The 115,343-nt window shown below is 65.4% G+C and carries 97 protein-coding genes, 1 pseudogene and 2 riboswitches (2 of these 100 cut by a window edge); of the genes and pseudogenes, 57 read left to right on the top strand and 41 right to left on the bottom strand.

What is annotated here, in order from left to right; genetic code table 11:
* The 3 genes from SY91_RS30980 to SY91_RS30970 all read left to right on the top strand — a co-directional run.
* Nucleotides 1-557: the 3' portion of a ferritin-like domain-containing protein gene (locus tag SY91_RS30980; RefSeq protein ID WP_124591842.1), read on the top strand. 304 nt of this gene lie to the left of the window's left edge; the window shows 557 of its 861 coding nt (coding positions 305-861); the start codon falls outside the window, past its left edge; its stop codon occupies nucleotides 555-557.
* A gap of 619 nt (nucleotides 558-1,176) precedes the next feature.
* A complete protein-coding gene (locus SY91_RS30975) occupies nucleotides 1,177-2,169 on the top strand; it encodes a LysR substrate-binding domain-containing protein (RefSeq protein ID WP_006481185.1) in 993 nt (330 codons plus the stop codon).
* A gap of 148 nt (nucleotides 2,170-2,317) precedes the next feature.
* On the top strand, nucleotides 2,318-3,142 hold the full coding sequence (locus SY91_RS30970; RefSeq protein WP_124478528.1) for an alpha/beta fold hydrolase: 825 nt from the start codon (nucleotides 2,318-2,320) through the stop codon (nucleotides 3,140-3,142).
* 46 nt (nucleotides 3,143-3,188) lie between these two features.
* On the opposite strand, the gene proP is transcribed toward SY91_RS30970, so the two are convergent.
* From proP to SY91_RS30955, 3 genes are all read right to left on the bottom strand, one after another.
* Nucleotides 3,189-4,658 (bottom strand): glycine betaine/L-proline transporter ProP, encoded by a 1,470-nt coding sequence (gene proP / locus SY91_RS30965; RefSeq protein WP_034175464.1) that lies wholly within the window; start codon nucleotides 4,656-4,658, stop codon nucleotides 3,189-3,191.
* 279 nt (nucleotides 4,659-4,937) lie between these two features.
* Complete coding sequence (locus SY91_RS30960) at nucleotides 4,938-5,966, bottom strand: DNA topoisomerase IB (RefSeq protein WP_006481188.1); 1,029 nt, start codon at nucleotides 5,964-5,966, stop codon at nucleotides 4,938-4,940.
* 225 nt (nucleotides 5,967-6,191) lie between these two features.
* Complete coding sequence (locus SY91_RS30955; protein ID WP_006481189.1) at nucleotides 6,192-7,115, bottom strand: LysR family transcriptional regulator; 924 nt, start codon at nucleotides 7,113-7,115, stop codon at nucleotides 6,192-6,194.
* A gap of 118 nt (nucleotides 7,116-7,233) precedes the next feature.
* Here SY91_RS30955 and SY91_RS30950 point away from each other — a divergent pair, with 118 nt between their 5' ends.
* The 7 genes from SY91_RS30950 to SY91_RS30920 all read left to right on the top strand — a co-directional run bounded on the left by SY91_RS30950 (nucleotide 7,234) and on the right by SY91_RS30920 (nucleotide 13,990).
* The gene (locus SY91_RS30950; protein WP_023475180.1) at nucleotides 7,234-7,839 is read left to right on the top strand and encodes an FMN-dependent NADH-azoreductase; all 606 of its coding nucleotides are present in this window, start codon (nucleotides 7,234-7,236) and stop codon (nucleotides 7,837-7,839) included.
* A 34-nt stretch (nucleotides 7,840-7,873) separates the two neighbouring features.
* Nucleotides 7,874-8,725 (top strand): pirin family protein, encoded by an 852-nt coding sequence (locus SY91_RS30945; RefSeq protein ID WP_023475179.1) that lies wholly within the window; start codon nucleotides 7,874-7,876, stop codon nucleotides 8,723-8,725.
* Between the two features lie 281 nt (nucleotides 8,726-9,006).
* Nucleotides 9,007-9,969, top strand: coding sequence for an ABC transporter substrate-binding protein (locus tag SY91_RS30940; RefSeq protein ID WP_023475177.1), 963 nt, complete (start codon nucleotides 9,007-9,009; stop codon nucleotides 9,967-9,969).
* Between the two features lie 60 nt (nucleotides 9,970-10,029).
* The gene (locus tag SY91_RS30935; protein WP_023475176.1) at nucleotides 10,030-11,544 is read left to right on the top strand and encodes a sugar ABC transporter ATP-binding protein; all 1,515 of its coding nucleotides are present in this window, start codon (nucleotides 10,030-10,032) and stop codon (nucleotides 11,542-11,544) included.
* Nucleotides 11,541-12,584, top strand: coding sequence for an ABC transporter permease (locus SY91_RS30930; RefSeq protein ID WP_023475175.1), 1,044 nt, complete (start codon nucleotides 11,541-11,543; stop codon nucleotides 12,582-12,584). The genes SY91_RS30935 and SY91_RS30930 overlap by 4 nt, the downstream gene beginning before the upstream one ends.
* Complete coding sequence (gene yjfF / locus SY91_RS30925; protein WP_006481195.1) at nucleotides 12,581-13,669, top strand: galactofuranose ABC transporter, permease protein YjfF; 1,089 nt, start codon at nucleotides 12,581-12,583, stop codon at nucleotides 13,667-13,669. Before SY91_RS30930 ends, yjfF begins: the two co-directional genes overlap by 4 nt.
* Nucleotides 13,670-13,702: 33 nt before the next feature.
* A complete protein-coding gene (locus SY91_RS30920; protein ID WP_023475174.1) occupies nucleotides 13,703-13,990 on the top strand; it encodes a hypothetical protein in 288 nt (95 codons plus the stop codon).
* A 40-nt stretch (nucleotides 13,991-14,030) separates the two neighbouring features.
* Here SY91_RS30920 and SY91_RS30915 read toward each other — a convergent pair whose 3' ends face one another.
* Nucleotides 14,031-16,373 (bottom strand): sensor histidine kinase, encoded by a 2,343-nt coding sequence (locus tag SY91_RS30915; protein WP_043886743.1) that lies wholly within the window; start codon nucleotides 16,371-16,373, stop codon nucleotides 14,031-14,033.
* Nucleotides 16,366-17,198, bottom strand: a pseudogene (locus tag SY91_RS30910) (response regulator). Before SY91_RS30910 ends, SY91_RS30915 begins: the two are co-directional and overlap by 8 nt.
* 867 nt (nucleotides 17,199-18,065) lie before the next feature.
* Here SY91_RS30910 and SY91_RS30905 point away from each other — a divergent pair.
* From SY91_RS30905 to SY91_RS30895, 3 genes are all read left to right on the top strand, one after another.
* Nucleotides 18,066-18,251 (top strand): hypothetical protein, encoded by a 186-nt coding sequence (locus SY91_RS30905; protein WP_158305058.1) that lies wholly within the window; start codon nucleotides 18,066-18,068, stop codon nucleotides 18,249-18,251.
* Nucleotides 18,252-18,660: 409 nt separating this feature from the next.
* Nucleotides 18,661-23,151, top strand: a complete 4,491-nt coding sequence (locus tag SY91_RS35555; RefSeq protein ID WP_023475171.1) for a YadA-like family protein — start codon at nucleotides 18,661-18,663, stop codon at nucleotides 23,149-23,151.
* A 124-nt stretch (nucleotides 23,152-23,275) separates the two neighbouring features.
* Complete coding sequence (locus SY91_RS30895) at nucleotides 23,276-23,938, top strand: OmpA family protein (RefSeq protein WP_023475169.1); 663 nt, start codon at nucleotides 23,276-23,278, stop codon at nucleotides 23,936-23,938.
* Nucleotides 23,939-24,140: 202 nt separating this feature from the next.
* Here SY91_RS30895 and SY91_RS30890 read toward each other — a convergent pair whose 3' ends face one another.
* Nucleotides 24,141-24,329 (bottom strand): hypothetical protein, encoded by a 189-nt coding sequence (locus tag SY91_RS30890; RefSeq protein ID WP_023475168.1) that lies wholly within the window; start codon nucleotides 24,327-24,329, stop codon nucleotides 24,141-24,143.
* Between the two features lie 210 nt (nucleotides 24,330-24,539).
* Between SY91_RS30890 and SY91_RS30885 the strand changes: the two genes are divergently transcribed.
* Nucleotides 24,540-24,755 (top strand): DUF3820 family protein, encoded by a 216-nt coding sequence (locus SY91_RS30885; RefSeq protein WP_043886758.1) that lies wholly within the window; start codon nucleotides 24,540-24,542, stop codon nucleotides 24,753-24,755.
* Nucleotides 24,756-25,047: 292 nt separating this feature from the next.
* On the opposite strand, the gene SY91_RS30880 is transcribed toward SY91_RS30885, so the two are convergent.
* Nucleotides 25,048-25,650 carry a TetR/AcrR family transcriptional regulator gene (locus SY91_RS30880; protein ID WP_043886742.1) on the bottom strand — a complete coding sequence of 201 codons (603 nt, stop codon included), beginning with the start codon at nucleotides 25,648-25,650 and terminating at the stop codon, nucleotides 25,048-25,050.
* Here SY91_RS30880 and SY91_RS30875 point away from each other — a divergent pair.
* Both SY91_RS30875 and SY91_RS30870 read left to right on the top strand, forming a co-directional pair.
* Nucleotides 25,649-26,539, top strand: coding sequence for a hypothetical protein (locus SY91_RS30875; RefSeq protein ID WP_234621775.1), 891 nt, complete (start codon nucleotides 25,649-25,651; stop codon nucleotides 26,537-26,539). The genes SY91_RS30880 and SY91_RS30875 overlap by 2 nt on opposite strands.
* A gap of 323 nt (nucleotides 26,540-26,862) precedes the next feature.
* Nucleotides 26,863-27,900 carry a porin gene (locus SY91_RS30870; RefSeq protein ID WP_023475164.1) on the top strand — a complete coding sequence of 346 codons (1,038 nt, stop codon included), beginning with the start codon at nucleotides 26,863-26,865 and terminating at the stop codon, nucleotides 27,898-27,900.
* 139 nt (nucleotides 27,901-28,039) lie between these two features.
* Here SY91_RS30870 and fahA read toward each other — a convergent pair whose 3' ends face one another.
* The gene (gene fahA, locus SY91_RS30865) at nucleotides 28,040-29,362 is read right to left on the bottom strand and encodes a fumarylacetoacetase (RefSeq protein ID WP_023475163.1); all 1,323 of its coding nucleotides are present in this window, start codon (nucleotides 29,360-29,362) and stop codon (nucleotides 28,040-28,042) included.
* A 35-nt stretch (nucleotides 29,363-29,397) separates the two neighbouring features.
* Nucleotides 29,398-30,204: a cyclase family protein gene (locus SY91_RS30860; protein WP_011549162.1), complete on the bottom strand. Its 807-nt coding sequence runs from the start codon at nucleotides 30,202-30,204 to the stop codon at nucleotides 29,398-29,400.
* Nucleotides 30,205-30,422: 218 nt separating this feature from the next.
* Here SY91_RS30860 and SY91_RS30855 point away from each other — a divergent pair, with 218 nt between their 5' ends.
* From SY91_RS30855 to uvrA, 3 genes are all read left to right on the top strand, one after another.
* Nucleotides 30,423-31,106 carry a TetR/AcrR family transcriptional regulator gene (locus tag SY91_RS30855; RefSeq protein WP_023475162.1) on the top strand — a complete coding sequence of 228 codons (684 nt, stop codon included), beginning with the start codon at nucleotides 30,423-30,425 and terminating at the stop codon, nucleotides 31,104-31,106.
* A 77-nt stretch (nucleotides 31,107-31,183) separates the two neighbouring features.
* Nucleotides 31,184-32,386: an alpha/beta hydrolase family protein gene (locus tag SY91_RS30850; RefSeq protein ID WP_043886739.1), complete on the top strand. Its 1,203-nt coding sequence runs from the start codon at nucleotides 31,184-31,186 to the stop codon at nucleotides 32,384-32,386.
* Between the two features lie 312 nt (nucleotides 32,387-32,698).
* Entirely contained in the window at nucleotides 32,699-38,593 is a 5,895-nt protein-coding gene (uvrA, locus tag SY91_RS30845) for an excinuclease ABC subunit UvrA (protein WP_023475160.1), read from the top strand.
* Between the two features lie 89 nt (nucleotides 38,594-38,682).
* Here the strand turns inward: uvrA and SY91_RS30840 are convergent, their stop codons facing one another.
* The 3 genes from SY91_RS30840 to SY91_RS30830 form a co-directional block, all read right to left on the bottom strand.
* Nucleotides 38,683-39,624 carry an amino acid ABC transporter substrate-binding protein gene (locus SY91_RS30840; protein WP_011549158.1) on the bottom strand — a complete coding sequence of 314 codons (942 nt, stop codon included), beginning with the start codon at nucleotides 39,622-39,624 and terminating at the stop codon, nucleotides 38,683-38,685.
* 13 nt (nucleotides 39,625-39,637) lie between these two features.
* Nucleotides 39,638-40,945: a dicarboxylate/amino acid:cation symporter gene (locus SY91_RS30835; RefSeq protein WP_023475159.1), complete on the bottom strand. Its 1,308-nt coding sequence runs from the start codon at nucleotides 40,943-40,945 to the stop codon at nucleotides 39,638-39,640.
* 308 nt (nucleotides 40,946-41,253) lie between these two features.
* Nucleotides 41,254-42,171 (bottom strand): LysR family transcriptional regulator, encoded by a 918-nt coding sequence (locus SY91_RS30830; protein WP_023475158.1) that lies wholly within the window; start codon nucleotides 42,169-42,171, stop codon nucleotides 41,254-41,256.
* A gap of 176 nt (nucleotides 42,172-42,347) precedes the next feature.
* On the opposite strand from SY91_RS30830, the gene gltP reads away from it, so the two are divergent.
* Nucleotides 42,348-43,676, top strand: a complete 1,329-nt coding sequence (gene gltP / locus SY91_RS30825; protein ID WP_023475157.1) for a glutamate/aspartate:proton symporter GltP — start codon at nucleotides 42,348-42,350, stop codon at nucleotides 43,674-43,676.
* A 52-nt stretch (nucleotides 43,677-43,728) separates the two neighbouring features.
* Complete coding sequence (locus SY91_RS30820; protein ID WP_043886757.1) at nucleotides 43,729-44,988, top strand: aminotransferase class V-fold PLP-dependent enzyme; 1,260 nt, start codon at nucleotides 43,729-43,731, stop codon at nucleotides 44,986-44,988.
* Between the two features lie 53 nt (nucleotides 44,989-45,041).
* Here the strand turns inward: SY91_RS30820 and SY91_RS30815 are convergent, their stop codons facing one another.
* From SY91_RS30815 to SY91_RS30790, 6 genes are all read right to left on the bottom strand, one after another.
* The gene (locus tag SY91_RS30815) at nucleotides 45,042-45,776 is read right to left on the bottom strand and encodes an ABC transporter substrate-binding protein (protein WP_023475155.1); all 735 of its coding nucleotides are present in this window, start codon (nucleotides 45,774-45,776) and stop codon (nucleotides 45,042-45,044) included.
* A gap of 249 nt (nucleotides 45,777-46,025) precedes the next feature.
* Entirely contained in the window at nucleotides 46,026-46,232 is a 207-nt protein-coding gene (locus SY91_RS30810; protein ID WP_023475153.1) for a hypothetical protein, read from the bottom strand.
* A gap of 9 nt (nucleotides 46,233-46,241) precedes the next feature.
* Entirely contained in the window at nucleotides 46,242-46,454 is a 213-nt protein-coding gene (gene rpsU / locus SY91_RS30805; protein ID WP_012336972.1) for a 30S ribosomal protein S21, read from the bottom strand.
* Between the two features lie 33 nt (nucleotides 46,455-46,487).
* Entirely contained in the window at nucleotides 46,488-46,697 is a 210-nt protein-coding gene (locus SY91_RS30800; RefSeq protein ID WP_027808400.1) for a hypothetical protein, read from the bottom strand.
* Nucleotides 46,698-46,745: 48 nt separating this feature from the next.
* Nucleotides 46,746-47,030, bottom strand: a complete 285-nt coding sequence (locus SY91_RS30795; RefSeq protein ID WP_027808401.1) for a hypothetical protein — start codon at nucleotides 47,028-47,030, stop codon at nucleotides 46,746-46,748.
* A gap of 307 nt (nucleotides 47,031-47,337) precedes the next feature.
* Nucleotides 47,338-47,667 carry a hypothetical protein gene (locus SY91_RS30790; RefSeq protein ID WP_105798165.1) on the bottom strand — a complete coding sequence of 110 codons (330 nt, stop codon included), beginning with the start codon at nucleotides 47,665-47,667 and terminating at the stop codon, nucleotides 47,338-47,340.
* 363 nt (nucleotides 47,668-48,030) lie between these two features.
* Between SY91_RS30790 and SY91_RS30785 the strand changes: the two genes are divergently transcribed.
* Genes SY91_RS30785 through SY91_RS30775 form a run of 3 tightly spaced genes read left to right on the top strand, consistent with a single transcriptional unit; the run spans nucleotide 48,031 to nucleotide 50,661 of the window.
* A complete protein-coding gene (locus SY91_RS30785; protein WP_043886756.1) occupies nucleotides 48,031-48,993 on the top strand; it encodes a chromate resistance protein ChrB domain-containing protein in 963 nt (320 codons plus the stop codon).
* Between the two features lie 19 nt (nucleotides 48,994-49,012).
* Complete coding sequence (locus SY91_RS30780; protein WP_023475149.1) at nucleotides 49,013-50,185, top strand: chromate transporter; 1,173 nt, start codon at nucleotides 49,013-49,015, stop codon at nucleotides 50,183-50,185.
* A 14-nt stretch (nucleotides 50,186-50,199) separates the two neighbouring features.
* Entirely contained in the window at nucleotides 50,200-50,661 is a 462-nt protein-coding gene (locus SY91_RS30775) for a chromate resistance protein ChrB domain-containing protein (protein ID WP_023475148.1), read from the top strand.
* A 301-nt stretch (nucleotides 50,662-50,962) separates the two neighbouring features.
* On the opposite strand, the gene SY91_RS30770 is transcribed toward SY91_RS30775, so the two are convergent.
* On the bottom strand, nucleotides 50,963-52,120 hold the full coding sequence (locus tag SY91_RS30770; RefSeq protein WP_023475147.1) for a DUF4382 domain-containing protein: 1,158 nt from the start codon (nucleotides 52,118-52,120) through the stop codon (nucleotides 50,963-50,965).
* A gap of 410 nt (nucleotides 52,121-52,530) precedes the next feature.
* Between SY91_RS30770 and SY91_RS30765 the strand changes: the two genes are divergently transcribed.
* Entirely contained in the window at nucleotides 52,531-53,130 is a 600-nt protein-coding gene (locus SY91_RS30765; protein ID WP_023475146.1) for a DJ-1/PfpI family protein, read from the top strand.
* 104 nt (nucleotides 53,131-53,234) lie between these two features.
* On the opposite strand, the gene SY91_RS30760 is transcribed toward SY91_RS30765, so the two are convergent.
* The gene (locus tag SY91_RS30760; RefSeq protein WP_023475145.1) at nucleotides 53,235-54,131 is read right to left on the bottom strand and encodes an oxidoreductase; all 897 of its coding nucleotides are present in this window, start codon (nucleotides 54,129-54,131) and stop codon (nucleotides 53,235-53,237) included.
* Nucleotides 54,128-55,348, bottom strand: a complete 1,221-nt coding sequence (locus SY91_RS30755; protein WP_043886753.1) for an MFS transporter — start codon at nucleotides 55,346-55,348, stop codon at nucleotides 54,128-54,130. Before SY91_RS30755 ends, SY91_RS30760 begins: the two co-directional genes overlap by 4 nt.
* A 138-nt stretch (nucleotides 55,349-55,486) precedes the next feature.
* Here SY91_RS30755 and gcvA point away from each other — a divergent pair, with 138 nt between their 5' ends.
* Nucleotides 55,487-56,431, top strand: coding sequence for a transcriptional regulator GcvA (gcvA, locus tag SY91_RS30750; protein ID WP_181158622.1), 945 nt, complete (start codon nucleotides 55,487-55,489; stop codon nucleotides 56,429-56,431).
* A gap of 32 nt (nucleotides 56,432-56,463) precedes the next feature.
* Here gcvA and SY91_RS30745 read toward each other — a convergent pair whose 3' ends face one another.
* A complete protein-coding gene (locus SY91_RS30745; protein WP_011549134.1) occupies nucleotides 56,464-57,630 on the bottom strand; it encodes a porin in 1,167 nt (388 codons plus the stop codon).
* An 832-nt stretch (nucleotides 57,631-58,462) separates the two neighbouring features.
* Nucleotides 58,463-58,927, bottom strand: a complete 465-nt coding sequence (locus tag SY91_RS30740) for a GNAT family N-acetyltransferase (RefSeq protein ID WP_043886736.1) — start codon at nucleotides 58,925-58,927, stop codon at nucleotides 58,463-58,465.
* A 150-nt stretch (nucleotides 58,928-59,077) separates the two neighbouring features.
* On the opposite strand from SY91_RS30740, the gene SY91_RS30735 reads away from it, so the two are divergent.
* From SY91_RS30735 to SY91_RS30710, 6 genes are all read left to right on the top strand, one after another.
* Nucleotides 59,078-59,740 (top strand): GntR family transcriptional regulator, encoded by a 663-nt coding sequence (locus tag SY91_RS30735; protein WP_043886734.1) that lies wholly within the window; start codon nucleotides 59,078-59,080, stop codon nucleotides 59,738-59,740.
* Nucleotides 59,724-60,962, top strand: coding sequence for a dicarboxylate/amino acid:cation symporter (locus SY91_RS30730; RefSeq protein ID WP_181158621.1), 1,239 nt, complete (start codon nucleotides 59,724-59,726; stop codon nucleotides 60,960-60,962). Before SY91_RS30735 ends, SY91_RS30730 begins: the two co-directional genes overlap by 17 nt.
* A 170-nt stretch (nucleotides 60,963-61,132) precedes the next feature.
* The gene (locus SY91_RS30725) at nucleotides 61,133-61,537 is read left to right on the top strand and encodes a hypothetical protein (protein ID WP_043886730.1); all 405 of its coding nucleotides are present in this window, start codon (nucleotides 61,133-61,135) and stop codon (nucleotides 61,535-61,537) included.
* Between the two features lie 257 nt (nucleotides 61,538-61,794).
* Nucleotides 61,795-62,250 (top strand): GNAT family N-acetyltransferase, encoded by a 456-nt coding sequence (locus SY91_RS30720; protein WP_023475138.1) that lies wholly within the window; start codon nucleotides 61,795-61,797, stop codon nucleotides 62,248-62,250.
* Between the two features lie 121 nt (nucleotides 62,251-62,371).
* Nucleotides 62,372-63,784, top strand: a complete 1,413-nt coding sequence (locus SY91_RS30715; protein WP_023475137.1) for an HD domain-containing phosphohydrolase — start codon at nucleotides 62,372-62,374, stop codon at nucleotides 63,782-63,784.
* A gap of 84 nt (nucleotides 63,785-63,868) precedes the next feature.
* Nucleotides 63,869-65,638, top strand: a complete 1,770-nt coding sequence (locus SY91_RS30710; protein WP_023475136.1) for a histidine kinase — start codon at nucleotides 63,869-63,871, stop codon at nucleotides 65,636-65,638.
* 47 nt (nucleotides 65,639-65,685) lie between these two features.
* Here SY91_RS30710 and SY91_RS30705 read toward each other — a convergent pair whose 3' ends face one another.
* On the bottom strand, nucleotides 65,686-66,807 hold the full coding sequence (locus SY91_RS30705; RefSeq protein ID WP_023475135.1) for an alpha/beta fold hydrolase: 1,122 nt from the start codon (nucleotides 66,805-66,807) through the stop codon (nucleotides 65,686-65,688).
* A gap of 395 nt (nucleotides 66,808-67,202) precedes the next feature.
* Between SY91_RS30705 and SY91_RS30700 the strand changes: the two genes are divergently transcribed.
* Nucleotides 67,203-68,324 carry a sensor histidine kinase gene (locus SY91_RS30700; protein WP_043886727.1) on the top strand — a complete coding sequence of 374 codons (1,122 nt, stop codon included), beginning with the start codon at nucleotides 67,203-67,205 and terminating at the stop codon, nucleotides 68,322-68,324.
* A gap of 138 nt (nucleotides 68,325-68,462) precedes the next feature.
* On the opposite strand, the gene SY91_RS30695 is transcribed toward SY91_RS30700, so the two are convergent.
* A complete protein-coding gene (locus tag SY91_RS30695) occupies nucleotides 68,463-68,696 on the bottom strand; it encodes a hypothetical protein (RefSeq protein WP_011549124.1) in 234 nt (77 codons plus the stop codon).
* Between the two features lie 817 nt (nucleotides 68,697-69,513).
* Between SY91_RS30695 and SY91_RS30690 the strand changes: the two genes are divergently transcribed.
* The 4 genes from SY91_RS30690 (at nucleotide 69,514) to SY91_RS30675 (ending at nucleotide 74,404) form a co-directional block, all read left to right on the top strand.
* Nucleotides 69,514-70,476, top strand: coding sequence for a LysR family transcriptional regulator (locus tag SY91_RS30690; RefSeq protein WP_043886723.1), 963 nt, complete (start codon nucleotides 69,514-69,516; stop codon nucleotides 70,474-70,476).
* Nucleotides 70,477-71,152: 676 nt separating this feature from the next.
* Entirely contained in the window at nucleotides 71,153-71,614 is a 462-nt protein-coding gene (locus tag SY91_RS30685; protein WP_260632525.1) for an aminoacyl--tRNA ligase-related protein, read from the top strand.
* A 406-nt stretch (nucleotides 71,615-72,020) separates the two neighbouring features.
* A complete protein-coding gene (locus tag SY91_RS30680; protein WP_260632524.1) occupies nucleotides 72,021-73,262 on the top strand; it encodes an MFS transporter in 1,242 nt (413 codons plus the stop codon).
* A 341-nt stretch (nucleotides 73,263-73,603) separates the two neighbouring features.
* A complete protein-coding gene (locus SY91_RS30675; RefSeq protein ID WP_023475134.1) occupies nucleotides 73,604-74,404 on the top strand; it encodes a phosphodiesterase in 801 nt (266 codons plus the stop codon).
* Nucleotides 74,405-74,551: 147 nt separating this feature from the next.
* Here the strand turns inward: SY91_RS30675 and SY91_RS30670 are convergent, their stop codons facing one another.
* Entirely contained in the window at nucleotides 74,552-75,574 is a 1,023-nt protein-coding gene (locus tag SY91_RS30670; RefSeq protein WP_043886719.1) for an ABC transporter substrate-binding protein, read from the bottom strand.
* A 140-nt stretch (nucleotides 75,575-75,714) separates the two neighbouring features.
* A riboswitch (guanidine-I (ykkC/yxkD leader) is annotated at nucleotides 75,715-75,836 on the bottom strand.
* Nucleotides 75,837-76,268: 432 nt separating this feature from the next.
* Nucleotides 76,269-76,400, top strand: a riboswitch (guanidine-I (ykkC/yxkD leader).
* Between the two features lie 57 nt (nucleotides 76,401-76,457).
* Here SY91_RS30670 and SY91_RS30665 point away from each other — a divergent pair.
* The 7 genes from SY91_RS30665 (at nucleotide 76,458) to SY91_RS30635 (ending at nucleotide 86,395) form a co-directional block, all read left to right on the top strand.
* Nucleotides 76,458-77,213 (top strand): urea amidolyase associated protein UAAP1, encoded by a 756-nt coding sequence (locus SY91_RS30665; protein ID WP_023475131.1) that lies wholly within the window; start codon nucleotides 76,458-76,460, stop codon nucleotides 77,211-77,213.
* Nucleotides 77,214-77,224: 11 nt separating this feature from the next.
* The gene (locus SY91_RS30660) at nucleotides 77,225-77,881 is read left to right on the top strand and encodes an urea amidolyase associated protein UAAP2 (protein ID WP_011549113.1); all 657 of its coding nucleotides are present in this window, start codon (nucleotides 77,225-77,227) and stop codon (nucleotides 77,879-77,881) included.
* An 88-nt stretch (nucleotides 77,882-77,969) separates the two neighbouring features.
* The gene (uca, locus tag SY91_RS30655; protein ID WP_023475130.1) at nucleotides 77,970-81,587 is read left to right on the top strand and encodes an urea carboxylase; all 3,618 of its coding nucleotides are present in this window, start codon (nucleotides 77,970-77,972) and stop codon (nucleotides 81,585-81,587) included.
* A complete protein-coding gene (gene atzF, locus SY91_RS30650; RefSeq protein ID WP_023475129.1) occupies nucleotides 81,584-83,455 on the top strand; it encodes an allophanate hydrolase in 1,872 nt (623 codons plus the stop codon). The genes uca and atzF overlap by 4 nt, the downstream gene beginning before the upstream one ends.
* Before the next feature lie 64 nt (nucleotides 83,456-83,519).
* On the top strand, nucleotides 83,520-84,494 hold the full coding sequence (locus SY91_RS30645) for an ABC transporter permease (protein WP_023475128.1): 975 nt from the start codon (nucleotides 83,520-83,522) through the stop codon (nucleotides 84,492-84,494).
* Nucleotides 84,495-84,539: 45 nt separating this feature from the next.
* A complete protein-coding gene (locus SY91_RS30640) occupies nucleotides 84,540-85,451 on the top strand; it encodes an ABC transporter ATP-binding protein (protein WP_023475127.1) in 912 nt (303 codons plus the stop codon).
* A gap of 206 nt (nucleotides 85,452-85,657) precedes the next feature.
* Nucleotides 85,658-86,395 (top strand): transporter substrate-binding domain-containing protein, encoded by a 738-nt coding sequence (locus SY91_RS30635; protein ID WP_023475126.1) that lies wholly within the window; start codon nucleotides 85,658-85,660, stop codon nucleotides 86,393-86,395.
* A gap of 67 nt (nucleotides 86,396-86,462) precedes the next feature.
* On the opposite strand, the gene SY91_RS30630 is transcribed toward SY91_RS30635, so the two are convergent.
* A complete protein-coding gene (locus SY91_RS30630) occupies nucleotides 86,463-87,059 on the bottom strand; it encodes an NADPH-dependent F420 reductase (protein WP_023475125.1) in 597 nt (198 codons plus the stop codon).
* Between the two features lie 118 nt (nucleotides 87,060-87,177).
* The gene (locus SY91_RS30625) at nucleotides 87,178-87,912 is read right to left on the bottom strand and encodes an SDR family NAD(P)-dependent oxidoreductase (RefSeq protein ID WP_023475124.1); all 735 of its coding nucleotides are present in this window, start codon (nucleotides 87,910-87,912) and stop codon (nucleotides 87,178-87,180) included.
* 108 nt (nucleotides 87,913-88,020) lie between these two features.
* Here SY91_RS30625 and SY91_RS30620 point away from each other — a divergent pair, with 108 nt between their 5' ends.
* Complete coding sequence (locus tag SY91_RS30620; RefSeq protein ID WP_023475123.1) at nucleotides 88,021-88,944, top strand: LysR family transcriptional regulator; 924 nt, start codon at nucleotides 88,021-88,023, stop codon at nucleotides 88,942-88,944.
* Between the two features lie 119 nt (nucleotides 88,945-89,063).
* On the opposite strand, the gene SY91_RS30615 is transcribed toward SY91_RS30620, so the two are convergent.
* Entirely contained in the window at nucleotides 89,064-89,981 is a 918-nt protein-coding gene (locus SY91_RS30615) for a LysR family transcriptional regulator (RefSeq protein ID WP_023475122.1), read from the bottom strand.
* Nucleotides 89,982-90,121: 140 nt separating this feature from the next.
* On the opposite strand from SY91_RS30615, the gene SY91_RS30610 reads away from it, so the two are divergent.
* Nucleotides 90,122-90,886 carry an SDR family NAD(P)-dependent oxidoreductase gene (locus SY91_RS30610; protein WP_023475121.1) on the top strand — a complete coding sequence of 255 codons (765 nt, stop codon included), beginning with the start codon at nucleotides 90,122-90,124 and terminating at the stop codon, nucleotides 90,884-90,886.
* 283 nt (nucleotides 90,887-91,169) lie between these two features.
* On the opposite strand, the gene SY91_RS30605 is transcribed toward SY91_RS30610, so the two are convergent.
* From SY91_RS30605 to SY91_RS30590, 4 genes are all read right to left on the bottom strand, one after another.
* Entirely contained in the window at nucleotides 91,170-91,862 is a 693-nt protein-coding gene (locus SY91_RS30605; protein WP_043886716.1) for an SDR family NAD(P)-dependent oxidoreductase, read from the bottom strand.
* On the bottom strand, nucleotides 91,859-92,311 hold the full coding sequence (locus SY91_RS30600; RefSeq protein ID WP_105798146.1) for a DOPA 4,5-dioxygenase family protein: 453 nt from the start codon (nucleotides 92,309-92,311) through the stop codon (nucleotides 91,859-91,861). The genes SY91_RS30605 and SY91_RS30600 overlap by 4 nt, the downstream gene beginning before the upstream one ends.
* 180 nt (nucleotides 92,312-92,491) lie before the next feature.
* Nucleotides 92,492-93,538 (bottom strand): aldo/keto reductase, encoded by a 1,047-nt coding sequence (locus SY91_RS30595; RefSeq protein WP_023475119.1) that lies wholly within the window; start codon nucleotides 93,536-93,538, stop codon nucleotides 92,492-92,494.
* Between the two features lie 92 nt (nucleotides 93,539-93,630).
* Nucleotides 93,631-94,383, bottom strand: a complete 753-nt coding sequence (locus SY91_RS30590; protein WP_043886713.1) for an SDR family NAD(P)-dependent oxidoreductase — start codon at nucleotides 94,381-94,383, stop codon at nucleotides 93,631-93,633.
* Between the two features lie 165 nt (nucleotides 94,384-94,548).
* Here SY91_RS30590 and SY91_RS30585 point away from each other — a divergent pair, with 165 nt between their 5' ends.
* From SY91_RS30585 to SY91_RS30570, 4 genes are all read left to right on the top strand, one after another.
* Entirely contained in the window at nucleotides 94,549-95,166 is a 618-nt protein-coding gene (locus SY91_RS30585) for a TetR/AcrR family transcriptional regulator (RefSeq protein ID WP_212226194.1), read from the top strand.
* 533 nt (nucleotides 95,167-95,699) lie between these two features.
* Nucleotides 95,700-97,034: a glutamine synthetase family protein gene (locus SY91_RS30580; protein ID WP_023475117.1), complete on the top strand. Its 1,335-nt coding sequence runs from the start codon at nucleotides 95,700-95,702 to the stop codon at nucleotides 97,032-97,034.
* Between the two features lie 10 nt (nucleotides 97,035-97,044).
* Complete coding sequence (locus tag SY91_RS30575; RefSeq protein ID WP_023475116.1) at nucleotides 97,045-98,427, top strand: aspartate aminotransferase family protein; 1,383 nt, start codon at nucleotides 97,045-97,047, stop codon at nucleotides 98,425-98,427.
* A complete protein-coding gene (locus SY91_RS30570; protein WP_023475115.1) occupies nucleotides 98,424-99,164 on the top strand; it encodes a GntR family transcriptional regulator in 741 nt (246 codons plus the stop codon). Before SY91_RS30575 ends, SY91_RS30570 begins: the two co-directional genes overlap by 4 nt.
* A 167-nt stretch (nucleotides 99,165-99,331) precedes the next feature.
* On the opposite strand, the gene SY91_RS30565 is transcribed toward SY91_RS30570, so the two are convergent.
* Nucleotides 99,332-100,330 carry an SDR family oxidoreductase gene (locus SY91_RS30565; protein ID WP_260632523.1) on the bottom strand — a complete coding sequence of 333 codons (999 nt, stop codon included), beginning with the start codon at nucleotides 100,328-100,330 and terminating at the stop codon, nucleotides 99,332-99,334.
* Nucleotides 100,331-100,407: 77 nt separating this feature from the next.
* On the opposite strand from SY91_RS30565, the gene SY91_RS30560 reads away from it, so the two are divergent.
* A complete protein-coding gene (locus tag SY91_RS30560) occupies nucleotides 100,408-101,370 on the top strand; it encodes a GlxA family transcriptional regulator (protein ID WP_023475113.1) in 963 nt (320 codons plus the stop codon).
* A gap of 132 nt (nucleotides 101,371-101,502) precedes the next feature.
* Here SY91_RS30560 and SY91_RS30555 read toward each other — a convergent pair whose 3' ends face one another.
* On the bottom strand, nucleotides 101,503-102,435 hold the full coding sequence (locus tag SY91_RS30555) for a LysR family transcriptional regulator (protein ID WP_043886709.1): 933 nt from the start codon (nucleotides 102,433-102,435) through the stop codon (nucleotides 101,503-101,505).
* A 209-nt stretch (nucleotides 102,436-102,644) separates the two neighbouring features.
* On the opposite strand from SY91_RS30555, the gene SY91_RS30550 reads away from it, so the two are divergent.
* The 3 genes from SY91_RS30550 to SY91_RS30540 all read left to right on the top strand — a co-directional run bounded on the left by SY91_RS30550 (nucleotide 102,645) and on the right by SY91_RS30540 (nucleotide 105,125).
* Nucleotides 102,645-103,511: an NmrA family NAD(P)-binding protein gene (locus SY91_RS30550; protein WP_023475112.1), complete on the top strand. Its 867-nt coding sequence runs from the start codon at nucleotides 102,645-102,647 to the stop codon at nucleotides 103,509-103,511.
* Nucleotides 103,512-103,609: 98 nt separating this feature from the next.
* Nucleotides 103,610-104,140 (top strand): MAPEG family protein, encoded by a 531-nt coding sequence (locus tag SY91_RS30545; RefSeq protein ID WP_260632522.1) that lies wholly within the window; start codon nucleotides 103,610-103,612, stop codon nucleotides 104,138-104,140.
* A 46-nt stretch (nucleotides 104,141-104,186) separates the two neighbouring features.
* The gene (locus SY91_RS30540) at nucleotides 104,187-105,125 is read left to right on the top strand and encodes a PLP-dependent cysteine synthase family protein (protein WP_023475110.1); all 939 of its coding nucleotides are present in this window, start codon (nucleotides 104,187-104,189) and stop codon (nucleotides 105,123-105,125) included.
* Here the strand turns inward: SY91_RS30540 and SY91_RS30535 are convergent.
* From SY91_RS30535 to SY91_RS30520, 4 genes are all read right to left on the bottom strand, one after another.
* Nucleotides 105,070-105,360, bottom strand: a complete 291-nt coding sequence (locus SY91_RS30535) for a hypothetical protein (RefSeq protein WP_260632521.1) — start codon at nucleotides 105,358-105,360, stop codon at nucleotides 105,070-105,072. The two genes, SY91_RS30540 and SY91_RS30535, sit on opposite strands and share 56 nt — an antisense overlap.
* Nucleotides 105,361-105,408: 48 nt before the next feature.
* Nucleotides 105,409-106,857 carry an aldehyde dehydrogenase family protein gene (locus SY91_RS30530; protein ID WP_023475109.1) on the bottom strand — a complete coding sequence of 483 codons (1,449 nt, stop codon included), beginning with the start codon at nucleotides 106,855-106,857 and terminating at the stop codon, nucleotides 105,409-105,411.
* A 3-nt stretch (nucleotides 106,858-106,860) separates the two neighbouring features.
* A complete protein-coding gene (locus SY91_RS30525) occupies nucleotides 106,861-107,964 on the bottom strand; it encodes a tartrate dehydrogenase (protein ID WP_023475108.1) in 1,104 nt (367 codons plus the stop codon).
* 303 nt (nucleotides 107,965-108,267) lie between these two features.
* A complete protein-coding gene (locus SY91_RS30520; RefSeq protein WP_043886707.1) occupies nucleotides 108,268-109,188 on the bottom strand; it encodes a LysR family transcriptional regulator in 921 nt (306 codons plus the stop codon).
* A gap of 397 nt (nucleotides 109,189-109,585) precedes the next feature.
* On the opposite strand from SY91_RS30520, the gene SY91_RS30515 reads away from it, so the two are divergent.
* A complete protein-coding gene (locus tag SY91_RS30515) occupies nucleotides 109,586-110,914 on the top strand; it encodes an MFS transporter (RefSeq protein WP_023475103.1) in 1,329 nt (442 codons plus the stop codon).
* Nucleotides 110,915-110,988: 74 nt separating this feature from the next.
* Here the strand turns inward: SY91_RS30515 and SY91_RS30510 are convergent, their stop codons facing one another.
* Complete coding sequence (locus SY91_RS30510) at nucleotides 110,989-112,041, bottom strand: RNA-guided endonuclease InsQ/TnpB family protein (RefSeq protein ID WP_023475102.1); 1,053 nt, start codon at nucleotides 112,039-112,041, stop codon at nucleotides 110,989-110,991.
* Between the two features lie 92 nt (nucleotides 112,042-112,133).
* Between SY91_RS30510 and SY91_RS30505 the strand changes: the two genes are divergently transcribed.
* On the top strand, nucleotides 112,134-113,036 hold the full coding sequence (locus SY91_RS30505) for an NAD(P)-dependent oxidoreductase (RefSeq protein ID WP_023475101.1): 903 nt from the start codon (nucleotides 112,134-112,136) through the stop codon (nucleotides 113,034-113,036).
* A gap of 64 nt (nucleotides 113,037-113,100) precedes the next feature.
* Nucleotides 113,101-114,150 (top strand): class I SAM-dependent methyltransferase, encoded by a 1,050-nt coding sequence (locus SY91_RS30500; protein ID WP_260432843.1) that lies wholly within the window; start codon nucleotides 113,101-113,103, stop codon nucleotides 114,148-114,150.
* 113 nt (nucleotides 114,151-114,263) lie between these two features.
* Here SY91_RS30500 and SY91_RS30495 read toward each other — a convergent pair whose 3' ends face one another.
* A protein-coding gene (locus SY91_RS30495) for an MFS transporter (protein WP_023475099.1) crosses the window boundary here: on the bottom strand, nucleotides 114,264-115,343 show its 3' portion. 153 nt of this gene lie beyond the right edge of the window; 1,080 of the gene's 1,233 nt are visible here — the last part of the coding sequence; its start codon lies beyond the right edge, outside the window; it ends in the stop codon at nucleotides 114,264-114,266.

Here is a 115,343-nt window from a genome sequence, read left to right as displayed (position 1 = left end):
AAGCGGAGCTGCACGCGGTGCGCTTCGAGTTCGACCCGGCGCCGCCGCTCGAGACGCTGATGCTGCACTTCTGCGGCGAGATCCGTTTGAACCACTGGTACCGCTGCGCGGCCGACTGGCACACCGAGCCCGTCATCAAGCAGATCTACGAAACGATTTCGCGCGATGAAGCGCGTCATGGCGGCGCGTACCTGCGCTATATGAAGAAAGCGCTGAACGACTGCGGCGACGTCGCACGGGCCGCCTTCGCGAAGATCGGCGTGCTGATGGCGTCGGCGCGCCGCACCGAGAAGCCGCTGCACCCGACCAACCTGCACGTGAACCAGGCGCTGTTCCCGCGCGACACCGTGCAGTCGCGCCTGCCCGATCCGGCATGGCTCGAGCGCTGGCTCGACGAGCAGATCCGTTTCGACGGCGAGTGGGAGAAGAAGGTCGTCGAGCGGATCCTGCACAACCTGTCGATCCTGTTCGAGCGCACGTTCGCGACCGCGCAGGAGCTGAACCGCTATCGCCGCGAAGTGACCGCGCGGGCGAATGGCGCGGTGGACCACGCGTAGCGGATCGACACGTTCCGTTGTCGCGCGGCGCGGGCCGAATTCCGGCCGACGGGCGAACCCGATGCATGCCGACCGGCGTTGCCGGCCGGCGGATTATTCATTTCCGGAAATAATCGGCTGATCCATTTCTTGAAACGCATGACGAGATCAAATTTCATCCGTTTAGTATATTTTAATAAACACTCGTTCCCGGATTCAAGTGGCATTTTGCATGTCTGTTGCTGACTGTTTGTTTTTCGTAATCCGGGAAATCGGATGAAAAGTCGGCTGATTGAAATGGAATTGTAGGCATCTGACGCTGCCTCTGCCATGACGGCGAAATCGGCGTAATGGCGTCGAAATTTGCCGGCGATCGCCTGTTTTTACGAGAATTTATCAACCAATTTGGTATGCTCGATTCGTTCGCATATTAATTTACAAAATCACTACTCGATAATGTTGGTGTAAGCATATTGATGCGATGAAAATCGATAGATAAATACGAGTGTCACGATTGAAAATAAGAATGATATGCATCCATGCTTCAATATAAAATCGTTTCCGAATCCAAATAGGAGAAGCGATACAGGGAGACGAGCGGCAACTTGCCTGTCGATGGGTGCAACTTTGAGGCGGCGGTATGGCTAATGTGAGATTGGCAAAGCGATTGAGAAGTTTGCCTTCGCTGGATTTCCTGAGAGGCTTCGAATGCGCGGCGCGCCATTTGAGTTTCACGCGTGCGGGGCAGGAGCTCAACGTCACGCAATCGGCCGTGAGTCGCCAGGTCAAGGCGCTCGAAGAGCAGCTCCGGATCGAGCTCTTTCACCGGCATATTCGTTCCCTGACGCTGACCGACAAGGGGCGGGAGTTGTACGACGCGATCTCGTTCGCGTTGTCCGATCTGGAATCGGTGGTCGGCAAGCTGTCATCGAGTGTCGGCCAGCGTTCCATCTCGTTGTCGACCACCGTCTCGTTCGCGGCGCTGTGGCTGATTCCGCGCCTCGGTTCGTTCCGCGCCAGCTATCCGGACATCGACGTGCGCGTGTCGGCCACGAGCGAAATTGAAGATCTTAAACGCAAACGTTTGCACCTGGCCGTGCGCTACGCCGGCCCGTATACGTCGACCGACGATACCGACGTGCTGTTTCGCGAGCGTGTCGTGGCGGTGTGCAGCCCGAGCCTGATGACGGCGGCGGGCGACGCCGCGTCGATGCAGCCGGCCGACCTCGACAAGCACGTGCTGCTGCATCTCGACGACCCGCGCGGCGAATGGCCGTGGCACGGCTGGAGCCATCTGCTGAAGGCGCTCGGCGTGCCGCGGCTGCGGCCGGCCGGGGCGCTGCACTTCAGCCAGTACGATCAACTGGTCCAGGCCGCCGTCGACGGGCACGGCATCGCGATCGGCAGGCGGCCGCTGGTCGACGGGCTGCTGAAGCAGGGGCGGCTCGTCGAGCTGTTCCCGCATTGCACCGTTGCATCGGGCAGCTACGTGCTCGTGCAGAACCCCGATGCGTGCAACGAATTCGATATCGCGGTGCTGACCAACTGGCTGCTCGAACAAGCGTGCCAGCCGCTCGCGTCGGAGCAGGATACGGCCGGCAGCAACGTGCTGCCGATGTATCGCGTCGGATAGCGCGGCGCGGCGAATGTGTCGTGCGCGGCGTCATGCGCGGCACCTGCAACCTGTGCGATGATGCGCCGCTTCGCGTTCGTTGCAGAACGCCGCCGACCGCGGCGCGCGCCTCCGGGCCACCGCCGAGTCCTGACATCCCGGAGACAGCATGCCCGTACACGGCATTCAAGGCAGTACCCTGCATTACCTCGATCGCGGCGCCGGGTTTCCGGTGCTGCTCGGGCACAGCTATCTGTGGGACGCGACGATGTGGGCGCCGCAGATCGACGCGTTGTCGCGCCGGTATCGCGTGATCGTGCCGGACCTGTGGGGGCATGGCGAATCGGGCGCGCTGCCGGACGGCACGCATACGCTCGACGATCTCGCCACGCAGGCGGGCGCGCTGCTCGATGCGCTGGAGATCGACCAGTGCGCGATCGTCGGGCTCAGCGTGGGCGGCATGTGGGGCGCCCGGCTCGCGTTGCGCGAGCCGCGGCGCGTGCGCTCGCTCGTGATCATGGACGCATCGCTCGAAGCGGAACCCGATGCGACGCGCGCCCGCTACTTCGGGATGCTCGACGCGATCGAGGCCGCAGGCCGCATCGCGCCGCCGCTGCTCGACGCGATCGTGCCGTTGTTCTTCCGGCCGGACGCCGATCTCGACGACCCGGTGCCGACCGCGTTTCGCGATGCGCTCGCGAACCTGCCCGCCGACCGGTTGCGGCAATCGATCGCGCCGCTCGGTCGGCTGATTTTCGGCCGGCCCGACACGCTCGCGACCCTCGCCGAACTCGATGCCGCGCACACGCTGCTGATGTGCGGTGCGGGCGACATGGCGCGGCCGCCGTCGGAAACCGTGAAGATGGCGAGCGTGATCGGCTGCGCGCATGCGCTGGTGCCCGACGCCGGCCATATCTCGAACCTGGAGAATCCCGCGTTCGTCACGCGCACGCTGCTCGACTGGTTCGACGCGCAGCAACTGCCGTCGAACTGACGGTCACGCGAACGGCGACGCCCGCGCGGCGTCGCATCGACCTGCGTCACGCACGCTCGCTGACCGGCGTGAACTTCCGGTCGCGCACGCGCGCTTCGTCGGCATCGCCGCGTACGAGGTTCAATGCTTCCGCGCGGCTCGCCACGCACGGCCCGGAGCCGGGCAGCGGCTGACGCGCGGTCTCGCGCAGCGCGAGCACCGACACGATGCCGATGAACGACGCACCCATCAGGTAGTAGGCGGGCATCATCAGGTCGCCGGTGCGATCGACCAGCCACGCGGTGACGAGCGGCGTCGTGCCGCCGAACAGCGACACCGACACGTTGAAGCCGATCGCGAGCGCACCGTAGCGAATCCGCGTCGGGAACAGCGCGGGCAGCGCCGACGGCATCACGCCCGTGAACGTCGACAGCAGGACGCCGTAAATCAGCATCCCGCCGAAGATCGGCAGCGTGCCGCCGGTGCGGATCAGCATCAGCGCCGGCACCGAGAGCGCGAGCAGGCCCACGCAGCCGGCCATCATCACCGGCTTGCGGCCGACCTTGTCCGACAGGTGCCCGGCGTACAGCGTCATCGGCATCATCAGCACCATCACGAGCAGCACCATGAAGAGCCCGTGCGATTCGCGCACGTGCAGCGTCGCCGACAGGTAGCTCGGCAGGTACGACAGCGCCATGTAGTCGGTCACGTTGAAGATCAGCACGAGGCCGACGCATTGCAGCAGCGGCTTCCACTGTTCGACGAGCAGCGTCGCGAAGCGCTGTTTCGGCCGCGCGCGTTCGTCCGCTTCGCGCGCTTCGGCTTCCTTCTTGAAGGCCGGCGTTTCCTCGAGCTTGAGCCGTACGTAGAGGCCGACGAGGCCGAGCGGCCCGGCGATGAAGAACGGCACGCGCCAGCCCCACGACAGCAGCGTTTCCTGCGACAGCGTGGCCGTCAGCAGCGCGACCGTAGCCGCGCCGAGCGTATAGCCGATCAGCGTGCCGAACTCGAGGAAGCTGCCCATGAAGCCGCGACGCCTGTCGGTCGCGAACTCGGCGATGAAGGTGGCGGCGCCGCCGTACTCGCCGCCGGTCGAGAAGCCCTGCACGAGGCGGGCGACGAGCAGCAGGATCGGGGCCATGATGCCGATCGACGCATAGCTCGGGATCAGGCCGATCGCGAAGGTGCCGACGGCCATCATGATCATCGTGGCGGCGAGCACGCGCTGGCGGCCGATGCGATCGCCGAGCGGGCCGAACACCATGCCGCCGAGCGGACGCACGAGGAACGCGGCCGCGAACGTGCCGAAGGTGGCCAGCAACTGCGCGGACGGGCTGCTGGACGGGAAGAACACCTTGCCGAGCGTGACGGCGATATAGCTGTAGACGCCGAAGTCGAACCATTCCATCGCGTTGCCGAACGCCATCGCGCCGACCGCGCGCTTGAGGACGGCCGGGTCGACGATCGTGATGTCATCCAGCTTGATGGACTGGCGCGAAGACCGGGTTTTCGCGGGGCGCGCTTGCGACGGGCTCAATGTTCTCTCCTGGAGTTGCCTTGGCGGCGCCGCCGGCGGGAATGCGGCCGGGGGCACGCGGGCCGGCGGACAGCGAAGGCGGATGTCTCGGGGATGCCTCGATGCCGGTGGCGTGACGCGCGCGGCGGACGACACCGGGCAGGTGTGTTGTGCGAACCAGTTTAGAGAAACGGGCGGGAGCGGCTATCGGTCATGCGCCCGGAACCCGGTGGTAAACGACACGCGGGGAGCGGTGTCGGTCGCGCGTGGCCTCGGGAAGCGAGCGCGCGGCGTGGGCGGTCATCTCGCCGTGCGCCGGCGCGCGGATGCCAGCAACGCGACGAATGCTGCTTCGTCCGCGCGCAGGCCGCGCGGCGTACGCCGGACCGCCAGCGCGGCGAGCGTGCCCGCCTCGAACGCGTCGAGCACGGCCGGATGGATGTAGCAGCGCCGGCACACGGCCGGCGTGTTGCGCAGCAGCTCGGCCACCGCGCGCACGGTCTCGACGATCTGCTTGCGGGCATGCGTGACGCCGCGATGCTCGATGCGCCGCAGCAACCCGAGCGCGTGCACGCTGCCGGCCCAGGTCCGGTAATCCTTCGCGGTGAAATCGGCGCCGCCGGCCTCGCGCAGGTAGTCGTTCACGTCGGACGACCCGACCGGATGGCGCACGCCGTCGTCGTCCACATACTGGAACAGCTCGTGCCCGGGCAGCTCCGCGCAGCGCCGCACGATCCGCGCGACCCGCGCGTCGTCGACCGTCACGTCGTGTTCGATCCCGCTCTTGCCGGCGAAGCGCAGCCGCACCTGGCCGGGCTGGATCTTCAAATGGCGCTTGCGCAGCGTCGTCAGCCCGTACGAGCCGTTCTCGCGCGCGTATTCCGCGTTGCCGATCCGTGCGAGCGTCGTGTCGAGCAAGCGGACGATCGTCGCGACGACCTTGTCGCGCGGCATGCCCGGCAGCGCCAGATCGCGGGTGACGCGTGCGCGGATGCGCGGCAGCGCCCGCGCGAACGCGGCCATCCGCGCGTACTTGTTCGCATCGCGCGTTTCCCGCCATTGCGGGTGATAGCGATACTGCTTGCGGCCGCGCGCGTCGCGGCCCGTCGCCTGCAAGTGGCCGAGCGGGTCGGCGCAGATCCACACGTCGGTGTAGGCCGGTGGAATTGCCAGCGCGTCGATGCGGGCGATTTCCGCGGCATCGCGAATCCGCGTGCCGTCCTGCGCGTAATACGCGAAGCCGTTGCGCAGGCGGCGGCGCGTGTAGCCGGGCTGGCGGTCGTCGACGTGGCGCAGCGCCGCGGCCGTGCTCGAAGCGGGCTGCTTCATGCGCTCGTGTGCCGGTTGACGGCGATGGCGATAGCGACGGATGGCGACCCGTGCTCGCAGGCTGCGGTCATGTGTTTGCTCCCTTGTTCGTAATGAGCCCGGACGGCGACCTGCAGCACGGCATGAGCGGTCGTTGCGGAACGGGAGCAAGAATCGTGCGCCGGCGGGCCGTACGACGCGACGGCGGAGCGGCCAGGAAATGCCGTTCGCGGCGACGACGAAACGTCATCGGCCGGCCGCGGGCTCGGGACACCTCGACATCCGTTGGTCGAGCTTCTCCAGCAGAAACTCGGCGACGGCCGTGACCGCGGGCGGCAGCGGCGGGCGGCTCGTATAGACGAGCTGCAGCCCGAGCCCGGCGCCGGAGCGCTGGTAGGCCGGCAGCACGCGCGCCAGCTTGCCTTCGTCGATCGCCGCCGCGGCGAGCACCTGCGGCACCAGCGCGATGCCGAGGCCGGCGAGGCACGCCTGCACGACCACGCGCATGTCGTTGACCGAGAAACGGCCGTCGATCGAAATCTCCTGCGTGCCGCGCGGCCCCTGCAGGCGCCACATGCTGCGTCCCTGGCGGCTCGACACCGTCAGGCAATCGTGGTCGGCCAGTTCGCGCGGCGTGCGCGGCGTGCCGCGTCGTTCGAGATAAGCGGGGCTGGCGGCGAGGATCATCGTGTCCGGCGCGATCCGGCGCACGCGGAAGCTGCCGCCGGTCTCGATGCCGATGCGCAGTGCGAGGTCGATGCGCTCGGCGATCAGGTCGGACGGCGTGTCGTCGAGCAGGAAGTCGATGCTGATTCGCGGATAGCGCGCGTAGAACTCGGCCAGCCATTCCAGCTTGATCACTTCGAACAGGCCGGCCATCGCCGCCACGCGCACGGTTCCGGACGGTTCCTGCCCGTCCGCATGCTGCCGCTCGATCTCGAAGATCCGGTCGAGTGCCGGCGCGTAGCGCTCGAACAGCGCCAGGCCCTCGGTGCTCGGCGCAAGCTTGCGGGTCGAGCGATGCAGCAGGCGCGTGCCGATGTGCCCTTCGAACTGGTCGATGCGCCGGCTCAGCGTATTGGCCGGCATGCGCAGGCGTCGTGCGGCCTCCGAAAAGCTGCCGGCGCGGACGACCTGGACGAACAGCGCGAGATCATTCAGATCGAGCATGGGATTGCTCCAGAAATGGATTAATCAAATCCTGTTTATCCATCTAGTGTAAAGCTGAATCGATCTCCATACTGGTCTCACGCTACCGGCAAATCCATCCGTCTCAAGGAGAATCTGCATGAAACTGCTGCACATCGATTCGAGCATCCTCGGCCAGGGCTCGGTCAGCCGCGAACTGTCGGCGGAAATCGTCGCCCGCTTCCGCGCCCGCGATCCCGGCCTCACGGTCACGCACCTCGACCTCGCCGCCACGCCGCTCGGCCATCTGGCCGCCGAACACCTTGCCGCCGCGCAAGGCGCGCCGGTCGACGACGCGCTGAAGGCGGACGTCGACACCGGCCAGCACGCGCTCGACACGTTCCTCGCCGCGGATATCGTGGTGGTCGGCGCGCCGATGTACAACTTCGGCATCCCGTCGCAACTGAAGGCGTGGATCGACCGCATCCTGGTGGCCGGCAAGACCTTCCGCTACGACGAGAACGGGCCGACAGGCCTGTGCGGCGGCAAGAAACTGGTCATCGCATCGTCGCGCGGCGGCGTGTACAGCGCAGGGTCGCCGGTGGCGTCGCTCGATCATCAGGAAACCTATCTGAAAGACGCATTCGCGTTCATCGGCGTCACCGACATCACGTTCATTCGTGCCGAAGGCGTCGCGATGGGGCCGGACAAGCGCACGGGCGCCATTGCATCGGCGAAGGAAGCGGCGGCGGCCCTCGCGGCCTGACGCAACGCGCCGGATACCGGCCACCGGAGAACCCATGTTGAATACCCTCGATTCCGTTCCCTCGACCATCGCCGCCGGCCGTCATGTCGTGTTCCGCACGCGCGGCCACGCGCACGGGCCGGTCGTCCGCATGGTCAGCCCGTCCGACGTCGGCGAGATGATCAAGCCGTTCGTGTTCCTCGACCTGATCGATACGCGGGCGCCGCTCGGCAAACCGGCCTTCGGCTGGCATCCGCATTCGGGCATCGCCACGCTGACGCTCCTGATCGACGGGCACGGCACCTACGTGGAATCGACGGGCCACGAAGGCCCGATGGGGGCCGGCGACATCGAATGGATGAGCGCGGGGCGCGGCGTCTGGCATACGGGTTCCGTGGTGCCGCCGGTCAAGGCGTTCCAGCTGTGGGTGGCGTTGCCGCCGGGGCGCGAGCTGGCGCCGGCGTTCAGTCAGCACCTGTCGATCGACGACATCCCGACGGACGGGCCGGCCCGCGTGCTGCTCGGCCGCCACGGCGACGCAGTGAGCCCGGTCGATGCGCCGCCGGGCATCAACTACGTCGTCGTGCAGTTGGCGGCGGGCGAGCGCTGGACCTGCCGGCCGCCGCAGGGCCACCGGGTCGGCTGGGCCGCCGTGATGGACGGCCGCCTGCGCACGCCGGACCCGGTCGGGCGGGGCGAGCTGGTCGTGTTCGACGCGTCCGATGCGCCGATCGAATTCGAGGCCGTGACCGACGCGCGCTTCGTGGTCGGTACCGCGATTCCGCATCCGCACGATCTTCATCTGGGCGCGTACTCGGTGCATACGAGCGCCGCCGCGCTGGTGGAAGGCGAGCGCGAAATCGTACGTGTCGGCCGTGAACTGCGCGCCAGGGGCGCGATGCGCTGATGCTTTCGTCTGCGTCGATATCCGGCCTCCGTTCAAGGCGGCCGGCGCGCCGAGACGCCGCGCCCGCGGGGTCTCGCGCTTAGGTGTTTATACGTATGCCGATTTCGGCATCGGCCCAATCCAATATTTCATTGGAAGGTTATCGGACTTGTTTCTAGACTGATGCGGGGCATGTATACCGCGCCGGCCGCACACGCCGGCCGGCGCAGCCCGATCCGCGCCAGCGCCACGCAGAAACACAACAGCGCCGCGGCACACAACGACATCATCGGAGACGGACCATGACATTCATCAGGAAGCTGGCGGCCGGCGCGATCGTCGCCGCGGCGACGGTGCTGGCAGGCGGCGCGCACGCGCAGCAAAAGCCGATCACGCTCGGGTTCTCGCAAGTCGGCGCGGAAAGCGCCTGGCGCACCGCGAACACCGTATCGGTGAAGGGCGCGGCGAAGGACGCCGGCATCAACCTGAAGTTTTCCGACGCCCAGCAGAAGCAGGAGAACCAGATTCGCGCGATCCGCTCGTTCATCGCGCAGAAGGTCGACGTGATCGCGTTCTCGCCGGTCGTCGAATCGGGCTGGGAGCCGGTGCTGACCGAAGCGAAGGCCGCGCATATCCCGGTGATCCTGACCGACCGCGGGGTCGACGTGAAGGACCCGTCGCTGTACGTGACGATGATCGGCTCCGACTTCCTCGAGGAAGGGCGGCGCGCCGGCCACTGGCTGGAAGAGCGCTACAAGAACGACGCAGGCCCGATCAACATCGTCGAGCTGCAAGGGACGGTCGGCTCCGCGCCGGCCAACGATCGCCGCGCGGGCCTGCTCGAGGTGATCAAGAACAATCCGAAATTCAAGGTGATCGCGTCGCAGAGCGGCGACTTCACGCTCGCCGGCGGCAAGCAGGTGATGGAAGCGTTCGCGAAGACCTACGGCAAGCAGATCAACGTCGTCTACGCGCACAACGACGACATGGCGCTCGGCGCGATCCAGGCGATGGAAGAAGCCGGCATCAAGCCCGGCAAGGACGTGAGCGTCGTGTCGTTCGACGCGACGAAGGGCGGCTTCCAGGCGATGATCGCCGGCAAGATCAACGTCGACGTCGAATGCAGCCCGCTGCTCGGCCCGCAGCTGATGACCGCGGTGAAGGACGTCGTCGCCGGCAAGCAGTTGCCCAAGCGCATCGTGACCAACGAGACGGTGTTCCCGATGAACGTCGCGGCGCAGGTGCTGCCGACCCGCAAGTACTGACCTGTCCGCCCGGGCGGCGGCCTCGCGGCCGCCGTCCGGCGGCGCTTCGAGGGAGGCTGCATGCAGAGTCCGCCGGTGGTCGAGATGATCGGCATCGACAAGTCGTTTCCGGGCGTCAGCGCGCTGCAGCGCGTGGACTTCCGGCTGTTTCCGGGTGAAATCCACGCGCTGATGGGCCAGAACGGCGCGGGCAAGTCGACGCTGATCAACGTGCTCACCGGCGTGCATGCGCACGATGCGGGCGAGATTCGCGTCGGCGGCGCGCCGGTGAATTTCGCCGCGCCGCGCGAGGCCGAGGTGGCCGGCATCCAGACGCTCTACCAGGAAGTGAACCTGTGCGCGAACCTGTCGGTCGCGGAGAACATCTTCGCGGGCCGGCAGCCGATGCGGCGCGGCGCGATCGACTGGAAGACGATCCATGCGCGCTCGCGCGACGCGCTCGCCGAACTCGACCTGGCGCTCGACGTCACGCGTTCGCTCGATTCGTATCCGATCGCGGTGCAGCAGATGGTCGCGATCGCGCGTGCGGTGTCGGTCGACGCGCGCGTACTGATTCTCGACGAACCGACCTCCAGCCTCGACGACGGCGAGGTCGCGCGCCTGTTCGACGTGCTGCGCCGGCTGAAGGCGTCGGGCATCGCGATCCTGTTCGTCACGCATTTTCTCGAGCAGACCTATGCGGTGTCCGACCGCATCACCGTGATGCGCAACGGCGAGCGCGAAGGCGAGTACCTCGCGCGGGACCTGCCGGTCGACGTGCTGGTCGCGAAGATGACCGGCCGCGAGCGCATGTCCGAGACGCTGCAGGCGGGCGCCGCGGCGGTCGAGCGTGACACCGCGACCACCGCGCCGTTCCTGTCGATGCAGCAGGTTGGCCGGCGCGGGATGATGAGCGCGCTCGATCTCGACGTGCGCCCCGGCGAGATCGTCGGGCTGGCCGGGCTGCTCGGCTCGGGCCGCACCGAGACCGCGCAACTGGCGTTCGCCGCCGCGCGCCCGGATACCGGCGCGATCGAGATCGACGGCGCGCGCAAGCGGCTCGCGTCGCCGCACGACGCGGTGCGCAGCGGCATCGCGTACTGCCCGGAAGACCGCAAGAAGGAGGGCATCGTCGCCGCGCTGTCGATCCGCGAGAACATCGTGCTCGCGCTGCAGGCGCGGCGCGGCTGGTGGCGGCTGATCGGGCGGGCGCGCCAGCGCGAGATCGCCGACACGTACATCGCCCGGCTCGGCATCAAGGCGCGCGACGCGGAGCAGCCGATCGGGCTGCTGTCGGGCGGCAACCAGCAGAAGGTGCTGCTCGCGCGCTGGCTCGCGACGGACCCGAAGCTGCTGATTCTCGACGAGCCGACGCGCGGCATCGACGTCGCCGCGAAGTTCGACATCATGGAGCGGGTGCTCGCGCTGTGCGCGCAGGGGCTCGCGATCCTGTTCATCTCGTCGGAGATCGGCGAGGTCGTGCGCGTGAGCCATCGGATCGCGGTGCTGCGCGACCGCCGCAAGGTCGCGGAGCTGAGCGGCGCCGATGCGTCCGAGGAGCAGGTTTACCGGTTGATTGCGGGAGGCCAGTCATGACGTGGCTACGCACGCTGTTCCGTCATTCGCTCGCGTGGCCGGTGCTGACGCTCGCGCTGCTGTTCGCGCTGGATGTCGCGTATCGTCCCGGCTTCCTGTCGATCGCGCTGCTCGACGGCCACCTGTTCGGCGCGCCGATCGACATCCTGAACCGCGCGGCGCCGCTCGTGATCGTGTCGCTCGGGATGACGCTCGTGATCGCGACCCGCGGGATCGACATCTCGGTCGGCGCGATCGTCGCGATCGCCGGCGCGGCGGCCGCGACCGTGCTCGAGGCGGACCCGTCGCAAGTCGGCGCGGCGCTGGCCGCCGCGCTCGGCGTCGGGCTGCTGGCCGGTGCGTGGAACGGGCTGCTGGTCGCGTTCGTCGGGATGCAGCCGATCATCGCGACGCTGATCCTGATGGTGGCCGGCCGCGGCGTCGCGCAATTGCTGACGGGCGGCCAGATCATCCCGATCGGTGCGCCCGGCTACCTTGCGCTCGGCGGCGGCTATCTCGCGACCGTGCCGTGCGCGGTATGGATCGCGCTCGCGACGATCGGCGCGACCGCGCTGCTGGTGAACCGTACGGCACTCGGGCTGTTCATTCGCGCGATCGGCGTGAACCCGGTCGCGACGCGGCTCGTCGGGCTGCGCTCGGGCGCGGTCGTGTTCGGCGTGTATCTGTGCTCGGGCGTGATGTCGGCGCTCGCGGGCATCCTCGCGAGCTCGAACGTGCGCAGTGCCGACGGCAACAACGCGGGGCTGCTGCTCGAACTCGACGCGATCCTCGCGGTGACGCTCGGCGGCACGTCGCTGCTCGGCGGCCGCTTCAGCCTCGCGGGCTCGGTGCTTGGCGCGCTGATCATCCAGACGCTCACCTACACGACCTATTCGATCGGCGTGCCGCCGGAGGCGACGCTCGTCGTCAAGGCGGTCGTCGTGATCGTCGTGACGCTGATCCAGTCGGACGCGGCGCGCGCGCTGCTGGTGCGGCACGCGTCGCGGCTGCTGCCTTCCGCGCGATCGCGCGCCACCACCACCGGAGCGACGCCGCGATGAACCGTTTCCTTGGCCGCCTCGCCGACCCGCGCACGCTGCCGATCGTCGTGACGATCGTGCTGTTCGCCGCGCTGTTCGGCTTCGGGTCCGTGATGTACACGGGCTTTTTCTCGATGCAGGTGCTCACAGGGCTGCTCGTCGACAACGCGTTCCTGCTCATCGTCGCGATCGGGATGACGTTCGTGATCGTGTCGGGCGGCATCGACCTGTCGGTCGGCTCGGTCGTTGCGCTGACAACGATCTTCTGCGCGGTCGGCGCCGAACGGCTGCACTGGCCCGTGTGGGTGATCGTGCCGCTGGTGCTCGCGTTCGGCGCGCTGTACGGCGCGGCGATGGGCGCGCTGATCCACTATTTCCGGTTGCAGCCGTTCATCGTCACGCTCGCCGGGATGTTTCTCGCGCGCGGCGCGTGCTTCCTGATCACGACGCAGTCGATCACGATCAACGCGCCGGCGTTCCATGCGATTGCGGGTATCAGCGTGCCGCTCGGCGGCGGCATGCTGAGTGCCGGTGCGCTGATCGCGCTCGCGACGCTGGCCGTCGCGATCTACGTCGCGCACTTCACGCGCTTCGGCCGCAACGTCTATGCGGTCGGCGGCAACGAACGCTCGGCGCTGCTGATGGGCTTGCCGGTCGCGCGCACGAAGATCGGCGTCTACGCGCTGAGCGGCTTCTGCTCGGCGCTCGGCGGCGTGGTGTTCACGTTGTACGTGCTGTCGGGCTATGGGCTGCAGGCGCAGGGGATGGAACTCGACGCGATCGCCGCGACCGTGATCGGCGGCACGCTGCTGACGGGCGGCGTGGGGTACGTGATCGGTTCGGTGTTCGGGGTCGGCATCCTCGGCACGATCCAGGTGCTGATCACGTTCGACGGCACGCTGAGTTCGTGGTGGACGCGGATCGTGATCGGCGCGCTGCTGTGCGTGTTCTGCGTGCTGCAGCGGGTCATCGAGCGGCATGCGACGCGGCGGCGTACCGGCGGCACCGGGCTCGGCGCGCGGCGGCCGACTCAGGCTGCCGCGCCCGCGCGGCCGGCGCCGCCCAAGGAGGACATCGGGCTGGTATCGACGATGCGGCGGTCGTAGTGCGACCGACTACCCTGGCGCGAGGAGAACGAGATGAAGCGCGATGACATGACAGCGGACGTGGCCGATGCGCTGGCCGTCGAGCATGGCCGTCGGCCGCTGCTCGATCTCGGCGACGCGCGCGACTGCCGGATCGTGGCCGATGCGCTGCGGGGGCTGCTGCGCGAGCGCTCGGAAGCGCTGGCGTTCGCGATGCGCGTGGCTGACGAACACGGCCGCCCACGCCCGGATGCCGGCGAATTCGGACTGACCGACATCATTCGACTGGCCCGCGTGGTCGAGCGGGCCGATCGGCAGCGCGAGCGAACCGCGATGGAGTGATGCGCGCGGCCGCCTGCCGGCCGCGCGTGGGGCCGTGCCGTCAGGCCGGCCCGGTCGCGTCCGTCTCGATGTCGAAGGGCGTATCCGCGACGCGCATGCGTTTCAGCGAGCCGGCCAGTTTTTCGATCGCGTGCAGGTCCAGCGCATCGAGGTGCTCGCGCATTTCCTGCACGAACGGCGCATGGCCCGGCTCGTCCACGTACTGGCCGAGCCATTCCTCGATATCGGTCAGCCGACCTTCGCCGGCGAGCGCGATCAGCTCGGCGAGCGCGTCGGCGGGCGGGCTGCGCATCGCCGGCGCCGCGTGTGCCGGCTCCGCTTCGTCGGCGGGATGAAACTGCCGGACGAGCCCCGACGCCGGTGCGAGCGCATGGCCGAGGGCCGGCGCGACGACCGCGAACGAGAACGTCGTGCCGACGCCCGGCTGGCTCGCGACGGCCAGCTCGCCGCCCATCGCGGTGACGATGCGCTGCGCGATGAACAGGCCGAGCCCGGTGCCGCCGTTCACCGCCTGCACCTGCTGGTACGCGCGGAAGATGTCGGTGGTCGTGGTGATGTCGATGCCGATGCCCGTATCGGCTACCTCGAACAGCAGGCGCCATGCATCGCCTTCGCGCGACGCGTGGATCGACAGCGTGACCGTGCCGTTGCGCGTGAATTTCGATGCGTTGGACAGCAGGTTCAGCAATACCTGTTGCAGCCGGATGCCGTCGATCAGCACCGTGCGCGGCAGCGCCGTGACCGGCCGGTAGACGAACCGGTTGTCCTGCTGCGCACACAGCGCGACCGCGTAGTGGCCGATGTCGTCCAGCAGCCCGGGCAGGTCGGTGCGGTCGGGCGCGACGCCGAGCGGCTGGAGTTCGGCCTTCGTGAACGCGAGCAATTCGTCGATCAGCGCGAGCTGATAGCGGATGCTGCGGTCGATCGACCGGATCAGCCGCGCCTGGCCGCGTGTCGCGCCTTCCAGCAGCAGCTTCGCATAGCCGTTGATCGTCGACAGCGGCGCGCGCAGGTCGTGGCTGACATAGCCGAGCGTTTCGATCTTCTGCTGCATGTGCGTCTTCGACTGCTGCAACGCGTCGTTGAGCGCCACCGTGCGCCGCGCGACCTCGTCGCGCAGCCGGTCCTGTTCGGTGAGCTGCCAGTGTTCGAGCCGCTTGCGTGCCTCGGTGCGCTGCCGGCCCACGTGGTGAATCCACGCGGCCAGCACCAGCAGGTGCGTCGCGAGCCCGATGATCGCGATGACCGGGTTCGGAAAGACGTCGGACCGGATCCATGACAGCACGGGCGGCAGCGCATCGCGGCCGTCGAGCATGCGGATCAGCATGTTGAACGTCGCGAACGCGACCGCGATCAGCATCACGCGGCCCGTCGGCGTGCGCCGGATCACGAGCATCAGCGCGAGGCTGATGTTGACGATCGCGAGCACGGTGTTCAGCCACAGGCAGAACCACGCGAAGGTCGCCAGATCGCCGAACGCCGCGCCGGCGATCCCCACGCATTCGAGCACGAGAAACACCACGTACACCGCGCGCATCGGCATCCTGGCCTTCTCGCGATGCGCGACCATCAGGATGAAGACGATGAAGCACGCGACCGACAGGTACGCGAAGATCGTTTCGCCGCGCGTCGACCACTCGCGCGCGCCGGGCGACAGCGCCATCGCGAGATAGCCGCGATACGCCGCTTCGAACAGCGCGGTGTTCAGGGTCAGCGCGGCCAGCACGTGGAATACGCCGCTGCGCGAGAAAAAGCCGATCAGCAGCGCGCACCAGACGAGGGCGAGCAGCCCGCCGAAGAACCCGAAGTTCCACATCGACGCGTGCAATTCCTGCGCGATCCACCCGTCGCGGGTGAACGCGACCGGCGCGAGCCGCATTTCCTTGCGCGACGTGATGCGGATCAGCACGGGCAGCGGTTCGCCCGCGCGCAGCGTGACGTCGAGGGTCGGGTAGCGCGACGGCGCATCGAGCGCGTCGCCGCGATCGGTCGGGAAGCTGCGCTCGAGCACCCACTGGCCGTGCCGGCCGACATAGAAATCGGCCCGGTCGACGCGCGCATCGCGAATCGCGAGCACCAGCGGGCGCGTCCCGCTGTCGCGGTTGATCAGCGTCGCGCGGACCCACCACGCCGAGCGCGAGAACGTCACGTTGAACGCGGTGCGGGCCGGGGTGGCTGCGTGACGCGACGGATCGGCGAACCGCGCGGCGACCTCGTCGGCCGATAGCGTCGTGCCGGCGTCCTCCAAAACCGATACCGCTTCGAGTTGCGCGGGATTCGGCGCCGTTGCGGCACGGGCCGTCGCGCACGTGACGGCCAGCGCCGCCAGCAGCAGGAGCAACACGCGACATCCCGCCGTCCATGCCGCGTCGCGCCTACGCATCGCCGTGGTGCCCCCCGGCGCGGCCGGCGCGTCGACGGCGTGGCGCTGGCGCCGCCAGTCGGACGGCGTGATGCCGAAGCGTTCGCGGAATGCCGTCGCGAAATTGCCGGGCGTGGAAAAGCCGATTTCCTCGGCGATGTCGCCGATGCCCATCGACGTTTCCGACAGGAAGTGCATCGCGGCGCGCAGCCGCGTATCGCGCAGGTATTCGAATACGGTCTGGCCGAGATGATCGCGGAACACGCGCGACAGCCGCTTTTCGTGCGTGCCGACCTGCTTCGCGAGATCCTCGAGCGCCGGCGGATGGCGCAGGTCGCGCAGCAGTACCTCGCTCGCCGCGCGCACGAGGGCGGCGTCGGGGTTGTCGGGCAAATCGGGCAGGTGTGCGAACGGCTGGCTGCGCCGCGTGCGCTTCAGATGATTGCGGATTCGCGCGATGACTTCCGCCGGTTCGAACGGCTTGACGATGTAGTCGATCGCCCCGGTTTCGAGCCCCGCGATGCGATCCTCGAGATCGCCGGCGGCCGTCAGGATGATCACCGGAATGGATTGCGTCGACGGTGTGGACGCCAGCAGCCGGCTCGCGGCGAAACCGTCCATGCGCGGCATGCGGACGTCCATCAGGATCAGGTCGGGCGCGATGGCCTGCGCGCGGTGATAGGCCTGCAGCCCGTCGAACGCGACGCTGATCCGGCACCGCGCGGTGCGCAGGATTTCGGTCAGGAGCCGCAGGTCGTTCGGGCGGTCGTCGACGATCAGGATATGGGCGCCAGCGAGATCCGGCGTGGTGCGTGGCGACGCCGAACTGGGCAAGCGGGATGACATGGTTGCGAACGCGTTGGAAGGGAGTGGGCCTGTCAGGTCGGCGGCATCGCAATCTGGACGATTGTTGCGAAAAATTATATGTCGACAACAGCGCCGATTGTGAGGATTCCGTGCGGCGCGTGTGGGCTTGTCGCAGGGGCATGGCGGATGCGCGGCGGGAGTGTCGGTGCTTCGGAAAATTGTGCCGAATCGATTAATAAAATTCCGGTCTTTATTTCCGGTTGAGGGGTTTTTGAAATTTGAATGGCCCGGATGATGAATTCATGTGCGAGGTGTCGAGTGTCAGATGGTGCGGCGTAAATGGAATCTGCTAATTCATTGTCGTGGCGATTAAGTTTTCGTTGATGTCGCGGGGATATTTCGCTTTTCGGAAAATAGGATTTCCTGCGGATGTGTATGAATGTAAATGCTGTCCGCTCGGGAAAAGGATTTGTCCGCTGCGGAAAAGGTTTGTTTGAGCAAATGCCCGCACACTAGCCCCGACGCGGCTGGAATCGGTTCTTTCACCGACTCCGGTTGCCGCAAAAATTGCTGTTGCCGTCGCCTCAATGGCAGCCGATATTCAATGTCACATTGAATGATGGCATTCTCAGATGATGAGAGGGCGATGACAAAAGAATAACAGGCACGAGGGTAATGAAAACGTCATGATTCGTGAAATGATTGATATACAAGACGAATCGGGAAATGACGGCGTGGGTGTGGGTGCAAGGCATCGAGCGAGAAGAAATCGTCAAGCAAATTCGATCGATTAATTCGATGCCGGGGTCGTTCGTCGAGTAGCCGGTTTTTTTCCGGAAATCCGGAAAAACGGGGCGCCCGCCGGACGGAAAGGGGTGAGTGGTTTCGCGTGGGCCGCCGGGCGGTTTGATCGATCCGAAGGCCGTGCGCGGCGCTCTATCGAATCAGGCGGATACGAAAAATATGAATACGACAAGCATGGCAGGTCAGGGCGTCGGGTCGATCGATCCGGTGCCGGCTGTCAGCGTCAGCGATCCGGCGGCGCATGCTTCAGACCCGGGGACAGCATGGCGCCTTTCGCCGCCTGAATGACACATGACGGGCCGCCCGCGATGCGGGCCGGCGTCCGTTCGTCCAGCGTCCGAGCGACGCTTTTCCAATGAGATTCGACGTCGCCCTTCGGCGGGAGCGACGGTGGACGCGTGTGCGGTCTCGCAGCGCGGCATGCACCGTGTCGCCGCCGGGCCGGCGACGTCGACTTCCATGAGCCGCTAACCGGCGATCGTGATCGCGTGTCGTGCCGAACGGGCACGCGCGTCGATCGGCCGTGCCGTTGCGATGGTGTCGAGCGTGTCGAGCAACGCTGTTCGTAGTTTTTATTAGTTATGCGAAGTAGCAAGCGGAGCGTCGCGGGGCAGGCGAAAGCGGAGAGGGTCTGCGCCGCGCCTGATGTCGCGTTCGCTGTTGCGTCATCCAGCACATGAGAACCGAGGGAACAGAGATGAACAAGTCGTTCAAGTCGATCTGGAACGAAGCACTGGGAGCCTGGGTTGCGGCTTCGGAACTTGACCGGGCGCGCGGGAAGCGGGTGGCGTCGTCGAGAAGTGTGGCCGAGCACGTCGCGCAGGCGGGCGCCGCCGTGCGCCCTGGCGCGCATGCAGGGTTGTCGCCGCGGCGCATCGTGATGACGCTGGCGGCCGCGTATCTCGGGCTGTTTCAGGCTGGCGCGCACGCGCAGTATTCGGCGGGCGGCGGCTCCGCGACCGGCGGCGCCAGTTCGATCTCGGTCGGTAACGGTTCGGTGGCCACGCAGGTGAATTCAACCGCGTTCGGTAACCTGTCCACGGCGGCAGGCACATCGGCCACGGCACTGGGCCCAGGCGCGCACGCGATGGGTGACGGATCGACGGCCATCGGCATCAACTCGCAAGCGAACGGCGTCAACAGCGTGGCGATGGGCGTGCAGGCCATCGGTTCAGGCCCCTACGCGGTCGCCATCGGGAATTTGTCGCAGGCCACGCAAAGCGGCACGGTGTCGATCGGCAGCGGCGCGTCCGCTACCGGCGTCTCCGCCATCGGGCTCGGCAACAATGCGTTCGCGTCCGGCCAGTATGCGGCCGCGCTGGGTCTCGGGGCGAGCGCGGCCGGGGCGCAAAGCGTCGCGCTCGGCTATGCGACGCATGCGACGGATACCGGCAACGTCGCGATCGGCAATCAGGCGACGAGTACGGGCACGGCAGGTGTCGCACTGGGCAGCGGCGCATTGGTAACCGGCAATTCCGGTCTCGCGATGGGCGTGAACAGCGGCGCGAAAGGCACCTCGTCGATTGCGATCGGCTGGGGCGGCACCGCGGGCGTGCCCGGGTCGGGCACGCAGTCGCTCGGCACGAGTTCGATCGCGATGGGCTCGAACACGAATGCCGGCGCCGATCAGGCGCTGGCCTTCGGCCTGAACGCCAATGCGTCGGGTGTCAGTTCGATCGCGATGGGCGTGCAGTCGACCGCGACCCAGCAGTTCGCGACCGCGCTCGGCAATCTGTCGCTGGCGACCGGCGTGTCCGCCAGCGCGCTGGGGCCCGGTGCGACGGCATCGGCCACGAATGCGACGGCGGTCGGTATCAACAGCGTCGCGGCGGCGACGTCGACCGTGGCGATCGGCGATTCCAACTCGGTTGCCGCGGCGGCAGGCGCGGGTTCGGTCGCGGGCGGTTACGGCTCGAAGGTGCTGGGCGGTATCGGCGCCGTCGCGCTGGGCTATGGCCAGACGGTGAGCGGCAACGGCGCGGTAGCGATCGGCGATCCGAGCACCGCGATCGGCACCGGCGCGGTCACGATGGGGTCGAACAACACGGCGAACGGCGACGGCGCGGTCGCGATCGGCAACACCAACAACGCGCAGGGCACGGGTTCCCTGGCGCTCGGCAATACGTCGACGGCAGCGGCGGCGGGCGCCGTCGCGTTCGGCGCGTCGGCCGTGGCCAACAACGCAAACGATGTCGCGCTCGGCTCGGGATCGACGACGGCCGCGCCGAATCCGACGGCCAGCGCGGTCATCGGCGGCGTCACGTACAGCTTCAACGGCATCAATCCGGCGAGCGTCGTCAGCGTCGGTAACGCGGGCAGCGAGCGCCAGATCACCAATGTCGCGGCCGGGCGGATCAGTTCGTCGAGTACGGACGCGATCAACGGGTCGCAACTCGCGGCGACGAACACGGCGCTCGATTCGCTGTCGACGTCGACGGCGTCGAGCATCACGTCGTTGTCGACCGGCGTTTCGTCGCTGTCGACCGGGCTGAGTTCGACCAATAGCGCGGTGACGTCGTTGTCGACTTCGACGTCGACCGGGATCAGTTCGCTGTCGACTGGGCTGAGCTCGACCAATAGCGCGGTGACATCGCTATCCACGTCGACGTCGACCGGCATCAGCTCGTTGTCGACCGGCCTGAGTTCGACCGATAGTACGGTGACGTCACTGTCGACGTCCACATCGACGGGGCTGTCGTCGGCCAATAGTTCGATCGCGTCGTTGTCCACTTCGACCTCGACGGGCATCGGTTCATTGTCCACCGGGCTGAGTTCGACCGACAGCACGGTGACGTCGCTGTCGACGTCCACATCGACGGGGCTGTCGTCGGTCAATAGTTCGATCACGTCGCTGTCCACCTCGACGTCGACGGGTATCGGTTCGCTGTCCACCGGCCTGAGCTCGACCAACAGTGCGGTGACGTCGCTGTCCACGTCCACGTCGACGGTCGTCGGCTCGTTGTCCACGGGCTTGAGTTCGACCAACAGCTCGGTGACGTCGCTGTCCACGTCGACGTCGACGGGCATCAGCTCGCTGTCGACCGGCCTGAGCTCGACCAACAGCTCGGTGACGTCGCTGTCCACGTCGACGTCGACGGGCATCAGCTCGCTGTCGACCGGCCTGAGCTCGACCAACAGCTCGATCACGTCGCTGTCCACGTCGACGTCGACGGTCGTCGGCTCGCTGTCCACCGGCCTGAGCTCGACCAACAGCAACCTGACGTCGCTGTCCACGTCGACCTCGACCGTCGTCGGCTCGCTGTCCACCGGCTTGAGTTCGACCAACAGCTCGATCACGTCGCTGTCCACGTCGACGTCGACGGTCGTCGGTTCGTTGTCCACCGGCCTGAGTTCGACGAACAGCAATTTGACCTCGTTGTCGACCGCCACGTCGACCGGGATCAGCTCGCTGTCGACGGGCCTCAGCTCGATCGCGAACAACAACACGAATCTCGGCAACAGCACGGCCGGTGCGATCGGCGGCGGGGCCACCTACGATCCGACCACCGGCACGATCTCGTCACCGTCGTACGTGACGTACAACAGCGACGGCTCGACGACGATCAACCACAACGTCGGCTCGGCAATCGACAACATCAACGCGAACGGCATCAAGTACTTCCACGCGAATTCGACCGCGCCGGACAGCCAGGCGCTCGGCCTGGACAGCGTCGCGATCGGACCGAACGCGATCTCGAAGGTCGACGGCAGCATCGCGCTCGGCTCCGGTTCGGTGGCCGATCGCGCCGTGGTGCCGTCGTCGGGCATCCTCCGCAACGGTAGCGCGTCGATCCCGTTCGACACGACGGATCAAACGCTGCTCGGCGCGGTGTCGGTCGGCGATGCGACGAACAAGACGTACCGCCAGATCACCAACGTCGCGGACGGCACCGGCCAGCAGGATGCGGTGACGGTGCGCCAGTTGACCGGCGCGCTGCAGTCGTTCGCGGTCACCGGCCAGAAGTACTTCCACGCGAATTCGACGGCGGCGGATTCGCTCGCGGTCGGCGCGGAATCGGTCGCGGTCGGGCCGACGACGGTCGTCAACGGCGACAACGGCGTGGGTATCGGCAACGGCGCGATCGTCGACCAGACCGCGCCGGGCGGGATCGCGATCGGCCAGGCGGCGAGCTCCGCGCAGTCCGACGCGATCGCGCTGGGTAGCGGCGCGACGGCGACCGGCGCGCAGTCGGTCGCGCAAGGCGCGAATGCGGTGGCGGTCAGTGTCGGCAGCGTCGCGCTCGGCTCGGGCGCGCGCAGCACGGCGACCGATGCGCTCGCGCTCGGTGCCGGTGCGTCGGCGACGTTCGCGAACAGCGTCGCGCTCGGCGCCGGTTCGCTGACCACGGTCGGCGCGCTGACGAACTATGTCGCGTACGGCCTGAGCAGCCCGCAGTCGTCGGCTGGCGAAATCAACATCGGCAACCGCCAGATCACCGGCCTCGCGGCCGGCAAGAACGGCACCGATGCGGTGAACGTGTCGCAGCTCGATTCGGTCGCGAACCAGCTGACGACGTTGATCGACCAGCGCACGGCCAACCTCGGCGGGCAGTACACGACGAACCCGAACGGCGCGAACGTGCCGCCGGGCGCGAGTGGGTCTAATTCGTCGGCGGGCGGCTCGGGGGCGGTCGCATCGGGCTCGAACAGCACGGCGGTCGGCAACAATGCGCTCGCATCGGGCAACGGCTCTTCCGCGATCGGCGTGGGCGCCACGGCAGCGGGCAACAATTCGACCGCGATCGGCACGGGCAGCAACGACGGCGGCCGCTCGAACGTGGTCGCGGTTGGCTCGGCGGATTCGGCGCGGCAGGTCGTGAACGTCGCGGCCGGTACGCAGGGCACCGACGCGGTGAACGTGAACCAGCTGAACGCGGTATCGAACCAGTTCACGCAGTCGCTGAACACGGTCAACAACCAGCTCACGCAGATGCAGCAGCAGATCCAGCAGACCGATTCGATGGCCCGCGAGGGGATCGCCGCGACCGCCGCGATGGCGTCGATTCCGCACATGGACCGCGATTCGAACTTCGCGATGGGGGTCGGCACGGCGACGTTCCAGGGCCAGAAGGCCATGGCGGTCGGCGTGCAGGCGCGCGTCACGGAGAACCTGAAGGCGACGCTGAACGGCGGTTTCGCCGGCAGCCAGCGCGTCGTCGGCGCGGGCATGCTGTATCAGTGGAAGTGATCGTGCGCAGCGGTCCGTTCCGGCCCGCGTGGCCGGAGCGGACCGCGCCGAACGCCAACGTGCGCGGAGGCGTCGCGACATCGCGCCGCACGCGCCGTGCTCATCGCATTCTCGGAGTCATCAAGTGAAAAACATCCATCTTGTTCTGCTGGCGTCCGTCGTTTCCCTCGCGGCCTGTTCGAGTGCGTCGGGGCCGACGTACAACGCGTACGAGCTGCAGTCGCGAAACGGCATCCGGACGTTCCAGGTCGATTGCCACGGCATCCTGTCGACCGCGAAGACCTGCATGAAGGTCGCGACGCGCATGTGCGGCAACGAGCCCGTGCGCCTGGTCGACACCACGACGCCGTACCGCGACGGCGCCGATCCGCATTCGATCGTGTTCCAGTGCGGCGCGGCCCCCGCGCCGACGGCCGCGGCCGTTGCGCCGGCGCCCGCGCCGGTCGAGCAGCTGAGCCTGACCGGCGATGCGTATTTCGCGACGGACTCGGCCGCGCTGACGCCTGCGGCCACCGCCGCGCTCGACACGCTGCTGAACCGGCAGGCCGACCGGCATTTCGCGCGCGTGGAAGTGGACGGCTATACCGACGCGACCGGCTCGGATGCGCACAACCAGGCGCTGTCGAAGCGCCGGGCGGATGCGGTCGCCGGGTATTTGCGCGAGCACGGGCTGAAGGCGGATTCGTTCGCCGCGGCCGGTCACGGGGAAGCCAATCCGGCGGCGTCGAACGATACCGCCGAAGGGCGCGCGCGCAATCGTCGCGTGGAAATCTCGCTGCAGAAGTAGGACGCGGCGGCCAAGTTGCCGCAAGCGTGACCGTCGAAGCCAGGCGGCTCGCTTGCGGCAAGGCGTGCTCGCCGCGGACAGCGGCAGCGGGCAAGGCTCGTTACGGCGTGCGCACGCGGTGTCCGTCGCAGCGGCGCCGCCGCCGAGCGACGACTGGCGTCCGGCACGCGGATCGCCATCCGTACCGGGCCGTGGATGGCGCTCAGTGTCGGATCATGCAGACGGCCACGATCTCGTACCCGGGGTCGGCATTCGCGCTCGCGGCTTGCTCCGCTTCGTCATACGAACCAAAGGAGGCGGCATCCTCGATGGCCGGCGCCATGCCGATATCGCCGTCCTCGGCGGTGCAGAGGAACTGCTCGCCGGTCTTCACGACATAGATGGACATCATGATTCCCTCCAGGGTTTGCAGGGGGAAATTTCAGTCTAGCAGGCGGGAAGCGGGGCGGCTGACGCGAATCCCGGTCATCAATCGGGGCCGGTTCGCCGATTCGGCCTTCCGCGAAGGGCCGGATGCGCGGCCGTGGGCCGGCGTGGACCGGTGAGCGCGCGGGCGGGGCAACGATGCGCGGGAGAGCGGAACGCCATGCACAATACGCGCATGCGAGCTCCCGATCTTGAATGCCTTGTCACCGTCGCCATGCCCTTCGGAAAATACAAGGGCCGACTCATTGCCGACCTGCCCGGCCCCTACCTCAACTGGCTGGCTCGCGAAGGGTTCCCGCGCGGCGAACTCGGCCGACAGCTCGCGCTCATGCACGAAATCGACCATAACGGTTTGCGGCACCTGCTGGAGCCGCTACGCAAACCCGCGTAGCACGGCGTCTCGCCCGGCCGGTTGCCCGAACACGCCGTCGCAGGCGAACCGTTACACGGACGGCCGGGTCGCGAGCTGGCGAAGTTCGCGGCCAGCGGCGCGGGTCGGCGTCGCTGGCCTGACTGGATGCGCCACGCAGCAAGGCGGTCCGCCGTTCCCGTCGCCCGATACGGCCGCGCTGCCGGAAGGCACGTAGCCGAATCTCGCGAACCTGGCGCAGGTCCGGCCGGGCGTGACGAAGAACCAGATGTACGAGTTCGCGACTTCCGTTGAGTCCGACCGATCTGCGTGTTCAGGCGTTTTGCCCGCGCAGCAGCCACAGCGTCAATTCCCGAAGCTGATTGACCGTGACGCGTTCGCGCAGCATGAACGTTCGCAGATACACCGCGCCGATGAGGCAGTGAAGCAACGGCATCGGGTCCGCGCCCCTGTGCCACTCTCCCCGCTGCGTCGCGCGTTCGAAAATCTGCTGGACCGCCGAAAACCGGTTGGTCCACAGCCGGTGCAACTCGCTGGTGACGCCGGCGTCGCTGTAGGTGGCGAGCACGAACTGGATCGCTGACCGGCCCACCCCGGTGCGCAAGTAGCGCACGGTTGCCGACATGAGCGCGACGAGATCCGCGTGCAGTGAACCCCGATTGGGGATCACGATGTTCTCGGCAAAAAGCTCGAACACGGCTTCCATCACCAGCCCTTCCTTGCTCTTCCAGCGGCGATAGATCGAACTCTCGTTCACGCCGGAAAGCGCGGCGACCGCGCCGATGCTGAGCCCCTCGAAACCGGATTCCTGCAATTGGGCGATGGTTGCCGCGACCACGGCATCACGGACGCGCGCGCTGCGGCCGCCAGGACGGCGGCGAGGCGATGGCGATTCTGCTTCGGCGGAATTGGACATGAGCGGATTTTACACGCGGCGTCGAGGGCTGACGGCGGGACGCCCCATGTCGAATCCGCGCACGACCGAGCCCGGAGGGGGGGCGCCTGCGGTAAACGTTAATGCAAGTTTACTTGCATTAACGGGCGACATGCGAAAACATGTCGTCTCGTTCGATAGCGATCAGGAGGTTGAATTGAAATCGGTGACGTTTTTCAAAGCCGGGGCAGAGGTAACCAGCGAGGACATCCTCAGGATGGAAGTCAAAAGGGCCCGGCACATGATGGCCCTGTTGATGGACAAGCTCGGGGCGGAGGGCATGGTGAAGGTATTCGCGAAGGAGATCGCGGAACACGAGGCGAACGAGCGGGACTGGTCGAGGCGGGCCAATGGTCGTTTCCGTTCTTCGGTTGCCGAGGCGCACGTCGTGGCGGGCGACGGCGCGGCGTTCATCAAGTGGTTCTGGGACGGTTACAGCGGCCCGAACAGCGCCGCGATGCTGCGCGCTCACCCCGAGCATCTCGGCGCGCTATCGCTTCCCGGCGAGCGCGTGGGCATTCTCGAAGTGCCGGGCCATACGCGGTTCCCCGCGCTGCTGAAGTTCCGGCATCTGGACGACTGGAGCGGTGTCCCGATCGAACTGGCGCCCGATATGCCGCATCGCATGATGGGGCGAATCGAGTCGATCGACGGGGAGACGGTCGGGTACCTGCTGCATCAATTCAGGGATACGTCGCCGGGGTTCGATGCGCGGCTGGAAATTTTCTGGCCGTCGACCGCACCGGACGACTTGATTCGCGGTCACGCGGACCACCTGATGGTCGAGTGGTACAACTGGTTCGAACTCTACGCCCTCACGCGGACGCAACCGGACGACTTGATGTCGTTGGCTTTTTCCGTGAACGCATGACCTTCGGCAGGCTCGCCCGTTTCGGGCGGGCGGTTCAGCGCAGCGCCGCCCAGCGGCGCGCAGGCAGCATCGCAACGCGCGAAGGACACGTCGCATCGCCGTCATGTTTCGCATGTTTTCAGTGACAGGGCGGTGCGGGTGAATATCGATACGGATTACTGATAAAAAGACGGATCGATATCGGTCGAATGGCTTGCATGGCGTGTCGCGCATGCATTTTTCAAGACAATTAATAAGTATGCCTATTAAATAAAAGGAGATATCGACTCATGAATCGGAAGAGGAGAGGCTGTCCGCTCAAGCGGATGCAGGCGGCAGCCGCCATGTTGGCAGTCGGCGCGAGTGCGCATGCACAAAGTACGGTCACGCTGTACGGTGTCGTCGATGCCGGCGTCATGTACACGAGCCGCAGCTTCGACGCGGGAACCGGGACGAACGGAGCGCATCGGGTCTCGATGACGGACGGCGGGATTTCCGGCTCCCATTTCGGGATAACCGGCGTCGAAGATCTCGGCGCGGGCACCAAGGCGATCTTTACGCTGGAAAGCGGTTTCACCATGAACGACGGCGCGCTGGGCAATTCGAACGGCAACCTGTTCGGACGTCAGGCGTTCGTCGGGCTTTCGGGACGATTCGGAACCGTCAAGGCCGGCATGCAGTACTCGCCGTTCGGGCTGGCGATCGTCGACACGGACGCGCGGCACGCATCGTTCTTCGGCAGTCAGGCCGGCATCTACATGGGCAATTTTTTTGCGACGGGCATCTTCGTCGCCAATGCCGTGTCGTACACGAGCCCGACCGTGGCCGGTCTTCAGGCGAGTGCGCTGCTGGCGCTGGGCGGCGATCCCGGGAAATTTCAGGCCGGCCGTCAATACGCGGCGCGCTTGAGATACGAGTGGCGAAACCTGGTGGCCAACGCGGCACTCTTCAGCGGCAATCCCGGCGGTTCGGCGAGTACGTCCACGCCGTTTCCGTCGACGGTCGAATTCGCGGGCCGCACGATCGGCGCAGCGTATACGTGGGGCGCCGCGACGTTGAAAGGCTCGTATACGAGCTACAAGATCGCCCATTCCTTCAACGAGAAGGTGTACTCGGTCGGCGGCGAGTATTTGATCACGCCCACGTTGTCCACCGACGCGGGCGTCTGGTACATGCGGGACAGCAACGATTCGGCCAGCCATGCGCTGCTGACGTCCGCCGGGCTGTACTACTCCCTGTCGAAGCGAACGACGGTGTATGGCGCCGCGGCCTTCGTGAACAACCACGGGTTGATGCATACGGGATTTACGGTGAACGGCGCGCTCTACGCGCCGACCGGCGGCAGCACCAGTCTCGTCGTTGGCGCGCGCCATCTCTTTTGAGCGCCGAGCGTACGTCGTGAATTGAAATCGCCGCGAGCAGGCATGGCTCGCGGCGATTTCATGAGCACATCGGCGCGTGCGGCTCGACGTTCAAGCCGGCCCCCGCGCCGCGCGGTGACCGGCCCGAAACGCGTGCCGATCAGCGCGCGCTGTCCGCGACCGGCGCGGGCAGTACCGTGCCATAGTTGGCGCCGAACCCGATTCGCGCAAAGCCGTCACGCTCGCACCAGCCGCGAAAGATCACGGTATCGCCATCCTCGAGGAACGCGCGCGCTTCGCCGTTGCCGATGTCCACCGGGTGTGTTCCCCCCGACGTGAGTTCGATCAACGCGCCGGCCTCGCCCGGCGACGGTCCCGAAACGGTGCCGCTTCCGAGCAGGTCGCCGCTCTGGAGATTGCAGCCGCCCATCGTGTGATGCGCGATCATTTGCCCGAGCGTCCAGTACTGGTGCCGGAAACTGGTGTGCGTCAACGTACGCGGTTGCTGCCCTTGCGCGAGTTGCCGCGCGCTGAGGATCGACGCCTCCAGCTGGATATCGAACGCGCCGGCCGCCCTGTTGGTTTCGGCATCCAGATAGTCGAGCGGCTGCGGGCGAGCGGCCACGCGCGACCACGTCGTACGGTAGGGCAACAACGCCTCGACCGTGACGAGCCACGGCGACAAGGTCGTCGCGAAGTTCTTCGCCAGGAACGGCCCGAGCGGCTGCATTTCCCACGCCTGGATATCGCGAGCGGACCAGTCATTCAGCAGGCACAGTCCGAACAGGTGTTGCTGCGCATCGGCCAGCGGGATCGCGGTGCCGCGCGAATTGCCGGTACCGATCACCGCACCGACTTCCAGCTCGTAGTCGAGCTGGCGGCATGCGCCTCGAACGGGCGCGGACGACGGATCGGGCCGATACTGTCCCACCGGCCGATAGACTTGCTGGCCGCTCACGTCGATCGACGACACGCGGCCGTGATACGCGATCGGCAGCCAGTCGAAATTCGGGCTGATCGCCATCCCGAGCGGGCGACTGCAGTTCAACGCATGGTCGAGAGAAGTATAGAAGTCAGTGTAGTCGCCGATGCGCACGGGCACGGCATGTTCGGCGTCCGTCTGCGGCACCAGCATGTGACGCACGATTTTTTCGTGCGGGCTGCCTGCTTCCAGCAATGCGAACAGCGCATGGCGCAACGCCTGCCACGCGGCGGGGCCCATATCGAGCAGCGCATTCAACGTCGTTGCCGTGGCGGCCCGAACGGCGTCGGCGGCCAGACCATCAAGCACGCCTGCCTGCTGCAACGCCGCGAGGTCCACGATCTGATTGCCGATGGCGACCCCGCCGCGCCAGGGTTCGTCCCGGCCCGCGCGTCGGAAGATGCCCAGCGGCAGGTTCTGCAACGGAAAGTCGGTACCGGCCTCGTTGGCCGTATCCACCCAGCTGCGCCGGGTGACGTCGTGCGTGTGATTCAGTTCCATCGATATTCCTCGCATGAAGCGGTTCGATGCGAGTCTCAAGCCGTGGCGTTGAGTGCATCGTCGAAAATGGCGACCGCGCGAGTCCAGCCCGCGGAGGCGCCGCGAATTTTGTGCGGGAAGCACGAGACAAAAAAGCCGTGAGGCGGCAGCACCTCGAGGTTGTGGAGCTTCTCCAGATGGCAATAGCCGATATGGCGACCCGCCTTGTGCCCCTCCCAGATCAGCGATGCGTCGTGCGTCTCGGCGTATTTCCTGGCCGTATGCACGAACGGCGCATCCCAGCTCCACGCATCGGTGCCGGTCAACCGGACGCCACGTTCGAGCAGGTACAGGGTGGCGTCGAGGCCCATGCCGCAACCGCTCGATACATAGTCGGGTTGCCCGTAGCGCAGCCCCGCGCGGGTATTGACCACGACGATTTCGAGCGGTTTGAGGACGTGATCGATGCGTGAAAGCTCCGCTTCGACGTCGGCTGCAGTAACGACGTAGCCGTCGGCTCGGTCGGTGAAATCCAGCTTCACGCCCGGCTGGAAGCACCAATCCAGTGGCACCTCGTCGATGGTGATCGCGCGCTCTCGCTCGCCCGTCGATTCGTTCATCGTGCTGTGAAAGTGATAAGGCGCATCGAGATGGGTGCCGTTGTGCGTACTCAAGCGGACGTGCTCGATAGCCCAGCCTTCGCTGTCCGGCAGGTCGTGTTCCTGCAGCCCGGGAAAGAAGGCCGTCACGCTCTTGGCCGTTTCCTCGTGCGCCAGATACTGAATCGTCGGGCCGTAACCCGGCGGATCGGAAATGACATCGTTTTCCAGATAGATCGAGAGATCGACGAAGCGTCGTGTCATGTTCGGGTACTCGTGGTTGGAGGGTGCGACCGTGGCCGCTGGCTCTGCAGTCCGGGCGCGCGGCGGGCATTCGCGTGTGCGGTCAACCGCGACGAACGAAGACGCTCGTGCTATGATTGACTGTACGATCGTACAGTCAGTTTGATGCGAATGCAAACCGTCGTTGCGTGATGACCGGAACGACATGCGCGAAGACCTGCACAGGAATGAGAGGGACCATGCAAGCAAGGAAAACCACGAAGAAGGCAACCGTCACGCGCGGCGAGGGGCGAGTGCAGGACGCGGCCCAGACGAGCAAGCGCGAGCGCGTCCTCGACGTGGCGGAGCGCCTGTTTGCCGAAGGGGGGTTCGACGGGGTGTCGATGCGGGATATCGCGTCGGCGGCAGACGTCGGCTTGCCGCTGATCGTGTATCACTTCGAGACGAAGATGGGGCTGTATCGTGCGTTGTTCGAGCGCCGCAAAACCGTGCTGGACGCGCGGCTGGCGATGCTGCGCGAGCCGGTGGCCACGGGGGAAGATCCGCTCGAGCACATCGTGCGTGCGTTCGTGCTGCCCGTCATGCAGATCCAGGGTACGGACGCCGGCCTTGCGTACGCGAAGCTCGTGGCACGTGAAGCATCCGATCCGCGCGAAGCGGAGCGCGGCATCGTCGCCGAATATTTCGACCCGTTTGCGGCCGAATTCGTCGGCGCGATCAGAAAGGCGCTCCCCGGCCATGGCGCCAGCTACGCCCATTGGGCCTACCTGTTCGCCGTCGGCGCACTGGTGATGAGCGCGTTCGACAGCCGCATCGAGCGGATCTCGAACGGCAAGGTCAAGGCGGGCGCGTTGAAGAGCAAGGCCACGCATCTGGTGACGTTCATTACCGCTGGCATTCGGGCGGGCGCAACGCCGGTCTGATCGGGCGGCACGCCGGCATTCCATGGTGCCGCGCGTCATTTGCAGCGGTGTTTCCTTGTGTCGTCACGTTACGCGGGATGCGGTCGAATCCCGCCGGGCAAACAATGGTCGAATATTTCCCCACCAACTATGTATGGAATCTGTCCGTCAATATCGCGCTGGCGTCGGGCGGAAACAGCGGCGAGATCGACGCGGTTTGCCGTTCGCTGGTTGCCGCGTCGACACGAAGCGACGACGGTGCAACCGAAGCCTTCTTTCTGTCCTGGTGCGATCTGGGCGACCGTCTTCGTGCGCTGGCGGAAGCGGATCTGGCTGCGGGCCGGCGATTGAGCGCCGGGGCGAAATTCGGCCGCGCCGCGGTGTACTACCTGACGGGCGAGCGGATGACCCATCCGTCATTCGAGCCCCGCAAGGCTGCCTATGCGAAGGCGCTGCGTTGTTTCGCCCGATTCGCCGAGCTTCACGAGAAAAATTGCGAGCGGGTCGAAATACCGTATCGCGGCGCCTCGCTCGCCGGCGTGTTCGTTGCGGCGCGCGGCGACGCATCGGCAGCCGCGCCGTGCGTGGTGTTCGCCAACGGACTCGACAGTTTCAAGGAGACGATTTACGGCATCGGTGTGCAGCAGGCACTCGCGGCGCGCAACATTTCGAGTCTCGCGATCGATCAACCGGGCACCGGCGAAGCGCTGCGTGTGAGCGGCTTGACCGCATTGATCGAGTCGGAAGTGTGGGCGGGGGCTGTCGCCGACTACCTGGCGCAGCGTACCGACGTCGACAGTCGGATGCTCGGCATGTGCGCGTGGTCGCTCGGCGGGTACTACGCACCGCGCGCGGTCGCGATCGACAAGCGCTTCCGGCTGTGTGTCGCGTGGGGCGCGAACTTCAACTGGGGTGAGCTGCAGCGGCGCCGCCTCGCGCGGGAGGGCGACAACCCGGTTCCGCACTACTGGGATCATGTCCGATGGGTATGGGGCAAGGCCACGCTTGAAGAATTCATGGTCTTCTCGGAACGGATCACGCTGGCCCCCGTCATCGACGAGGTCACGGTTCCGTTCCTGATCGTCCATGGTGACGCCGATCGGCAAATCCCGCGGGAATACGCGATCCAGCAGTATCAGGGTGCGGTGAACAGCCCGAAGCGCGAGTTGAAATTCTTCACCGCGGCGGAAGGGGGCGTCGAGCACTGCAGCGCGGACAACGTGACGAACGTTCGCGACTATATCGCCGACTGGATTGCCGAGACGTACCGGGAACTGGGCGCGACACACGTGGAAACGTAAGCCGCGCTGTCGAGGCAGGAAGTGGCGGGAGCCGTTTCGAATCGACGTGCGCCGCCGTACTTGGACCGCGAAACGGCGGTCGAATCATCGATCCCCCGCGAGGGGCGACCGATGGAGTCGACTCCTCCCGGCCGCCTGCCCATGAAGCCCGCAGGGTCGTCATGGAAAACTGTATGAATATACAGTATAGTACCCGTCGAACTCGAGCCGCACAGGTCCAACCCTTGCGGCACGTGCGCCGCGCCTGCGGGCATCCGCCGCAGCGTTCCGGCACCGTGAATTCCGGCTAACTCATTCAGACGGGCAGGCAAATTGTCATCCAGCAATCTGATCCGCATTCGCGGAGCACGTCAGCACAACCTCAAGAATCTCGATCTCGACCTGCGTACCGGTGAAATGACGGTCGTGACCGGCCCGTCGGGCTCCGGCAAGTCGAGTCTCGTGTTCGACACGCTGTACGCGGAAGGCCAGCGGCGCTACGTCGAAACCTTCAGCGCGTACGCGCGGCAGTTCCTCGACCGGATGGATCGCCCGCAGGTCGAGCGCGTCGACGGCGTGCCGCCCGCGATCGCAATCGACCAGACCAACCCGGTTCGGAGTTCGCGGTCGACCGTCGGCACGATGACCGAGCTGAACGACCACCTGAAGCTGCTGTACGCGCGCGCGGCCGAGCTGTTCGACCGCAAGACCGCGCGGCAGGTGCGGCACGACACGCCGGAGACGATCTACGCGGAACTCGTCGCGCGCACGCAGGCGGACGATCCGCGCGTCGTCGTCACGTTTCCGGTCGAATTGCCGGAGGCGGTGTCCGACGAGGAAATCGCGCAGTGGCTGTCGGCGAGCGGCTACACGCGCGTGCAGGCGCAGCGCGAGGTCGCGTCGCCCACCGGGCCGCGCAAGATGCTCGACGTGGTGGCCGACCGCTTTCGCGTGCAGCAGGCCGACAAGGCGCGGGTGGTGGAGGCGATCGAGGCGTCGCTGAAGCGCGGCGGCGGTCGCGTGAACATGTACGTGCTGGCCGCGGACGCGGAAAACGCAACGGCCGAGCCGTTGATCTGGCGCTTTTCCACCGGGCTCCACGATCCCGACAGCGACCTGCGCTACGCGGAGCCGCAGGCGGCGCTGTTCTCGTTCAACTCGGCGTACGGCGCGTGCGAAACCTGCCGCGGCTTCGGCCGCGTGATCGGCGTCGATCTCGGCCTCGTGATTCCCGACGCGCGCAAGACGCTGCGCGGCGGCGCGATCAAGCCGATGCAGACGCCCGCGTGGAAAGAGTGCCAGGACGACCTGATGCGCTATGCGGCGAAGGCCGGCATCCGGCGCGACGTGGCGTGGTCCGAGCTGACGGACGCCGAGCGCGACTGGGTCGTCAACGGTTCGCCGGACTGGAACGGCAAGTGGCAGAGCCAGTGGTACGGCGTGAAGCGCTTCTTCGGCTACCTCGAATCGAAAGCGTACAAGATGCACATTCGCGTGCTGCTGTCGAAATACCGCAGCTACACGCCGTGCGACGTGTGTGGCGGCGCGCGCCTGAAGACGGAGTCGCTGCAATGGCGGCTCGGCTCGAAAGAGAATGCCGACGCCGTGCTCGCGCCGGCCGACCGCTTCATGCCGCGCGGCGTCGACTGGAGCCGCGCGCAGCTCGAAGCGCTGCCGGGCCTGACCGTGCACGATCTGATGCTGCTGCCGATCGAGCGCATCCGCCGCTTCTTCGACGACATCGTGCTGCCGAGCGCGCTGCTCGACGACGCATTGAAACTGCTGCTCGCCGAGGTGCGCACGCGCCTGAAATACCTGTGCGACGTCGGGCTCGGCTACCTGACGCTCGACCGGCAAAGCCGCACGCTGTCGGGCGGCGAGGTGCAGCGGATCAACCTGACGACGGCGCTCGGCACGTCGCTCACGAAAACCCTGTTCGTGCTCGACGAACCGAGCATCGGGCTGCATCCGCGCGATCTCACGCGGATCGTCGAGGCGATGCAGCGGCTGCGCGACGCGGGCAACACGCTGGTCGTGGTCGAGCACGATCCGTCGGTGATGCTCGCGGCCGATCGATTGATCGACATGGGCCCCGGCCCGGGCGAACGCGGCGGCACGATCGTGTACGACGGCACGCCCGGCGACATCCGTTCGGCGCGCACGCTGACGGGCGAGTATCTCGGCGGCCGCAAGCAGGTCGCGCATGCGTCGAACTGGGCGCGCCGCGTGGTCGACGCGAACACGCCGCGCATCGTGCTCGAAGGCGCGACCGAGCACAACCTGCGCGACGTCACGGTCGAGATCCCGCTGCAGCGGCTCGTGTGCGTGACGGGCGTATCCGGCTCCGGCAAATCCACGCTGCTGCAGGACGTGCTGTATCCGGCGATGGCGCGGCACCACGGCAAGGCGACCGAATCGCCGGGCGCGTTCCGCAGCCTCACGGGCGCCGACCAGGTCGGCGACGTCGTGTTCGTCGACCAGTCGCCGATCGGCAAGACCACGCGCTCGAACCCGGCCAGTTACGTCGGCGCGTTCGACGAAATCCGCAAGCTGTTCGCGAAGGCGCCGCTCGCGCTGCAGCGCGGCTACGGCGCCGGCACGTTCAGCTTCAACTCGGGCGACGGCCGTTGCCCGACCTGCGGCGGCTCGGGCTTCGAACACATCGAAATGCAGTTCCTGAGCGACGTCTACCTGCGTTGCCCGGATTGCGACGGCAGCCGCTACCGCGCCGAGATTCTCGAAGTGCGCATCGAGCGCGACGGCCGCGCGCTGAACATCGCCGATGTGCTCGATCTCACCGTCAGCGAGGCGGCCGCGTTCTTCGCGACCGATGCCGAGGTGCTGCGCGTGCTGCAGCCGATCGTCGACGTCGGCCTCGAATACGTGAAGCTCGGCCAGCCGGTGCCGACGCTGTCGGGCGGCGAAGCGCAGCGCCTGAAGCTCGCCGGCTTCCTCGCCGAATCCGCGGCGGCGGCCAACGGGCGCCGGGTCGCGACGGAAGAGGCGCGCATCGCCCGCGCGAAGCTGTTCATGTTCGACGAGCCGACCACCGGGCTGCACTTCGACGACATCGCGAAGCTGATGCAGGCGTTCGGCAAGCTGCTCGCGGCCGGCCATTCGCTGATCGTGATCGAGCACAATCTCGACGTGATCCGCGCGGCCGACTGGCTGATCGATCTCGGTCCGGAAGGCGGCGACGGCGGCGGCCTGGTGCTGTGCGCGGGCACGCCCGACGACGTGAAGGCCTGCGCCGAATCGCATACCGGCGTGGCGCTGCTGCAGTACGACCGCGAGATGGAGGGCGCAGCCGCGGGTGCCGACGAAGGCGTGCCGCTGCAGGCCGTGCTGAACGCGGCGCGCGCGCGCCGTGCGATCGAAGGCGAGGACGTCGTGCGGATCGTCAACGCGCGCGAGCACAACCTGAAGTCGCTCGACGTCGACATCCCGCACGGCAAGTTCAACGTGATCACCGGCGTGTCGGGTTCCGGCAAGTCGACGCTCGCGTTCGACATCCTGTTCCACGAAGGCCAGCGCCGCTACCTCGAATCGCTGAACGCGTATGCGCGCTCGATCGTGCAGCCGGCCGGCCGCCCCGAGGTCGACGCGGTGTACGGCATCCCGCCGACCGTCGCGATCGAGCAGCGGCTGTCGCGCGGCGGGCGCAAGAGCACGGTCGCGACCACGTCCGAAGTGTGGCATTTCCTGCGGCTGCTGTATGTGAAGCTCGGCCTGCAGCATTGCATCCACGACGGCACGCCGGTCACGTCGCAATCCGTCGAATCGATCGCCGCGCAATTGCTGCGCGATCATCGCGGCGAGCACGTCGGGCTGCTCGCGCCGCTCGTCGTCAATCGCAAGGGCGTCTATACCGATCTCGCGAAGTGGGCGAAGGCGCGCGGCAGCACGCATCTGCGCGTCGACGGCGAGTTCGTCACGGTCGATCCGTGGCCGAAGCTCGACCGGTTCCGTGAACACACGATCGAATTGCCGGTGGCCGATATCGTCGTGTCGCCGGACAACGAGGCCGAGTTGCGGCGCAGGCTCGACGAGACGCTCGAGCTCGGCAAGGGCGTGATGCACCTGCTCGCGCCGCTCGACGGGCTGCATCACGCGATGCAGAACGATCATTCGACCGCGCAGGTCGGCGCGGTCAAGGTGCTGTCGGTGAAGCGCGCGTGCCCGGTATGCGGCACGAGCTATCCGGAACTCGACCCGAGGATGTTCTCGTACAACAGCAAGCACGGCTGGTGCACGACCTGTGTCGGCACCGGCGTCACGCTCACCCGCGAGCAGCGCGCCGCGTACGACGACACGGTGCTCGCCGGCGACGATCGCGGCCGCGAACAGACGCTGCCGTCGGACGAGCAGGAGCCGGAAGGCGTCGGCAACGAGCCGTGCCCGGATTGCCACGGCACGCGGCTGAATCCGTCCGCACGCGCGGTCACGTTCGATGCGCATCCGATCGTGGAGGTCGCGCAGTGGACGGTGTCGGACACGCGCCGCTGGATCGACGCGCTGGAACTCACCGGGCGCGACGCGCAGATCGCGCGCGACATCGTCAGCGAGATCGGTAGCCGCCTCGCGTTTCTCGAGGAAGTCGGGCTCGGCTACCTGAGCCTCGACCGCGCGGCGCCGAGCCTGTCGGGCGGCGAAGCGCAGCGCATCCGGCTGGCCGCGCAGCTCGGCAGCAACCTGCAGGGCGTGTGCTACGTGCTCGACGAGCCGACCATCGGCCTGCATCCGCGCGACAACCAGATCCTGCTGGATGCATTGCGCAAGCTCGGCGACAAGGGCAATACGCTCGTCGTCGTCGAGCATGACGAGGACACGATCCGCCGCGCGGATCACATCATCGACGTCGGCCCGGGCGCCGGCAAGCGCGGCGGCACGCTGGTCGCGCAAGGCGCGGTGGCCGATCTCGCCGCGCAGGCCGATTCGGTGACGGGGCGCCTGCTCGCGCAGCCGATGACGCACCCGTTGCAACCCCGCCGCAGCGTGAGCCTGCCGGGCAAGAAGGGCGGTGAAGCCGTGCCGGAAGCCTGGCTGACCGTGCATGGCGCGCGGCTGCACAACCTGCGCGACGTCACGGTCGGCATTCCGCTCGCGCGGCTCGTCGCGGTCACCGGCGTCAGCGGTTCGGGCAAGTCGACGCTCGCGCGCGACGTGCTGATGACGAACCTGCTGGATGCGGTCGGCCGCTCGGTACTGTCGTCGCCCGCCACGCGGCGTGCGCGCAAGGCCGCGCAGCAGGACGCGCCGGCCGCCAACCGTCGTTCGAGCGTGCTCGCGCGCGGCGCACCGCGGCCGTCGCTGAACGTCACGCATGCGTGGCAAGGCTGCGAGTCGCTGAGCGGCTGGGAGCAGATCGATCGCGTGCTCGAAGTCGACCAGACGCCGATCGGCAAGACGCCGCGTTCGTGCCCGGCCACCTATATCGGCGTGTGGGACACGATCCGCAAGCTGTTCGCTGATACGCTCGAAGCGCGCGCACGCGGCTATACGGCGTCGCGTTTCTCGTTCAATACCGGCGACGGGCGCTGCCCCGCGTGCGAAGGGCAAGGCGTGCGCACGATCGGCATGAGCTTCCTGCCGGACGTGAAGGTGCCGTGCGACGTGTGCCACGGGCAGCGCTTCAATCCGGAAACGCTCGCCGTCACGTGGCGCGGCCGGAACATCGGCGACGTGCTGACGATGGAGATCGACGAGGCGGTCGAGTTTTTCGCGCCGATCTCGAACATCGCGCATCCGCTGCAGCTGATGAAGGACGTCGGGCTCGGCTATCTGACGCTCGGCCAGCCGTCGCCGACGCTGTCCGGCGGCGAGGCGCAGCGCATCAAGCTCGTCACCGAGCTGACGAAGGTGCGCGACGACATCACGCGGCGCGGCCAGAAGGCGCCGCACACGCTGTACGTGCTCGACGAGCCGACGGTCGGCCTGCATATGGCCGATGTCGCGAAGCTGATCCGCGTGCTGCACCGGCTGGTGGATGCCGGGCATAGCGTCGTCGTGATCGAGCACGATCTCGACGTGATCGCGGAAGCCGACTGGATCATCGATCTCGGGCCCGAAGGCGGCGTGGGCGGCGGCACGATCGTCGCGGCGGCGCCGCCGGAAGGGCTCGTGCAGGTGAAGGCCAGCCATACCGGGCAAGCGCTGAAGCCGGTGCTGGCCCGAACGGCCAGCGAAGACGCCGAAGTGGAGCAGCAGGGCGCGGCGCGAGTCGGCTGAACGCGTCGCATCCGGCGAGCGGCCCCGATGCCTGGTGAGGCATCGGGGCCGTTCTCGTTTCGTCCTTCATGTCGACGATGGCGCCGCGCTCAATTCGCGTTGACGCCGATCGCCTCGATGATGGTCTCCAGTTGCGGGCTCATCGGCAGGTTCAGACTCAAGCCGGACGGAAGCGGGCGCAGGAACCAGCGCTTGTACTGACGTGCGATCTCGCCGTCGGCGGCCAACTCCTGGAACGTGCTTTTCACGATCTGCGCGAGTTGCGGATCGTCCTTGCGGAACATGATGCCGTACGGGTCGTAGGATAGAAAATCGCCCACCACGTCGTACTGGCCGCCCTTGCTCGCATTCTCGGCGATCAGGCCGTACAGCAGCACGTCGTCCGTCGCGAACGCGTCGGCGCTGCCGTTCGCGACGAGCGCGAAGCCTTGCGCATGGTCCGGTACCACCTGTAGCTGGACCCCGAGCCGGAACTTGTCATTCAGGTCGCGCAGCGCCTTCTCGTTGGTCGTGCCGGCCGTCACCGCGACTTTCTTGCCCGCGAGATCGCGGAACGAGCGGATCGGCGCGCCGCGTTTCACCATCACCTTCGTGCCGGCCACGAAGAAGATCGGCGAGAACGCCACGCGTTTCTGGCGCTCGAGGTTGCTGGTCGTGGAGCCGCATTCCAGATCGACCTTGCCGCTGACCACCGCGTCGATGCGGTTGTCGGACGTGACCGGCACCCAGCGGATCGTCAGGCTCTGGTTGATCGCATCCTCGATCGACGCCACGAGCGCCTTGCACAGCTCGATCGAATAGCCGATCGGCTGGTTGCGCGCATTCAGGTACGAAAACGGGATCGACGCGTCGCGATAGCCGAGCGCAATCGTGCCGCTGCCGCGCACCTTCGCGAGCGTGCCGGTCAGTTGGGCCGGCGCGAACGGCTCGACGCGCGGCGGCGTCGACGGCGCATCGTCCGCACGCGCGGCCGCGCCCGTCGCAAGCAGGCCCGCGAGCGCGAGCGCACGCCAGAATCGCTGCATCTTCATCGCCGGGCCTCCGTCAGACTTCCGTCGGATGTGCGATCGTCGCTTCCTGTTCCGCTTCGATGCGCGCTGCGTTGGCTTCGGCTTCCGCTTCCGGCAGGAGCTGGCCTTCCCATTTCGCGACCACCGCACTTGCGATCGAATTGCCCACCGCATTGGTGGCCGAGCGGCCCATGTCGAGGAACGTGTCGACGCCGAGAATCAGCAGCAACCCGGCCTCCGGCAGCCCGAACTGGTGCAGCGTGGCCGCGATCACGACGAGCGACGCACGCGGCACGCCGGCCATTCCCTTCGACGTGAGCATCAGCACCAGCAGCATCGTGATCTGCGTGCCGAGCGACAGGTGCATGTTGTACGCCTGCGCGATGAACAGCGATGCGAACGTGCAGTACATCATCGAGCCGTCGAGGTTGAACGAATAGCCCATCGGCATCACGAAACTCGAGATCTTGCGTTTCACGCCGAAGCGGTCGAGCGCGTCGAGGATCTTCGGGTACGCGGCTTCGGAGCTGGCGGTCGCGAACGACAGCATGAACGCTTCCTTGATCAGCACCAGCAGCTTGAACACCCGCGGCCCGAGGAACACCAGCCCCGCACACACGAGCAACGCCCAGAGCAGGAACAGGCTGACGTAGAAGTCGCCCATGAACACCGCGAACTTCAGCAGTACCGATAACCCGTTGACCGCGACGGTCGCGGCCATCGCGGCCATCACCGCGAGCGGCGCGAGCTTCATCACGTAGCCGGTGATCTTCAGCATCACGTGCGACAGCTGGTCGATCGCGGCGATGAGGATCTTGCCGCGCTCGCCGAGCGCGGCGAGCGCGACGCCGAAGAACATCGAGAACACGACGATCTGCAGGATTTCGTTGTTCGCCATCGCCTCGGCGAACGACCTCGGCACCATGTGGCCGACGAAATCCTTCAGCGTGAACTTGGATGTCGCGAGGTTCGCCGATGCGCCGATGTCCGGCAGCGGCAGGCCGAGATTGTCGCCGGGCCGCAGCAGGTTCGCCATCAGCAGCCCGAGCAGCAGCGAGACCAGCGACGCGGTGATGAACCAGGTGATCGATTTCGCGAATACGCGCCCGACCGAGGCCGCGTCGCCCATGTGTGCGATGCCGACGACCAGCGTGGAGAAGACGAGCGGCCCGATCACCATCTTGATCAGGCGCAGAAATACGTCGGAGACGAGCGAGATGTAGCCGGCGACTTCGGCGGCGGCCTTCTTGTCCGGAAAGCTCGTGAAGACCATGTAGCCGATCGCGATGCCTGCCGCCATCGCGACCAGGATCCAGACGGCTGCAGCATTCTTTTTTCGCATCGTAAGCCTCCCATGCAGCGGTTTCGCAATCGGGAATGAAAGGACGATACAGGACCAGAATCGCGATGAACAGTGCAACCGGGTTCGGGTTTGCGCTAGCGCCGGATCATGGCCGATGGGGCGACGGTGATGGTGGGGGGCGCTGCGTGCCCGTGCGCCGGCGCAACCGGGTGAGGATTGGTGCGACGCAGCACATTGCCTGTTCGACGGACGCCGGATGGCGGTAACCTGCGCCGCGCCATTTCGCCACTGTTCTGCACCACCGACGATGTTGCGGTGCCGGGATGCCGCGCCACCGTGAACAGGCGCTAGTCGTGCGCCCGCGGGTCCAGCAGGCTCGTGCTGAAATCGCACGCTTGCTCCGCGAGCCGGACGATCTCGGCGGTCAGCGATTGAGCGCGTTCGGCCCGGTGCAGCGCGACGTAGCGAACCGGCGGCAGCGCCGGCTGCGTGCGCACGATCTCCAGCGCGTCGCAAGCGACGAGGTGCGCGACGCACGCCTTCGGCAGATAGCTGATGCCCAGGCCCGACAGCGTCAGGCCGATCTGCGCGAGCAGGCTGTTGCTCGACAGCACGCGCTGAGTCGCGACGCCGTGTTCCTGCAGAAAGCGCGTGTACAGATGCCCGGTGCCCGACAGGTTCCCCTGCAGGATCAGCGGAAACCGCGCGATCTCCGTCAACGCAAGGGCGGCCCGGGACGTCGGCATGAATCCGGCCGCGCACATCCACGCGTTGTCGACCTCGCCGACCACCGTCGCCGTGAACGCGTCCGTCGCATGAATCTGCGGGACCACGATCAGATCGATCGTGTCGGCCGCGAGCCGGTCGCGCAGCGTCGCGGTCAGGTCCACCTCGGCCTCCACGTGCACGCGCGGATAGGCGGCCTGGATCGCCGCGATCAGGCGCGGCAGCCACGTCAGCGCGGTCAGTTCGGTCACGCCGATCCTGACATGCCGCACCAGCGCTTCCCTCGAACTCATCCGCTCGACCACGCGGTCGCGCTGTTCGAGCAATGCCTTCGCATGGTCGAACAGCTCCGCGCCCTTGTCGGTGAGCCGCGCGCTGCGATGCGCGCGATCGAACACGGTGAGGTCGAACGCGCGTTCGAGCTCCTGGATGCGCTTCGATACGGCCGACTGCGTCGTGTTCAGGCGCGTCGCGGCCGCGTCGAACGAGCCGAGCTGCACGATCCAGTACAGCGCTTCCATCTGCTTGAACGTCAGCATCGCGTGTCACTCGATAGATGAAGAAAAGCGATATGTTCTCATGTCAAAAAATCGCTTTTTTTACATATTTAGGCTGTTTAAGGTGCTCCCGTTGCGTCGCATGGCGAGTGCGTTCATCAGAAAGCGCGCCGCATCGCACCCAGCGTTCAATCGAACCCCCATTCTCTGGAGATTGCATGGACACCGTCATCGACTCCCCGCCCGTCGTCGGCGCGGCCCGCAAGCCGCGCGTCGGGCTCGCGTGGCAGATCGTCATCGGCCTCGTCATCGGCATCGCGACCGGGCTCGTGCTGAACCGGTTTCCGCAACTGCGCGACACGGCCGTGTCCGGGTTGCTGCAGCCGGCCGGCGACATCTTCATCAAGCTGGTGCGGATGATCGTCGTGCCGATCGTATTCACGAGCATGGTGATCGGCATCGCCGGCGTGGGCGACGGCAAGTCGCTCGGACGCCTCGGCATCAAGACGCTGCTCTATTTCGAGGTGGTCACGACGATCGCGATCGTGCTCGGGCTCGTGATCGGCAACGTGCTGCAGCCGGGCGTCGGCACCGACATGTCGCAACTCGGGCACACCGACATTTCCCGTTACCAGCAGACCACGCAACAGGTGCAGCAGGCGCACCACGGGCTGATGGCGCTGGTGCTCGGCATCATCCCGGACAACATCGTCGCGTCGATGGCCAAGGGCGACCTGCTGCCGGTGATCTTTTTCTCGCTGCTGTTCGGGCTCGGGCTGCAGTCGGTGCCGGAAGAACATCGCAAGCCGGTGCTCGCGATGCTCAAGGGCGTCGCCGACGCGATGTTCAAGGTGACGAACATGGTGATGCGCTATGCGCCGGTCGGCGTGTGCGCGCTGATCGCGGTGACCGTTTCAAGTTTCGGCTTCGGATCGCTGCTGCCGCTGCTGAAACTCGTCGCCGTCACTTACTTCGCGATCCTGCTGTTCGCGATCGCCGTGCTCGGCGTGACCGCGCGGCTGTTCGGGTTCCGCATCCTGACACTGCTGCGCGTGATCAAGGACGAACTGATCATCGCGTTCTCGACCTGCAGTTCGGCGACCGTGCTGCCGCAACTGATGAAGAAGATGGAAGACTACGGCGTGCCGAAGAGCATCACGACGTTCGTGGTGCCGACCGGCTACACGTTCAACCTCGACGGCGCGTCGATCTATCTCGGCATCGGCACGCTGTTCGTCGCACAGCTGTATGGCGTGCACCTCGGCTGGCAGCAGCAGGTGCTGCTGACGCTGACCATGGTCGTCACGTCGAAGGGCGCCGCCGGTGTGCCGGGCTTCATGTTCGTGATCATGCTCGCGACGCTCGCGAGCGCGGGATTGCCGCTCGAAGGGCTCGCGTTCATTGCCGGCGTCGACCGGATCATGGACATGGGCCGCACCGCGCTGAACGTCGTCGGCAATGCGCTGGCGCCGCTCGTCATCGCGAAATGGGAAGGCCGGTACGACGCGGAGAAGGGCCGCGCGTACGTCGAATCGCTGCGCGGCTGAACGCGCCATGCATGCATCGCACAACATTCCGAAGCAAACAGGAGCATCGAAGATGAGCAGTCCCCGTGGCGCACTTTTTCCCGACGCGTTGATGCAGCAGATCAAGTCGCGCTTTCATCACGTCGATCGCGACGTCGACGGCCGCGAGCGGTTGTTCTTCGACAATGCGGGCGGGTCGTTCCGGTTGAAGGCGGCAGTCGACGCGTACGCGCGGGTCGATGCACTGCCCGATTGCCCGGAGCGTATCCATGCGCGGGCGCTCGATCTGCAGGCGATCCAGTCGCGCGGCGAGGACGACGTTCGCACGATCCTGAACGCGCAGGGCGGCACCGTGTATGCGTCGCTGACCGCATCGGGCGCGATGTTCGACATGGTGCGCGCGATCATGGAGAACGTGCCGGGCACCAACGCGGTGACGACCGTGCTCGAGCACCCGTCGTCCTACGATGCAATGACGGTTTACGCGGAACGGACCGGCAAGACGCTGCGCATCGCGCCGAGCAATCCTGAGACCGGCGGCGTGGACGTCGACGCGATCGTGGCGCTGGTCGACACCGATACCGCGCTGCTCAGCGTGATGGCGGCGTCGAACATTTCCGGCGCGAAATTCGATATCGAGACGATCGTCGCGCGGGCGAGAGAGAAGAAGCCCGACCTGTTCATCGTCGTCGACGCGGTCCAGCATGCGCCGCACGGGGTCATCGACCTGCAGCGCACGCCGGTCGACGGGATCAACTTCGCGCCGTACAAGTTTTTCGGATGCCGCGGCTCGGGCATGTCGTGGCTGTCGCCGCGTGCGGCCGCGCTGCCGCATCACCGGCTCGCCGCGAAGGAGAACGGCGTATGGGAACTCGGCAGCCCGGCGCCCGCGCAATTTGCGGTCGTATCGTCGATCGTCGATTACGTGGCGTGGATCGGCCGGTATTTCACCGATTCGGACGACCGGCGCGCGCTGTTCGTCGAAGGTATGCACCGGATCGAGCTGCATGAACGCGCGCTGCTCGCCGCGTTGCTCGACGGTTTGCGCGCGATCGACGGCGTCGACGTCTACTGGGATCATGACGACCTGACGCAGCGCGACCTGATCGTCGGGATCGGCTTCGCGCATCTCGAACCGACGCAAGCGGTGCGGGAATACGAGAAGCACGGTGTGATCGTCTACGAGCGCGTCGCGTCGAGCCTGTACTCGGGCCGGATGCTGAAATCGTTCGGGCTCGTCGGCGCGGTGCGGATCTCGCCGCTCCATTGTCATGCGCCGGACGATATCGCGCGATTCCTCGCGATCACCGAAGCGCTCGCGGCACAGCGCTGATCGGCGACACGGCCCGATTGGCTGGGCCGTACCGGTTTCGGCGCGGTTGTCGATCAGCCCGCCGGTGCGACCGATGCGCCCGTGATGCCGTGCCGGCGCAGCGAATCGGCGACGAAGCCCGACGCCTTCATGTCCTCGACGAACGCGGCCAGTGCCGCGGCGGCCGCGTCGCCGCGACTCTTCGGCACGCCCATCGCCTGCCGGATCACCATGAAGCGCTCGTCGAGCAGGCGCAGGCCGGGCGTTTTCGCGGCGTCGGTTTCGAGCTGCTGCTTCACGCCGGCCGCCACTTCCAGCTGCTGCTCGACGAACGTCGGCACGACGGCTTGCGACGTCGGCGCACGCACGATCTGCGCGGCTTTCAGTTCGCGGGTGAGGAACAGGTCGTACGCGCTGCCCTTGCCGACGGCCACGCGGTTGTGCGGCTGGTCGACGTCCGCGTTGGTGCGGATCGGCGATGCATCCGGCACGAGATAGAAGCCTTCGATCAGCACGTACGGCGCGGTGAACGCGACCGATTCGCCGCGCAGCGGATCGACGGCGAAGAAGCCGAAATCGGCGCGCTCGTCGGTCAGCGCCTGCACCGATTTGCCGGCGGCGTCGAACACGACGAGTTCCAGGTCGGCCGACAGGCGCTCGGCGAAGGCACGGGCGAGGTCGATCGATACGCCGAACGGTTCGCCCGTTGCCGGGTCGCGGTTCGCGAGGATCGGGTTGCCGAGGTTGATCGATGCGCGAAGCTTGCCGGTGGGCGTGAAGGCGGAGACGACAGCAGGAGCGATGGGCATGGGCGGACTCGTGGCAGACGTAGGGTCGGTCGGGTGACGGGATGCGCGACGGCGCGTCGATGCCGAGCTTATCACCTGGGCGTTGGGTGGAGCGTGTCGCGGGGCGTGCCTGCGTCGAAACGTCGAGCCGGCACGCGGGTTTGATGGCCGGTCACGACCCGATATGTCGATACGAACGCGAGCCGCGTTCGCGTGTCATGTCTGACGCATCGACGTGATCGCGCCAGTCGCATTCCGCGCGATGGACACTCACCCCTGAACGCTGAGCGCCTTCTCGATCGCCGCGATCAGCTTGAACGCATCGCTGCGCCCGATCAGAAAGCCGCGGCTGGTGTACTCGCACCCGAATGCATAGAAGCTCGGCAGCAGTGTCACCATGTCGTTCTGCTGATCGAAATCGACTTCGCATTTCGTCAGCGGGAAGAATGGAGGCGCCGCGGCCGGCATGTTGGACACGATGGGCTCCTAGTACATTTTTCGGGGCGGCAGCAGGCGCTTTGCTCGCAAGCGCTGCCGGGCAACGGCGCTGGCCTTTTTCCGCTTGCGCTCCGTCGTGGGCTTCTCGTAGCCGGTGCGAGCGCGCAACTCGCGAATCAGCCCGGTTTTCTCGATGTCGCGCCGGAATCGCCGAAGGGCGACATCGATCGGTTCGTTGAGCTTCAGCGTAATTGTCGTCATGTAGATCCTGTTGAAAACGGGTTGAACGAAAAGCTAGCCGAGCCGTGTCATGACGGCGCTTGCAATCTCGTCGGATTCGAATTCCGAATATCCTGCTCCGATCGAGAGCGCGCGTACGGCCATGAACATGTGCAGCTCGGGTTGATGGCACATCGCTGAATCGGCGATTCTGGCGGGTACGACGGTGTCGATCCGCGTGACTTCATTTCGTCTGATCAAGCCGAGCAGTTCGTCGATGATCATTTCGTCCTCCAAAATGCCGAAAAATTGCGTTGCACCGGCGAGCACGCATCAGCCCGCGCTCGAAAAGAATCCCTGTTTGCCGCGATTGTCGTCGATGATGTTCTCGGCATAGCGCACTGACGCACGACGGGCGTCACCGGCGTTGTCGAACGGGGCGGTGTCGCGCAACCGGAAAGTCTGGCTCTGCGTCAGCGTATCGGTGGTGCCGCGCAGGCAAATCTTGACCGCCGCGTCGAACCCGGCGTCGTAGTTGTGCGGGCAGCCCTGCGGCGCCGCCACGTGAGGGTAGATCAATGGGTAAATCTCGAATCCACGATAGACGTGCATGCTCATGACGAACTCCTGGCGTTCGGCCACGACGAGTCGCATGGGCGAACACATCCGGCCAGTATTCCCGTCGAGGGGCGGGCCGATGGGTGAAGGGGACAACGTTGCAGCGCGAGGGAGGGGCGATGCAGCAAGCGGGCGGGTGGAGGGGCGAACGCTCAAAGAACGGCTGATCGCTCGAATGAGCCCATCATACGCGCATCGTTTGCCGAGCGGTCGATTTATTCCGGGTTGGTGCAAGCACGCATCCGGCACACGGTACACGATGCGATGGACGAGTGGTCAGATCGCAGGCGCGGCGCGGGCGGCGACGTCAGAGGGTCGTCAGCAATTGCAACTGACGTTCAGTCTCGTTCCCGGCGACCAGCGAGAAGAACCCGGTTTCGCGACGCTCGACTACCGTGAGCCCTTCGCTGTCGGAGAAGCCGTTCCACGCGCTGTCGTCGACATGTGCGATCGCTCCGCGCGTGCGCGCGAATGCCAGCAAGAGCGGGCTCGCCTGACGGCGGAGCACCTGACGATCCGAATTCAGCACGTAGGGCGGCCAGCCCGCACGAAGGACCAGATAGTAAGGAATGGAGCCGGGATCGATTGTCATTGGAGCGGTTTCGTGGGCGGGCCTGGGTTTGCCGTCCAGTTGCATTCGGAACGGTGTCGGGGAAAGCGTGCGGACGGATCGACGGGAGTTCGCCGTCGCGTGCTTTCAGTGTATGCGTTGAACCGCTCGATTCGCAGAATATCGTAACCATCTGCTGCGTTGTCGGTCACGCGCTCGATGACGGCATGATGCGCGGGCTCCGATATCGTCGCGCGCGACTTGGGCGCTCACGTGATACCGGACGTTCTGCCCTTTTCCCCGATATATCGATCCGGATGGCGCTGGAGTTTCGACTGTCGTCATTGCTGGGTTCCTGCTCCACGCATCGAGCAGAGCCGTCTACCGCCAAAAATTTGTAGCGATCTCTACTGAATTGCAGTGTTCGTGACGACCCACTATGCTGCCGTCATGAATCCCGTCCCGACTTCCTGGCTGCTGTTGATCGTCAGTCTGCCGACCTCCGGTGCGACTGCCCGCATGCGCATCTGGCGTACCGTCAAGGCGCTCGGCTGTGGTGCGCTGCGGGACGGTGCCTACCTGTTGCCGGCGCATGCCGAGCAGGCGGCGCAGTTGCGTGAGCTCGCCGACGAGGCCCGTAACGGCGACGGGCAGGCGTGGTTGCTGGATGTCCGTGCGGACGATCCCGCCGACGAAGACGCGTACAAACGGCTGTTCGATCGCGCGGGCGACTACGCAGCGTGGCTTGCCGAGCTTTCGGAGGCCCGCCAGACGCTGCCGGATCTGGCGGCAGCCGATCTCAATCGCCTCCAACGCCGCCACGCTCGCACGTACGAGGCCATTCGAAGCATCGATTTCTTTCCCGGCGAAACCTCGCTGCGCGCGCAGGCGCAATGGCGGGATTTCACCGCCGCGATCGAAGCGTTGCGCTCTCCCGGCGAGCCGCATGCCGCTCAACGCGGCATCCCGCGTCGCGATCCCGCGCAACATCAGGGCAGGCTGTGGGCGACGCGCCGTCACCTGTGGGTGGATCGCGTCGCCAGCGCGTGGCTGATTCGGCGTTTCATCGATCCGCATGCGCGCTTCATGTGGCTGGACAACCTCGCCGATTGTCCGGCTGACGCGCTGGGCTTCGATTTCGACGGCGCCCCGTTCACGCATGTGGGCGATCGCGTGTCGTTCGAGGTGCTGATCGAGAGCTTTGGACTCGACGACAACGCGGGGCTCGTCCGGTTGGGCGCCATGGTGCATGCGCTGGACGTGGGCGGCGCCGCCGTGCCGGAAGCCGGCGGATTCGAGGCCATTCTCGCGGGCGCCCGCAAGCGTCTTGCCGACGACGATGCGCTCCTGGTGGAGATCGGCGCCGTACTCGATTCGTTGTACGTGCATTTCCGTGGCAATCGAAACCCCTGACCTTTCTGCGCGCCTCGACATGAATACACATCGCGACCGCCCGGCCTATACGCTGTGGCAACTGACCCGGTACTTCGCGTGGCTCGGCGCGACCGGTTTCGGCGGGCCGGTCGCGCTCGCCGGCTACATGCATCGGGATCTCGTGGACACGCGCGGATGGATCGCGGACGCGGACTACAAGGAAGGCCTGGCGCTCGCGCAGCTCGCGCCGGGCCCGCTTGCCGCGCAACTGGCGATCTATCTCGGCTACGTGCATTACCGTATCGTCGGCGCCACGCTGGTCGGGATCGCGTTCGTGCTGCCGTCGTTTCTGATGGTGGTGCTGCTCGGCTATGCGTACACGCGATTCGGTGGCCTGACGTGGATGCAGTCGGTGTTCTACGGCGTCGGCGCGGCGGTGATCGGCATCATCGCGATCAGCGCGCGCAAGCTGACCGCGAAAAGCATCGGTCACGACAAGCTGCTGTGGGCGATCTATCTCGCGCTGGTTGCCGTGACGGTGATCACCGAATCGGAAGTGGCGTGGCTGTTTCTCGCGGCGGGCCTGGTCGTCTGGTTCACGCGCGCGCCGCCCAGGTGGTTGCGCCAGCGGCGCGTCGATGCGGCCGTGGCGTTGCCCGTCTCCGCCACCGGCGCATGGCTCGGTATCGTCGACTGGCCGCAGCTCGCGCAACTCGCCGCGTTCTTTGCGAAGGCCGGCGCCTTCGTGTTCGGCTCGGGGCTCGCGATCGTGCCGTTCCTCTATGGGGGCGTGGTCACCGAGCACCATTGGCTCAACGAGAAGCAGTTCGTCGATGCCGTGGCCGTCGCGATGATCACGCCGGGCCCGGTCGTCATCACGGTGGGCTTCATCGGCTATCTGGTGGCGGGGCTGCCGGGCGCATGCGTGGCGGCGGCCGGCACGTTCCTGCCGTGCTACCTGTTCACCGTGTTGCCGGCCCCCTACTTCAAGAAGTACGGCAGGCTGCCGGCGATCCTGGCATTCGTCGACGGCGTGACGGCCGCGGCTGTCGGCGCGATCACGGGGTCGGTGATCGTGCTGGCCCGACGTTCGATCGTCGATGTGCCCACCGCCTTGATGGCGCTCGCGGCGATCGTGCTGCTGGTCAGGTTCAAGAAGCTGTCGGAGCCGGTGGTCGTGGGCGGGGCCGCCGTGATCGGCCTGATCGTGTACCCGCTGCTGCATCACTGACCGTGGAGGCCGCCATGCAATGGATTACGCGACAACGCCCGAAAATCGACCGGGTTGCCTGCCCCTGGCTCATTGCCCGTTTTATCGACGAGACGCCCGAATTTCTGTACGTCCCGCCGGGCGACGTGCTGCGGATCGCCAACGAGACCGGTGCGATTCCGTACGACATTCCGGGCGTGGAATTGACGCATGTCGGCGAGCAATGCAGTTTCGATGCGTTTCTCGACAAGTATGGTCTGGCCGACGATCGGGCGCTGCAGCACATGGCCCGCATCATTCGCGGCGCGGATACGTCGCGGCTCGATCTGACGCCGCAATCCAGCGGGCTTTATGCGATTTCGCTCGGGCTGTCGGACATGTTTTCCGACGATCACGACATGCTCGAGCATGGTCTCGTCATGTACGACGCGCTGTATGCGTGGTGCCGGCATTGCCAGGCCGAAGGCCATGCGTGGCCGCCGAGGATGGCGGAGTGACGACGCGGAGAACGGGGAATTCGTCGCGCCGCCCGGCGCCCTCGACGGATGAAAAATGCCCGCGATGCGCGGGCATGTCGTCAACAGTTGCCTTTCTTGGCCTGTCCCGGCGGACAGAATCCATTCCCCGGCCCGCCTTGCGGCGCGACCACGACCGGCGGGCCCGGAACGTAGGCGACGCACCCGCTGAGCGCACCCACCATGCTCGCCGCTGCGAGCAACGCGATAACCCCTTTTTTCACTTCGTTCTCCCGTTGGAAGGAAAGGGCCCTTCGGCCCTTTCGATGATGCCGTCAGCGCGTCAGAAACCGAAGTTGACGTTGGACTGACTGGTCGTTGCGTTGACGTTTGCCGATTGGGTCGCGCCCGATGCCGCGTCGGCCTCGATCGTATATTGACCGGCGGCGGCCGGCGCCGCGGCCAGTGCGACCGGCAGCGAACCCGAGTAAGTGCCGACGATCGGCGCCGCCGCGGGCACCGACAGCGAATAGGCGCCGGTGTCCATGTTCGCGTTGATCGACGTGATCTCGTACGCGTTCGCATCGACCGTCTGCAGCGCCCGCACGAATGCGTTCGCGCTGGCCGTCACCGTACCGCTGACGGTGCTCGTCGTCGACGCAGGCAGCGTAATCGGTGCGGTCGAGGCCGACACCGCCGTGGTCGTGTTCACGACCACGGGCACCGAGCGGACGATGCCCGACGCGAAGTTGTTCTGCACGATCACGACATCGTAGTTGCCCTGCGTCGAGCTCTGGATCAGCGGCGACAGCACGAACTTCCCGGAACTGTCGGCCACCGTGCCGCGGACGACCTTGCCGCCTTGTTCGGCATAAACGGTCGCGCCGGCTTCGGCCGAGGCGACGTAGCCGGAGATCGCGCCGCTCACGACGGTCGGGATCGCGGTGACGACGGGTTTCAGCGCATACGAGCCGTTGCCGCGCTGCACGATCGACTTGCACGCGTTGAAGTCGAGCACGAGATCGACGAGCGTGTTGGGCTGGACCGTGAACGGCTGGATGATCTTGTAGCCGCTTTGCGTCGCACTGGGGGTGGCGAGCGCCTGTTCCACGCCGCCGGTCGGGACGACGGAGTTTGCGAGGTTGTTACCTTGATTCTGCGCGAGGACCAGCCGAACCTGCTGATACTGGCCGGCAGGCAGCGCGGTCTGGCCGAGATCGGCGAGCACACCGTTGGTCAGCGACAGCAGGTCGATCTTCTGCGGCGTCGCGAGGGAAACGGTCGACCAGCCGGCGTCGTTGTCGGCGGCGTTCGCGTTGGCGTTGACGCGGACTTGCGAGACGGTGACGTACACATGGTCGAAACCGCACGATGGCGCATCGGTCATCGCGACGTGCAGCGTACCGGTTTGCGTGCCGCCCCCGTCGTCGCCGCCGCCGCAGCCAGCGAGGACGAATGGTACGAAGGCGGCGCACAGGGCGCTCTTGATGATGTTGTTCATATGTCACCCCCCATTGGGATCGTTATTGTGGGTGACGGAAGCATAGCGGGGCTGCAGCCTACTATTTGAACATCTTTGAAACGGGCCGTAACAATTTGTTCGATCGGTAAATCTTTACCGGATTCGGGTTGGTTTGGAGCGCGCCGTGGGTGGTGAGGGGATTGCTTCGTACCGAGCGGGAGGAAGCTCTTTTGTCATACGTTAGCGTCGCTTTCGACACGGGGCGCTCATGTGACGCAAGAAATTGCTTTGGCGGCGCGAGTTCGCCTGCGGCTCGAATGGAGACGAGTATGAAGTTGACGGTGAGGGCGGGGGGCTTGCTGGCTGTAACACTGAGTTGTCGGCAAAGCAGGGCCGCGGGTGACGGCAATCTGGCAAGATGCGTCGACTGACTGGAGACAGGGTGCCCCATGCACATCGCGATCGTAACCTTCCAGGGCTTCAACGAGCTCGACTCCCTCATTGCGCTCGGCGTGCTCAATCGAATCAGGAAGCCCGGCTGGCGCGTCACCCTTGCGTGCCCCGAGCCTTCCGTCACGTCGATGAACGGGGTGACCGTGCATGCGCAATCGACGTTGGCGGACGCCTGCGCTGCCGATGCCGTCATCATCGGCAGCGGTATTCAAACGCGGGACGTCGTCAACGATGCGGCGCTGATGGCGCAGTTCAGGTTCGACCCTGCCCGGCAGTTGATCGGCGCGCAATGTTCGGGCACGTTGATTCTGGCGAAGCTCGGGTTGCTCGGCACGATCCCGGCCTGCACCGATCTCACGACCAAACCCTGGGTGATCGAGGCTGGCGTCGAGGTCCTGAATCAACCCTTCTTCGCTCGAGGTAACGTCGCCACGGCGGGCGGCTGCCTTGCTTCGCCGTATCTGGCCGCGTGGCTCATCGCGCGTCTCGAAGGGGAGGACGCCGCGCGCGGCGCGCTGCACTATGTCGCGCCGGTCGGGGAGAAGGACGAGTATGTTTCCCGCGCGCTGACGAACATCAAGCCCTACTTGCGGTAGCGCGACAGGACACGGCGAGCCGCCAGGCCGCCATGGCGTCTCTCATCCGGTCCGTCTCCCGCGCGGATTCACGCTGGTCGGGCGGGATAGAGCATGCCTCGCTGTTAGCCCGGCCCGTCGCTCGCTGCCGCGAGCAGCGGCACGACCAGATCGCTGATCGGCGTCGGAATGCCGTGCTTTCGTCCGTATCGCTGCACGACGCCATTCCGGCAGTCCCATTCGAGCGGATGGTTGCCCTGCCGGTCGGCAAGAATCGACGTACCCAAGTCCGGCGGAAAGCCATGGAATGCGTCGACGATCTCCTGAGGCACTTCATCGCCGAGCTTCGCGCCCTCCGCGCGCGCGACCGCGAGACATTCCTTCAGGTAGGCGAGCGACAGCTCGGTGATGTCGCTTCGCGAGAACATGCCGGCGCGACGACCGGTCAGCACCATGAGCCCGGCCACGGCGTTCTGCAACAGCTTGCGCCATGCGAGCGAGATGAAATCCTCCGCCACCTCGGGCGCGCAGCGCGTGCCGCGCAAGGCCGAGACCACCACGTTGCTCGCCGGCGTATCGGGCAGGGTGAGGCGAGGCTTGGCCCGCAGCCACACCGACGCGCCCGATTCGCGTTGCGCCGGAAACCAGACGACCGACGGCACGATCGCGGCGCCGGCCGCATACGGTGCGAAGGCGGCCTTTTGCTCGACGCCGTTTTGCAGCACGCAGATGACGGTATTCGCGTCGCATAGCGCGGCGACCCACGGTGCCGCGCTCGCCGTCTGCGTCGACTTGACCGCAACGAACACGAGATCGACCGTTTCCTTGACCGCTTGCGGGTCGGTCAGGACCGGCCCGGGCACGACGATCTCGCCGCCCTCGAAGCGCAATTTCAATTCCGCGTGCGCGGAGCGGCCGCAGATCACCGGCGTGCGGCCGGCTTCGTGAAGGGCCGCGGCGACGGTCGTGCCGATTGCGCCCGGACCGACGAGCGCGACGGACGGGTAGCCGGATTTCGTCATGGTGTTCCTCCTGTCGAGTCATCCGCCAGATGCGGGCGCAGTGCGAGGGCGAGCGGAAAAATCGCGAGGGCGGTCAACGCGGTCGCGTAGGTGGCGCCGTGCACACCGATCCGGTCGCCCAGGAAACCGTAGAGAACGGGCGATAGCGCGCCCGATGCGATCGTTCCGGTATAGAAAATCGCGAATGCGCGCTCGGTGCGCTCGGGCGCGGACAGCTCGGGGACGGTTCCGTACAGCACCGACGAAGTGCCGTTGAGCATCATACCCAGAATCGGCAGCAGCACCATGGTCGGCGCCAACGGGAGATACATCACCGCGATGATGCACGCCGCCGTCCCGCCCTCCGTGAGCAGCACCGTCCTCACCATACCCAGGCGCGCGCCGAGCCAGCCGCACATGAATTTGCCGGCCGCACCGCCAATGAAAACGAGTGCGAGGGCCGTTCCCAGCAGTTGGGGCGAGACACCCTTTGCCTTGAGCAGAAAAGGCAGAAAGGTAAGCAGTCCCATGCGTACGGCCGTATCGAGCACGCCGATGGAGAACAGCGCGGAGAATCCGCTTTTTCCCGTGCCGCCGCGTTGACCGGGAGCGTGCTCTTTCACCGTCGTATTCGCCGCACCGCGCGGCACGGCGGGAAACCAGAGCGCGATGACGGCGGCCACGACGCAGCCCAGCCCGGCGACGATCCATAGCGCATGACGCCACGGCATCATGGTCACGAGCAATGAAATGGCGGCCGGCAGCGCCGATTTCCCGAGATCGCCGGAAAAGTTGTAGATGCTCAGCGGGCCTCTCGCGTCGCGCCCATAGAAGCGGGAGACGGCGCCCGATGCGATCGGATGTTGCGTGCTGGAGCCGCCGCCCGAGATTGCCAGCGCGACGCCCAACCCGAGCAGGCCACCCGACATGCCCGCCAGCGCATAGCCGAGCGCGGCGAGCAGCGTACCGAGTGCGAGCGTCGCGCGGCTTCCCAGACGTTGCGCGAGACGCCCGGCGGACAACTGCAGCGTCGCCATCGTGCCGGCATAGACGCCGCGCAGGATGGCCAGGGCTGCGAAGTCGAGCCCGAATTCCGACTGCCACACGGGCAGCAACGCGTAGATCATGTCCGTATAACCATCGTGCACGGCGTGTGCAATGCACGATAGCCACAGCACGCGCCGTCGGGGTGGCGCGGTTTCCCGCGTGGCGGGAGGGGAAAAAACCGGCAGGCGCATCGTCATTCGCTCCGAGCGAGCGGTGAATGGAAGCCGCTCGTGGTATCGCTTTCAGCCTCGATGTGTCGATTTTAGGGCTGAGGGGATCGCCATTTCAATTGAGCTAAAATCGCGTCAATGGAGAGAAAAAGTCACGTCATGAGCGAAAGCCGGGATGTTGCGAAGCACCGGGGCGAGTTGCCCCCGCTCAATGCGCTGCGCGCGTTCGATGCGGTCGCGCGGCACGGTAGCTTCGCCGGTGCCGCGGCCGAACTGCATGTCACCCACTGGGCCGTCGGAAAGCAGATCAGGTTGCTGGAGGACTGGTTCGGCCTGCCGTTGTTCGACCGTCGTCCGCGCGGTGTCGCGTTGACCGACGAAGGGGCGGCGTTGCTGAATGACGTCAGCCACGCGTTCGAGCGCCTCGGTACCGCGGTGGTGCGGCTGCGCCACGACACGTTCACGCACCGGATCTCAGGCGTCGTGCGGGTGAACGTGCCGATGAGCTTTGCGTTTTGCTGGCTGCTGCCGCGGCTCGCCGATTTCCATTCGCGATACCCCGACATCGACGTCAGGGTGTCGACGACATCGCGCAAGCTGCGCTATGTCGCCGACGCTTTCGATATCGGTGTCCGCTCCGGTCCCGAGCAAGGCGCGGGCGTCGTCTCGCGCCCGTTGATGCCCGACCTGCGGGTGCCGGCCTGCAATCCCGCGTTGCTGCGCCAGCATCCGATCCAGAGCGTGGCCGACCTGCGCCATCACACGCTGCTGCATTCGGCCACGACGCGCTCCGCGTGGTCGCACTGGTTGAAGGAAGCGGGCGCGTCCGATCTGCGGGTCGCGCGCCATGTCGAATTCGATCACGTGAATCTTCAGCTTGGCGCCGCCATCGAGGGGCTGGGCGTCGCGCTGGCATCGCTGCCGCTGATCGGGCGCGATCTCGCCGAGGGGCGCCTCGTGTGTCCCATCGCATCGCCCGTATGGCGCGCTGATGACTACATGCTGGTGACGAACGCCGATCGCGCCGACGATGCCGCGGTGTCCGCGTTCGAGGAATGGATGGAAGGCATGGCGAGTCGGGAGAGCGGCGCGAAGCCGGAGTAGTGCGGCCACTCCCCCGGCTTGCGAGTCGGCGATCAGAAGCCGTGGAACATGCCGATGTTGACCTGAACCTGGTTGCCGCCCGATGAGGTGTTGCCGAAGTCGGCAGCCGAAGCCTGCGCGCCCTTGGCATGCACGTAGGCACCCATCGCGTACAGCGCGGTACTCTTCGACAGCGAGTACGTCGCACCCAGCGACACCTGGTTGATCGAGGCCATCGTGCGACCTTCGGCTGCTTGCGTGGGGGTGGCCGCGGAACCGTATACGTACGTGTAACCCGTCGCCAGCGACAGCGCCGGCGTGACCCGGTACTGCAGCAGCGCACCCAGCACGTTGAAGTGGATCGACGGCTGGCCGTCGTTACCCTTGTACTGGGCGTTCGAGTAGCGCAAGCCGGCCGTGTACGGACCCACCTCGTATTGCGCGGCGACTTGCGCGATGCCCGCGCTTTTGAACGCATTGCCGCCGTTGTAACCCGAACTCGGATAGCCCAGCGCACCACCGAAGCTCGGTTGTGCCGTTGCGTTCGTCCATCCGTTCTCGCCCTGGTTGGCCGCACGGAAATAGCCGCCGGCGACCGTCAGGCCGCCTTGAGCGTAGGTCGCGGCCGCCGACCACGATTGACCCGACCCCGTTGAACCGGCCACGCCGCCGAACGAGTACGCGGCTTCAGCCTGGAAGCCGTGGATGATCGGCGAGATGTACTTCACGGCGTTGTTCTGGTTCGTCGTGTTGTCGTTGTTGTCGACGTCGCCCGGCGTCGAGAAGGTCGACGCGGAAATGGCGTCACCCGTCAGGACCTGAACCATTTCCGTTACGGCGTCGAGCTGGCGCCCCATGCGCAACGCGCCGTACTGACTGGATGCGAGGCCCACGTAGGCCTGACGGTTGAACAGCGAACGCGTGGTACCGATCGGCCCTTGGCCGCCGATGCCGCCTGTCGCGATGTTGAAACCATTCTCGATCTTGAATACCGCCTGGAGGCCGCCACCGAGGTCCTCTTGCCCTCGGAGGCCCCACTTGTTCGAGCCCGCGGCGCCGCCATCGAGGCCGAACCGGCTGTGGCCGTTGATGTTCGACGTATAGCCGATGCCCGCATCGAGCATGCCATACAGGGTGACCGACGACTGTGCCATTGCTGCCGACGATGCTGCGAAGGCGGCAACAGCGATAACGCTGATGTTGATCTTCTTGTTTTTCATCTGCATTTCACTGTCAGGAGTGGTTTCGGGATGGGTTGAAACGGCTTGTGTCGTATTCGAATGCAGGTGACGGCGCGCGGCCTGCGCATCGTCACGGTCGCAGCGGCCGGCGTCATATTCGCCGCATCGGCATGCCGGCTTCGCTCATTTCGTGATCCTTACAATTTTGTATGGGGAACGTCGTACTGCTTGTACTGCTCGATCTGCCCTGCACCCCCTGCGTGGCCGCACTTTGCAGGTGCAAAAACCATATCAGGAACATAAATTCCCGTCAAAATTTGTTTGGTATAAGTTAATCTCGTTTGATAGCCGCGCGCCTTACGGGGTTTCCCCTATAAGAACCCGCACGTAGGCGATGTGTTATCGAAGTCCGCGTCATCACGCTGATGCGCCCGACGTCGGCAAGCGAATTCAGTGTGGGGACGATAATCGACTGCAAGGAACAGCCATCGCGAGCAACAATCCGGCAGTACCGGTGGTTACCGTTCCATTTGCTTTCGGATTGAGATAATCGAAATGAAGAGCGCGATTGTTGAATGCGCGTCCGCATAAGCCGTAAGCGCTTTCCGCATGTGATACAGCGGCGGATAGCTTCGGGCGGCTCGGATCTGAATATCTCGCGGCTATTGCTTCAACGACTGTTTCCGGATGGGACGAGAGGCGAGGGCCGGCAATTCTTCTCTGGGGAAAAGGCGCCGCAAGCGACCTCGATCTTCGCGCGGGCGAACCGGCTCAGGCGGGCGCCGGTTGAACGGGGTTTTCGGGCCGGCAGCCAACTGCGTGACATCGGCCCCCGAATTGCGTTCGGACGAACGTCAGTCGTGGACGAAACTCAGCATTCGATCGGGCGCTGCATTAGATAGAATTTCATGTCGTCGCGGCCATGCAGCGAAATCGGAATCGGATCGCGATTAAAGCCGAGCATTTCATAGAACTGGTAGGCCGACTCGCGTGCCGTGCACCAGAGCAGCGTGCCACGCTGTTCGCGCACATGGCGAATGGACAGATTGACCAGCAGGCGGCCGAATCCCAGGCCGCGGACCGACGGATGGACGGCCATGCCGCGCAGGCGCCAGGCTTCTGCGTTCGGCACGCCGGATTGTCCTTCTTTACACACGGATGCCACGGCCACAATAGTGTCGTTGTCACGAACGGCAAAATGCAGGGTGGTTGGCGCGTGGTCTCCGTGTAAAGCGCTTCCCTCTTCATCTCCCGCCATCAGGATCGCGGCCCTGAGGGGATAAGTTTCTTCCGCACGGACGGCACCGATGGTAAAGCGCACATCTTGTGAAGTCATATAATTATCGGCTCTCTTCGTGACGCAGATTTTCTTCCAGTTTTCTTTCGGTATACCCACTCGCAAAATTAGCAGTTGCCGTGCGTTACCAGTAAGGGTAATTTCCTATCCGTCACCTCTTTTACAATCATACGCTAACTGCGATCACAGATGACGTCGAAAGTCTCGACAGATGCAGAGCTTGCCTACGATGAGATCCGAGCGAGGATCTTTGACGGCCGCTTTGCGCCCGGGCAGAAAGTATCCCACCGGGGCCTGTCCGACGAACTCGGCTTCGGCCAAATGCCCGTGCGCAGCGCATTGCATTTGCTCGAGTCCGAAGGGCTGGTCGTCGTCATCGAAAAGAGTGGCACCTATGTTGCGTCGCCGACTACCAGCGATCTCCGCGAAATTTTCGAAATGCGGCTGGCCCTGGAGAGTACCGCGGCGTTTCTTGCAGCGAGGTCGGGCGTAACGGCAGGCCTTCGCGACGCGGCAGCAAAAATGCAGGAACTGCTTGACCGGGACGTCGCGGACATCATGCTCGAGCAACGTATCGGCTGGGTGTTTCATCAGGAGTTGTTCGCCGCCGCACGGAACGTGCGTATCTCATCGGCGTATGGTCTATTGCGAGCCCAGACCCTGGCCCTGAACGAACTCCCGCGTGGCGACGCCGAAACCGTTCGGCGCGGCACGATCGAACACCTGCACATCTTTCACGCAATCGAAGCGAACGACGGCGAGCTGGCGCGTCAGCATATGTGGAATCACATCGTTGACGGCACGCCGGCACGGATCAAACTGCTAAAGGCACGGCATGAACACGAAAAATAAAGGGCTTTCCCTCCCGATGCAAATGCTTGGCGGGCTTGTCCTGGGCGCCGCTTGCGGACTATTTGCTCCAGGCTTTGCCGCGAAGCTGGGCTTCCTGAGCGCGATGTTCGGCCATGCGATCAAGATGGTCGTCATGCCGCTGATTTTCCTGTCGGTCACGGTCGGGGTCTTTCGTGCGGGCCGGCTTCGCGAGCGGCTCGGCAAGGTCGCACTGTCGAGTATCGGCTTCTTCGTCTTGATGACGGGTCTGGCCGCCTCGCTCGGCCTGCTGCTCAACTTCGCATTTCGACCGGGGCTCGGGGCGAGCATGGTTCAGTCCGGATCGATGCCCGCCGCGCTTGCGTCCAGTATCGACTGGACGAAATTCCTCGTCGACCTGATCCCCGCCAACATCGTCGCTGCGCTCGCTGCGGGGAATTCGCTCCCCGTGCTGGTTTTCGGGGTGATTTTCGGGGCGGCCCTGGCGGCTGCGCCGGAGCGTGCCGAGCCCGCGATTGCCGTTTTCGAGGCGCTGCTGTCGGGACTGTTCAAGATGGTCCAGTGGGTGATCGCATGGTCGCCGCTCGCGATCTTTGCCGCGATCGCGCAGTTGTTGTCGGCCAAGGGGTTCACCGGCGCGCACTCGCTTGTCGAGCTTCTGGGCGTCGCCTATCTCGGCATGGCGATTCTGGCGGTCGTCCTCACCATCGTCATTCGTGTCGCCGGTCAGTCGCCGCTCGCCGTTCTCAGGAAGGTGAAGGAGCCGCTGATCCTGGGTTTCACGACGCGTTCGTCCGAAATTACCTACCCGTTGCACCTGAAGAAGCTGGTCGAATTGGGCGTGCCCCATGGCGTGGCGTCCACGATCTTGCCGCTGGCCTACATTTTCAATCGCGACGGCGCGGTACTTTACACGGCCCTTGCGGTCGGCTACCTGGCCGACGCCTATCACCTGGCCTGGTCCTGGCCGCTGGTGATCACGATCCTGATCCTGACGATCATCACCATCGACGGCGCCGCCAATGTGCCCTCCGGGGCGATCGTCGCCATCACCATCGTTCTCACGTCGATCGGGTTGCCGGCCGATGCGGTGCTGCTGCTGCTGGGCGTCGACGCCTTTTTCGACATGGGGCGGACCGCCCTCAACGTCTACGGGAGCACGGCCGCCGCCGCTGTTGCGGTGAGGCTGTCCGGTTCGGACAGTATCGCCGCGGAAACCGTACCCCGGCAGGCAAGCGTGTAGGGGCTTCGGAAGCGACGGGCGGTGCGCGTTTCAATGTCGCGCCCGCCCATTGCCAGGCGCTGGCGTACGTCTATTCGAACCTTGAGGCAGGCGGGAAAAGCAGGATGGAATGAACGTACGTTCTTATCAAGTTTCAGTTGGTGGAGCGACGTATTTTTTGCCGGAGAAACATGATGATTGGTTCAGAGTCCGCAGCTTTTTTCATGCTGCGCCTAGGCACGCCGCATCCTTCGTGGGCATTCACTGACGACAGCAACATGCTCGGCATCGGCGATTGCGACGGCGTGATGAGCGCCATGTTCGAACTGGATCGCAACCAGGTCGCGCGGATCAGAAGACTGGGTCAGTCGGTGGAGCGAATTACGTGTACGTGCGAACGCGCTGGCCGGGAGCTGCACTTTTATCTCCATGGCAGGCAGGTATCCCAAGGCGTGTGGGTCGGCGTCGCGTCGGCCGATCCCGACTATCTTCCGACTGACGAGATGATCGCGACATGGGAAGTACCGAAGCCCGACGATGCGTTCAGGTCGACGGGCGCGGGTGCGGACCTGATCGCATCGCTTAGCCCGGCCTAAACTGCGATCACAGATTGTCGGGCGTACGCCGTTCAATGCATGTGGTTCTGGCACACACCAACCTCGGATCGCCAGAACCGTTTTGCTGGCCAGGGCATCGGCCAGCGCTTTTTATTCCTTGAGTCGATTGCATCGGCTCGCTTGCGTCACGCTCACGGATCGGGGGCGTGACGTGCTGCACCGAAGTCCCCGTCGAAACCCGGCTGGCGCCGCCGCGCCACGCCGGGTACGCGCTCCCGCACGAATCCCGCCGGCCCATGACAACGACCCTGACCTTCCTCCCCGTCACGCAAGCCGACGCCGACACCCTCGTTGCGATCCGCATCGCTGCGATGCGCGACAGCCTCGAGCGCATTGGCCGTTTCGATCCGCAGCGTGCGCGCGATCGGTTTCTCGCGTCGTTCGACCCGGCGCTCTGCCGTTTCATCGAATCCGACCATTCGCGTGCGGGCTTCTACACGCTTCGCCCGATGGCGGATCACTGGTTGCTCGACCACCTGTATATCGTACCGGCGCATCAGGGCCAGGGTATCGGCGCCGCCGTGCTGCGCGAAATCTTTGCTGCCGCCGACGAACGACGGATGCCGGTTCGCGTCGGCGCATTGCGCGGCAGCGACTCGAACCGCTTCTACGAACGGCACGGCTTCGTGCGAACCGATGAAGCGGAATGGGACATCTACTATCGGCGCGAACCGGGCACGGCAGCGACGTAGCGTTTGCGAGATGCATTCCGCTTGAAATCGACACGCACGTATTAGCGTTTTCACCCATGTGGAAAACGCGGCGTCGGCCGATGTTGCAGAGAGGGCGTAAATAATTGATCCGAGGCCGATTATGACGACATCTGCAACAAACGGCGTGAATGCCGTGCCGCCCGAAACGTCCGACACCGCAGCCGCATCCGTTGAAGTGCCCCGCGTCCCGTCGATCCTGCTGGTTGACGACGAACCGAACGTGCTGTCGGCGCTCAGGCGCGTATTTCGGCCCACCGGCTACGACATCGTGACCACCGACAGCGGCGAGACGGCGCTCGAGATCCTGGCGTCGACCGACATCGACCTGATCGTGTCCGACATGCGGATGCCGCACATGAGCGGCGCGGAATTCCTGGCGCGTGCACGGGCGCTGTACCCGGACACGATGCGCATCTTGCTGACCGGCTATGCGGAACTCGCGTCGGTCGTGCAGGCCGTCAACGAAGGCGGCGTGTATCGCTACCTGAACAAGCCGTGGGACGATCACGACCTGCTGCTGACCATCGAGCACGCGCTGGAACAGCGCCGTCTGCGTCGCGAAGCGGCCCGGCTGGCGGCGCTGACGGCGGCGCAGAACGAAGCGCTGCGCCATTTCAATACGGACCTCGAAACGCAGGTTCGCGCGCGCACCGAGGAACTCGGCCAGACGGTGATGTTTCTCGAAGCGGCGCAAAGCGACCTGAAAAGCAGTTTCACGGCGATGGTTCAGGTGTGCGCGAGCATGATCGAGCTGCGCTGCGGGGCCGCGAGCGGGCATGCGATGCGGGTGGGCGAGATCGCGCGCCGGCTCGCGCTGGCGTCCGGGATGAGCGAACTGCATGCGCAGGACGTCTACTTCGCGGGGCTGTTGCACGGCATCGGCAAGCTGTCGCTGCCAGACGAATTGCTGCACAAGCCGCTCGCGCGGATGACGACGGACGAGCACCGCGTGTTTCAGGAGCATCCGTTGCGTGCGCAGATGGTGCTGACGCCAGTCGCCCAGTTGCACAAGGTCGCATCGATCGTGCTGCACCAGTACGAGCGCTTCAACGGCCGCGGCACGCCGGACGGGCTGGTCGGCGATGCGATCCCGGTCGGGTCGCGGATCGTCGCGATCGCGCGCGACTTCGAAGGGTTGCGCCACGGTGAAATCGGTGCGCCGCATTCGATCGAGCAGGCGATCGACGTGTTGCGCTCGCAGGCGAGCGTGCGTTACGACCCGCAACTGGTTGCAGGCTTCATCGAGTTGATGCGTGACCCGGCGAGCCTCGGCATCGCGGCGTCCGTCGCGGAAATCCGGTCGGCGCAACTGCGTGAAGGGATGGAGCTCGCCGACGATCTGCGCACGCATCGCGGCGTGTTGCTGATGACAAAAGGCAGCGTGATGTCCGCGCATCAGATCGAGCTCGTGCGTCGCTTCGAAACGCGGGAGGGCACGCCGTTCGACATTCTCGTGCTGGCCGGGACGGCCGCGCAGGCGCACGCACCCAGCGCAGGCGTGCCGCCGGCCTGACGTCGAACGTCGACCCGATGGCACGCGGGACGGGTGCTTGCCCCCGCCGCGGCGATGCACTCAACCCGTTGCGGGCGCCCGATCATGCATGGCATCTACAACCTTCCGCTCGTCGTGCTGTCGCTCGCGATCGCGACGCTGGCGTCGTATACGACGCTCGACCTCGCCGCGTTCATCTCGCTGCTCGACGATCCGAAGCTCAAGCGTGCGTGGCTCGGCGGCGGCGCGGCGGCGATGGGCACCGGAATCTGGTCGATGCATTTCGTCGGCATGCTCGCGTTTTCGTTGCCGGTGCCGCTCGGCTACGCGTGGCAGGAAACCGGCGCGTCGCTGGCGATCGCGGTGCTCGTATCGTATTTCGCGCTGAACGTCGTCACGCGCGCACGGCTGGGCTGGCGGCGGCTGTGCATGGGCGGCGTGCTGATGGGCGGCGGGATCGCCGGCATGCACTACACGGGGATGGCCGCGATGCACATGCAGCCCGGCATTCGCTACGATGCCGGGCTGTTCGCTGCATCGATCGGCATCGCGGTGATCGCATCGACGGCCGCGTTGTGGATTGCGCAGGCGTTGCGCATGCAGCAGGCGCGCCACGCGACCGCGCAACGTATCGGCGCGGCCGTCATCATGGGCCTCGCGATTACCGGCATGCACTACACGGCGATGGCGGCCGCGCATTTCGCGCCGGATGCGCGGTGCGGCGCCGCGAACGGCGTCGACGCGCCGTGGCTCGCGACCACCGTCGCGTTGTTTACGATGGCGACGCTGGTCGTCACGCTGCTGGTGTGCCGCTTCGATGCGCGCACGACTTTCCTGCGCGGGATGACCGACACGCTCGAACGGCTCGTGCGGGTGCGAACCGGCGAACTCGAACGCGCGCTGTACAGCTACGAGCAAACGACGCAGATGCTGCAACGCACGCGCGAGAACATGGCGGCCGAGATCGACGAGCGCAAGGCCGCGCACGCGCTGCTCGAACAGGAGAAGGACGAACAGCGGCGCCTGCTGCATGCGCTCGAGGAAACCCACGAGCAGTTGCTGCAGTCGGAGAAACTCGCGTCGATCGGCCAGCTCGCGGCCGGCGTCGCGCACGAGATCAACAATCCGATCGGCTTCGTCAGCGCGAACCTCAATACGTTGAAGACGTGGGTGCGCAGCCTGCTCGACGTGGTCGCCGCGCATGAAGCCGCGCTGCCGCAGCTCGATCCGGCTACCCGCGATGCGCTGACGGCCGTGCACCGCGCGGCGGATCTCGACTACGTCCGCGACGAGATCGCGATGCTGATCGACGAGTCGATCGACGGCGCGCTGCGCGTGCGACGCATCGTGCAGGACCTGCGCGATTTTTCCCGGCCGGCCAGCGACGAATGGAGCGTGGTCGATCTGCATGCGGGCCTCGAGAGCACGCTCAACGTCGTCCACAACGAGCTCAAGTACAAGGCCGACATCGTGCGCGATTACGGCGATGTCCCGCACGTCGAATGCCTGCCGTCGCAATTGAACCAGGTCTTCATGAACCTGCTGGTCAACGCGGCGCAGGCGATTCCGGAGCGCGGCGTGATCACGATCCGCACGTCGTGCGACGGCGATCAGGTGTCGATCGCGATCAGCGATACCGGTGCCGGCATGACGCCCGACGTCGTCCGGCGGATCTTCGATCCGTTCTTCACCACGAAACCGGTCGGGCAGGGCACGGGGCTCGGGCTGTCGGTATCGCACGGCATCGTCGAGCGTCATCGCGGCACCATCGACGTGACCAGCGAGCCGGGGCGCGGCACGACGTTCCGGATACGGTTGCCGGTTCGGCGTGCCGGCGAGCGCACGAACGCGGCAGCGCTGGAGCAGCGGGTTTGACGTCGTGACGGCGGCCGCTCGCGAGCGGCCGCTGCGAGCGTCATGCGTCACGCCAATCGCTTGCGGCGCTGACGACGAAAGAAATGCCAGAACATCGCGGTCGCGTCCGGCCCCTTGGCGGAATGGAACGGCTCGCTCGGGTCTCCGCCGCTCCATGCATGCGGCAGCCGGCGGACGATGCACACCCTGACGACCAGCCGGCCGCTCTTCAGATAATCGACGTAGTCCGCATCGTCCTGCGCGTAGCTGCGTTGCTCGCCAATGCGGATCGCCCCGTGTTCGTCGACGAGCCGGTTGAGCCGCGCGAACGCGATGCCGAGCTGCGTCGCGTTCCGGTCGGTCACGACGGTATCGAGCGCGCCGTGGATGACGAGGGCCGGCATGCCGGGATAGGACGCGACGTCGGCGCACGCGTCGAGCGCGGCGACCGGATCGTCGCGGAGGCCGCGACGCATCAGGCTCATCGCGGCCATCGTCGACGACGGCGGCGCGATGGCCGGGCCGGAGTGCAGGCCGACGGCCGCGAAACGGTCGGGATACCGGAGCGCCAGCGCGGCGGCGAGCCCGGCGCCGGCGGACAGGCCGGCCACGTAGATCCGGTCGCGATCGAAGCCGTGGCGCCGCACGATGGCGTCGACCAGCGACGCGACGGCCGCGGCTTCGGACTCGGTCGCGTCGCCATGCCAGTGCCAGCAGCGGTGCGCATGGGTCGTCTTGGCCTGTTCGGGAAAGAGCACGGCGAACCCCGCGCGCTCGGCCAGACGGCAGATGCGCGTGCCCGTGGCGAACGATTCGGCGGTCTGCTTGCAGCCGTGCAGCATGACGACCGCCGGCATGCCCGCTGTCTTGGCGGGTGCGGTGGGAAGATACAGCGCATACGCAAGATGGTTCACGAGCCGGCCGGCACTCGGACCGGCGGAATGAAACGAGCGCAGCCAGGTGCCGGGCGGTTGGGCCGACGGTGTGCGTGCGGTATGCGTGGCACCTGTCCGTTTGGCGGCGCGGGCGCGAGCGGGGGCGGCCGGCTTGGCGGGCCGTTGAGCGGCCTTCGCGGCGGTTTTTTGGGCGGCCGGTCGCGGCTTGCCGGCCCGCTTCTTCGGCCGCGCACCGGTCGCGATGGAAAACAGTTCGAGATGCCGCAGCCAGAGGCTGGATTTTTTCCTGGGCATGTGCAGTTTCGTGCCGGTGGCCGGCCGTGGCGGGAAGAGGCGGCCGACTCCACCGTAGGATGGAAGTCGAACGGGCGCGAAGCAAGGTTCGTGCTGCCGGTGCCGCGGCAACCGAAAGACGGCGTCCGGCAGAACGGGGGTGACGCGCATCGATTATCGGCGATGCTGGCCGCCCGACGTGACGGGCGTGCGAATCGAAGCCTACTTCGGCCCTGAAAAGGACCATGGTGCATCCGGAATCGTCAGGCCCGCCGGGCCCTGGCCGCCGGGCGTTCGCCGCCCGTGCAGCCGGAAATGACGACGGCGGCGATCGAATCGTCGGATAACGCTGTTATTCAGTGATATCGTGCGGTTCGACAGAAGCGTCCAACGTTCATTCCGTTGTGAGGGGCGATATGCGTCTTGCTGATTTCATCGTACGGAACATGGAAACGATCCTGGTGCAGTGGGAAGCGTTTGCCGCCACGCTGTTACCGGCCGCGAGGCACATGAACTCGCAGGGGCTACGCGACCATGCTCGCGAAATCCTGATCGCCGTCGCCAAGGACATCGCGACCCCGCAAACGCGGGAAGCGCAACACGAAAAATCGCTGGGGCGCGCCCCCGAGCCGGCGAACGCCAGCGAGACGGCCGCCCAGACGCATGCCGTTCTGCGCGCCCGGCGGGGCTTCAACATCAACCAGCTGGCAGCCGAGTATCGGGCGCTGCGTGCCAGTGTGCTGCGGCTGTGGATCGATGCGTGTCAGCCGGCCACGCCCGATATGGACGACATGATTCGCTTCAACGAAGCGATCGATCAAGCGCTGGCCGAATCAGTCTCTTTTTTTACCGAACAGGTCGAACAGGCTCGCAACCTGCTTCTCGGCATGCTGAGTCACGACATGCGCACGCCGCTGCAGACCATCCAGCTCACGGCGTCGTATCTTGCCGCCCTCAACGCAGGTGAGGCCGTATCGGAGGCCGCCGCTCGGCTGATCAGAAGCGGCGGCCGCATGCAGGGCCTTCTCGACGATCTCTGCGATTTCAATCGAACCCAGCTCGGGCTGGGCATCAACGTCGTTCCCCGCAATATCGATCTCGCACATGTGCTCGACAATGTGGTGGACGAGTTGCGGGCCGGTCATCCGGATCGCGAAATTACCGTCGATATGCGCGGCGATCTCCGGGGCGAATGGGACGACCAGCGAATGCAGCAGCTGCTGAGCAACCTGGTGAGCAATGCCATCAAGTATGGCGCGCGCGATACACCGGTGCGGGTGGTGGCCACGGCGACCGGCGATGAAGTGTTCGTCGAGGTCGGCAACAGCGGGCCGGCGATCGATCCGCGCACGCTCGACCGCATTTTCGATCCGCTCGAGCGCGGGGAAGAGCGTCAGGGAAGGAAGGGTGACGATGCCGGCCTGGGGCTCGGCTTGTTCATCGCGAGGGAAATCGCCAAGGCGCATCGCGGCCGGATCGACGCGCGGTCCGATCAGACGGAAACCGTGTTTGCGGTGCGGCTGCCGAGAGGTGTATGAAGCGGGAAGCGCGGATCGGGGGATGATTCGCCGTCGGGCTTGCGGTCGGCGGTGGCGAGAGGCCGCTACCGGCCAAGAACGGCCGTTCGACACAGCTTTTTAGATCGTCGGCAATCGGTGCGGATAAGGGCGTAGCCTTTAGCGGTTACCGTCGATCAGATCGTTCAGCAGCGCATCGAACGCGGCCTGTGCGTCTTCAAGTTCCTGCAGGGCGGCATCAAAGGTTTGCAGCGCGAACGGCGAAGGCTCGCCGCTGCCTTGCGGCGGAAATTGCTTCTGCATCGAGGCGAACGTACTCTGCACGCGCAGCGTGGCGGCCACCATGCGCTCCATCGCCTGGGTTTCTTCGGCTCGGGCCTGTTCCGGATTCATTCCTCTCTCCTTGGATGGTTTTCTTGAAGACCAGATCGTACACGCTGTGTCCGTTCTTGCCGCCCTTGGCAGAACGACTCCGTTGAAGGTTCCAACGGCACGCTGCGGGAGAAGCGATTTAATCGGGAATGATTCCGCAGTCGCGCCGAGGCCAAGATACTCATCGAGCGAGGCTATAAAATCCCGCCGCAGGTCACAACGATTGGCCGCTTTGGATAAATCTGAAGGCCCGTTCTGGGTCGGCTGTTGCCGCCTGTGTCGGGCAGCAGTCGGCCTCGACAGTCCTAGGCAATCGCTCTCAAGCAGCCATTCGAACGTCGACTGTACCTTGCCAACGGACTCACGCGTGCCAATCGTATCCGTCGCGGCACGCCACGCCCTGAACGCGAAGGCGCGAATATGGGCGCGTCCGATCGTCTTGGGACACGCACACCGGACACCGGTCGATGCCGTGGCGCTTGACCCGGAATGCGACTCGGTCGCCGCTCGCCGCTACCGATAAACGGCCCGTGGCTGCGCTGGCGGGGCGACAACTAAATTGACGCGAGCGGAATCATGCGCCTGGCTGACTGTGCGTCACGCCACGAGCAGACAAACGGCAGCGTGTACCTTAGACTCTTGCCGCAATGACCATTGAGTGGCCGGATGCTTCGTCAACGAGAGCATCCGAGTCAGGGACGACATCGCCTTTGTCCATTTGATCAGCATCCGAGCGAGTCCCGAAAGGTTGGGCAACCGCATGGAAGCGTTGCTGCGGCAAAGCCGCTCGGCCGTCGCGGTGAAGCCTGTGAACGATAGAAGTATCTAAGGATGCTGCATGGCGACCAAGCTGTCATTTGAAGTTCTCGAAGTTTTGGATGCAATTGACCGGACCGGTACATTCGCCGAGGCGGCCGAGTTGTTGCATAGAGTTCCGTCCACGCTCACTTACCTTGTGCAAAAGCTGGAAAGCGACATGGATGTCGAGCTGTTCGATCGCAGCGGCAGACGGACGAGACTCACGGAAGCGGGTCGTGCTGTTGTGGAAGATGGGCGTCGACTTTTAGACGCGGCTCGACACCTGGAGGCCAAAGCAAAAGGCATTCGAGACAGTTGGGAATCGGAGCTTCGACTATGCGTCGATGCAATCTTGCCAATCCAGTCCTTATGGCCATATGTCCATGCCTTCTACGACCTGGAGATGAATACCCAGCTAAGTCTTTCCACCGAGGTGCTTGGGGGCGTGTGGGATGCCCTGGTTACGCGGCGTGCCGATCTCGCGATAGGGGCGTTCGGCGAGCCGCCGCATGCCGCCAATATAGCGGCCCGGCCAATCGGAACTCTCCGGCACGTTTTTGTCGTGGCTCCGGACCATCCACTCGCCCGCATCCCCGAGCCGTTGGAGAGCGAAACGATCGCAGGATATCGAGGCGTTGTCATCAGTGACACTTCTCGCGAACTGCAACGGCAATCTGTGGCCACCCGTGACGGACAGCCACTGGTCATCGTGCCGACGCTCGCAGCTAAACTGCAAGCACTGTGTGAAGGTATCGCTGTCGGGATGCTGCCTGATTTCGTAGCGAAAGAACCGATACACGAAGGCAGGCTGGTCGCGCGTCGCATTGTGGGTGTGCGCGAGTTCACGAATGGCTACCTCGCTTGGCGCGAGGACAAGGTAGGGAACGCTTTAAACTGGTGGATTGCGCAACTAGACAGCGCCGATCTGCTTGAACGGCTCTTGACGCCGCGTCAAGAGAGTAAAGGGCAGCCCGGGACGGCCACTTGCGCAGTCCGTTACTAAAGCGCGGAGTAACAGCCCATCAGTGCTAATGTCCGAGGATCTTCGCCGGTGCATGCAGTTGGACATCCGAAGATCAGCTTGGCACTGAACCTTGCCGTTGAGTTGCCGAGGCATCCAATGGCTACAGCGGGTCGAACTGCGACGGCCGCACATTGCAGAGCATTGGCCGGCCATGTTCGGCCAGAACCGGTCGGTCGGCAACAGAGGATAGACTGTCGACGATCTTTAGCCACGTGACTCGTTTTGGTCCTTGAGATCACGTCGGGGCCTCCGAGACATGTGGATCGGTTCACAAATCAAAATTAATGTGCCAATATGGCCAGCATGGAACTCCGTAACGTCCCGAACCAATCTCGTCATCATCACGGTCGTCACTCGATGCGCCGTGGTTCGTTACGTCCATAGCAGGACATCCGGGGTTGCAGTTTCCCCTTCCTGTACAAACGACCAAGGCGCCTACGGCGCCTTTTTTATTTTTCACCCCGAGGAGACTTTCATGACCATGATTCGCGGAACACGTTTCATCGTTGGCGAGGAAGCTGCACAAATTCGCGCTCTGGAAACCCAATTCCGGAGCTATCTTCATTAACGCTGGAGCAGAGGAGGCGATTGTCCCGGCGTTGTGGTCGCAAGATACATTCATTCAAAAAGCCGGGGTAGCGAGATCATCGGCCAGATGTGGGCCTTTCCCGATAAGAAGGGACGCGCTTGCTGCCTGATTCCTGAGGCAACGGCGCTGTTCCAGGAGCGATGCAGCGAGCTGCTGGGCCGACAACGGGAGCGGATGTTGTTTTATATCGCTCGATGCTACCGCTATGAACGACCTCAAGCCGGTCGCTACCGCGAATTCTCCCAACTAGGATTTGAGTATCTATGCCCCAACCCGGAATCCGCCCTCAAACGCAGTCGGGAGGTGGCGCTCGGCTTTTTTGATTCACTCGGCCTCCGCTATGAAATCGACGATTCGGCCCGCAGAGGCCTCAGCTACTATCTGAACGGTCGGGGCTTCGAAATACGCTGTACCGAACTCGGAGCCCAACAGCAAGTGGTGGGTGGCGGCGCCTATCAGCAGGGAGCCGGTTTCGGCATCGGCGCTGAGCGACTATTGTTAGCGATGACCGCTCAGGGGCTCGTGTAGCGAAATCCAATGCCGGTGCGGCTTGCGGCTCCGGACAGTCGCAAGCGCCATATCACCGGCTACATGTAGTAAAGCGATGGCGCGAATGTCGGCTTTCCGCGATCTCGACTGCTCCTTGTGGGTCGACTACAGCCGAACGCGTCGGGCGGCATACGGCCAGGAAGGGACGCTCGACATACCTACGTGAATTGCTGACCATCGCTATCCGAAGCGTCGCCAGTCGCGAATCGGCCCTGTATGTCGCCACTAATAAAACGTCGGCCTCTGGAGACGTGCATCTAAACGGCGAGAAAAATGTTGAGGTAGCATCTTCGAACTCAACAGGGGGAAGGCGGTGTTTCGGGAAATCAAAGCACGCATAAACTCAATCAGCGTCCCTCTCGCCAGTCTGCTTCTAAGCGATCTGATGAGGATCCTGGCAGAAATGGTTGGCTATATCACGCTCCCTTGGTGGATCGTTCACCGGGGTGGCGCGCACGACTTGGCGACCTACAGCGTAAGCGTTGCCATCATCACGATTTTTGCAATGCCACTGCTTTCGCCGCTAGGGGATCGCTACGCAAAGAGACCGCAGATTGCATGGGGTCTATGCACCCTGATGGCGGTCGCCTTTACCCTCGCTACGCTCGCCTCGCTGTCCGACTACCGACTGATGCCTCTCATCTGCATAGGCGTGGTCAGTGTCATAGCCAAAGCTTTCATCGATCCGGCCAGTTCCACCATTTCGGCCGAACTTCTTCCGGCGAATCGTTTGGGGGAAGCGCTTCGTCTTCGTAAATCGACGCAAGCGGCCGGCCGTGCCTTAGGTCCAGCATTGGCTGGCGCGACACTGGCCTTGGGCGGTATCGCCGCAACATTTTGGATGAACGGCATATTACTCGGCGTCGCTGCTTACGTGACTTTGCAGCTTCCGTCCCAATCTCAGCATCGCGAACACCATCGCAGTTTAGCTCGTTGGTGGAATGACCTGCGCGCCGGACTGCATGCTAAATGGATCGTCCCGTTGGAGCGCGGCTGGACACTTGTAAACTTCCTCGTCTGGATATTCCAAGGCCCCGCAGTCGGCATGCTGATCCCGCTCAAAGTGCAATCACTTGGGCTGTCGGGTCTCTGGCTAGGTGCTTGCGAAGCGGCCTTATCGATAGGTTTACTACTCGGAAGCTTTCGTGGTTCTGATGCACTAGTTAGTCGTTTCGGCCGATTCAACGTCCGGGTGGGGGCCGCTATGTGCGAAGGGCTGGCTCTTGCTGCTTCGGGCTGGGTCCATTCACCCATCGTTCTCGTATTGGCCTTCACATGTGTGGGTTTCGCCAACGCGTCGGTGGGCCTCGTTGGCGCGACTCACCGCTCATTGGCTATCCCGCAGAATTTCCGCGTGCGCATTCTCGCCGCCAGCATGATGACCACGCAGATTGCAGGCATCCTTGGACCGATGATCGCAGGCGCGGCGCTCACGCATTGGCCGGTGGGCGAGGTTTATACATGCTTCGGCCTTGCCACTTGTCTGCTCGCTTTTGGTTTTGTCCTCATACCACGATCGCGCGAATTCTTTGCGCTCAACCACGATCAGGTGAAAGATTGGTTTCGGCACGAATATCCCCATGCATTCGAATCACCCGCGGTGCCCGAATCGAGACCGACTGTGTAGATCGTGTCAAGAAATGCCATATGTATGTGCGGGTTAGTCTTAACCCGAGACATGATCGAGTGACCGCTTTGTAGCGATTTAATCGACCGGTCAGGGTCGATCTGCGCCGGTCGCGCGTCACGGGGCGGCGGCCGGCCGCGTTCGGCCAGAAGCCGCCTTTCGTGCTTCGCCACCCGGCGTGTGCGTCTACTTGTCATCCCGAATCAGCCACGCTGACGCACGATTGAGCGCGCATGGCGCCCGACCGTTGTCACCGAAAGCCTCTGTCGATGGGCGAATTTTGTCCGGCCTAAAATCTTCTCGATCGATGTACGGGCAGGTCAAAGCCAACGGAGCGCCGAGTGACGGTCATCGCACAACTTTCCGATATTCATGTCCGGCCTCACGGCGTCCTGTATCAAGACGCCGTGGATTCCAACGTCATGTTTTCGGCGGCCGTCGATTCGCTGAACCGCATTCGACCTGAGCCAGACCTGGTCGTCATCTCCGGCGACCTGACGGACGAGGGCACCGAAGACGAGTATCGAAAACTTCGCGAACTGCTCGTCGAGTTGAGGCGACCGTTCGTGGTTCTGCCGGGTAATCACGACGACCGTGGCAATCTGCGAGCCGCGTTCCCGGATCACGCGTGGCTTCCGGACGAGGGCGCACTCTCGTTCGCGCTGGACGTGGGCGAACTACGCCTCGTGGCGTTGGACACCTCCGTTCCAGGGCTACATCACGGTGAACTGGACGCCGAAACCCTGGCGTGGCTCGACACTGAACTTGCCGAGCATCGCAATCGGACCGTGGTTATCGTCATGCACCATCCACCGTTCATGACCGGCATTCCTTATCTGGACATCTACGGATTGCGAAATGCCGAGGCCTTTGCTGCGGTTCTGGCGCGCCACGACAACGTAGATCGCATTCTTGCCGGGCACGTCCACCGGTCGATGCAGACACGTCTTGGACGCGTTCCGGTACTCACCTGCCCGAGCACGACCACTCAGATTGCGCTGCGCGTTGAAGCTGACGCGCAGCCCGCTTCCTTTCTCGAACCCCCTGCATACATGCTGCATCGCTGGGCAGGTCGAGGTCAGCCAGCGGTTTCCCACTTGTGTTACGTGGGGCACTTCGAGGGCCCGTTCCCTTTCGCGTAAGCGCCCCGTCAATACACGGCGGTCGATGACGTACGAGGCATCGGCACGGCATGGGCGGGCAATGACCGCTTGCGACCTCGGAGCACGTGAGCGCATCAGAGTCGCCCACCGGCGCAGCGCATTGCCGCGCCGGCAGGCTTTCCGCCCTCAATGCGCATCGACGAGCCGCGGATCGATATACGCGTCGACGTCCTGCGACTGCTTGTACACGGCGTTACGCACGTTGAACGCATTCGCGTTGCGCGTCGAGCCGTAGATCGAATCGAGCCCGTCGCCCTTGCGGAACGCACGCTTCGCGGCCGCCTCGTCAAGCAGATGCGTGCCCTTCAGCAGCGGAAGATATTGCGCCGGCGCGAGCCCGACACGCGCCGACATGATCTTGACCGCATCGGCCTGCGTCTTCGGATCGTTGATGTACGCGACGCAGCGATACCAGACCTTGATCACCTTCGCCCAGTCGGCGCGACGCGCGGCGAGACTCGCCGGCGCGACGGTGATCGCATCGTAGATCAGCCCCGGCGCATCCGCCGACGTGAAGATCGCCCGTGCGCCCGGCGCGCGCTTCAACGCCTCGCCGGCGTTCGGCTGCCATGCGGCCACCGCGGCGATGTCGGCCGACGAACCGAGTACCTGCGGCAGCTCGTTGGTTTTCGCATTCACGAGCGTGACGTCGCCGTCCTTGAGCCCGTGCTTCTGCAGCGCGGTTTCGAGCAGCAGATGGTCGACCAGGCCGAGCTCGACGCCGATTTTCTTGCCCTTCAGCGCCTCGACGGTGCGCAGCGGCGGCTTCGCGACGATCATGTCGTTGCCGGCCGAGTAGTCGGTCAGCAGGATCATCACGTTCTTCGCGCCGGACGCGCCCGTTACCAGCGCATCGCCGTTGGTCGCCGCGACCGCATCGAGCTTGCCTGCGGAAAATGCGTCGAGCGACGCCGAATAATCGAACCATTCGAAATCGACGTCGACGCCGGCCTCCTTGAACCAGCCCTTGTCGAGCGCGACCTGGAACGCGACCCAGCCGGGCCAGTCGCTGTAGCCGATCTTCAGCGGTGCGGCAGCCTGTGCGGCAGGCGCCGCCCATAGCGTGGCGGCCGCGACGGCGGCGCCCAATGCATGACGGATGAAACGGAAGGACGGCAGGCGGCGGAACGCCGGGGCGGGACGGGTCATCGTTGTTCTCCAGGAGACCGGGATCGGGATCGTCGATACGGACCGTGCGCGAGCACATGGTCCGGCTGCGTGACCGGTTCCTGCGGATGCGGAACGAACGAAGCGGCCACGGAGAGGCGCGACGGCCGTTGCCATCGCCAATCTCCCGGGCTTTTGTCCCGCCGTGTAGCACGCGTGCATCCGGTCTCGCGACCGGACGAACTCGCGCCGGGCTGCTCTCGGACCAGACGTTCGATGAACCGGAACCCTAGCAACCCTAAGATGCGACGCCGCCGCACCTCTCGGCGTCATGCCGAGCGAGAAGCGTGCCAACGGCGCGCGGCAAGGCGATTCAACGGCGGCGGGTGGCGCGCTGAAGTTCGATGAAGCGGGCGGCGAACAGCGCGTGCAGTACGCGCCGGAGCAGGTCGAGCTTGTTCATGAAGGATCGGATATGAGGTGACGGTGCATGGGTTCAGCAATGCCCATGCCATCACGCATCGGCCGGTGGGCGAGCACGCGACGCGCACTGCACCGGTGCGCGCTTGCGTGCGCATGGTGCGCCGCGCGCCCGCCGCGAGGGCAAGCGAATGCGTCGGTCATTCGGATGTCGCGCGGCATCGCGCCGCCGGGCCGCGTCGTGCGGTCATCGAGCGGCGGCTGGCACGCAACTCGCTTATTCGATGCCCGAGAGGTGCGAAGCAATTTGCATCATCTTCAGGATCGCTAGGGTTCCGGTCGTGCGGCGTGTGCCGCGCGATGCCTGGTCCGAGAGCAATCCGGTCTTGCCTTCGCCTCGACGAGAGGAAACGGCGAGGCTCCACGGAGGGATAAAAGCCCGGGAGGTCGCGATGTCGTTCGGTCGCCCTCTCACGCCTTTTGTCCAACCGATCCCGGAGCCGCCATGTCGCCGAACCCCCAAGCCATTCTTGCCCCGCCGCCGCACGTCGCGTGGGAAACGCTGATTCCCGCCGGAACCCACTGGTCCGGCATCCTGCGCCGCGGCCTCGTGCTGCGCATCGTCGACGTCGACGGCGGCGCGAACCTGTCCGCCGTCTTTCATCGCCAGGAAGACCTGCTCGAACGCTACAACATGGCCGACACGCTGAAGGCGCAGCACACCGCGCATCTGACGCGCGGCCATGCGCTGTATACGGACATGGGCCGCGTGATCGCGTCGATCACGGCCGACACGCTCGGCTGGCACGACCCGCTCGGCGGCGTCGGCGATGCGCGGCTGTTCGCGCACAAGTACGGCACGTCGTCGTACCAGGCCGATCGCAACGCAATGATCCGCAACGGCCGCGACAGCCTCGTGCTCGAACTCGCCAAATACGGACTGTCGGCGCGCGACCTCGCCGCGAACGTCAACTTCTTCAGCAAGCTGGATGCACGCGACGACGGCGCGCTCGAGTTCGTCGCCGGACATTCGCCGGCCGGCAGCGCGTTCGACCTGCGCTTCGAGATGAACACGCTCGCGGCGTTCTCGACCGCGCCGCATCCGCTCGATCCGCGCCCGGACTATGCGCCGAAAGCCGTGAAGCTGATCGCGTACCGCGCGTATCCGGCCGACGGCGCGGCGCCCGACGACGACCCGTGCCGGCGCGCATGCGCGGAGAACATGCGCGGCTTCGCCAACACCGACCGTCTGTTCGCATGAGGAGCGAGACCATGCCGATCATCGAAAGCCGTCTCGACCCGCGCGACGCGATCCACGACGTCACGCTGAGCGCGGGCGACCCGTGGCTGCACGACCTGAAGCGCGGGCAGACCTTCCGCATTCTCGACCTCGAAGGCAACCAGGCCGTCGACACGCTGTTCTACCGCACCGACGATCCCGAAGAGCGCTACAGCGCGCAGGACACGATCCGCTCGCAGCGCAACCTGTACCTGAGCGCCGGCAGCGTGCTCATGTCGAGCCGCGGCAACCCGATGGCGACGATCGTCGCCGATACGTGCGGCCGTCACGACACGCTCGGCGGCGCGTGCGCGGCCGAGAGCAACACGGTGCGCTATGCGCTCGACAAGCGCTACATGCACAACTGCCGCGACAGCTTCCTCAACGCGATCTCGCACTGCACGTGCGGCGCCGGCGCGCGGCTCACCAAGCGCGACCTGGTCGGCAACGTCAACTTCTTCATGAACGTGCCCGTCACGCCGCTCGGCGGGCTCACGTTCGAGGACGGCATCTCGGCGCCCGGCAAGTACGTCGAGATGCGTGCGGAGATGGACGTCACGGTGCTGATCTCGAACTGCCCGCAACTCAACAATCCGTGCAACGGCTACAACCCGACGCCCGTGCGCCTCATGATCTGGGAGGCGGAATGAACGGCCCCCACGCTCGCTTGCTTTGCATGGGGCCGGAGTACGCGCTGAAGCGCTACTCCGGGCCGACACGTTCGCTGCGGGAGGCAACATGAGATTCGCCAAAGTTCTCGTCGCGAATCGCGGCGAAATTGCCTGCCGCGTGATCCGCACGCTGAATCGCCTCGGCATCGCATCGGTCGCGATCTATTCGGATGCCGACCGCGACGCGCGCCACGTGGCGCTCGCCGACGAAGCCGTGCGGGTCGGGCCCGCGCCGGCGGCCGACAGCTATCTGAACGTCGCGGCGATCCTCGCCGCCGCGCGCGCGACCGGCGCGCAGGCCGTGCATCCCGGCTACGGTTTCCTGTCCGAGCACGCGGGCTTCGCCGACGCGTGCGAAGCGGCGGGCCTGCGCTTCATCGGGCCGCGCGGCGATCACATGCGCGCGTTCGGCCTCAAGCACACCGCGCGCGAACTCGCGGCCGCGCACGGCGTCGCGCTGCTGCCCGGCACCGGGCTGCTCGACGACGTCGCGACGGCGCTCGCCGAAGCCGACGCGATCGGCTATCCGGTGATGCTGAAAAGCACCGCGGGCGGCGGCGGCATCGGCATGTCGCTGTGCCGCGATGCGGCGCAGCTCGGCGCAGCGTTCGAATCCGTCGTGCGGCTCGGCGCCGCGAACTTCGCGCATGCGGGTGTCTATCTCGAGAAGTTCGTCGAACACGCGCGGCACATCGAAGTGCAGATCTTCGGCGACGGCCGCGGCGGCGCGATCGCGCTCGGCGAACGCGATTGCTCGGTGCAGCGGCGCAACCAGAAGGTGATCGAGGAAACGCCCGCGCCCGATCTGAGCGCCGCCGAGCGCGACGCGCTGCACGCGAGCGCGGTGCGGCTCGCGCGCGCGGTGGGCTACGCGTCGGCCGGCACGGTCGAATTCGTGTTCGACGCGAGCACGCGGCAATTCTATTTCCTCGAGGTGAACACGCGGCTGCAGGTCGAGCATTGCGTGACCGAGGCCGTGACGGGCGTCGATCTCGTGGAATGGATGATCCTGCAGGCCGAAGGCGACCTGCCGCCGCTCGACACGCTCGCCGTCGCCCCGCGCGGCGCGAGCATCCAGGTGCGGCTCTATGCGGAGGACCCGAACAAGCAGTTCCAGCCGAGCGCCGGACTGCTCACGCACGTTGCGTTTCCCGACGACGTGCGGGTCGACGGCTGGATCGAGGCGGGCACGGAGATCAGCGCGCATTACGATCCGCTGCTCGCGAAGCTGATCGTGCGCGGCGACACGCGGCGCGACGCGCTGGCCGCGCTGCGGGCCGCGCTCGACCAGACCGAGCTGTACGGGATCGAGACCAACCTCGACTACCTGCGTGCGGTCGTCGGCTCCGACACGTTCGCGCGCGGCGCGCCGACCACTGCCTTCCTGTCGCGCTTCGCGTTCGCGCCGCACACGATCGACGTGCTCGACGGCGGCGTGCAGACCACCGTGCAGCAGGCGCCCGGGCGGGTCGGCTACTGGAGCGTCGGCGTGCCGCCGTCGGGGCCGATGGACGATCGCGCATTCGATCTCGCAAACGCGCTGCTCGGCAACGCGCGCGACGCGGCCGGGCTGGAATTCACGATGGTCGGCGCGACGCTGCGCTTCAATAGCGCGACGCTGTTCGTGCTCGGCGGTGCACCGCTCGCGGCCACGCTCGACGGTGAAGCGGTGCCGTTCTGGCAGGTCGTGCGAGCCCGACCGGGCGCGGTATTGAAACTGGGCGGCGTGACCGGCGCGGGCGTGCGCGCGTGTCTCGCCGTCAAGGGCGGGCTGCAGGTGCCCGACTATCTCGGCAGCAAGGCGACCTTCACGCTCGGCCAGTTCGGCGGCCATGCCGGCCGCGCGCTTCGCAAGGGCGACGTGCTGCATCTGCACGCGGACGTCGGGCGCGGCGACGCTGGTGCGACGCTGGCCGCGGCCGAGATTCCCGCGCTGACGCATGCATGGACGCTCGGCGTGCTCGACGGTCCGCATGGCGCGCCGGATTTCTTCACGCCGGACGACATCGCGATGCTCTACGGCACGCAGTGGACCGTCCATTACAACTCCAGCCGCACCGGCGTGCGGCTGATCGGCCCGAAGCCGCAATGGGCCCGTGCGGACGGCGGCGAGGCGGGGTTGCATCCGTCGAACATCCACGACAACGCGTATGCGATTGGCGCGGTCGATTTCACCGGCGACATGCCGGTGATTCTCGGCCCGGACGGGCCGAGCCTCGGCGGCTTCGTGTGTCCGGTGACGGTCGTGTGCGACGAGTTGTGGAAGCTCGGGCAGTTGCGGCCGGGCGATACCGTGCAGTTCGTGCGTGCGGGCGTGTCGGCCGGGAAACCGGCTGCGGCGGCGGTGGATGCGACGCGTGACGTTGCCGCAGCCGCATCCGACTCATCCGGCTCCTCCGACGACTGCGTGCTGCATCGCGACCCGTCGGCCGGCGGCGGCATCGGCGTCGTCTACCGGCGCTCGGGCGACCGCAACGTGCTGGTCGAATACGGGCCGCTCGTGCTCGATCTGAACCTGCGCTTTCGCGTGCACGCGCTGATGGGCTGGCTCGACGCGCACCGGCTGCCCGGCATGCTCGACCTGACGCCGGGCATCCGCTCGCTCCAGGTGCAGTTCGACGCGCGGACGCTGCCGCTCGACGCGCTGCTCGCGCATCTGCAGGCCGCCGAGCGCGAACTTGCCGACGTGGCCGACCTGCGTGTGCCGAACCGCATCGTGCATCTGCCGCTGTCGTGGGACGACCCGTCGACGCGCGTCGCGATCGAGCGCTACATGCAGTCGGTGCGGCCCGATGCGCCGTGGTGCCCGAGCAATATCGAGTTCATCCGGCGCATCAACGGCCTGGCGAGCATCGACGACGTGAAGCGCATCGTGTTCGACGCGCGCTATCTGGTGATGGGCCTCGGCGACGTCTACCTCGGTGCGCCCGTCGCGACGCCGCTCGATCCGCGCCACCGGCTCGTGACGACGAAATACAACCCCGCGCGCACCTGGACGCCGGAGAACGCGGTCGGCATCGGCGGCGCGTACCTGTGCGTGTACGGGATGGAAGGGCCGGGCGGCTATCAGTTCGTCGGCCGCACCGTGCAGATGTGGAACCGCCACCGCACCACGCGCGAATTCGAGGCCGGCAAGCCATGGCTGCTGCGCTTCTTCGACGAGATCCGCTTCTACGAAGTCAGCGAGGCCGAGCTGACTGCGTTGCGTGCGGATTTCATCGCGGGCCGCGCGACGCTGAAGATCGAGGAATCGGTGTTCGATCTGCGCGCCTACAACCGCTTCCTGCACGACGAGGCGGAGTCGATCGCCGCGTTCAAGGCGACGCAGCAGGCCGCGTTCGACGCGGAGCGCGAGCGCTGGCGCGCGGCGGGCCACGCGGAATACGCCGGCGACGCGGAGCCGGGCGACGCGCAAGCGGACCGGGTAGCGGGTGCGCTCGACGACACGCAGCGGGCGATTGCCGCCGACGTGTCGGGCAGCGTGTGGAAGGTGCTGGTGGACGCCGGCGAGCGCGTGACCGAAGGGCAGGTCGTCGCGATCGTCGAATCGATGAAGATGGAGGTGGCGGTGACGGCAACGGAAGACGGCACGATCGAGACGATCGATTGCGCGCCTGGCGCGGCGGTGGTGGCCGGCCAGCGGCTGATGGTGATGAAGGCGGGCGCCGCCGAGGAGGTCGCATGAGCACGAAGGACCGCCCGGTGCTGCCCGGGCTGCGCTCGATTGCCGCGCTGCGTGCCCGCTATGCGGCGGGCGACCTGACGCCGCATGCGCTCGTCGACGCGATCGCCGCGCATTTCGACGCGGGCGACTCGCACCATGCGTGGATCAGGCCGCTCACGCGCGACGAGATGATGTCGTATGCCGACGCGCTGGCCGGACGCGACATCGCGTCGTTGCCGCTGTACGGCGTGCCGTTCGCGATCAAGGACAACATCGACCTCGCCGGCATCCCGACGACCGCAGGCTGCCCCGCCTACGCATACACGCCGGCACGCAGCGCGCCGGTGGTCGAGCGATTGATCGCGGCCGGCGCGATTCCCGTCGGCAAGACCAATCTCGACCAGTTCGCGACCGGGCTCTCGGGGCAGCGCTCGCCTTACGGTGCGTGCCGCAATGCGCTCGACCCGCGCTACGCGTCGGGCGGCTCGAGTTCCGGGTCGGCGGTGGCCGTCGCGCTCGGCGTCGCGACGTTCTCGCTCGGCACCGACACGGCGGGCTCCGGGCGCGTGCCGGCCGCCTTCCACGGGCTCGTCGGGCTCAAGCCGACACGCGGCGTGCTGAGCACGCTCGGCGTGGTGCCGGCCTGCCGGTCGCTCGATTGCGTGTCGGTGTTCGCGCGTTCGGCGGACGACGCGCGCACCGTGTTCGCCACCGCGCACGGCGTGACGGACGGCGATCCGTACGGGCGCGCCTGGCAGCCGCTGCTGGGCGCGGACGGGTTGCGCGCGCAGCCGGCGCGGCCGCTCGCGCAATTGCGCTTCGGCACGCCGCGTGCCGATCAGCTCGAATTCTTCGGCGACGCATCGTATCGCGCGGCCTGGGGCGCGGCGCTCGAACGGCTGCGCGCGACCGGCGCGCGGGTCGTCGAGATCGACTTCGCACCGTTCCTGGCCGCCGCGCGGCTGCTGTACGACGGCCCGTGGGTCGCCGAGCGGCTGGCCGCGATCGGCGCATTCGCCGCGCGCGAACCCGATGCACTGCATCCGGTGATCCGCGAAATCGTCGGCGGGGCGTCGCGCTTCAGCGCCGCCGACGCGTTCGCCGCCTTCGACCGGCTTGCGGCGCTGCGCGTCGACGCGGCCCGCGCGTGGGATGGCCTCGACGCGATCGTGATGCCGACCTCGGCGACGACCGCGACCGTCGATGCGCTCGAAGCCGATCCGATCGCGATCAATTCGCGCTTCGGTTACTACACGAACTTCGTGAACCTGCTCGACCTGTCGGCGATCGCGGTGCCGGCGGGTACTTGCGCAACCGGGCCGCATGCGGGCTTGCCGTTCGGGATCACGTTCGTCGGGCGTGCGCACGACGATGCGCGGCTGCTGGATCTCGCGCAGGCGTGGGGCGAGGGCGCGGCCGCCGTCGACGACGTTCGGCCGCCCGCGGCCGCGATGTCGGCGCGTGCCGCAGCCGCGGGTGTCGTGCGCGTGGCCGTCGTCGGCGCGCATCTACGCGGCGAACCGTTGAACGGGCAGCTCACGCAGCGCGGCGCGCGCTTCGTCACCGCGACCACCACCGCGCCGGCCTATCGCCTCTATGCGCTGTCCGCGGAAGCAAGCGGTGGCGTTGCCAAACCGGGGCTCGTGCGTGTGCCGAACGATGGCGCACCGATCGCGGTCGAGGTCTGGGAGATGCCGGTCGACGCGTACGGCAGCTTCGTCGCCGGTATCGCGGCGCCGCTTGGCATCGGCACGCTGACGCTCGCCGACGGTGCGCGCGTGCAGGGCTTCCTGTGCGAAAGCGTGGCCCTCGACGATGCGCAGGACATCACGCGCTTCGGCGGCTGGCGCGCTTACCGCGCGCAGGCGGCCGGCGGCGCATTGCAATGAACGCACGGTCGCGCGATGCCGCGGCATCCGCGCGACCGGCACCTGAAACGATACGGAGATTCCGATGACAACGACCCGCAACACGACCGGCTGGCTCGCGGTGCGCCGCGAGCTGACGACGCGCGGCAAATGGACGCTCGCGCTGGCGTCCTTCCTGCTGCCGTTCGCCGTCTGGTGTCTGATCAGTTATGTGCCGTTCGTCTGGCATCCGCAGATGCGCATCACGAATCCGGGCAGCGTCGACTATTTCCAGACCGGGATGCAGATCGACCGCGACGTGTTCGACGACGAACTCGCGCATGCGCGGGCCGCGCACGCGGCGGTGCCCGAGGGCGAGCGCGCGAATCCGGTCTACCTGCCGGCGCCGCACCAGGTCTTGCGCGCGTTCTACACGGCGTTCACGACACCGCCCGCGTCGCGCGACGGCGTGTGGCTGCACGAAAGCCTGTGGCACAGCATCCGCATCATCTTCTGGGGCTTCGTGATTTCGTCCGCGATCGGCGTGCCGCTCGGCATCGTCTGCGGCACCTTCAGTGCGCTCGCGCGGCTGCAGGAGCCGTTCCTGGAGTTCTTCCGCTACCTGCCGGCGCCGGCGTTCGGCGCGCTGATGGTCGCGATTCTCGGCATCTATGACGCGCCGAAGATCGCGATCATCGTGATCGGTACGCTGTTCCAGCAGGTGCTGATCATCGCGAACACCACGCGCAAGCTCGAATACGGGCTGTTCGAGGCCGCGATGACGCTCGGCACGAAGAAGCTGAAGCTGCTCACGCACGTCGTGATTCCGGGCGTGCTGCCGGACCTGTATCGCGATCAGCGCATCCTGCTCGGCTGGGCGTGGACTTACCTGATCGTCGCCGAGCTGGTCGGCACGAGTTCGGGCATCACGTGGTACATCAGCCAGCAGGCGCGCTACCAGCATTTCGACAACGTATATGCGGCAATCCTGATGATCGGGATCATCGGCCTCGGCACCGACATCGTGCTCGGGCTGCTCGGCCGCCGGCTCTTTCCGTGGGACCGCACGCTGAAAGCGTGAGCGTCGCCCGCACGTCCCCATCGACCGATTTCCGCAGAGGGCATCATGCAGAACCCGCAAGCCGTTCCCGATTACCTGATCCAGTCCGACGCGGTGCGCGAGCGCTTCGCGCGGCTGAAGGCCCGCGACGTGATACTCGACGTGCGACACGTCGGCAAGCGCTTCACGACGCCGCAGGGCGAGTGCGTCGCGCTCGACGACATCAGTTTCCGCACGCACCGGCGCGAGTTCGTGTGCGTGATCGGCCCGTCCGGCTGCGGCAAGTCGACGTTGATCCGGATTCTCGCCGGGCTCGACGCGCAGACGAGCGGCGACGTGCTGCTGGACGGCAAGCCGGTCGACGGGCCGGGCGCCGATCGCGGAATGGTGTTCCAGGGCTATACGCTGTTTCCGTGGCTCACGGTGAAGAAGAACGTGATGTTCGGTCTGCGCATGAACGGCAGCAGCAGCGGCGTGGCCGAGCGCGAAGCGCTGCAGTGGCTCGATCTCGTCGGGCTGACGCGTTTCGCCGACGTGTATCCGCACCAGTTGTCGGGCGGCATGAAGCAGCGCGTGGCGATCGCCCGCGCGCTCGCGAACCGTCCGCGCATCCTGCTGATGGACGAGCCGTTCGGCGCGCTGGACGCCCAGACGCGGGCCAGGATGCAGACCCATCTGCTCGACATCTGGCGCAACATCGACGTGACGATCCTGTTCATCACGCACGACCTCGACGAGGCGATCTTTCTGGCCGACCGGATTCTGGTGCTGAAGGCGAATCCGGGCGGGGTGCAGGAGCTGATCGAGGTGCCGGTGCCGCGGCCGCGCGATTATTCGCAGGTCAATACGCCCGAGTTCGTCGCGACGAAGGCGCGGCTCGAAGCGCTGATTCATCCGCGGGAGGCCGCGACCGCCGAAGACGACGGCATCAAGCCGCACATGATCCGGATGACGGACGTGGCGGATAACGTCGAATAGCGTGGGGCCGATGCATTCCGTCGCGCCGCGATTCATGTCGTACCGGACCCTGCTGATCGAGTTGACGACTTCACTGACAGCCGCACCAAAATAATGTCGTCAACTTGATTACACCCGGATTAATTTTGTCCATTCGTAGTGGACCTCGACTTCCCACGGTAAGCTGATGCATTCCCGATCGATTCTTCGGCTTGCGAGAGAAAGCGATGAAGGTAACCATTGCGTACATCGAGGAACCTCCGTTTGGATGGACCGAAGCGGATGGCACCGCCACAGGTGCCGATCTCGAGCTCGCGGCGACGATTCTCCGGCAGATAGGCGTCACCCGCGTCGAGTATTGCCCGACGACGTTCAGCGAGTTGCTGCCCGGCGTCGCATCGGGGCACTGGGACATGAACGTGCCGCTCTTCGTGACACCGCAGCGGGCCAATACCGTTGCGTTCAGCGTGCCGGTGTGGGGAATCGAGGACGGTTTCCTGGTGCGGCCCGGCAACCCGAAGGCGCTCAGGCGTTATGCGTCGATCGCCGAACGTCCCGATGCGCGCCTCGGCATCATCGCCGGACAGGTACAGCATGATTCCGCGATGGCGGCAGGCGTGAGCCGGCGGCAAATCGTCGTCTTCGAACAGCAAGCCGACGCGATCGCGGCCGTGCTCTCCGGCGTGATCGACGCCTATGCGAGCACCGCTTTGGGGAATCGCATCGTGGCGGGCCGGATAGGCAGCGCGATGATCGAGGCCGTCGCGCACGAGCCGGATGGCAACGGCAGCCAGCGGACGCCTCCGCTGGGCGCGTTTTCATTCAACCGGGAAAACCGGGATCTCCTGACGGTGTTCAATCGGCAACTGCGCGCGTATGTCGGCTCGCCGGACCATCGCGCGCGCATGGCGAGATTCGGGTTGACGGCTCGCGAGATCGATCCAGCCGTCTCGCCGACAGGATAGGTCGCCGCCCGGCTGTGAATGGCAACCGTCCATTCGACTCGGCGAAATGGCTGAAAGCCGACGTCGATCAGTCGAACCTGACCAGGTCCTTGAAGATCAGGCGCCCCCAGTTATTTCCGCGCGCGTGTACCAGCCATCCGCCTTCCGATAGCCCGCCAAGCTGGATCGGCGCGAAACCGAGTTGTTCCGCGAGCGTACCCACTTCCGCCGTGGCCTCGTCATCGTCGCTCGCCAGAAACACGACTCGCCTGCCGCCGTGGACGGCCGGGTCCTGGCCAAGAACGCCAGCGGCCAGATGGTTGAAGCCTTTCACCAGTCTGGCGCCGGTGAACGCTTTCGCGACGAAGGCCGAGGATGGGAGACCGTCCAGTTCGTCCAGCGGGGCCTGCGTGTTCATCGCGTCGATGACGGTCTTTCCGTTCCAGTCGGCCAGCGCTTTGGCGACCGCCGGGTGCGACTCGAAACGAACCGCCAGAAAGATGACGTCCGCCTTGACCGCTTCCGCCAGGGTAACGGGAATGATCGTCGGTCCGATCGCGGCCGCATCGGCCGTAAAGCTTTGCGGATCGCGCGTGGTTGCAACGGCCACTTCGATGCCGTTGCGGGCGAATGCCCTGGCAAGCGCATGGCCGATCTTGCCGAAGCCGATGATTGCGTAACGCATGGGTTTCTCCTTCGTTTCCCGGTGTGCTTAGAGCTTGTAACCGCCGCTCGCCTCGATCGTCTGGCCGGTCACGAGCGCGGTCTTGCCTTTCAGCGATTGAGTCATTGGGCCGTTCTCCTCAGAGTTGTGCCAGGCCGCCGTCGACGGCGACCTCGCTGGCGGTCATGAAGCTGCTGTCCGACGACGCAAGAAAGGCGGCCACCGCCCCGATCTCTGCGGGATCGGCCATGCGCTGCAGCGGCGTCAGCGCGCCGTAGGCCTTCTGGCCTGCTTCGCCCAGCGCTTCCTTGGCCAGTTCGGTCGCCGTCGCGCCGGGCGACAGCACGTTGACCCGGATGCCGCTGCCCTTCAGGTCCTCCGCCCAGGTCCGCGCGAGGTTGCGCACCGCGGCCTTGCTCGCGCTGTAGGCCGTGAAGCCGGGCGCGCCGGTGGTGCCGGCGCTCGACCCGGTCAGGATGATCGACCCGCCCGCGCCCATCAGCGGCAGCGCCTTCTGGACCGTGAAGATCGTTCCCTTCACATTGGTGTCGAAGGTGGCGTCGATGTGCTCGGCGGTGATCTGGCCGAGCGGAAGCGGACTACCCGTCCCCGCATTGGCGAAGACGATGTCGAGGGTTCCGCGCTCGGCTTTCACCGCCGCGTAGAGCCGTTCGAGGTCGGCCGGGTCGGAGACCGAGCCCTTCACCGCGCGGGCATGCGGCCCCAGGTCGGCCACCGCCGCGTCGAGCGCTTCTTGCCGGCGGCCGAAGAGGAAGACGAACGCGCCTTCGTCGATGAAGCGCCTTGCCGCGGCGCGGCCGATGCCGGTTGCGCCGCCGGTGATCACGGCGGTCTTGCCATTCAGTCTGTTCATGTCGTGCGTCCTTCGAAACAAGAGCGGGAAACCCGATTCTGGCGCGCTTGATTCATGAAGCCAATTGACTGAATATCTATAAGTGCCATCTACTTTTTAGATAGATCTATGCTCGACAACGTCACCATCAATCAACTCCGGGCATTCGTCGCCGTGTGTGACCAGGGAAGCTTTTCCGGAGCGGCAAGGGAACTGAGGCGCGCGCAGTCGGCGATCAGTCACGCGATCAGCGCGCTCGAAAGCGCCTTCGACGTGATGCTGTTCGAGCGCAACACGCGCAAGGCGACGCTCACCGCCGCCGGCCGCAGCCTGCTGCCCGATGCGCGCGGGGTGATCTCACGCACCGAGGAAATGAAGATGCGTGCGGTTGCGATCGCCGAAACCGGCGTCCCGCAGGTGTCGATCGCCGTGGACACCTATTTTTCGCGGACGCACCTGATCGAATGCCTGCGCACGCTGCAGGCGGAATTTCCGACGGTTGCCATCAATCTGCGCATGACGACCATGCAGGGCGGCGAGCGTCTGGTGCTCCAGGGCACGTGCGCATTGGCGGTGACGATCACCGACGTGCCCGAGCTGAGCCCGGGCACCATCGAACGGCATCATTTATTCGATGCGCAAATGGTGACCGTATGTGGGCCGGCGCATCCGCTGGCTGCCATGGCGAAGCCGATCCCGCGGGAGGAATTCGGCCGGCACATTCAGCTCGTCGTCACCGACAATCAGCCCGATGCGGAAAAGACCCAGCAAGGGGTCGCCAGTGAGCGCCAGTGGTGGGTGAACGACCTCGGCGCGAAGCACGACCTGCTCAAAGGGAGCCTGTGCTGGGGGCACATGCCGCGCCATATGGTCGACGCGGATCTCGCGAAGGGCACGCTCGTCGAGCTCCAGCGGCGCGCGTGGCACATGCGGCCCCTCACGTTCATGGTCTCGCAGCGGCGCGGATACGCGTTTTCCGGATGCGAGACGCGGCTGGTCGAGCTCCTTGGCCAGTGTCCTTCGCGAAGGGGGCGAAGAGGGAAGTCGACGTAACGTGCGGCCGCGTTCGGGAATGGCGGCGATCGTTTATCGGCCGGTCGCGGTCAAGGCATCCGATCCGGCGGCAGTGTGGTCGTCGAGCAGAGGGCCTGACGCGGCCACTCACCGAAACATCACTTTGGCCATCGCCAGACGGGATTGCCCAGATGTTCGGCGAAGTAGTCGGACAACGCCGTCACCTTCGCGGGTCGCGCCCGCGCCGACGGCGTAACGAAATAAAGCCCGCCCGTCGTCAGCGACCAGCCGGGGAGAATGGCTTCGAGACGGCCATCGGCCAGATATTCGCCCGCGATGAACTCCGGCAGCTCGGCGATCGCAAGCCCATCGAGCAGCGTCGGCAACAGCGCATCGGCGTTGGTGACGCGTAGCGGGCCCGTCGGCATCACCGACTCCTCGTCGCCTGCATCGTTCGTGAAGCGCCATACGGCACTCCGCGCGCGATACGCGTACGGGAGGCAGGGGCGATCCGCCAGCTCACGCGGATGCGTCGGACGCCCTTCGCGTCGCAAATATTCCGGCGACGCCACCACGAATTGCGTGACCGCGCACAGCCGACGCGCGACCAGCGACGAATCCGGCAGTGCGGCGATACGCAGCGCCGCGTCAAACCCATCGGCGATCAGGTCGACGGACGCATCCGATAAATGCAGGTCGATCGACACCTCCGGATACGCGCGAAAAAAGCCCGGCAGCAGCGGCGCGACCCAGCGCAGCCCGAACGACATCGGCACGGCCAGACGCACCAGCCCGCGCGGCTGCACCGACATCTCGCGCGCCGAGCTTTCCGCTTCCTCGGCCTGGCGATAGATCTCGCCGGCCTTCTCGCTGATCGTCCGGCCGAACTCGGTCAGCGAGAGCTGCCGCGACGTGCGATTGAACAGCCGCGCGCCCAGCCGGTCCTCCAGACGCGCCACCCCGCGGGAGACGGTGGCGACCGATACCCCGGTCGCGCGCGCCGCAGCCGCAAACGACCCGTGCTCGGCCACCTTCGCGAACATCGCCAATCCTTCGAAATCAGGCAGGTGCGCCATTTCCCCTCATCTTTTCATTTATGCAACGTTGGATTGCGATTGATTCTATTTCGAAAAGATCGAGCCGTCGATATTCTCCTCACATCGCAGCACGTAACACCCAACCCAAACACTGCTGACCCACTGAAAGGAGCAATACCATGGCACGCAAGCTCGACACCAAGATCGCACTCGTCACCGGCGCCACCAGCGGCATCGGCCTGGCCACCGCCCAGCGCTTCGCGGCTGAAGGGGCGCACGTCTATCTCACGGGCCGCCGTCAGGCCGAACTCGATGCCGCCGTGGCGGGTATCCGTGAAGCCGGCGGCACGGCCACAGGCGTGCGTTCCGATTCCACGAAGCTCGATGAGCTCGACGCGCTGTATGCGCAAATCAAGGAAGAACAGGGGCGCCTCGATGTGTTGTTCGTCAACGCCGGCGGCGGTTCGATGCTGCCGCTGGGCAGCATCACCGAAGCGCACTACGACGACACCTTCGACCGCAACGTGAAGGGCGTGCTGTTCACCGTGCAGAAGGCGCTGCCGCTGCTGGCCGATGGCGCATCGGTGATTCTGACCGGCTCGACGGCGGGTAGCGCGGGCACCGCTGCGTTCAGCGTGTATTCGGCTTCGAAGGCGGCGGTGCGTGCGTTTGCGCGTAGCTGGATTCTCGACCTCAAGGACCGACGCATCCGCGTGAACACGATCAGCCCGGGCGCGACCCGCACGCCCGGCCTGCTCGATCTCGCCGGCGACGATGCGGCTCAGCGGCAGGGGCTTGCCGATTACCTAGCAGCGCAGATTCCGATGGGGCGCCTCGGCGAGCCGGGCGAAATCGCGAGCGCGGCGCTGTTCCTGGCGTCGGACGACGCGAGCTTCGTGAACGGCATCGAATTGTTCGTCGATGGCGGCCAGCAGCAGATCTGAGCGGGAGTGATCGGCGCGACGGGGGGCATGCGGTCGCGTCGATCGTCTTTAGTGCCGGCAGGAGCGCGTCGGCGTGTGTTGTCGCGGTGCCGCCGACCGTGCTCGGCGGCGAAGCGGCGGAGGATCGACTGGCTGCAGTACCCCTGGCTTGTACGGGCCGGGGTGCTCAATGGTCGATAGCTCCCAAGGGAGTCAAGAATTGGCGCGGCGGCCCCCTTCGCTGCCGTGATAAATGCCAACACTCACGAAAGTTCATATTGCCAAGTCCAATGTGACTCCACGGTCAAAAGCTCTCTACCCAAGGCCGCACCTCGATTTCCCACGACCATGCACTGCGGTGTTGGCGCAAGAGATCGATATAGCATCGAGCGATGGCGTCCGGATCAAGCGTGCGGTCCGATGGGTCCACGCGTCCGCTCGCCCGCACACTGCCGTCGATGATTACGTGGGCGACGTGGATGCCTTGAGGCGCCAGTTCACGGGCAGCGCTCTGGGCCAGTCCCCGCAGGGCGAACTTACCCATCGCAAAAGGTGCGGAGCGGGCAAATCCTTTGATGCCGGCGGTCGCTCCGGTCAACAAGACTGCGCCTCTGCCCACAGGAACCATGTGCCTGGCAGCTTGCTGTATCGCGTAAAACGCGCCCAATGCGGTGACGGATATTGCATGTTCGACATGAACCGGATCGAGCCCAGCGATAGGACCGCGGACGATGCTACTGGCGTTGTATATAACGATCTCGGGCGGCCCGATTCGCTCCACCGTCTCTTCGAAAAGGCGCGCGACCTGCGCGGCTTCTGATGCATCGACCTGCAGCGCGACGGCTCCCGTCTCGCTCACCAGCGGCGCCAATCTATCGGGTTTTCGTGAGGCGATAATGACGGGAAGACCTGCGGAACGCAGCGCCCGCGTGAGGGCTGCGCTAATGCCAAAGCCAGCCCCGATGATGAGCGCATTGCCGTACGGAATATCACTCATGGATTCACCGTTGGTCGAGTGTTGGTGACGAGATCCGGCTCCGGTCCTTCATCGACGGGGAGCAGCTGCCGATTGAGGATGTCGAGCACTTCACCCATCCAGACCGGATGGTCGAGGTGGTCCGCGAGTGGACGGCCGGTATTGGGATGAACGAGTACCGTCAGTCCACGACGATTTACCATGAGCCAAGGCAGGAAACTACCGAATTCATGTCGGGAAAAGGCGACCTGATACATCGGCTTCGCATGAGGGCCAATCGGTCGATCGTGCCAGCGACCGAGAACGACCGGAAAGCGTTGCGCGATGTGTTCCCGCAAGACTTCGGCGACACGTCGTTGCTCCGGGCCGTCAAAGTAAATATGCGCGTGATAGCTGCGTATCGTTTCGAGCGGCTGTACTTTCAAGTGTTCCTGCGAGTCCGCCGGCGTCACTGCATCGGCTTCAAGCATTGGCATCTCCTTCGTTTGCACTCCCGCGCCGCGTTGGCCGCGTCGAGCAGCGCGTGAGGCACCGTTCGCGCGTCTCGCGCCGCAGCATTTGCATCAGTTCGGGTAGCTGAATTGCGGCAAAAAGCCTATACATGGCGTCTCGTGGACGCCATGCTTGCGACCTGCTATTGAAACAATGCCTCAGGCGACTGGCACTGCAGGAGAATCGAACTCGTCGGCCTTGCCGCCCGTATAGCCCTGGCGGGTTTGGGGTGCGTCGATCACCGTGTACGGAAAGATGGGAGGAATCGCGCTCGCGATGTCGAGGCGGCCGATCTGCTCTGCCGAAAGGGTGACCCGGATAGCGGCCAGATTGCTCTGGAGCTGCGCCAACGTGCGCGGCCCGATGATAGGCTGCACGCCCTTTCCGGCAACCCACGCGATGGCGATTTCTCCGGGAGTAACACCCGCTTCGTCTGCAACGGCAATCAACGCGTCGAGGATCGCCGTACGTTGCGGTGTGTTCTCGGGCTGGAACACGTTGCCGCCAAAACCTTCCCGCCTCCCGGTTTCACCATTGCGGTACTTCCCGGTAAGCATGCCGCCGCCCAACGGGGACCAGCCAACGATCCCCAGTCCCAATGCCTTGCCGGCCGGAAGAAGTTCATGCTCGCTGCTACGTTCCACTAGGCTGTATTCCAGCTGGAGACCCGCGACAGGTACCGTACCGCGCAATTCGGCGATGGTCGCCGCGCGAGCCACCCGCCAGGCCGGGAAATCGGACAGACCCGCGTACAGGATTTTGCCCGCACGTACGAGATCGTCGAATCCCCGCACGAGCTCCTCGAGCGGCGTCACACCATCGGACATGTGCGCCCACAAAAGGTCGATACGGTCGGTCTTGAGTCGCTTCAAGCTGGCCTCCACGGACGCCACCATGGCTTTGCGGCTATTGCCCGTCGTGAGAATGCCGTCCTGAGGCGTGGCGCGATAAGTGAATTTCGACGCCAGCACAAATTCGTCCCGGTGACCATCGAGCAGTTCGCCGAGAATTTCCTCGGACTCGCCGAACTGATATCCGTTGGCGGTATCGATGAAATTGCCCCCGGCCTCCGCGTAGGCTTCAAAGATGCGACGCGCCTCCGCCGGCTCTGCACCATGGCCCCAGCGCGTCCCGAAATTCCCCGCACCGAGTACCAGTTCGGAGACTCGCAGACCCGTATGTTGTCCAAACAGTTTGTATCGCATGAACGTTGCTCCTGAACGATGCTGGAATGCCGAAGTCGGAACCACCGTGCAATCGCGGCAAACCGGGCTTCGGCGAAGTTTCCGCAATTGGATTAAATCTGGCTGGCACCGCCGTCTACGGGCAAGTCGACGCCGTTGATGTACGCGGCTTCGTCGGAGGCCAGAAACAACGCGGCAGCGGCAACGTCATCGGGATGCGCAATGCGGCCCAGCGGATTTTGCGATGCCACATGCGCCCTCATTCCGGAAGCCGCGTTCGGATCGCCCACCAGGCCGTCGATGGCGGGCGTATCGACCATGCCGGGGCTGATGACGTTGACGCGAATTTTCCGAGCCTTCAGATCCAGGAGCCAACCGCGCGCCAGTTGCCGGACCGCCGCCTTCGTCGCGCTGTACAAGCTGAATGCTTCCATCCCCCTATAGCCGGCTGTCGACGAAGTGAGAATGATCGAGGCGCCTTCGGACAGCAGAGGAACCGCGTACTTGACGGTGAACACGACGCCCTTCAGGTTTGTATCGACGATGCTGTCGTAATGGGCTTCAGTGATCGCCGAGAGCGGCACAAAGGCTGCAATACCGGCATTCGCGAACAACACGTCCAGCTTGCCGCTCGTGTCACGAATCGTGGCGTAGACCCGCTCGAGATCGGCGGCGACGCTGGAGTCGGCCCGGATAGCCGTAACCTTGCCGGCTATTGAGTCAACGGCCGCGTCAAGCGCCTCCTGTTTGCGTCCGGTGATGTAGACGGTTGCGCCTTCCGCAGCGAAACGGCTTGCCGCGGCGAGGCCGATACCCGAACTGCCGCCCGTCACCAAGGCCACCTTTCCATTCAAACGACTTGTCATTTCACTCTCTCTAAACGTTAGGTTCGCATTTAATTTTGTACCGCTCGGTAAGTATCTGCGGATGGACAGCGCCTCGTCAAGGATTTAATATACCGATCGGTAAAAATATTGATTGGTGCACGGATGGCAATCGGCAGGCCACGGGCGTTCGACCCCGACAAGGCGTTGGACCAAGCCCTGACTCTCTTCTGGGAGAAGGGCTATGAGGGGACGTCGCTGACGGATCTGACGGAGGCGATCGGCGTCAATAAGCCGAGTCTCTATGGTGCTTTTGGAGGAAAGGAACAGCTTTTCTTCAAAGCCCTCGCCCGCTACCAGGAGCGGCTCGGCGCCTTCGCGGCACCATCGTTGGCGCTGCCATCGGCGCGTAGCGGAATAGAGGCGTTCCTGCGCGCTTTGGCGACGTTTCAGAGCGCAAAAGGCACACCTCGGGGCTGCTTGTTGGTGCAGGGAGCGCTTACCGGAAGCGAGGATTCGCGACGGGTGGCTCAGGTTCTGTGCGAAGTCCGTGAGTCGGGCGTCGAGATGATCCGGACGTGTCTGGAGGATGCCCGTAAGCGCGGGGAGCTGCCGCCAGACACCGACATCGGCGCCTTGGCGCGTTTCTTCGGCACTGTTTCGCAAGGTATCTCCGTTCAGGCAGCGAGCGGCGTGCCGACCAACGAGTTACACCAGACAATCAGCATTGCGATGCGGAGCTGGCCTGAGACTCGGCCTTCCACGGCAAAAGGAACCGGTAAGCAATTGGATTTGAGTTGGGGGAAACGTTCAGCCCGACCGTAGGCGCTGGTTAGCTCAAGCGCGTCCGTCGCCATGTGTGACCGCAGACGGTTGAACAATGGCCGTTCGGTGTCCGCTGTTGATTGGCTGTTCAGGGTCGATGTGCGCCGGTTGCGCGTCACGGGGCCGCGGCCGGCCCGCGTTCGGCCAGAAGCAACCGGTCGCCACCGCCAACATGCTGCTCAGAACTTGCGCTAGCTTTGGATGTCGATCACATCGACGATTTACTGCGTACCGCGATCTCATTGTTGACCGGCGGTATCAAGAGGCGGGGCGATTGACGCGTCAATCACCCATAAAAAGAAATGGCCGGCTCTGCATCCAGACCGGCCATTTGCTATTCGACGCTGAAAACGGCTTGAGAGGGTAGGTCAGCACAACCCAAGGGATGCTCATGGACCTGCGACCGGAGGTGTTCGCGCTGTCGCGAGTTGTCCTGTAGTTCATTGGACTACATTTGTGATCACAAATTTGTTTATTTTCGCGATATCATCGATAAGCACCCAATGTTGTGATCACATCATGAGTGACATGCGATGAATGACGCTTTGAGCGACTTCCTGACCCGGCACCGCATCCGTGAGGTGGAGTGTGTCATCCCCGACATGACGGGCATCGCGCGCGGCAAGATCTTGCCGCGCGATCTGTTCACGGCGTCGGGCGAGATGCGCATCCCCAAGAGCGTGCTGCTCAACACCGTGAACGGGCAACAGCCCGACAACAGCCCCTTCGTGGGCGATACCGACCCTGACATGGTCTGCAAGCCCGACGCCGCCACCGTGCGTATCGTGCCGTGGGCCGCCGAACCGGTGGCCGTGGTCATCCACGACTGCCTGGAGTGGGACGGCCAGCCGGTGCAACTCTCGCCGCGCGCCGTACTACGCCGCGTGCTGGCGCTGTACGAAGCACGCGGCTGGCAGCCCATCGTGGCGCCCGAGATGGAGTTCTATCTGGTGGCGCGCAATCAGAACCCGCACGAGCCGCTGCAGCCGCCGCTGGGGCGCACCGGAAAGCCCGAGGTGGGGCGGCAGAGCTACTCGATCGACGCGGTGAACGACTTCGATCCCTTCTTCATGGAACTGTCCGCCTTCTGCGACCAGCACCAGCTAGGCGTGGAAACGCTGATCCACGAGGCCGGCCCGGGGCAGATGGAGATCAACTTCAGCCACGGCGAACCGCTCGACCTGGCCGACCGCGTTTTCCTGTTCAAGCGCACGGTGCGCGAGACGGCGCTGCGCCACGGCGTATTTGCCACGTTCATGGCCAAACCGATGGAGGGTGAACCCGGCAGCGCGATGCACATCCATCAGAGCATCAACGACGGCGAAGGCCGCAACATCTTCAGCAATACCGACGGCACAGCCAGCGAACACTTCCACCACTTCATCGGCGGACTGCAAACCTATATCCCGCAGGTGATGCCGATGTTGGCGCCCTACGTCAATTCATACCGGCGGCTGGCGCCCTACATGTCGGCCCCCATCAACGTGCGCTGGGGCCAGGACAACCGCACCTGCGGTATCCGCGTCCCCAAGTCCGGCCCCGGCGCCCGCCGGGTCGAAAACCGCGTGCCCGGCGTCGACGCCAATCCCTATCTGGCCATGGCCGCCACGCTGGCCTGCGGCTACATTGGCATGCGCGACCGGCTGCACCCCAGCGAGCCCACCGAAGGCAGCGCCTGGAACGTTGCCCATGAATTGCCGCGCCATCTCGAAAACGCGATCGAGGCCATGCGCGCCTGCGATGCGATGAAGGAGGTCCTGGGCGAAACCTTCGTTGACGCGTTCTGCGCGGTGAAGGAACTGGAATTTTCCACCTACAACCGGGTGATCAGTTCGTGGGAACGAGAGCACCTGTTACTGCTGGTTTGAGGAATCCGTCATGAACCGCACCCTTCCACATACCGGCATCGCGCACGAACGCGTACAGGCCTTGCTCGCCCGTGAGCGCGCCGAGTACGCGCAACGCAACCCGAAGTCGCAAGTGATGTCCGCACGCGCCGCGCCGCAGCTGATGTTCGGCGTGCCGCTGCACTGGATGAACGACTGGTCGACGCCTTTCGCGCTGCACGTGGCCCAGGCACAGGGGGCACAACTCACCGATGTGGACGGTCACACGCTGGCCGACTTCTGCCTGGGTGACACCGGCGCCATGTTCGGCCATTCGCCGGCCGTCCTGACCGAGGCACTGGCGACCCAGGCACGGCACGGCCTGACCACCATGCTGCCCAACGAGGACGCATCCGTCGTGGGTGAATTGCTGGCTCGGCATTTCGGTCTGCCGAAATGGCAGTTCGCGATGACGGCCAGCGATGCCAACCGTTTCTTGCTGCGCTGGGTACGTGCCGCCACCGGGCGGCGTACCTTGCTGGTGTTCAACGGCTGCTACCACGGCACGGTCGATGACGTCTTCGTCGACCTCGTGGACGGCCAACCCACGCAACGCGCCAGCCTGCTGGGCCAGGTGCACGATCTCACCACCACCACGCGCGTGGTGGAATTCAACGATCTGGCCGCGCTGGAAGCCGCGCTGGCCCCGGGCGACGTGGCCTGCGTCCTGGCCGAGCCGGTGATGACCAACATCGGCATGGTGCTGCCCGAACCGGGCTACTGGGCGCAGGCGCAGGACCTCATCCGCCGGCACGGCAGCCTGCTGGTCCTGGACGAGACCCACACGCTCAGCAGCGGCCCCGGCGGCTATGCGCGCGCTCACGGCCTGCAGCCCGATGCCGTGGTGGTGGGCAAGGCACTGGGCGGCGGCATGCCGTGCGCAGCCTATGGTTTCAGCGCCGCGCTGGCCGAGCGCGCCGAGGCCGCCAAGCGCACGGCACCGCCGGGCCACTCGGGCATCGGCACCACGCTGACCGCCAACCTGCTGGCCATGGCGGCGATGCGCGCCACGCTCACGCACCTGATGACGCCCGAGGTCTTCGCCCCGATGCACGCGCTGGCCGAGCAACTGGCCGCCGGGCTGCGCACGATCATCGCCCGCCACGGCCTGCCCTGGTGCGTCACCCAGGTGGGCGCCCGGGTGGAGTTCCAGTTCTGCCCGCAGCCGCCGCGCAACGGCAGCCAGGCCGAGGCGGTGATGGATGCCGAGCTGGAGCACGCGCTGCATCTGGCGTTGCTGAACCGCGGCGTGTTGATCACGCCTTTTCACAATATGATGCTCGTCTGCCCTGACACGACCCGGATGCACGTGCAGCGCCTGCTTGCCGCATTCGACACCGTGCTGGCTTCGCTCACCGCCACTACCGATTCATGAGTCACGACGTCGAACCCACCACCACTCAGCAAGACACGATCTACGCCACGTTGCGGCAATGGGTCACCGTAGGCCGCTTCCTTCCCGGCGAGCGCTTGAAGATCCGCAACGTGGCAGCCGAGATGGGGGTGGGGCAGATGCCGGTGCGCGCCGCGCTGCAGCGTCTGGCTGCCGAAGGCGCGCTGGTGAACGTGCCCAACGCCGGCATGATCGTCCCCCGGCTGACGGTGCCCGAGTTCGACGATCTGCTGCAAATGCGCATGCTGCTCGAAGGCGAGGCCGCCGAGCGTGGCTGCCTGAGGCTGGAGCCGGCCGAACTCGCCACGCTGCGCAAGCTTTGCCAGCGCATGGCGAAGGCGTTGAAACACCCCACGGATCAGCCGGCTCGCGCGAGGAAGTCCGCGGGAGACAAACCAACGCAGAAGCAGGCCGCCGTTTCGTTGAAGGCCGACCAAGCCACCGATTACCTCGCCGCCAACGAAGACTTCCATGTCCTGCTCTACAAGGCGGCCGGCTCGCCGTTGCTGTTCGAGCTGATCGATACGCTGTGGCTGAAGGCCGGCCCGATCTCGAACCGCCTCTTCGACACGTCCGAAGCCTCCGCCGTGTTGAACGACGCCCACGAAGACCTGATGGATGCGCTGGGCAGGCGGGATGCCGCCGCGGCGCGACGCGCAGTGGAGCGCGACATCTTCGTGGCGGGACAGTTTCTGAGGTCGACACTGAAACGCGATTGACCGCGGGTGTGACGGTCGGCATGGTCGGCGCATAGGGCGTCGTATGGAAGAGACCGCGATACGCTGTCCAGCGAGCGTTCGCGGATGTGCGGTTCACCGTCATCGTTGTCCGACGCGTAGTCGGTGGACCATCGCGTCGACGGATGTTTTCTGCCGCGAACGTATCTTCACGCCGCCGCGGATTGTCCTTGCGGCCCGGCGAGGTGCGCGAGCCCGAGGCTCTCCAGTGTCTGCGCCTGAATCGCTGCTGCTTGAGCGTTGAGGGCGTCGGCGCCGAATGACTGACCCACGACCCAACGTGCGGGGCGCGTGCCCGGTGCTTGCTCGACGAGTTGAGCGATGGCTTCGGCGACGTCGTGCGGGTCCGGCGCGTGGTCGCTCGCGAACAACGCCATCAACGTCTCCACCATCTTGTCCGGAATCGCACCGGCTTCACCGTAGCCGGGCACGCGCGCGGCGTCGGCGGGCCGCTGCGCGCTGGCGAAGATATTCGTTGGATAGTTGCTGGGTTGAACGAGAACGACGTCGATGCCCAACGTCGACAATTCGTAGCGGTAGCTGTCGGTCAACGCTTCGATCGCAAACTTCGATGCACCGTACAGACCGAAGAACGGAAACGTCACGCGGCCGAGTATCGAGCCGATGTTCATGATCAGGCCTTCACGCTGTTTCCTGAAGGTCGGCAATACCGCTCTCGACATTCGCTGGATGCCGAATACATTCACGTCGAAGAGCGCCTGTACCTGCTTCGTCGTGAACGCCTCGGAAACGCCGGCCGAACCGATACCCGCGTTATTGATCAGGACATCGAGGCGCCCCGAATTTTCCAGCACGGAGGCGACACCGCGCTCGACGGACGCATCGTCCGTCACATCGAGTTCGACGACCTGCACGCCGCTCGCCCGCAGCGCATCGGCATGCGGTCGGTTGCGGCCGGCGACGTCACGCATCGACGCGAATACCCGGTGCCCGGCACGTGAGAGTGTTTCCGCGGTGTCGCGGCCGAAGCCGCTGCTGGCGCCGGTGATCAGAATGGTTCTGGACATGTTGAGTGTTTCCCAGCCAATGAGGTTAGAGGACCGCAACCGCATCCGTCCGTGCAGTCCCGATGCGGTCGAGATGAAACGTGTGACGTAATCGAAAACCGAGGCAGCTGATGTCTTCACCACGTTGCCACGCAGTCTAGGCTTTGCCCGGAAACCGGGCTATAGTCGTAAATGACATTAATAGCGATGTTTACGACATGAGATTGACGATCCTGGCCCTCGAGGGTCTGTTCGACACCGGGCTGACGGTACTGCTGGATACCTTTGCGATGGCCAACGAACTGGCTGCAGCCCAGGGCTTCGCCGCACCGCCCTTCGACGTGACGGTGGCGGGCGTGCGCAAACGCGTTCGCACTGCGCATGGACTGTCGATGCAGGTGGAGCCGGCCAGCAGCGTACGCCACACGGACTGGGTGGCCGTGCCCGCGCCCGGTATCAGGGAGCCGGAGCGCCTGATCGAGACGCTGCAGCGTCGAGACGTGTGCGATGCGATGGCGCACCTTCGTGCGTGGCATGCCGACGGCGTAGGCGTCGCCGCCGCTTGTATCGGTACGTTCTTGCTGGCCGAAGCCGGGCTGCTGGATCATCGCGAGGCGACGACCACCTGGTCGCTGTCGCCTTTTTTCCGTCAACGTTATCCGGCAGTGGATCTGAACGATTCGCGCATGGTCGTCGCCGCGGATCGCGTGGTCACGGCAGGGTCGGCGATGGGCCATCTCGACCTCGCGCTGTGGTTGCTGCGTCAGGCCAGTCCCGAACTGGCCACGCTCGTGGCCCGCTTCATGCTGATCGACAAGCGTTCGTCGCAGGCCGAATACATCATTCCGGATTACCTTGCACACGCCGATCCATTGATCGCGCGATTCGAGCGCTGGGCCCGCGAGCATCTTTCCCTCGGTTTCTCGCTTCAGACCGCGGCAGCCGCACTAGCCGTCGGACCGCGCACGTTGCAACGCCGTACCGAGGCGGTACTCGGGAAGTCGCCCTTGGCGTTCTTCCAGGATCTGCGAATCGAACGGGCGCAGACCCTCGTGTCGATGGGGTACGACCTGGAGACGATCGCGAGCGAGGTGGGCTACGCGGATTCGGCGACGTTGCGGGCCTTGCTGCGTCGCAGGCTCGGTCGAGGCGTGCGGGAATTGCGTGCCGACAATCGGTAGCGTGCCCGGTACGGCCGGCACTGCTTCGCCAACGGTGAGCGGTCCGGCTCGAACGTCGTCGCTGCGTCGACAGCGGTGCTGTCGTGCGCTGCGAATGCCGAAACGAGGTCCGTGGGCGCCGCCGGAACAGCACTAGCGCGCGCCGCCGCCCCCGTGAATGCCCGTCAGTTCGACCATGAAGTCCAGGAATGCGCGGGTCTTGGCCGGCACGTGATGCCGGGACGGGTAATACGCGTATAGCGGATACCGCTCGTCGGCCCATTCGGGAAAGAGGTTGATCAACCGGCCGTCGGCGATCAGCGGCTCGGCACCGAGCAGCAGCATCTGCGCAATGCCGGAACCGGCGAGGCACGCGTTGAGCAGTGCGCCCGGATCGTTGACCGTGAGGCGTCCCCGAGTGTCGACCACGATGCGTTTGCGCTTGCGATGGAATTCCCACGCGAACGGCTTGCCCGTCTCCGGATTGCGAAATTCGAGGCAGCGGTGGTGCCGGTTTTCGAGATCCTCGGGTTTGGCCGGCCGGCCCCGGCGCGCGATGTACGAGGGCGCCGCGACCGTCACGACGCCGGTATCGAGCAGCTTTCTCGCGATCAGGCTGGATGCCCGCGGTTCGCCGAAGCGCACGGCGAGGTCGAAGCCGTCCATTACGAGGTCGCCCAGGCTGTCTCGCGCGATGAGCTCGATTTCGAGTTCGGGATGCGCGTCCATGAACGCATCGAGTCGTGGCCCGAGAATGGCCCGGTAGACGACCGGATCCAGATTGATGCGCAGCTTGCCGCGCACGGCGGAGACGCCGCCCGCAGCCGCCGCGGCGGCTTCCTCCAGCCCGGCGAGATGGGGCATGACCTGCTCGTAAAAGCGGCGGCCCTCTTCGGTCAGCGACACCGATCGCGTCGTTCGGTTGAACAGCCGGATGTTCAGCCTTTTCTCCAGCCGCGCGATCGCGCGACTGACGCCCGGCGGCGTCATGCCGATGACGTCGGCGGCAGCCGAAAACGTCCCGGCATCGACGACGGCGGCGAACACGCTGATGCTGCCTGACAGCTTCTCGCTACTGGATCTCATGGTGGTTCGACTGAATACGGTGGCGGATCGCGCACGACCCACTGAAGGCCGACACGCCGACGCCGCACAGCGTAGCCATGCCGGGCCTCCATGTCGATCATGCCGAATTAATGACACGTTGTCACTTATCTGATGCCATCCATGTCGTTTTGTTTCGGCCGGCGTTTGTCCAGAATGCGATCCACGTATTCACACATGGAGAACGAGCAATGTATGCAATCACAGGAATCACCGGCAAGGTCGGCGGCGCACTGGCCCATGAACTGCTGGCCTCGGGACGGCCCGTGCGCGCGGTCGTGCGCGACGCGACGCGGGCAGCGGCATGGGCGGCGCGCGGGTGCGAGATCGCGACGGCTTTCATGGAAGACCCGGCGTCGCTCGCCGACGCATTCGCCGGCGCGACGGGCGTGTTCATCCTGCTGCCGCCGGTGTTCGATCCGGCGCCCGGGTTTCCCGAAGCGCGGAAGGTGATCGAGGCCGTATCCGCCGCGCTGCTGAAGGCGCGCCCCGACAAGGTCGTGTGTCTGTCGACGATCGGCGCGCAGGCCGACGAGCCCAATCTGCTCACGCAACTCGCGCTGATGGAGCAGGCGCTGCGCGAGATGCCGATGCCGGTGACGTTCCTGCGGCCCGGCTGGTTCATGGAGAACGCCGCATGGGATGTCGCGTCCGCGCGCGACGAGGGCGTCGTCGCCAGTTACCTGCAGCCGCTCGACAAGCCCGTGCCGATGGTCGCCACGGCGGACGTCGGCCGCGTGGCGGCGGAACTGCTCCAGCAGACGTGGAGCGGGGTGCGTGTCGTCGAGCTCGAAGGCCCGCGCCAGGTGAGCCCCAACGATCTCGCGCTGGCTTTCGCTCGCGTGTTGGGCCGGGACGTGCGCGCGGAAGTCGTCGACAGACGAACGTGGGAAGCGCTGTTTCGCGCGCAGGGCATGAAGCATTCGCTTCCCCGCATGCGCATGCTGGACGGCTTCAACGAAGGCTGGATCGATTTCGAAAGCGGTCCTGACGAAATCCTGCGCGGCCATGTTGCACTGGACACGGTTCTGGGCGAGCTCGTGTCGCGTACGGTCTGATTGAATGCAGCGGGCGGCGCGTGGCGCGCTGCGCTACCCCCGCCCATGCATCGGATTTCCGGTCGGACGGATAGCGGCTTTCATGTCGAATGGGTGTCGTGAATGTCGCTATTAATGTCATTTATGACTATGGCGAGCGGCCTCGTCCCGAGTCTAGACTGCGAAGCATTTCCGGCATCCGCAGATCCCGCCTGCGGCTCAGTCAGATAGAGGCCAATCCGATGACATTTTCGCCAGAACTTCACCTGCTGACGCTGACCGCGATCGCGACGCTGCTGATGTGGATTCCTTACATGCTGGCCAGAATCATGACGCGTGGCCTGATGGCGGCCTTGAGCAATCCCGATCCGTCCCATCCGCCCGATCCGCCATGGGCGGAACGCGCACGGCGTGCGCATGCGAACGCGATCGAGAATCTTGCCGTGTTCGCCCCGCTCGTATTGATGTGCGCAATGACGGGGGCGAGCAGCCCGGCGACGGCGTTCTCGGCCAGGCTCTATCTGGGGGCGCGACTGGTTCACTACGTCGTCTACGCCGCCGGCATTCCGGTTGTCCGCACGATCGCTTTCCTGACCGGCTTCGCGGCAACGCTCACGTTCGCTGTCGCGCTGCTCGGTCGCGCGACCTGACGGCTACCCGCCTGGTCTTGCCCGTTCGCTCACTTCAGAGGTCAACATGAAATCGACTCCCGGCAGCATCCTCGACACGATCGGCAACACGTCGCTCGTCCCGTTACGACACGTTGTCCCGAAGAACGGCGCGCGTCTGTTCGTCAAGCTCGAAAGTCAGAATCCGACCGGCAGCATGAAAGACCGGATCGCGCTCGCGATGATCGAAGCGCCCGAGCGCGATGGGCGCCTGAAGCCCGACGGCGCGGTGGTCGAGTACACCGGCGGCAGCACGGGTGTGTCGCTCGCGCTGGTGTGCGCCGTCAAGCGGCATCCGCTGCATCTGGTCTCGTCGGATGCGTTCTCGAAGGAGAAGCTCGATCACATGCGCCTGCTTGGCGCGAAGCTGACGCTCGTCCCGAGCGACAACGGCAGGCAAACCGAGAAGCTGACGAAGGACATGATTCGCGAAGCGCATCGGATTGCCGGCGAGACGGGCGCATACATCACCGCGCAGATGGAAAACACCGATCAGCTCGACGCCTATACGAAGATGGCCGACGAGATCTGGGAGCAGACCGGCGGCCGTCTCGACGGTTTCGTCCAGAGCGTCGGTACGGCTGCGTCGCTGCGCGGGATTTCGCGGCGCTTGCGCGAGCATGACGCACGCATCCGGATCGCCGGTGTCGAGCCGGCCGAATCGGCGGTGCTGTCGGGTGGACCGACCGGCGCGCACAAGATCGACGGGATCGGCGCGGGCTATGTCGTGCCGCTTTGGCGCGACGGCATCGCCGACGAGCTCGAGCGTGTCTCGACGGAGGACGCAAGAGCCATGGCGTTCCGACTGGCCGCGGAGGAGGGGCTGTTCTGCGGTACGTCGACCGGCGCCAACGTAACCGGCGCATTGCGACTCGCCGAACGGCTCGGCCCGGACGCCACGATCGTGACGATCATGTGCGACACGGGCATGAAGTATCTGAAGTCGTTCGCGCAAACGATCGGTTGATGGCTTTTGGGGATCGTATCCGGGTATCCGGTACCGACAGCAGCCAGATGTCGTCGGGCTCGACGCGATCGAGATCATCGACCGGTCGGCCGGTGCCGACGAATGCCACGGCGGCGCGCGCGCACGCGATGTCACGAGCGTAGATTTGCCCCACGTCGACGACACGGTTCGCGACGATCGGGTTGCCGAGCGTCTGGCCGACGCGGCCGGCGCCCACGATGGTCAGTCGGGACATGGCGATTCTCCGGCGACGGCCCGAACGGCCGTCGCAGCGTGGCCGCGATCAATCGTGCCGGATCGCGATGGTCTTCAGCGCGGTAAAGCCGAGCAATGCCTCGAAGCCTTTCTCGCGGCCATACCCGCTTGCCTTCACGCCGCCGAACGGCAGTTCCACGCCGCCGCCCGCGCCGTAGTTGTTGATGAAGACCTGTCCGGCCTGCAGCTTGCGCGCGAGCCGCAGCGCGCGGGCGCCGTCGCGGGTCCAGACACCCGCGACGAGGCCATACTGCGTGCCGTTCGCGAGGGCGACCGCCGCGTCTTCGTCGTCGAACGGCATGGCCGCGAGCACCGGGCCGAATACCTCTTCCTGCGCGAGCTCGCTGTCGGGCGGCACGTCGCGGAACAGCACCGCTTCCTGGTAGTAGCCTGCGCCCGATGCGCCGGCCGCGATGGTGCCGCGCGCCGCCACGCGAATGCCGTCGGCCTGCGCGCGCTCGACGATGGCCCGCACCCGTGCATGCTGCTTTGCATTGACGAGCGGCCCCATCTCCAGATTCATCGACGGCGGCCCCGAACGCAGCCGCTCGAATTGCTGCGCGAGGCGATCGAGCACGCGTTCGTAGACGGTGCGCTGGACGAGCAGGCGGCTCCCGGCCGAGCAGGTCTGCCCCGCGTTCTGCACGATCGCGTTGACGATGACGGGCAGCGCCTGATCGAGATCGGCATCGTCGAACAGCAATTGCGGCGACTTGCCGCCCAGCTCGAGCACTGCCGGGCAGTGACGCTCGGCGGCCGCACGGCCGACCAGCGCGCCCGTTCCCGTCGATCCGGTAAACGAGATGTGACGAATGCCGGGATGGGCCGATAGGGCCGCGCCGGCTTCGCCGCCCAGCCCCGTGACGACGTTGATGGTGCCGGCCGGAAAGCCGACCTCGGCCGCGATTTCCGCCAGCCGCAGAATGGACAGGCTCGCGTCCTCCGCCGGTTTAACCACGCACGCATTGCCGGCGGCGAGCGACGCGCCGACCGAGCGACCGTAGATCTGCATCGGGTAATTCCACGGAATGATGTGACCGGTCACGCCGATCGGTTCGCGCACCGTCAATACCGTGAACCCGGCGGTGTAGGGCAGTGTGTCGCCGTGCAGCTTGTCGACGCATCCGGCGTAGTACTGGAGGTAGCGCGCGAGCACCGCGGCATCGGTACGGGCGGTGTTCAGCGCCTTGCCCGTGTCGCGCGCTTCGAGCTGCGCGAGTTCGTCCGCATGCTGCGAGACGGCCGCGGCGTACGCGAACAGCAGGTTGCTGCGTTCGACCGGCGACAGCTTCGCCCACGGGCCGTCGAGCGTGTCGCCCATCGCGCGCTGTGCGGCGGAAACGGCGTGCTGCACGTCCGTCGCATCGCCGCGCGCGATCGTCGCGAACGGTTCGCCGGTGCTCGGGTCGACGACGTCGATTCGCGCGCCGGTATTCGGCACGACGCGGGCGTTGTCGATGTAGTGATCAAATTGCATGGGTCATTCCTCGATCGATGCGGGATTCGCGATGGTGTGTGCAATCGCGGCGCCCAGTTCTTCGGTGCTGGCCGTGCCGCCCATGTCGCGGGTGTGTGGGCCGGCGATGAGCACGGATTCGATCGCCGCGACGATTTCGGCGGCCGCGGCTTCGTAGCGCGATTCGCCGCGACCGAGGTGTTGAAGCAGCAACGCGGCAGACCAGATCTGCCCGATCGGGTTCGCGATGCCGCGGCCCGCGATGTCGGGCGCCGAGCCGTGCACCGGCTCGAACAGCGAAGGGAAGCGCCGCTCCGGGTTCAGGTTCGCCGACGGCGCGATGCCGATCGTGCCGGTACACGCGGGGCCGAGGTCGGACAGGATGTCGCCGAACAGGTTCGAGGCGACGACGACGTCGAAGCGATCCGGATTCTGGACGAAGTGCGCGCACAGTATGTCGATGTGATATTTGCGCGTTTCGATGTCCGGGAACGACCGGGCCATTTCGGCGAGGCGCTCGTCCCAGAACGGCATGGTGATCGAGATGCCGTTGGATTTCGTCGCCGCCGTCAGCTGCTTGCGCGGGCGCGAGCGGGCGAGTTCGAATGCGAACCTGAGCACGCGGTCGACGCCGACGCGCGAGAAAACCGACTGCTGCACGGCGATCTCGCGGTCGGTTCCGGTAAACATCCGGCCGCCCACCGACGAATACTCGCCTTCCGTGTTCTCGCGCACGACGATGAAGTCGATGTCGCCCGGCTGGCGCCCGGCGAGCGGCGCGGGCACGCCCGGCATCAGGCGCACCGGGCGCAGGTTCACGTATTGATCGAACTCGCGCCGGATCTTGATCAGCGATTCCCACACGGCGACGTGGTCCGGCACGATATCGGGCGCGCCGACGGCCCCGAAGAAAATGGCGTCGTGCGCGCCGATCTGCCGCGCCCAGTCGGCCGGCATCATCGTGCCGTGGCGCACGTAGTGATCGGTACACCAGTCGCCGAATTCGTCGAACGCCAGCGGAATGTCGAAGCGATCCGCGGCGGCGCGCAGCACGCGCAGGCCTTCGGGCATCACTTCCTTGCCGATGCCGTCGCCGGCGATGACCGCGATGCGGTGCGGGTTCTTCATGTTGCGGGAAGCCTCCATGATGAAGCTGGCGTCCCGCACGGGAGGGGCAGACATGGGGAAGCTGCGCGAGCCGGGCCGCGTCGAACTGCTGCGCGGCGGCCTTTGATACGCAACGCTGCATCCGATTCCCCTCGGATCGCGTCGGCATGTCTCCCGTGTCTCTTCCGTTGCGGTAACCGGCGGACTATTGAATCTGTCCGTCGAATCTACTGCGTCGCCGGCATCGGCAGGAAGTGCGGATTCGTGAACGGGACCTTCGAAAATCTGCAACACGCCGGCGCGCGCGCACGCGTGGCGGCGCAGTCAGTCGTTCGATTGCCCGGCTTCACCGGAGACGAGCGAAGGCGGCGCGAACGAGGCGAGGAACTCGAACAGCTTGCGCGTCGGCAGCGGCACGGCGCCGGCGCGAATGCCGACCGACATGACGCGATTGGCCCACGGATCGTTGAGGCGAATGAAACGCAGGCGCATCGGTTCGCGAAACAGCGCGACCGCGCGTTCGGGCAGGATGCCGATGCCTTGCCCTGCCGCGATCAGCCGGCACATGGCTTCGAAGCTCTGCACCTGCACGCGGAAACGGACCGACTTGCCGAGCAGCGCCGCTTCCCTGACGAGCGAACGCGTGAGTTCCGAGCGGTCGTCGAGCGCGACCAGATCGTGGTCGAGCAACGCGCTGAAATCGATCGAATCGCCGCTGAGCGGGTAGTCGTCGGGGACGACCACGCTGGCCCGATCCATGCAGTAAGGCGCGAGGTGGATGCCCTCGGGCGCGGTGCGCGACGTGACGATGCCGACGTCCGCGCGGCCTTCGCGCAGCGCCTGCAGGATGTCGGAACTTCTCAGCTCGCTGATCTGCAGCTTGATGTCGCGATAGCGTTGCGAAAAGGTGCGCAACTGATCGGGCAGATCCTGGCTGATCGCCGAGATGTTCGCGAACACGCGGACGCGGCCGACCGCGCCTTTCGTATAGTCGGACAGTTCGCAGTAGATCGCATCGGTGCGCAGCAGCAGGTCGGTCGCGTGGCGCAACAGCGCTTCGCCGGCGGGCGTGAGTTCGACGCCGGCCACCGTGCGGTTCAGCAGCACCACGCGAAAGTGATGCTCGAGCAGCGCGATCCTGCGGCTTGCGGTGGAAAGCGACATGTGGGACTGTTGCGCGGCGCGCGACAGGCTGCCCAGCTCGGCTGCACGGACGAACAGGGCGAGGGACGTGAGATCGAACAAGCGCGGACTCCGGTTGAAACTGCGGCAAGTATGTCATTCATCGCTGCGCGCCACGGTATCGGGCGAAGTGGTGCTAACCCTGACTGGCTCTGACCGGCCGCGAATGGTGCGCCGCACACCGCGACACCGCCGTCACGCCGCGATGGCCCGTGTCGCGTGAGCGATCGGCGGCCGGAAACTGTTTTTCCGTGGCTTGTGCATTGCACCGTATGATGGCCGGCCCGCGCGGGCGTTCGAGATATTCGAAGTGCCGCTTGAAGGATTTCGCATATCGGGTGGGCGGGGCAGCCGGTAGATTCGAACCGCCTCCTGTCGCACACACCTATCTCGACAGCGACTGCACGCGTGACGACGCAAGCACGCACGCGGGGCCATCCATGAACTTTCGGAGACAAACGTGGAAATCGACGCGGCCTGCAACCCGGGCGACCTCGCCGCCCCGGCATCGGCGCACGACCTCGCACAGGAGGACCGGATCTTTCGCCGGCTCGCCGTGCAAATCCTGCCCATTTTGATGTTCGCGTACGTCACGTCATACATCGATCGCGTGAACGTCAGCTTCGCCAAACTGCAGATGAGCCAGCACCTGGGCTTTTCCGACGCGGTGTTCGGCTTCGGTGCAGGGATATTCTTTCTCGGTTACGTGATCTTCGAGGTGCCGAGCAACATGCTGCTGTTGCGCGTCGGGCCGCGCCGCTGGATCACGCGGATCGTCGTGTCTTGGGGTGTCGTGTCGGGATTGACGGCGTTCGTGTCCACGCCGATGCAGTTCTACGTGATGCGCTTTCTGCTCGGCGTCGCCGAGGCCGGCTTCATCCCGGCCATCGTGCTCTACATGGCCCGTTCGTTTCCGGGGCGGCGGCGCGCGCGGATTCTATCGATGTTCTATGCGGCGCTCGCGCTGGCCGGGCTGATCGGATCGCCGTTGACCGGCTTCATTCTTCAGTATTTCGACGGGGCGATGCAGATTCCGGGCTGGAAATGGATCTTCATTCTCGAGTCGCTGCCCGCATTCGTGGCTGCGCTGTATGTATGGATGGGCCTCGACGACGACGTCACGCGCAGCGGGCGTTTCTCGCAAGCGGAGCGCGCCATCCTGGCGCGCGTGCTGGCGGAAGATCGTGCGACGACCGAGTCGGTCAATCACCGCGGCCTGTTCTCGCACTGGCTCGTGTGGGCGTTTTGCGTGATCTACTTTCTCGACGTGTTCGCGATTTACGGCTATACATTCTGGGCGCCGACGATGATCAAGCAGATGGGCATCGGCAGCGATTTCGTCATCGGCTTGCTCGCCGCGCTGCCGAATGCGGTGGCCGTGGTCGTGATGGTCCTGTTCGGACGCAGTGCGGACCGGCGCGGCCGGCAGCGGCTGCACGTCGCCGCGCTTTTGCTGATGGGCGCGACCGGGCTCGGGCTGTCGGTCGTCTGGCACGATCAGCTGTGGCTCGGCATGTTCGCCCTCTGCATCGCGAACGCGGGGCTCATCTCGTTCCCGCCGCTGTTCTGGAGCATGCCGACCGCGGCGCTCGGCACTGCGTCGGTATCGATGGGCATCGCGGTGATCAGCTCGTTCGGGAACCTCGGCGGCTTCTTCGGGCCCTATGCGGTCGGCTACCTGAAGCAGATGTCGGGCGGTCTCGCAGCGCCGCTGTTCGTGATGGTCGGGTGCCTGTTGCTGGGCATCGTGCTCACGATGCTGCTGCCGGCGCGGCTCGTCGACCGGTAACGACTATCCATTTCGCCGCGGTGCTGCACCGCGGTGCGATCTTTTGACGGGAACGACTTGACGTCCTCCTACGCCTAAAGGCGGAGGATTCCCACACCTGGCGATGCACGTCCGCATCGGAGAATGTTCAGCGCAGCGTTGATATCTCGATCATGTTCGACACCACATCCACTGCAGGCCCACTCTCTTATTCGCAGTCCCGCGATACCTTTCGGCCGCGTCGTGCTGTCTTGCGACCCGCACGCCGAACAGGACTGGGTGGAACCCCTTTCGTCGACTTCCTCAAACGTGGCTCCGTGCGCGATCGCTTTGTAGCGGAGCTTGTTTCGGAACGACGACCAGGACGCGTCGTAGACGCTTTTCGCCATCCTGGTTCTGGCAAGTTTGACGGCCGACACGTTGCCGATTGCGATGTAATGGAAACGCCGCACGAGATCGAGCGCGAGCTTGTGCTGGAAATCGGCACGGGCATTCGCGACCTTGGCGTGCAGCTTCGCGATATGTCGCTTGTGCTTTCGCGCCCGTTGCGCTTTCGCCAGCTTTTCCGCCGCTTGTCGACCGAACCGGTCATTGGGCAGCTTCTCGCCCGTCGAAAGTGTGGCGAAGTCTTTCAGGCCGAGATCGATGCCCACACCGGAACGGATAGGTCGGGCCGGAACATCGGGCATCTCGATCACGATGTTGAGAAACCAGTTGCCCCGCGCATCCTGCGCAAAGTTGGTTCCATCCTTGATCTTCCCTTCGGGAAGCGTTCGGCTGTTGAACACGCGGAAGGTGTTGCCGGCGAAACGAAACGCGTCGCCCTCGCGCTTCAGGTCACGCCCCTTCAGCGGCACCCAGCCCAGCGACTTCCTGCCGCGATAGCGCAGGTAAGGGCGTCGACGCTGACTGCGCGACTTCGCGTATTGCTCGCACGTCGCGTTGACCGTGCCGGAGTGAATACCGAGTTCTTTGCTGCTGCCGGTCGTCAGCACGTTCAGGTCGAATCCTGTAGGCCACTTCTTGCCCCACTTGAGCGCGTGCTTCTGCGTGTCGTTGCAGAAGTTCCAGACGTAGTTCACCGCACGGCTCTGCTTGTTGAGCAGTCCGTTGAGCGACTTCACGCGGTAGCGGTAGACAAGAATCATGCAGGTGATCCTAACCCGTGGAAGAAGCTGTCTGTCAACAGCGCTTCTTTCCTTCCCGTCATCAATGGCGGGGTTTCTCGGAGCAAATTCTGATGAAACAGCAGATTGGCCTGATCGGCGTAGGTTTGATGGGGCATGGTATTGCGCGCAACGTGCTGAAGCACGGCTATCCGCTCACGGTCGTCGAGCATCCGGGCAATCAGCCGCTCGACGAACTGCTGCGCGGCGGCGTACGGACCGTGCGGACCGCGCGCGAACTGGCTGCGCAAGCGGACGTCGTCATCCTGTGCGTGACGGGTTCGCCCGAAGTGGAAGCGGTGCTCACCGGTGACGATGGCGTGTTGGCCGGCCTGAGGGACAACGCGATCGTCGTCGATTGTTCGACCGCCGTTCCCGAATCGACCGTCAGAATGGCGCGACTCGTCGAAGCGGCAGGCGGGCGCTTCGTCGACGCGCCGATGACACGCGGCGCCAGGGAGGCGCACGAGGGCCGGCTGAACCTGCTGGTCGGTGCGACGCCCGCGTTGTTTGCCGAGATCAGGCCGGTGCTCGCGTGCTTCGCGGAAAACATCACGCGTGTCGGCGATGTCGGGGCTGGCCACAGCATGAAGCTGCTGCACAACTATGTGTCGCTCGGGACCATCGCGCTGCTGTCGGAAGCCGTCGCGTGCGCGAAGCGCTCGGGCGTGGACGTCGCGGTGCTGGCCGACGTGCTCGCCAACGGCGGTGGCGGCGGCGCCGCGCTGAACCGGCTGCGTCCGTTTCTGGAGACCGGCGACACGTCCGCGCTGCCGTTCCATATGGCGAATGCGCTCAAGGACCTGTCGTACTACTCGGCGATGGCCGAAGGCGTCGACGCGGCTCATGGGATCGCGGCGGCTGTCACGGATACGTATCGTGATGCCGTTGCGGGCGCGGGGGCGCATTGTCCCGTGTTGAAGTTGTCGGATGTGCTGGTGGTGGGGGGCGCGGGCGACGAGGGTACGTCGCGTTGATGCGTTGTGTGGCCCCGTTCGTGTGGGGCTGGATCGACGTTGGGAGGGGCAGCGTGCTCAGCGCATGGTGAGCACGCCATCCGCCGACATCGACTGCCCCGTCACACAGCTGGACGCCGAGCTGCATAGCCACGGTCCGAGGTTGTCGGTCGAGCGGCGCCGGGTGGTGGCTGCCGGCTATTTTGAGACGTTCGACATCGTGGTCTGGTTCGTCGACAATCGGCTTGGGGGTCGGGCTCTAGCGTCACGAGTGCTCCCAACTAGCGAACAATCGAATGGCGCAAGAATGACCTCGTACGCAGAAATATATTTGAAAGATTTTCACCGCCGCCGGGCAGGAGCAACACGTCGAGCCTACGGTAATCGGCCTGCACGATCTGCGCAGGCAGCATACCCGTCCTCCTATCACGCACTGGCGACTCGTGTACCGAACGATGCGATGTCGCGGACTGTGCTCGATCTGGCATGCGGTGACGGGCCATTGCTGCAAATTCTGAACGACAGGGGGCATGCAGCAACGAAGCTAATTGGCATAGACATGAGCGATGGCGAGTTAAGCATGGCTCGGGGAATATTGCCGCACGAAATACGATTGCTCAACGAGCGTGCACAAGAAATGTCACTCGATAGCGGCTCAGTAGACTACGTGCTGTCGCACATGGCTCTCATGTTGATGGACGATATCGAACAAGTTGTTCGAGAGATTCGCCGGGTATTGCGTGACGGCGGCAGCTTTTCCGCTATCGTCGGACGGAGCTTTTTGACTGGCAAGGTCGGCGAAGTCTTTTTGGACATCTTCAAGCCAATCGCGAAGGATCAGCTCACAGAGTTGCGACTCGGTGATGCGCGCACACGCAGTGAAGCGGGGTGGCAAGAACTACTCAAGCCCGATTTTGTTGATGTGGCTTTTGAAGACATCGAAATCGACTGGACACCTACACCCGAGCAGCTGTGGTTGGACATGCTGGACACCTACGATGCCGACCGGATGTCGGAAGCGGCGCGCGCGCAGTTCAAAAGTGAACTGTTGTCGGCGTTCGCGCCCATGCAAGGCGAAGATGGTACGTTGCAAACTGGATGGGGCCTGCGTCTTGTTCAGGCCACTGCTGCCTAGATGCTCGCTCGCAGCATCCTTGTCGAGTATCACGTTCACCAAGTCCATTTGGCGGTCACAAGAGACGCGCTGGACACCCATCCCGCCGCTTTCCACCGAGTTCCCACCACAACTCACCGACCATCCACCGCCGGCGTCGGAACCGCTGCCGCGCCCAAAGTCGCGCCACCGATTTTCGGCAACCACGCAAACGCAATCGTAACCAGCGTGACACCAACGCCAAGCATCGGCACCACCATCGGCCACGCGCCCGACTGATAGCGCGGATCGGTGAAAACCGCCGCCGTCTGTCCCACGCTGAAAGCGAAGAACATCATGATGAAGCCGGACCAGGATACCGCGCGGCCGGCAAGATGAGGCAGGCCGCTGACCGCGCCTGCCTGCCCGCATGGCTGATGGATTCCGTGCCCGAGACAATACACGCCGTGCCCGACGAGCAGCGGCCAGATGCTGCCGGGAAGCAGCGCGCACCCCAATGCCTGGATCACCGCGCCTGACAGGCTCAACGTCGCGCCTTGCCGCACCGTTCGCAGCATGCTTTGACGTCTCAGCAAGTGCCGGCAGCCAACGGTACTGAGAACATAAACGAGCGTCCCGCTCGCCGGTATCCAGCCGTATCGCTGGGGCGAGATGCCGAGCTGCCGGATGTAGATCGTCGGAGAAAGCAGCAGAAAACAGAACATGCCGGTGTACGTCGACGCGGCCAGCAGCGTCCATACCCTGAACGGGGCGTTGCCGAATATCTCGCGCACGTCCCCGGTCGAGTTCCAGCCCGGCGCGATTCTGGCGGCGCTTTCCTCGAAGCCGTACCAGCACATGACGAGCAAGCCGAACGCATACAGGCTCATCCCCGCGAGTACCCATCGCCAGCCCGCGTGCTGCGTGACATACGCACCGAGAATCGGGGCAAGGAACGCCATCATCCCCATTCCCATGAAACCGCGCGCCATTACGTACGGGCCGTCGCCCGCCGAGTACCGGTCGCGTACCGTCGCACGCGCGCATACCAGGATCGCGGCCATCGCAAAGCCCTGCATCGCACGCGCGGCCACCAGCATCGCGGCGCTCGATGCGAGCGCCGCCGCCAGTGCACTCAGCGCATAGAGCGCAAGGCCGGTCAGCAAGACGGGGCGGCGGCCGATTCGGTCGGAAAGACCGCCCATCGGCAATTGTCCGACACCGAATATCAATGC

Origin of the sequence: Burkholderia cenocepacia, from assembly GCF_014211915.1 — a bacterium.
GTDB lineage: Bacteria > Pseudomonadota > Gammaproteobacteria > Burkholderiales > Burkholderiaceae > Burkholderia > Burkholderia orbicola.
The sequence above is the reverse complement of the archived record's forward strand: the minus strand, read 5'-3'. Positions and strand labels throughout refer to the sequence as shown.

What these genes read in the sequence shown, in the direction of transcription:
- SY91_RS30660 (WP_011549113.1), top strand. Translation starts at nt 77,225, where the DNA reads ATGCCGATCATCGAAAGCCGTCTCGACCCGCGCGACGCGATCCACGAC.
- SY91_RS30765 (WP_023475146.1), top strand. Translation starts at nt 52,531, where the DNA reads ATGCACATCGCGATCGTAACCTTCCAGGGCTTCAACGAGCTCGACTCC.
- SY91_RS30680 (WP_260632524.1), top strand. Translation starts at nt 72,021, where the DNA reads ATGAGGATCCTGGCAGAAATGGTTGGCTATATCACGCTCCCTTGGTGG.
- SY91_RS30575 (WP_023475116.1), top strand. Translation starts at nt 97,045, where the DNA reads ATGAACCGCACCCTTCCACATACCGGCATCGCGCACGAACGCGTACAG.
- SY91_RS30940 (WP_023475177.1), top strand. Translation starts at nt 9,007, where the DNA reads ATGACATTCATCAGGAAGCTGGCGGCCGGCGCGATCGTCGCCGCGGCG.
- SY91_RS30555 (WP_043886709.1), bottom strand. Translation starts at nt 102,435, where the DNA reads ATGAGATCCAGTAGCGAGAAGCTGTCAGGCAGCATCAGCGTGTTCGCC.
- SY91_RS30615 (WP_023475122.1), bottom strand. Translation starts at nt 89,981, where the DNA reads ATGGCGCACCTGCCTGATTTCGAAGGATTGGCGATGTTCGCGAAGGTG.
- SY91_RS30500 (WP_260432843.1), top strand. Translation starts at nt 113,101, where the DNA reads ATGGTGAGCACGCCATCCGCCGACATCGACTGCCCCGTCACACAGCTG.
- SY91_RS30920 (WP_023475174.1), top strand. Translation starts at nt 13,703, where the DNA reads ATGAAGCGCGATGACATGACAGCGGACGTGGCCGATGCGCTGGCCGTC.
- SY91_RS30855 (WP_023475162.1), top strand. Translation starts at nt 30,423, where the DNA reads ATGCAAGCAAGGAAAACCACGAAGAAGGCAACCGTCACGCGCGGCGAG.
- SY91_RS30860 (WP_011549162.1), bottom strand. Translation starts at nt 30,204, where the DNA reads ATGACACGACGCTTCGTCGATCTCTCGATCTATCTGGAAAACGATGTC.
- SY91_RS30600 (WP_105798146.1), bottom strand. Translation starts at nt 92,311, where the DNA reads ATGCTTGAAGCCGATGCAGTGACGCCGGCGGACTCGCAGGAACACTTG.
- SY91_RS30755 (WP_043886753.1), bottom strand. Translation starts at nt 55,348, where the DNA reads ATGCGCCTGCCGGTTTTTTCCCCTCCCGCCACGCGGGAAACCGCGCCA.
- SY91_RS30670 (WP_043886719.1), bottom strand. Translation starts at nt 75,574, where the DNA reads ATGACCCGTCCCGCCCCGGCGTTCCGCCGCCTGCCGTCCTTCCGTTTC.
- SY91_RS30935 (WP_023475176.1), top strand. Translation starts at nt 10,030, where the DNA reads ATGCAGAGTCCGCCGGTGGTCGAGATGATCGGCATCGACAAGTCGTTT.
- SY91_RS30640 (WP_023475127.1), top strand. Translation starts at nt 84,540, where the DNA reads ATGCAGAACCCGCAAGCCGTTCCCGATTACCTGATCCAGTCCGACGCG.
- SY91_RS30580 (WP_023475117.1), top strand. Translation starts at nt 95,700, where the DNA reads ATGAATGACGCTTTGAGCGACTTCCTGACCCGGCACCGCATCCGTGAG.
- SY91_RS30915 (WP_043886743.1), bottom strand. Translation starts at nt 16,373, where the DNA reads ATGCGTAGGCGCGACGCGGCATGGACGGCGGGATGTCGCGTGTTGCTC.
- SY91_RS30705 (WP_023475135.1), bottom strand. Translation starts at nt 66,807, where the DNA reads ATGCCCAGGAAAAAATCCAGCCTCTGGCTGCGGCATCTCGAACTGTTT.
- SY91_RS30625 (WP_023475124.1), bottom strand. Translation starts at nt 87,912, where the DNA reads ATGAACAGACTGAATGGCAAGACCGCCGTGATCACCGGCGGCGCAACC.
- SY91_RS30800 (WP_027808400.1), bottom strand. Translation starts at nt 46,697, where the DNA reads ATGATCATCGACGAACTGCTCGGCTTGATCAGACGAAATGAAGTCACG.
- SY91_RS30535 (WP_260632521.1), bottom strand. Translation starts at nt 105,360, where the DNA reads ATGTCCCGACTGACCATCGTGGGCGCCGGCCGCGTCGGCCAGACGCTC.
- SY91_RS30955 (WP_006481189.1), bottom strand. Translation starts at nt 7,115, where the DNA reads ATGCTCGATCTGAATGATCTCGCGCTGTTCGTCCAGGTCGTCCGCGCC.
- SY91_RS30775 (WP_023475148.1), top strand. Translation starts at nt 50,200, where the DNA reads ATGCAATGGATTACGCGACAACGCCCGAAAATCGACCGGGTTGCCTGC.
- SY91_RS30685 (WP_260632525.1), top strand. Translation starts at nt 71,153, where the DNA reads ATGTGGGCCTTTCCCGATAAGAAGGGACGCGCTTGCTGCCTGATTCCT.
- gcvA (WP_181158622.1), top strand. Translation starts at nt 55,487, where the DNA reads ATGAGCGAAAGCCGGGATGTTGCGAAGCACCGGGGCGAGTTGCCCCCG.
- SY91_RS30720 (WP_023475138.1), top strand. Translation starts at nt 61,795, where the DNA reads ATGACAACGACCCTGACCTTCCTCCCCGTCACGCAAGCCGACGCCGAC.
- SY91_RS30840 (WP_011549158.1), bottom strand. Translation starts at nt 39,624, where the DNA reads ATGAAGATGCAGCGATTCTGGCGTGCGCTCGCGCTCGCGGGCCTGCTT.
- SY91_RS30760 (WP_023475145.1), bottom strand. Translation starts at nt 54,131, where the DNA reads ATGACGAAATCCGGCTACCCGTCCGTCGCGCTCGTCGGTCCGGGCGCA.
- SY91_RS30690 (WP_043886723.1), top strand. Translation starts at nt 69,514, where the DNA reads ATGGCGACCAAGCTGTCATTTGAAGTTCTCGAAGTTTTGGATGCAATT.
- SY91_RS30610 (WP_023475121.1), top strand. Translation starts at nt 90,122, where the DNA reads ATGGCACGCAAGCTCGACACCAAGATCGCACTCGTCACCGGCGCCACC.
- SY91_RS30735 (WP_043886734.1), top strand. Translation starts at nt 59,078, where the DNA reads ATGACGTCGAAAGTCTCGACAGATGCAGAGCTTGCCTACGATGAGATC.
- SY91_RS30790 (WP_105798165.1), bottom strand. Translation starts at nt 47,667, where the DNA reads ATGCAACTGGACGGCAAACCCAGGCCCGCCCACGAAACCGCTCCAATG.
- SY91_RS30780 (WP_023475149.1), top strand. Translation starts at nt 49,013, where the DNA reads ATGAATACACATCGCGACCGCCCGGCCTATACGCTGTGGCAACTGACC.
- SY91_RS30770 (WP_023475147.1), bottom strand. Translation starts at nt 52,120, where the DNA reads ATGAACAACATCATCAAGAGCGCCCTGTGCGCCGCCTTCGTACCATTC.
- SY91_RS30795 (WP_027808401.1), bottom strand. Translation starts at nt 47,030, where the DNA reads ATGAGCATGCACGTCTATCGTGGATTCGAGATTTACCCATTGATCTAC.
- SY91_RS30630 (WP_023475125.1), bottom strand. Translation starts at nt 87,059, where the DNA reads ATGCGTTACGCAATCATCGGCTTCGGCAAGATCGGCCATGCGCTTGCC.
- SY91_RS30945 (WP_023475179.1), top strand. Translation starts at nt 7,874, where the DNA reads ATGTTGAATACCCTCGATTCCGTTCCCTCGACCATCGCCGCCGGCCGT.
- SY91_RS30785 (WP_043886756.1), top strand. Translation starts at nt 48,031, where the DNA reads ATGAATCCCGTCCCGACTTCCTGGCTGCTGTTGATCGTCAGTCTGCCG.
- SY91_RS30820 (WP_043886757.1), top strand. Translation starts at nt 43,729, where the DNA reads ATGAGCAGTCCCCGTGGCGCACTTTTTCCCGACGCGTTGATGCAGCAG.
- SY91_RS30850 (WP_043886739.1), top strand. Translation starts at nt 31,184, where the DNA reads ATGCGGTCGAATCCCGCCGGGCAAACAATGGTCGAATATTTCCCCACC.
- SY91_RS30540 (WP_023475110.1), top strand. Translation starts at nt 104,187, where the DNA reads ATGAAATCGACTCCCGGCAGCATCCTCGACACGATCGGCAACACGTCG.
- atzF (WP_023475129.1), top strand. Translation starts at nt 81,584, where the DNA reads ATGAGCACGAAGGACCGCCCGGTGCTGCCCGGGCTGCGCTCGATTGCC.
- SY91_RS30645 (WP_023475128.1), top strand. Translation starts at nt 83,520, where the DNA reads ATGACAACGACCCGCAACACGACCGGCTGGCTCGCGGTGCGCCGCGAG.
- SY91_RS30975 (WP_006481185.1), top strand. Translation starts at nt 1,177, where the DNA reads ATGGCTAATGTGAGATTGGCAAAGCGATTGAGAAGTTTGCCTTCGCTG.
- SY91_RS30560 (WP_023475113.1), top strand. Translation starts at nt 100,408, where the DNA reads ATGAGATTGACGATCCTGGCCCTCGAGGGTCTGTTCGACACCGGGCTG.
- SY91_RS30525 (WP_023475108.1), bottom strand. Translation starts at nt 107,964, where the DNA reads ATGAAGAACCCGCACCGCATCGCGGTCATCGCCGGCGACGGCATCGGC.
- SY91_RS30620 (WP_023475123.1), top strand. Translation starts at nt 88,021, where the DNA reads ATGCTCGACAACGTCACCATCAATCAACTCCGGGCATTCGTCGCCGTG.
- SY91_RS30510 (WP_023475102.1), bottom strand. Translation starts at nt 112,041, where the DNA reads ATGATTCTTGTCTACCGCTACCGCGTGAAGTCGCTCAACGGACTGCTC.
- SY91_RS30710 (WP_023475136.1), top strand. Translation starts at nt 63,869, where the DNA reads ATGCATGGCATCTACAACCTTCCGCTCGTCGTGCTGTCGCTCGCGATC.
- SY91_RS30530 (WP_023475109.1), bottom strand. Translation starts at nt 106,857, where the DNA reads ATGCAATTTGATCACTACATCGACAACGCCCGCGTCGTGCCGAATACC.
- SY91_RS30725 (WP_043886730.1), top strand. Translation starts at nt 61,133, where the DNA reads ATGATGATTGGTTCAGAGTCCGCAGCTTTTTTCATGCTGCGCCTAGGC.
- SY91_RS30635 (WP_023475126.1), top strand. Translation starts at nt 85,658, where the DNA reads ATGAAGGTAACCATTGCGTACATCGAGGAACCTCCGTTTGGATGGACC.
- SY91_RS30960 (WP_006481188.1), bottom strand. Translation starts at nt 5,966, where the DNA reads ATGAAGCAGCCCGCTTCGAGCACGGCCGCGGCGCTGCGCCACGTCGAC.
- SY91_RS30700 (WP_043886727.1), top strand. Translation starts at nt 67,203, where the DNA reads ATGCGTCTTGCTGATTTCATCGTACGGAACATGGAAACGATCCTGGTG.
- SY91_RS30730 (WP_181158621.1), top strand. Translation starts at nt 59,724, where the DNA reads ATGAACACGAAAAATAAAGGGCTTTCCCTCCCGATGCAAATGCTTGGC.
- SY91_RS30930 (WP_023475175.1), top strand. Translation starts at nt 11,541, where the DNA reads ATGACGTGGCTACGCACGCTGTTCCGTCATTCGCTCGCGTGGCCGGTG.
- SY91_RS30745 (WP_011549134.1), bottom strand. Translation starts at nt 57,630, where the DNA reads ATGAAAAACAAGAAGATCAACATCAGCGTTATCGCTGTTGCCGCCTTC.
- SY91_RS30815 (WP_023475155.1), bottom strand. Translation starts at nt 45,776, where the DNA reads ATGCCCATCGCTCCTGCTGTCGTCTCCGCCTTCACGCCCACCGGCAAG.
- SY91_RS30570 (WP_023475115.1), top strand. Translation starts at nt 98,424, where the DNA reads ATGAGTCACGACGTCGAACCCACCACCACTCAGCAAGACACGATCTAC.
- SY91_RS30830 (WP_023475158.1), bottom strand. Translation starts at nt 42,171, where the DNA reads ATGCTGACGTTCAAGCAGATGGAAGCGCTGTACTGGATCGTGCAGCTC.
- SY91_RS30870 (WP_023475164.1), top strand. Translation starts at nt 26,863, where the DNA reads ATGTTGGCAGTCGGCGCGAGTGCGCATGCACAAAGTACGGTCACGCTG.
- rpsU (WP_012336972.1), bottom strand. Translation starts at nt 46,454, where the DNA reads ATGACGACAATTACGCTGAAGCTCAACGAACCGATCGATGTCGCCCTT.
- uca (WP_023475130.1), top strand. Translation starts at nt 77,970, where the DNA reads ATGAGATTCGCCAAAGTTCTCGTCGCGAATCGCGGCGAAATTGCCTGC.
- SY91_RS30880 (WP_043886742.1), bottom strand. Translation starts at nt 25,650, where the DNA reads ATGTCCAATTCCGCCGAAGCAGAATCGCCATCGCCTCGCCGCCGTCCT.
- SY91_RS30665 (WP_023475131.1), top strand. Translation starts at nt 76,458, where the DNA reads ATGTCGCCGAACCCCCAAGCCATTCTTGCCCCGCCGCCGCACGTCGCG.
- SY91_RS30835 (WP_023475159.1), bottom strand. Translation starts at nt 40,945, where the DNA reads ATGCGAAAAAAGAATGCTGCAGCCGTCTGGATCCTGGTCGCGATGGCG.
- SY91_RS30950 (WP_023475180.1), top strand. Translation starts at nt 7,234, where the DNA reads ATGAAACTGCTGCACATCGATTCGAGCATCCTCGGCCAGGGCTCGGTC.
- SY91_RS30505 (WP_023475101.1), top strand. Translation starts at nt 112,134, where the DNA reads ATGAAACAGCAGATTGGCCTGATCGGCGTAGGTTTGATGGGGCATGGT.
- SY91_RS30590 (WP_043886713.1), bottom strand. Translation starts at nt 94,383, where the DNA reads ATGACAAGTCGTTTGAATGGAAAGGTGGCCTTGGTGACGGGCGGCAGT.
- SY91_RS30740 (WP_043886736.1), bottom strand. Translation starts at nt 58,927, where the DNA reads ATGACTTCACAAGATGTGCGCTTTACCATCGGTGCCGTCCGTGCGGAA.
- SY91_RS35555 (WP_023475171.1), top strand. Translation starts at nt 18,661, where the DNA reads ATGAACAAGTCGTTCAAGTCGATCTGGAACGAAGCACTGGGAGCCTGG.
- yjfF (WP_006481195.1), top strand. Translation starts at nt 12,581, where the DNA reads ATGAACCGTTTCCTTGGCCGCCTCGCCGACCCGCGCACGCTGCCGATC.
- gltP (WP_023475157.1), top strand. Translation starts at nt 42,348, where the DNA reads ATGGACACCGTCATCGACTCCCCGCCCGTCGTCGGCGCGGCCCGCAAG.
- SY91_RS30970 (WP_124478528.1), top strand. Translation starts at nt 2,318, where the DNA reads ATGCCCGTACACGGCATTCAAGGCAGTACCCTGCATTACCTCGATCGC.
- SY91_RS30885 (WP_043886758.1), top strand. Translation starts at nt 24,540, where the DNA reads ATGCGAGCTCCCGATCTTGAATGCCTTGTCACCGTCGCCATGCCCTTC.
- SY91_RS30715 (WP_023475137.1), top strand. Translation starts at nt 62,372, where the DNA reads ATGACGACATCTGCAACAAACGGCGTGAATGCCGTGCCGCCCGAAACG.
- fahA (WP_023475163.1), bottom strand. Translation starts at nt 29,362, where the DNA reads ATGGAACTGAATCACACGCACGACGTCACCCGGCGCAGCTGGGTGGAT.
- SY91_RS30875 (WP_234621775.1), top strand. Translation starts at nt 25,649, where the DNA reads ATGAGCGGATTTTACACGCGGCGTCGAGGGCTGACGGCGGGACGCCCC.
- SY91_RS30605 (WP_043886716.1), bottom strand. Translation starts at nt 91,862, where the DNA reads ATGAGTGATATTCCGTACGGCAATGCGCTCATCATCGGGGCTGGCTTT.
- SY91_RS30595 (WP_023475119.1), bottom strand. Translation starts at nt 93,538, where the DNA reads ATGCGATACAAACTGTTTGGACAACATACGGGTCTGCGAGTCTCCGAA.
- SY91_RS30890 (WP_023475168.1), bottom strand. Translation starts at nt 24,329, where the DNA reads ATGATGTCCATCTATGTCGTGAAGACCGGCGAGCAGTTCCTCTGCACC.
- SY91_RS30550 (WP_023475112.1), top strand. Translation starts at nt 102,645, where the DNA reads ATGTATGCAATCACAGGAATCACCGGCAAGGTCGGCGGCGCACTGGCC.
- SY91_RS30695 (WP_011549124.1), bottom strand. Translation starts at nt 68,696, where the DNA reads ATGAATCCGGAACAGGCCCGAGCCGAAGAAACCCAGGCGATGGAGCGC.